At 70.7% G+C, this 115,343-nt stretch carries 96 protein-coding genes and 11 pseudogenes (1 of these 107 running past the window's edge); 62 read left to right on the top strand and 45 right to left on the bottom strand.

The window, feature by feature from the left end; all coding sequences use genetic code 11:
- A protein-coding gene (locus AB0947_RS22835; protein WP_366752176.1) for an ABC transporter permease crosses the window boundary here: on the bottom strand, positions 1-23 show its start. It extends 847 nt beyond the left edge of the window; only the first 23 of its 870 coding nucleotides appear in the window; its start codon is at positions 21-23; its stop codon lies off the left edge, out of view.
- Positions 20-628: an ABC transporter ATP-binding protein gene (locus AB0947_RS22830; protein ID WP_366752175.1), complete on the bottom strand. Its 609-nt coding sequence runs from the start codon at positions 626-628 to the stop codon at positions 20-22. Before AB0947_RS22830 ends, AB0947_RS22835 begins: the two co-directional genes overlap by 4 nt.
- A gap of 160 nt (positions 629-788) precedes the next feature.
- Between AB0947_RS22830 and AB0947_RS22825 the strand changes: the two genes are divergently transcribed.
- The gene (locus AB0947_RS22825) at positions 789-1,196 is read left to right on the top strand and encodes a hypothetical protein (protein WP_366752174.1); all 408 of its coding nucleotides are present in this window, start codon (positions 789-791) and stop codon (positions 1,194-1,196) included.
- A 598-nt stretch (positions 1,197-1,794) separates the two neighbouring features.
- Here the strand turns inward: AB0947_RS22825 and AB0947_RS22820 are convergent.
- Complete coding sequence (locus AB0947_RS22820) at positions 1,795-2,184, bottom strand: VOC family protein (protein WP_366752173.1); 390 nt, start codon at positions 2,182-2,184, stop codon at positions 1,795-1,797.
- Positions 2,185-2,764: 580 nt separating this feature from the next.
- Between AB0947_RS22820 and AB0947_RS22815 the strand changes: the two are divergent.
- A pseudogene (locus tag AB0947_RS22815) lies at positions 2,765-3,635 on the top strand (IS5 family transposase); the annotation flags it as partial.
- A 37-nt stretch (positions 3,636-3,672) separates the two neighbouring features.
- On the opposite strand, the gene AB0947_RS22810 reads toward AB0947_RS22815, so the two are convergent.
- Together AB0947_RS22810 and AB0947_RS22805 are read right to left on the bottom strand one after the other, a co-directional pair.
- Positions 3,673-4,398 carry a hypothetical protein gene (locus tag AB0947_RS22810; protein WP_366752172.1) on the bottom strand — a complete coding sequence of 242 codons (726 nt, stop codon included), beginning with the start codon at positions 4,396-4,398 and terminating at the stop codon, positions 3,673-3,675.
- Positions 4,399-4,464: 66 nt separating this feature from the next.
- Positions 4,465-5,556 (bottom strand): IS630 family transposase, encoded by a 1,092-nt coding sequence (locus AB0947_RS22805; protein ID WP_366752171.1) that lies wholly within the window; start codon positions 5,554-5,556, stop codon positions 4,465-4,467.
- A gap of 69 nt (positions 5,557-5,625) precedes the next feature.
- On the opposite strand from AB0947_RS22805, the gene AB0947_RS22800 reads away from it, so the two are divergent.
- Entirely contained in the window at positions 5,626-5,835 is a 210-nt protein-coding gene (locus AB0947_RS22800) for an LAETG motif-containing sortase-dependent surface protein (protein WP_366752170.1), read from the top strand.
- Position 5,836: 1 nt separating this feature from the next.
- Here AB0947_RS22800 and AB0947_RS22795 read toward each other — a convergent pair whose 3' ends face one another.
- Positions 5,837-7,030 carry a cellulose-binding domain-containing protein gene (locus AB0947_RS22795; protein WP_366752169.1) on the bottom strand — a complete coding sequence of 398 codons (1,194 nt, stop codon included), beginning with the start codon at positions 7,028-7,030 and terminating at the stop codon, positions 5,837-5,839.
- A 244-nt stretch (positions 7,031-7,274) separates the two neighbouring features.
- Complete coding sequence (locus AB0947_RS22790; RefSeq protein ID WP_366752168.1) at positions 7,275-7,907, bottom strand: lytic polysaccharide monooxygenase; 633 nt, start codon at positions 7,905-7,907, stop codon at positions 7,275-7,277.
- 821 nt (positions 7,908-8,728) lie between these two features.
- Here AB0947_RS22790 and AB0947_RS22785 point away from each other — a divergent pair.
- Positions 8,729-9,343: a DUF1326 domain-containing protein gene (locus AB0947_RS22785; protein ID WP_366752167.1), complete on the top strand. Its 615-nt coding sequence runs from the start codon at positions 8,729-8,731 to the stop codon at positions 9,341-9,343.
- Complete coding sequence (locus tag AB0947_RS22780) at positions 9,340-10,107, top strand: DUF2182 domain-containing protein (RefSeq protein WP_366752166.1); 768 nt, start codon at positions 9,340-9,342, stop codon at positions 10,105-10,107. Before AB0947_RS22785 ends, AB0947_RS22780 begins: the two co-directional genes overlap by 4 nt.
- Before the next feature lie 243 nt (positions 10,108-10,350).
- On the opposite strand, the pseudogene AB0947_RS22775 reads toward AB0947_RS22780, so the two are convergent.
- Positions 10,351-10,576 (bottom strand): annotated as a pseudogene (locus tag AB0947_RS22775) (hypothetical protein); the annotation flags it as partial.
- On the opposite strand from AB0947_RS22775, the gene AB0947_RS22770 reads away from it, so the two are divergent.
- Positions 10,520-10,690, top strand: coding sequence for a hypothetical protein (locus AB0947_RS22770; protein ID WP_366752353.1), 171 nt, complete (start codon positions 10,520-10,522; stop codon positions 10,688-10,690). The pseudogene AB0947_RS22775 and the gene AB0947_RS22770 sit on opposite strands and share 57 nt — an antisense overlap.
- 248 nt (positions 10,691-10,938) lie before the next feature.
- Here the strand turns inward: AB0947_RS22770 and AB0947_RS22765 are convergent, their stop codons facing one another.
- Both AB0947_RS22765 and mscL read right to left on the bottom strand, forming a co-directional pair.
- Complete coding sequence (locus tag AB0947_RS22765) at positions 10,939-11,697, bottom strand: MerR family transcriptional regulator (protein ID WP_366752165.1); 759 nt, start codon at positions 11,695-11,697, stop codon at positions 10,939-10,941.
- Positions 11,698-12,267: 570 nt separating this feature from the next.
- A complete protein-coding gene (gene mscL, locus AB0947_RS22760; RefSeq protein ID WP_366752164.1) occupies positions 12,268-12,711 on the bottom strand; it encodes a large conductance mechanosensitive channel protein MscL in 444 nt (147 codons plus the stop codon).
- A gap of 335 nt (positions 12,712-13,046) precedes the next feature.
- Between mscL and AB0947_RS22755 the strand changes: the two genes are divergently transcribed.
- Both AB0947_RS22755 and AB0947_RS22750 read left to right on the top strand, forming a co-directional pair.
- Positions 13,047-14,036, top strand: a complete 990-nt coding sequence (locus AB0947_RS22755) for a magnesium and cobalt transport protein CorA (RefSeq protein WP_366752163.1) — start codon at positions 13,047-13,049, stop codon at positions 14,034-14,036.
- A 267-nt stretch (positions 14,037-14,303) separates the two neighbouring features.
- On the top strand, positions 14,304-14,555 hold the full coding sequence (locus AB0947_RS22750) for an XRE family transcriptional regulator (protein ID WP_366752162.1): 252 nt from the start codon (positions 14,304-14,306) through the stop codon (positions 14,553-14,555).
- 436 nt (positions 14,556-14,991) lie between these two features.
- On the opposite strand, the gene AB0947_RS22745 is transcribed toward AB0947_RS22750, so the two are convergent.
- A complete protein-coding gene (locus AB0947_RS22745) occupies positions 14,992-15,123 on the bottom strand; it encodes a hypothetical protein (RefSeq protein WP_366752161.1) in 132 nt (43 codons plus the stop codon).
- A 459-nt stretch (positions 15,124-15,582) separates the two neighbouring features.
- Entirely contained in the window at positions 15,583-16,161 is a 579-nt protein-coding gene (locus tag AB0947_RS22740) for a hypothetical protein (protein ID WP_366752160.1), read from the bottom strand.
- Positions 16,162-16,330: 169 nt separating this feature from the next.
- Between AB0947_RS22740 and AB0947_RS22735 the strand changes: the two genes are divergently transcribed.
- Entirely contained in the window at positions 16,331-16,963 is a 633-nt protein-coding gene (locus tag AB0947_RS22735) for a TetR/AcrR family transcriptional regulator (protein WP_366752159.1), read from the top strand.
- Positions 16,964-17,131: 168 nt separating this feature from the next.
- Here the strand turns inward: AB0947_RS22735 and AB0947_RS22730 are convergent, their stop codons facing one another.
- A complete protein-coding gene (locus AB0947_RS22730; RefSeq protein ID WP_366752342.1) occupies positions 17,132-19,243 on the bottom strand; it encodes an N-acetylmuramoyl-L-alanine amidase in 2,112 nt (703 codons plus the stop codon).
- A gap of 581 nt (positions 19,244-19,824) precedes the next feature.
- Here AB0947_RS22730 and AB0947_RS22725 point away from each other — a divergent pair.
- Entirely contained in the window at positions 19,825-20,421 is a 597-nt protein-coding gene (locus AB0947_RS22725; protein WP_366752158.1) for an NAD(P)H-dependent oxidoreductase, read from the top strand.
- Positions 20,422-20,440: 19 nt separating this feature from the next.
- Here AB0947_RS22725 and ribA read toward each other — a convergent pair whose 3' ends face one another.
- The 3 genes from ribA to AB0947_RS22710 all read right to left on the bottom strand — a co-directional run bounded on the left by ribA (position 20,441) and on the right by AB0947_RS22710 (position 24,342).
- A complete protein-coding gene (gene ribA, locus AB0947_RS22720) occupies positions 20,441-21,040 on the bottom strand; it encodes a GTP cyclohydrolase II (protein WP_366752341.1) in 600 nt (199 codons plus the stop codon).
- A gap of 138 nt (positions 21,041-21,178) precedes the next feature.
- The gene (locus AB0947_RS22715; protein ID WP_366752157.1) at positions 21,179-22,429 is read right to left on the bottom strand and encodes an MFS transporter; all 1,251 of its coding nucleotides are present in this window, start codon (positions 22,427-22,429) and stop codon (positions 21,179-21,181) included.
- Positions 22,426-24,342, bottom strand: a complete 1,917-nt coding sequence (locus tag AB0947_RS22710; protein ID WP_366752156.1) for a WD40 repeat domain-containing protein — start codon at positions 24,340-24,342, stop codon at positions 22,426-22,428. The genes AB0947_RS22715 and AB0947_RS22710 overlap by 4 nt, the downstream gene beginning before the upstream one ends.
- Before the next feature lie 708 nt (positions 24,343-25,050).
- Between AB0947_RS22710 and AB0947_RS22705 the strand changes: the two genes are divergently transcribed.
- The 3 genes from AB0947_RS22705 to AB0947_RS22695 all read left to right on the top strand — a co-directional run bounded on the left by AB0947_RS22705 (position 25,051) and on the right by AB0947_RS22695 (position 28,424).
- A complete protein-coding gene (locus AB0947_RS22705; RefSeq protein WP_366752155.1) occupies positions 25,051-26,760 on the top strand; it encodes a WD40 repeat domain-containing protein in 1,710 nt (569 codons plus the stop codon).
- Positions 26,761-26,845: 85 nt separating this feature from the next.
- Positions 26,846-27,832 (top strand): SUMF1/EgtB/PvdO family nonheme iron enzyme, encoded by a 987-nt coding sequence (locus tag AB0947_RS22700; RefSeq protein WP_366752154.1) that lies wholly within the window; start codon positions 26,846-26,848, stop codon positions 27,830-27,832.
- Positions 27,833-28,292: 460 nt separating this feature from the next.
- A complete protein-coding gene (locus AB0947_RS22695; RefSeq protein WP_366752153.1) occupies positions 28,293-28,424 on the top strand; it encodes a hypothetical protein in 132 nt (43 codons plus the stop codon).
- Between the two features lie 109 nt (positions 28,425-28,533).
- Here the strand turns inward: AB0947_RS22695 and AB0947_RS22690 are convergent, their stop codons facing one another.
- Positions 28,534-31,560: a BTAD domain-containing putative transcriptional regulator gene (locus tag AB0947_RS22690; protein WP_366752152.1), complete on the bottom strand. Its 3,027-nt coding sequence runs from the start codon at positions 31,558-31,560 to the stop codon at positions 28,534-28,536.
- A gap of 644 nt (positions 31,561-32,204) precedes the next feature.
- Between AB0947_RS22690 and AB0947_RS22685 the strand changes: the two genes are divergently transcribed.
- From AB0947_RS22685 to AB0947_RS22675, 3 genes are all read left to right on the top strand, one after another.
- Positions 32,205-32,696: a DUF3761 domain-containing protein gene (locus AB0947_RS22685; RefSeq protein WP_366752151.1), complete on the top strand. Its 492-nt coding sequence runs from the start codon at positions 32,205-32,207 to the stop codon at positions 32,694-32,696.
- Between the two features lie 497 nt (positions 32,697-33,193).
- A complete protein-coding gene (locus AB0947_RS22680; protein WP_366752150.1) occupies positions 33,194-36,049 on the top strand; it encodes a PKD domain-containing protein in 2,856 nt (951 codons plus the stop codon).
- A gap of 60 nt (positions 36,050-36,109) precedes the next feature.
- Positions 36,110-36,433 carry a hypothetical protein gene (locus AB0947_RS22675; RefSeq protein WP_366752149.1) on the top strand — a complete coding sequence of 108 codons (324 nt, stop codon included), beginning with the start codon at positions 36,110-36,112 and terminating at the stop codon, positions 36,431-36,433.
- Positions 36,434-36,465: 32 nt separating this feature from the next.
- On the opposite strand, the pseudogene AB0947_RS22670 reads toward AB0947_RS22675, so the two are convergent.
- Positions 36,466-36,648: pseudogene (locus tag AB0947_RS22670) on the bottom strand (hypothetical protein); the annotation flags it as partial.
- A gap of 287 nt (positions 36,649-36,935) precedes the next feature.
- On the opposite strand from AB0947_RS22670, the gene AB0947_RS22665 reads away from it, so the two are divergent.
- The 3 genes from AB0947_RS22665 (at position 36,936) to AB0947_RS22655 (ending at position 40,028) form a co-directional block, all read left to right on the top strand.
- Positions 36,936-38,255 carry an epoxide hydrolase family protein gene (locus AB0947_RS22665; RefSeq protein ID WP_366752148.1) on the top strand — a complete coding sequence of 440 codons (1,320 nt, stop codon included), beginning with the start codon at positions 36,936-36,938 and terminating at the stop codon, positions 38,253-38,255.
- Positions 38,256-38,452: 197 nt separating this feature from the next.
- Complete coding sequence (locus tag AB0947_RS22660) at positions 38,453-39,028, top strand: endonuclease domain-containing protein (RefSeq protein ID WP_366752147.1); 576 nt, start codon at positions 38,453-38,455, stop codon at positions 39,026-39,028.
- Positions 39,029-39,485: 457 nt separating this feature from the next.
- Positions 39,486-40,028, top strand: a complete 543-nt coding sequence (locus AB0947_RS22655; RefSeq protein ID WP_366752146.1) for an MOSC domain-containing protein — start codon at positions 39,486-39,488, stop codon at positions 40,026-40,028.
- 305 nt (positions 40,029-40,333) lie between these two features.
- On the opposite strand, the gene AB0947_RS22650 is transcribed toward AB0947_RS22655, so the two are convergent.
- Positions 40,334-41,302 carry an NADP-dependent oxidoreductase gene (locus tag AB0947_RS22650; RefSeq protein ID WP_366752145.1) on the bottom strand — a complete coding sequence of 323 codons (969 nt, stop codon included), beginning with the start codon at positions 41,300-41,302 and terminating at the stop codon, positions 40,334-40,336.
- A gap of 88 nt (positions 41,303-41,390) precedes the next feature.
- Between AB0947_RS22650 and AB0947_RS22645 the strand changes: the two genes are divergently transcribed.
- The 3 genes from AB0947_RS22645 (at position 41,391) to AB0947_RS22635 (ending at position 44,358) form a co-directional block, all read left to right on the top strand.
- Positions 41,391-41,969, top strand: coding sequence for a TetR/AcrR family transcriptional regulator (locus tag AB0947_RS22645; RefSeq protein ID WP_366752144.1), 579 nt, complete (start codon positions 41,391-41,393; stop codon positions 41,967-41,969).
- A 515-nt stretch (positions 41,970-42,484) separates the two neighbouring features.
- Positions 42,485-43,597, top strand: coding sequence for a PP2C family protein-serine/threonine phosphatase (locus AB0947_RS22640; RefSeq protein ID WP_366752142.1), 1,113 nt, complete (start codon positions 42,485-42,487; stop codon positions 43,595-43,597).
- A gap of 353 nt (positions 43,598-43,950) precedes the next feature.
- A complete protein-coding gene (locus AB0947_RS22635; RefSeq protein WP_366752141.1) occupies positions 43,951-44,358 on the top strand; it encodes a hypothetical protein in 408 nt (135 codons plus the stop codon).
- Positions 44,359-44,462: 104 nt separating this feature from the next.
- Here the strand turns inward: AB0947_RS22635 and AB0947_RS22630 are convergent, their stop codons facing one another.
- From AB0947_RS22630 to AB0947_RS22620, 3 genes and pseudogenes are all read right to left on the bottom strand, one after another.
- Positions 44,463-45,140, bottom strand: coding sequence for an HdeD family acid-resistance protein (locus AB0947_RS22630; RefSeq protein WP_366752140.1), 678 nt, complete (start codon positions 45,138-45,140; stop codon positions 44,463-44,465).
- Positions 45,141-45,408: 268 nt separating this feature from the next.
- Positions 45,409-45,672: pseudogene (locus AB0947_RS22625) on the bottom strand (alpha/beta fold hydrolase); the annotation flags it as partial.
- Positions 45,673-46,109: 437 nt separating this feature from the next.
- On the bottom strand, positions 46,110-46,256 hold the full coding sequence (locus tag AB0947_RS22620; RefSeq protein WP_366752139.1) for a hypothetical protein: 147 nt from the start codon (positions 46,254-46,256) through the stop codon (positions 46,110-46,112).
- Between the two features lie 172 nt (positions 46,257-46,428).
- Between AB0947_RS22620 and AB0947_RS22615 the strand changes: the two genes are divergently transcribed.
- From AB0947_RS22615 to AB0947_RS22570, 10 genes are all read left to right on the top strand, one after another.
- On the top strand, positions 46,429-48,738 hold the full coding sequence (locus tag AB0947_RS22615) for an ATP/GTP-binding protein (protein ID WP_366752138.1): 2,310 nt from the start codon (positions 46,429-46,431) through the stop codon (positions 48,736-48,738).
- Positions 48,739-49,279: 541 nt separating this feature from the next.
- On the top strand, positions 49,280-51,268 hold the full coding sequence (locus tag AB0947_RS22610) for an AMP-binding protein (protein ID WP_366752137.1): 1,989 nt from the start codon (positions 49,280-49,282) through the stop codon (positions 51,266-51,268).
- A 74-nt stretch (positions 51,269-51,342) separates the two neighbouring features.
- Positions 51,343-52,224: a diiron oxygenase gene (locus AB0947_RS22605; protein WP_366752136.1), complete on the top strand. Its 882-nt coding sequence runs from the start codon at positions 51,343-51,345 to the stop codon at positions 52,222-52,224.
- Positions 52,224-52,490, top strand: a complete 267-nt coding sequence (locus tag AB0947_RS22600; RefSeq protein WP_366752135.1) for an acyl carrier protein — start codon at positions 52,224-52,226, stop codon at positions 52,488-52,490. Before AB0947_RS22605 ends, AB0947_RS22600 begins: the two co-directional genes overlap by 1 nt.
- The gene (locus AB0947_RS22595; protein WP_366752134.1) at positions 52,483-53,304 is read left to right on the top strand and encodes a hypothetical protein; all 822 of its coding nucleotides are present in this window, start codon (positions 52,483-52,485) and stop codon (positions 53,302-53,304) included. The genes AB0947_RS22600 and AB0947_RS22595 overlap by 8 nt, the downstream gene beginning before the upstream one ends.
- On the top strand, positions 53,301-58,670 hold the full coding sequence (locus tag AB0947_RS22590; RefSeq protein ID WP_366752133.1) for an amino acid adenylation domain-containing protein: 5,370 nt from the start codon (positions 53,301-53,303) through the stop codon (positions 58,668-58,670). The genes AB0947_RS22595 and AB0947_RS22590 overlap by 4 nt, the downstream gene beginning before the upstream one ends.
- Positions 58,667-59,596 (top strand): DMT family transporter, encoded by a 930-nt coding sequence (locus AB0947_RS22585; RefSeq protein ID WP_366752132.1) that lies wholly within the window; start codon positions 58,667-58,669, stop codon positions 59,594-59,596. Before AB0947_RS22590 ends, AB0947_RS22585 begins: the two co-directional genes overlap by 4 nt.
- Before the next feature lie 7 nt (positions 59,597-59,603).
- Positions 59,604-60,368 (top strand): 4'-phosphopantetheinyl transferase superfamily protein, encoded by a 765-nt coding sequence (locus AB0947_RS22580; protein ID WP_366752131.1) that lies wholly within the window; start codon positions 59,604-59,606, stop codon positions 60,366-60,368.
- Positions 60,365-61,420 (top strand): methyltransferase, encoded by a 1,056-nt coding sequence (locus AB0947_RS22575; RefSeq protein WP_366752130.1) that lies wholly within the window; start codon positions 60,365-60,367, stop codon positions 61,418-61,420. The genes AB0947_RS22580 and AB0947_RS22575 overlap by 4 nt, the downstream gene beginning before the upstream one ends.
- Positions 61,417-62,631 carry a M20 family metallopeptidase gene (locus AB0947_RS22570; RefSeq protein WP_366752129.1) on the top strand — a complete coding sequence of 405 codons (1,215 nt, stop codon included), beginning with the start codon at positions 61,417-61,419 and terminating at the stop codon, positions 62,629-62,631. Before AB0947_RS22575 ends, AB0947_RS22570 begins: the two co-directional genes overlap by 4 nt.
- 39 nt (positions 62,632-62,670) lie before the next feature.
- Here AB0947_RS22570 and AB0947_RS22565 read toward each other — a convergent pair whose 3' ends face one another.
- Complete coding sequence (locus AB0947_RS22565; protein ID WP_366752128.1) at positions 62,671-63,297, bottom strand: pyridoxamine 5'-phosphate oxidase family protein; 627 nt, start codon at positions 63,295-63,297, stop codon at positions 62,671-62,673.
- 323 nt (positions 63,298-63,620) lie between these two features.
- Here AB0947_RS22565 and AB0947_RS22560 point away from each other — a divergent pair, with 323 nt between their 5' ends.
- The 5 genes from AB0947_RS22560 to AB0947_RS22540 all read left to right on the top strand — a co-directional run bounded on the left by AB0947_RS22560 (position 63,621) and on the right by AB0947_RS22540 (position 69,425).
- Positions 63,621-64,685 carry an aromatic ring-hydroxylating dioxygenase subunit alpha gene (locus AB0947_RS22560; protein WP_366752127.1) on the top strand — a complete coding sequence of 355 codons (1,065 nt, stop codon included), beginning with the start codon at positions 63,621-63,623 and terminating at the stop codon, positions 64,683-64,685.
- Positions 64,682-64,864, top strand: a complete 183-nt coding sequence (locus tag AB0947_RS22555; protein ID WP_366752126.1) for a hypothetical protein — start codon at positions 64,682-64,684, stop codon at positions 64,862-64,864. Before AB0947_RS22560 ends, AB0947_RS22555 begins: the two co-directional genes overlap by 4 nt.
- On the top strand, positions 64,861-65,796 hold the full coding sequence (locus tag AB0947_RS22550) for a PDR/VanB family oxidoreductase (protein ID WP_366752125.1): 936 nt from the start codon (positions 64,861-64,863) through the stop codon (positions 65,794-65,796). Before AB0947_RS22555 ends, AB0947_RS22550 begins: the two co-directional genes overlap by 4 nt.
- Before the next feature lie 477 nt (positions 65,797-66,273).
- Complete coding sequence (locus AB0947_RS22545) at positions 66,274-67,050, top strand: IclR family transcriptional regulator (protein WP_366752124.1); 777 nt, start codon at positions 66,274-66,276, stop codon at positions 67,048-67,050.
- Between the two features lie 92 nt (positions 67,051-67,142).
- Positions 67,143-69,425: a discoidin domain-containing protein gene (locus AB0947_RS22540; protein ID WP_366752123.1), complete on the top strand. Its 2,283-nt coding sequence runs from the start codon at positions 67,143-67,145 to the stop codon at positions 69,423-69,425.
- Positions 69,426-69,531: 106 nt separating this feature from the next.
- On the opposite strand, the gene AB0947_RS22535 is transcribed toward AB0947_RS22540, so the two are convergent.
- A complete protein-coding gene (locus tag AB0947_RS22535; RefSeq protein ID WP_366752122.1) occupies positions 69,532-70,050 on the bottom strand; it encodes a helix-turn-helix domain-containing protein in 519 nt (172 codons plus the stop codon).
- Positions 70,051-70,156: 106 nt separating this feature from the next.
- On the opposite strand from AB0947_RS22535, the gene AB0947_RS22530 reads away from it, so the two are divergent.
- Both AB0947_RS22530 and AB0947_RS22525 read left to right on the top strand, forming a co-directional pair.
- Entirely contained in the window at positions 70,157-70,939 is a 783-nt protein-coding gene (locus AB0947_RS22530) for an SDR family oxidoreductase (RefSeq protein ID WP_366752121.1), read from the top strand.
- A gap of 55 nt (positions 70,940-70,994) precedes the next feature.
- Positions 70,995-71,354, top strand: a complete 360-nt coding sequence (locus tag AB0947_RS22525) for a nuclear transport factor 2 family protein (protein ID WP_366752120.1) — start codon at positions 70,995-70,997, stop codon at positions 71,352-71,354.
- Between the two features lie 48 nt (positions 71,355-71,402).
- On the opposite strand, the gene AB0947_RS22520 is transcribed toward AB0947_RS22525, so the two are convergent.
- The 4 genes from AB0947_RS22520 to AB0947_RS22505 all read right to left on the bottom strand — a co-directional run bounded on the left by AB0947_RS22520 (position 71,403) and on the right by AB0947_RS22505 (position 77,826).
- Positions 71,403-73,811: a ricin-type beta-trefoil lectin domain protein gene (locus AB0947_RS22520; RefSeq protein WP_366752119.1), complete on the bottom strand. Its 2,409-nt coding sequence runs from the start codon at positions 73,809-73,811 to the stop codon at positions 71,403-71,405.
- Between the two features lie 361 nt (positions 73,812-74,172).
- On the bottom strand, positions 74,173-75,834 hold the full coding sequence (locus AB0947_RS22515) for an RICIN domain-containing protein (protein ID WP_366752118.1): 1,662 nt from the start codon (positions 75,832-75,834) through the stop codon (positions 74,173-74,175).
- Positions 75,835-76,502: 668 nt separating this feature from the next.
- The gene (locus AB0947_RS22510; protein WP_366752117.1) at positions 76,503-77,015 is read right to left on the bottom strand and encodes a glycosyl hydrolase 53 family protein; all 513 of its coding nucleotides are present in this window, start codon (positions 77,013-77,015) and stop codon (positions 76,503-76,505) included.
- 226 nt (positions 77,016-77,241) lie between these two features.
- Complete coding sequence (locus tag AB0947_RS22505) at positions 77,242-77,826, bottom strand: hypothetical protein (RefSeq protein WP_366752116.1); 585 nt, start codon at positions 77,824-77,826, stop codon at positions 77,242-77,244.
- 103 nt (positions 77,827-77,929) lie between these two features.
- Here AB0947_RS22505 and AB0947_RS22500 point away from each other — a divergent pair, with 103 nt between their 5' ends.
- On the top strand, positions 77,930-78,655 hold the full coding sequence (locus AB0947_RS22500) for a dienelactone hydrolase family protein (protein WP_366752115.1): 726 nt from the start codon (positions 77,930-77,932) through the stop codon (positions 78,653-78,655).
- Positions 78,656-78,673: 18 nt separating this feature from the next.
- Positions 78,674-78,949: pseudogene (locus tag AB0947_RS22495) on the top strand (ADP-ribosylglycohydrolase family protein); the annotation flags it as partial.
- 187 nt (positions 78,950-79,136) lie between these two features.
- On the opposite strand, the gene AB0947_RS22490 reads toward AB0947_RS22495, so the two are convergent.
- A complete protein-coding gene (locus tag AB0947_RS22490) occupies positions 79,137-80,066 on the bottom strand; it encodes an ion transporter (RefSeq protein ID WP_366752114.1) in 930 nt (309 codons plus the stop codon).
- A gap of 299 nt (positions 80,067-80,365) precedes the next feature.
- Entirely contained in the window at positions 80,366-80,632 is a 267-nt protein-coding gene (locus AB0947_RS22485; RefSeq protein WP_366752113.1) for a GlsB/YeaQ/YmgE family stress response membrane protein, read from the bottom strand.
- A gap of 563 nt (positions 80,633-81,195) precedes the next feature.
- Between AB0947_RS22485 and AB0947_RS22480 the strand changes: the two genes are divergently transcribed.
- Both AB0947_RS22480 and AB0947_RS22475 read left to right on the top strand, forming a co-directional pair.
- Positions 81,196-82,317 carry an epoxide hydrolase gene (locus tag AB0947_RS22480; protein ID WP_366752112.1) on the top strand — a complete coding sequence of 374 codons (1,122 nt, stop codon included), beginning with the start codon at positions 81,196-81,198 and terminating at the stop codon, positions 82,315-82,317.
- Between the two features lie 132 nt (positions 82,318-82,449).
- Positions 82,450-82,569, top strand: a pseudogene (locus AB0947_RS22475) (IS5/IS1182 family transposase); the annotation flags it as partial.
- Between the two features lie 24 nt (positions 82,570-82,593).
- On the opposite strand, the gene AB0947_RS22470 reads toward AB0947_RS22475, so the two are convergent.
- Complete coding sequence (locus AB0947_RS22470; RefSeq protein WP_366752111.1) at positions 82,594-82,911, bottom strand: ankyrin repeat domain-containing protein; 318 nt, start codon at positions 82,909-82,911, stop codon at positions 82,594-82,596.
- Positions 82,912-83,017: 106 nt separating this feature from the next.
- Complete coding sequence (locus AB0947_RS22465) at positions 83,018-84,298, bottom strand: MFS transporter (RefSeq protein ID WP_366752110.1); 1,281 nt, start codon at positions 84,296-84,298, stop codon at positions 83,018-83,020.
- Between the two features lie 193 nt (positions 84,299-84,491).
- Between AB0947_RS22465 and AB0947_RS22460 the strand changes: the two genes are divergently transcribed.
- A complete protein-coding gene (locus AB0947_RS22460) occupies positions 84,492-84,842 on the top strand; it encodes a hypothetical protein (RefSeq protein WP_366752109.1) in 351 nt (116 codons plus the stop codon).
- Between the two features lie 331 nt (positions 84,843-85,173).
- Here AB0947_RS22460 and AB0947_RS22455 read toward each other — a convergent pair whose 3' ends face one another.
- On the bottom strand, positions 85,174-85,551 hold the full coding sequence (locus AB0947_RS22455) for a MerR family transcriptional regulator (RefSeq protein WP_366752108.1): 378 nt from the start codon (positions 85,549-85,551) through the stop codon (positions 85,174-85,176).
- Between the two features lie 75 nt (positions 85,552-85,626).
- Here AB0947_RS22455 and AB0947_RS22450 point away from each other — a divergent pair, with 75 nt between their 5' ends.
- Entirely contained in the window at positions 85,627-86,355 is a 729-nt protein-coding gene (locus tag AB0947_RS22450) for an SDR family oxidoreductase (RefSeq protein WP_366752107.1), read from the top strand.
- 814 nt (positions 86,356-87,169) lie between these two features.
- On the opposite strand, the gene AB0947_RS22445 is transcribed toward AB0947_RS22450, so the two are convergent.
- Positions 87,170-88,048: an alpha/beta hydrolase gene (locus tag AB0947_RS22445; RefSeq protein WP_366752106.1), complete on the bottom strand. Its 879-nt coding sequence runs from the start codon at positions 88,046-88,048 to the stop codon at positions 87,170-87,172.
- A gap of 137 nt (positions 88,049-88,185) precedes the next feature.
- Between AB0947_RS22445 and AB0947_RS22440 the strand changes: the two genes are divergently transcribed.
- Positions 88,186-90,159 carry an AfsR/SARP family transcriptional regulator gene (locus AB0947_RS22440; protein ID WP_366752105.1) on the top strand — a complete coding sequence of 658 codons (1,974 nt, stop codon included), beginning with the start codon at positions 88,186-88,188 and terminating at the stop codon, positions 90,157-90,159.
- A gap of 429 nt (positions 90,160-90,588) precedes the next feature.
- Here the strand turns inward: AB0947_RS22440 and AB0947_RS22435 are convergent, their stop codons facing one another.
- Entirely contained in the window at positions 90,589-91,278 is a 690-nt protein-coding gene (locus AB0947_RS22435) for a restriction endonuclease (protein ID WP_366752104.1), read from the bottom strand.
- Positions 91,279-91,672: 394 nt separating this feature from the next.
- Positions 91,673-91,990, bottom strand: coding sequence for a metalloregulator ArsR/SmtB family transcription factor (locus tag AB0947_RS22430; protein WP_366752103.1), 318 nt, complete (start codon positions 91,988-91,990; stop codon positions 91,673-91,675).
- A gap of 189 nt (positions 91,991-92,179) precedes the next feature.
- Between AB0947_RS22430 and AB0947_RS22425 the strand changes: the two genes are divergently transcribed.
- Entirely contained in the window at positions 92,180-92,938 is a 759-nt protein-coding gene (locus AB0947_RS22425) for an SDR family oxidoreductase (protein WP_366752102.1), read from the top strand.
- Between the two features lie 112 nt (positions 92,939-93,050).
- On the opposite strand, the gene AB0947_RS22420 is transcribed toward AB0947_RS22425, so the two are convergent.
- Together AB0947_RS22420 and AB0947_RS22415 are read right to left on the bottom strand one after the other, a co-directional pair.
- Positions 93,051-93,605, bottom strand: a complete 555-nt coding sequence (locus tag AB0947_RS22420; RefSeq protein WP_366752101.1) for a dihydrofolate reductase family protein — start codon at positions 93,603-93,605, stop codon at positions 93,051-93,053.
- A gap of 89 nt (positions 93,606-93,694) precedes the next feature.
- The gene (locus tag AB0947_RS22415; protein WP_366752100.1) at positions 93,695-94,414 is read right to left on the bottom strand and encodes a helix-turn-helix domain-containing protein; all 720 of its coding nucleotides are present in this window, start codon (positions 94,412-94,414) and stop codon (positions 93,695-93,697) included.
- Between the two features lie 205 nt (positions 94,415-94,619).
- On the opposite strand from AB0947_RS22415, the pseudogene AB0947_RS22410 reads away from it, so the two are divergent.
- A pseudogene (locus AB0947_RS22410) lies at positions 94,620-94,859 on the top strand (SAM-dependent methyltransferase); the annotation flags it as partial.
- A gap of 222 nt (positions 94,860-95,081) precedes the next feature.
- On the opposite strand, the gene AB0947_RS22405 reads toward AB0947_RS22410, so the two are convergent.
- Entirely contained in the window at positions 95,082-95,705 is a 624-nt protein-coding gene (locus AB0947_RS22405) for a hemerythrin domain-containing protein (protein ID WP_366752099.1), read from the bottom strand.
- A gap of 60 nt (positions 95,706-95,765) precedes the next feature.
- Between AB0947_RS22405 and AB0947_RS22400 the strand changes: the two genes are divergently transcribed.
- From AB0947_RS22400 to AB0947_RS22385, 4 genes and pseudogenes are all read left to right on the top strand, one after another.
- Entirely contained in the window at positions 95,766-96,446 is a 681-nt protein-coding gene (locus AB0947_RS22400; RefSeq protein WP_366752098.1) for a TetR/AcrR family transcriptional regulator, read from the top strand.
- 159 nt (positions 96,447-96,605) lie between these two features.
- Positions 96,606-97,184 (top strand): annotated as a pseudogene (locus AB0947_RS22395) (12-oxophytodienoate reductase); the annotation flags it as partial.
- A 125-nt stretch (positions 97,185-97,309) separates the two neighbouring features.
- Positions 97,310-98,158 (top strand): alpha/beta hydrolase, encoded by an 849-nt coding sequence (locus AB0947_RS22390; RefSeq protein ID WP_366752097.1) that lies wholly within the window; start codon positions 97,310-97,312, stop codon positions 98,156-98,158.
- Between the two features lie 94 nt (positions 98,159-98,252).
- Positions 98,253-98,969 (top strand): alpha/beta hydrolase, encoded by a 717-nt coding sequence (locus AB0947_RS22385; protein ID WP_366752096.1) that lies wholly within the window; start codon positions 98,253-98,255, stop codon positions 98,967-98,969.
- A gap of 724 nt (positions 98,970-99,693) precedes the next feature.
- Here the strand turns inward: AB0947_RS22385 and AB0947_RS22380 are convergent.
- Entirely contained in the window at positions 99,694-100,161 is a 468-nt protein-coding gene (locus tag AB0947_RS22380) for a hypothetical protein (RefSeq protein WP_366752340.1), read from the bottom strand.
- A 90-nt stretch (positions 100,162-100,251) separates the two neighbouring features.
- On the opposite strand from AB0947_RS22380, the gene AB0947_RS22375 reads away from it, so the two are divergent.
- Both AB0947_RS22375 and AB0947_RS22370 read left to right on the top strand, forming a co-directional pair.
- Positions 100,252-100,608 carry a MerR family transcriptional regulator gene (locus AB0947_RS22375; protein WP_366752095.1) on the top strand — a complete coding sequence of 119 codons (357 nt, stop codon included), beginning with the start codon at positions 100,252-100,254 and terminating at the stop codon, positions 100,606-100,608.
- 155 nt (positions 100,609-100,763) lie between these two features.
- Positions 100,764-101,455: pseudogene (locus AB0947_RS22370) on the top strand (transposase family protein).
- A 106-nt stretch (positions 101,456-101,561) separates the two neighbouring features.
- Here the strand turns inward: AB0947_RS22370 and AB0947_RS22365 are convergent.
- Positions 101,562-101,933 carry a MarR family transcriptional regulator gene (locus tag AB0947_RS22365; RefSeq protein ID WP_366752094.1) on the bottom strand — a complete coding sequence of 124 codons (372 nt, stop codon included), beginning with the start codon at positions 101,931-101,933 and terminating at the stop codon, positions 101,562-101,564.
- A 224-nt stretch (positions 101,934-102,157) separates the two neighbouring features.
- On the opposite strand from AB0947_RS22365, the gene AB0947_RS22360 reads away from it, so the two are divergent.
- From AB0947_RS22360 to AB0947_RS22335, 6 genes are all read left to right on the top strand, one after another.
- Positions 102,158-102,625 (top strand): MarR family transcriptional regulator, encoded by a 468-nt coding sequence (locus AB0947_RS22360; protein WP_366752093.1) that lies wholly within the window; start codon positions 102,158-102,160, stop codon positions 102,623-102,625.
- A gap of 818 nt (positions 102,626-103,443) precedes the next feature.
- Positions 103,444-104,541, top strand: a complete 1,098-nt coding sequence (locus tag AB0947_RS22355) for a CE1758 family FMN-dependent luciferase-like monooxygenase (protein ID WP_366752092.1) — start codon at positions 103,444-103,446, stop codon at positions 104,539-104,541.
- Positions 104,538-105,158: an FMN reductase gene (locus AB0947_RS22350; protein WP_366752091.1), complete on the top strand. Its 621-nt coding sequence runs from the start codon at positions 104,538-104,540 to the stop codon at positions 105,156-105,158. The genes AB0947_RS22355 and AB0947_RS22350 overlap by 4 nt, the downstream gene beginning before the upstream one ends.
- A 1-nt stretch (position 105,159) precedes the next feature.
- Positions 105,160-105,477, top strand: coding sequence for a hypothetical protein (locus tag AB0947_RS22345; protein WP_366752090.1), 318 nt, complete (start codon positions 105,160-105,162; stop codon positions 105,475-105,477).
- 351 nt (positions 105,478-105,828) lie between these two features.
- Positions 105,829-106,857 (top strand): hypothetical protein, encoded by a 1,029-nt coding sequence (locus AB0947_RS22340; protein ID WP_366752089.1) that lies wholly within the window; start codon positions 105,829-105,831, stop codon positions 106,855-106,857.
- A 16-nt stretch (positions 106,858-106,873) separates the two neighbouring features.
- Positions 106,874-108,160: a biotin carboxylase gene (locus tag AB0947_RS22335; RefSeq protein ID WP_366752088.1), complete on the top strand. Its 1,287-nt coding sequence runs from the start codon at positions 106,874-106,876 to the stop codon at positions 108,158-108,160.
- Between the two features lie 522 nt (positions 108,161-108,682).
- Here AB0947_RS22335 and AB0947_RS22330 read toward each other — a convergent pair.
- Together AB0947_RS22330 and AB0947_RS22325 are read right to left on the bottom strand one after the other, a co-directional pair.
- On the bottom strand, positions 108,683-110,635 hold the full coding sequence (locus AB0947_RS22330; RefSeq protein WP_366752087.1) for a LamG-like jellyroll fold domain-containing protein: 1,953 nt from the start codon (positions 110,633-110,635) through the stop codon (positions 108,683-108,685).
- 225 nt (positions 110,636-110,860) lie between these two features.
- Positions 110,861-111,625, bottom strand: coding sequence for a lysophospholipid acyltransferase family protein (locus AB0947_RS22325; RefSeq protein WP_366752086.1), 765 nt, complete (start codon positions 111,623-111,625; stop codon positions 110,861-110,863).
- Positions 111,626-112,407: 782 nt separating this feature from the next.
- Here AB0947_RS22325 and AB0947_RS22320 point away from each other — a divergent pair.
- Positions 112,408-112,863 (top strand): MarR family winged helix-turn-helix transcriptional regulator, encoded by a 456-nt coding sequence (locus AB0947_RS22320; RefSeq protein ID WP_366752085.1) that lies wholly within the window; start codon positions 112,408-112,410, stop codon positions 112,861-112,863.
- A gap of 222 nt (positions 112,864-113,085) precedes the next feature.
- On the opposite strand, the gene AB0947_RS22315 is transcribed toward AB0947_RS22320, so the two are convergent.
- Positions 113,086-113,985: an NAD(P)-dependent oxidoreductase gene (locus AB0947_RS22315; protein WP_366752084.1), complete on the bottom strand. Its 900-nt coding sequence runs from the start codon at positions 113,983-113,985 to the stop codon at positions 113,086-113,088.
- A gap of 507 nt (positions 113,986-114,492) precedes the next feature.
- Between AB0947_RS22315 and AB0947_RS22310 the strand changes: the two are divergent.
- A pseudogene (locus tag AB0947_RS22310) lies at positions 114,493-114,689 on the top strand (3-oxoacyl-ACP reductase); the annotation flags it as partial.
- Between the two features lie 95 nt (positions 114,690-114,784).
- On the opposite strand, the pseudogene AB0947_RS22305 reads toward AB0947_RS22310, so the two are convergent.
- A pseudogene (locus AB0947_RS22305) lies at positions 114,785-115,343 on the bottom strand (epoxide hydrolase); the annotation flags it as partial.

Raw genomic sequence — 115,343 nt, 5'->3', positions numbered from 1 at the left:
AAGCGGGTCAGGTGAAACCTCATGCGGCGGCCCCCGCCTCGTCCGGGCGGAGCGTCCCACCGTCCAGGCGCCACAGCTCGTCCAGGCGTTCGGTGTCGTATGCCAGGTGAGAGACGACCAGGACCGAACGTCCAGCATCCCGCAGCCGCGCGGCCAGGTCCCAAAACCGCTGGTAGGTGTCCCAGTCGAAGCCCTGATACGGCTCGTCGAGCAACAGCACCTGCGGGTCGTGCATGAGCGCCAGCGTCACGTTCAGCTTCTGCCGGGTACCGCCGCTGAGCACCCCGGCCCGCTCATCGGCGTATCCGGTGAAGCTCAGCACTTCCATGATCTCCTCGGCATACCGCACATCGGCCAGGCGGTAGGCCGTCTGGAAGAACGCCAGGTGCTGCCGCACGGTGAGCGCGTCGTTGAGCACCACGTGTTGAGGGCAATAGCCGAACCGGCCGCTGTGGCGGACCGTGCCGCGCGTGGGCCGCAACTCGCCGGAAAGGACCTTCAACAGCGTGGACTTGCCCGCGCCGTTCTCCCCCACGATCCCGCACAGCGTCCCGGTCCGAAGCCGCAGGTCAACCCCGCGCAGGACTAAGCGCCGACGGTAGGCGTGATGCACATCCCTGACTTCCACACCCGTCTCCCCCCATAGATCGGGACCGATCTTGCCCGAATGGCCTAACGATCAGGAGGTGGAACAGACACGAGCCTCTGTCTCTGTCCACGGGTCAGTGCGCCGACCATGCGGGGAACGGCGCCGCGAGTCACGCGGCGGCCATCGCGAGGAGAGCGTGATGCCGTATCTGATCCCGTCCCGTACACCGCTGACACCCGAGCAGGTGGAGCGGGGCTTCGACTACCTCCTGACGTTGCGGACGGGTGGCGAGGACGCTCTCGCCAGGCAGCCCGAAGCGGACCCGGCGTTGGCGTTCGTCCTGCCGCGGCTGGCCGAGGACATGGTCCGGCCCGTCCTGCGACGCGCCACCACAGCCAGCCGCGCCTTCGCCGATTCCGCGGACCTGATCAGCGTCGTCCGGCACGGCCTGCGCCAACTCCAGTACCGCCCCGCCCCGATGTCCTCGACGGCTGCCTCGCCTGCACCACCGGCCTCCGGCGCCAGCCACCATGACGACATCACGCATTCAAGGTCAGTAGTGGGAAGGGGCCGCCCGGCATCAGCCGGGGCCCCTCTTCCAGGATGAGCCCTGCGGTCTCTGGTTTATGACACGCCGAAGCCTGCGTTGTTCCCAGGCATGCCGAGAAGAGGCACACCGGAAACGGCACCCTCGCGCTGCCTCACCGAGAGCCCCCTGCCGACAATGCGGCAAGAGCATGGAGATCCAGCCCGGACAGCGCTACCGCCTGTGTTCGTCCGCCTGCCGAAGGGCCAACTACCCCAAGCACCAGGAGAAATGCTCAGCCGAACCGGGCCCGGCAGTCCATCCGAACCACCCCGCTGCCCCCATTTGCGGGCGATCAGATCCCCACACCACGCCGGACGTGCTCGGACCGCTGCCGCCAGCGAGCACACCATCAGCAACTCCGGCAACCTGCTGCGAACCCAAGTCCTCCACCGCCAACAGCGCGGTCCGCGGCACCGCCGAAGCGCGCCGAACTGGCACCTACACCGTCATCCCGACCCTGCGAAGTCTACGAAGGACCGCTGCCACCAGGGCTCTGCCAGAAACGACGCCGGACGTGCTCACAACGCTGCAGGCAGCAGGCGTATCGCCAACGCCGGTCAAACTCCGATGACTGCGGGGGAGGCCGACGACCTTCCAGCTCAGACGGGCAGGCCGGTCAGATCAGGTAGTCCGCGCGCCCCTCGTCATCGAGTTCGAAGGGACCTTCGGGGATGATGCAGAACTCATTGCCCTCGGGATCCGCCATCACCAGGAACCCGCCGTCGCCGTACTCCTCCAGTCGGCGCCCGCCGAGCGCCTCGACACGCTGTTGCTCTGCGGCCGGGTTGGGTGAGGTGACGTCGAAGTGCATACGGTTCTTCACGGACTTGGGCTCGCGGGTTCGCTGGAAGCCCAGGCCCAGGCCGTTCTCGCGCTGCAGCCATACATAGGGTCCCGTGCGGCCCACGACTGGCCGGCCAAGCAGCTCGGACCAGAACGCGGCAAGCCGCTCAGGGTCAGTGGCATCGACGATGAGGGCATTGATCTGCATAGGTGAGTTCGCCATGCCCTGATCCTCTCAGGACGCGCAGGGCCGCTCAGGGTCGGTCGCCACCCGAGTGGTGCGCGGCTGGCGAACCATCTGATGGGCGACTCAGAACGGCGACGGTCAGACTTCGGTGAGACGAACCTGCCGGTGGTCGAACTTTGGTGAGACCGGTCGAACTTCGTTGAGACAGGTCGGTCGGGAGCACTCCGGAAGAACCCGGCCGCAACTGCTGTTTCCTTGGCCTTCTTGGCTTCGTTCAGTTTCAGCGACAGCGTTCGTCGATGAGTTTCAGCAGCAATTGAACGTGCGTCTGTCGGGGAATGTTCACGATAAGTGGTTCTGGCACAGCTTCCGTGCAGCGGGCACTCTGAGCGACGGCCGGGCGTCTTCCGGCGGCGCCTGAGATGGCACGAAACTAGGTTGTCATCCAGGTGTTGGGCTGAGAGTCCGGGCCGTGGAAGATGTCGAGCTCCGGTTGAAGGAGTCGCTGTTCCCATCGATCGCGGACATTGCGGTGCTGTCGGTGGACGTGAGTATCGCGTTAGGGCCTGTCCGAGGGGTCGCGTGACAGGCTGGCTGGTGAATCGTTCCGTCGTGTGTGGGGCGGGGTGATCTGACAGATGCGGAGTCCCGGCTGGAACCGCACCTGCCGAGGAACGCAGGCCGGGGAGGGCGGTGGAAGAGCCACCGTGCGGTGATCAACGGCATCTTCTTCCGGCAACGGACCGGCATCCCGTGGCGGGACCTGCCGATGCGGTTCGGCAACTGGAAGACGGTGCATGACAGGCATCGCAGGTGGTCGGCGGATGGCACGTGGGACGGATCTTGCTGGCCGTCCAGGCAGACGCCGATGCCGAGGGCCGTCTCGACTGGACGATGGCGGGGGTGGACTCGACGGTCTGCCGGGCGCAGCAGCACGCGGCCGGTGCACGAAAGCAGCCTCCGCGGGTCCCCGGTCGGCGGAGTCGGCCCGCTCATCATCGGGACGACGAAGGGCTGGGCCGCTCCCGGGGAGGGCCGACCACGAAGATTCATCTGGTGGGTGAAGGCGGGCGGCGTCCGCTGGCCGTGCTGATCACACCGGGGCAGGCAGGCGACGGGCCGCGGATGATCCCGGGCTGGAGCGCGTCCGTGTGCCGCGCCCGGCCGGCGGTCGTCCTCGCACTCGGCCGGACTACCTCAGTGGCGACAAGGCGTACAGCTCCCGCCGCAACCGCCGCTATCTGCGACGTCGGCAGATCAAGCACACCATCCCCGAGCCCCGCGACCAACGGGCCCACCGGCAAAACCGTGGCAGCAAGGGCGGTCGGCCCGCCGCCTTCGACCGATCCCGGTATGCCCGCAGGAACGAGGTCGAGCGAACGATCAACGCCCTTAAAGGCTTCCGCGCCGCGGCCACCCGCTTCGACAAACGGGCGTACGTCTTCCACGGCACGGTGACCGTCACCGCTATCCGGCTGTGGCTCCGCTCCTGAGCCCTGCTCGCTTACTTCCGATTCACCGTGCCTACCGCAGGACTGGGCGGTTGGCGGATGTGTACTCGTCCGCGATGTTGAACACGCTGGCGCAGCGTGGGCATTCGGCCTGGCCGAAGATGTGGGCGATTCCGTCGGCGAGGGCCCCGTGCCCGTCGCGGACGGCAGTTTCGTGCATCCACCGGCCGGTGCCGGAGAGTGCCTCGGGAGACGCCGGCCGGAGGTCGCGACGGTCTACGTCGCCCAGGTGCCAGTCCCGGATCGCTGAATAGCGCCCATGGTCCCCGATAGCGATCGTCACTTCCACGGCGCAGTGAGGGCAGGCCAGGTGGTAGAAGTCATCCGTGAAGTCCCCCAGGACGGCACTCCAGTGGTACTCCCCCTTGGCCGCGAGCGAATCGAGGAAGGTCGCACGGTAGTCGGCCGGCCGCGATTGCAGGTGCCGGTCCAGCAGCTTGCGGAACTCCGCGATCGCGTCGGCGCAGTCCGCCAGTAGATCGTCGCAGCCGTGGTTTCCTGCCGCGCGTCGCAGGATCGCTCCAGCCAGTCCACGCGCCCGTGCGCTCTTCGAGGCGAGACGCACCAGGCGCGGCAGGGCGGCAAAGCTGGCGGGAAAGACGAGGTCGTGTTCGAGGACCAGTCGGTATCCCAGCTCCTCCCATGCTTCGGCGTTGTCCTCGAGCTCCACCCGTTCCAGAAGCACGGGGACGCGATCGACATCCCCATAGCAGTCGTGCATCTGCGTCCAGTTAACCACCTGGGCATTAAAGCGCCCCCATGGCAGTCGGGGTGGACCCTCTGTTCCTGACCTACCGGACAGGCCCTAGTGACCTGAGTCGGAGATTCGTCGGCAGTAGGCGGCGACTTTGTCGAGGATCTCGTCGGCGGTCTTCGTCCAGACGAAGGGTCTGGGGTGTTCGTTCCAGTCGGCGAGCCAGGCTCGGATGTCGCGCTCGAGCGCTTGGACGGAGCGGTGGACACCGCGGCGGAGCTTCTTGCTGGTCAGTTCGCCGAACCATCGCTCCACCAGGTTCAGCCACGATGAGCCGGTAGGTGTGAAGTGCAGGTGGAAGCGGGGGTGTGCCAGCAGCCACTTCTTGATGGCGGATGTCTTGTGTGTGGCGTAGTTGTCCAGGATCAGATGCACGTCGAGGTCTGCCGGCACCTCCTTGTCGAGCTTGGTCAGGAACTTCTTGAACTCGGTGGCCCGGTGCCGGCGGTGCAGTGAGCCGATCACTTTGCCGCTGGCCACTTCCAGGGCCGCGAAGAGGGTGGTGGTGCCGGCGCGGACGTAGTCGTGGCTGCGGCGTTCAGGGACCCCGGGCATCATCGGCAGCACCGGCTGTGAACGGTCCAGGGCCTGGATCTGCGACTTCTCGTACACGCACAGCACCAGGGCCTTCTCCGGCGGGTCGAGGTAGAGACCGACCACATCGCGGACCTTGTCGATGAACAGCGGGTCCGTGGACAGTTTGAACGTCTCGGAGCGGTGCGGGGCCAGGGCAAAGGCGCGCCAGATCCTGGAGACGGCCGACTGGGACATGCCTGTCGCCGCGGCCATCGACCGGGTGGACCAGTGTGTGGCGTTGGGCGGTTTCTCCTCCAGTGTCTTGACGATGACGCGTTCTACGTCGGCATCGGTGATTTTCCTCGGGACACCTGGCCTGGGCTCGTCGGACAGGCCGTCCAGACCGCGGTCGAGGAAGCGCCTTCGCCAGGTGCGGACCGTGTCCGGAGCGACCTGCAGCCGCCGTGACACCTCCATGATCGAATACCCCTGGTCACACTCGAGCACGATACGGGACCGCAAGGCCAGAGCCTGAGCCGTCGACCGACGACGCACCCACCCCTGAAGTACAGCCCGCTGGGCGTCCGTTACCGACAACGGTGGGATCTTCGGTCCACGACGATTCACACCAAACCAACGACGAACCTCTGACTCAGGTCACTAGTTCGGGTTGGCGCGCAGCGCACCACGGCACTCATGACGCAGACGGCCCAGTTGGCAGACGCGCCCGGCCCGGTCACGGTCGGCGGCAGCGGCGCGGGCACCACCGACCTGGCCGCGACCGGCGGCTCCGCCCTCACCCCCGTCCTCACCCTTGTGATCGCGGGCGTGGCCATCGGCCTGGTCGTGATCGGCGGCGCGGTCCCGGTCGTCCTGCGCAAGAGGGACACGACGCCCGGCGCGTGACTCAGCAGCCGATCGGGGACGAGCCGACGGCCACGTCGTCGAACCACAGGGTGTCGTCGCCGGTTCCGTAGCTCTCCCAGCCCAGCCGCAGGGCGGTCGGCCGGGGCGGGGTGGTGCGGGAGAGCCACTGCTGGTCGACGTCCTGCGTCGGTACGCCGTCGGCGTGCAGTCCGGGCACCTGTTCGCCGCCCAGCCAGGTGTCCAGCTTGGGCGCGGAGGTGTCCACGGCGAACCGCAGGCACTGCCAGCTGCCCGTCGGCAGCGGCCTGCTCAGCGCCACCCCGGCCGGGCTCTGCGCGGGAAGCGTGGCGTCGTCGCTCTCCCGGTTCCACTGGAGCGCGCCGTTCTGACCGCCGACCCGGAGCGCCCGGCCGCCCTGGGAGGTGTCCGGCATCGACACGAAGGTGACGTGGGAGGAGGGCAGCGCGGTGGTGTGCCGGACCCACAGGCGGACGTACAGCACCGGGCCGACCGACGACAGGTCGGTGGTGGCGGCGACGAAGGCGTGGTTGCAGTAACCGGCGTGCCCGTCCACCCGCAGTGACCTGGTGCCGCCGTGGGCGACAGCCGTGTCGACGGCGACCGTGCCCGTGCCCTGGCAGTCGGGCGCGGTGAAGCGCCAGTCGCCGGACGGGGAGGGGCCGGTCTGGTCCTCGAAGCCGCTGCACAGCACGGCGTTGCCGCAGTCGGCGGGTGGCTGGGTGGGGGGAGGGGTGCCCGGCGTGGTGGGCGGTGTGGTCGGCGGTACGGTGCCGTCGTCGCCGCAGGGCACGCCGTTGAGACTGAAGTCGGTGGGCGGCGGGTCGGCGGACTGCCAGGTCCCCTGCAGGCCGAACTCGGTGCCGGCGCCGCTGGGCAGAGCGGCGTTCCAGTCGGTGCCGACGGCGGTCACGGAGCGGCCGGTCTGGGTGACGGTGGCGTTCCAGGCGGAGGTGACGTGCTGGTCACCGCCGTAGGTCCAGGTGAGCCGCCAACCGCTCAATGCGGCACCGAGGTTGGTGACGCGTATCTGTGCGGTGTAGCCGCCGGACCACTTGTTGACGGAGTAGTCGACCCGGCAACCGGCGGCTGCGCCGGTGCCGCTGCCGCTGGCGGGCGCCGCGACGAGGAGGGACACCGCCAGCGCGAGGATCGCCGCGGCCACCGTCCAGGGGGTGCGCGCCCATCGAGGGCATCGCGCGGGCTGAGAGGGCATGTACGTCTCCGGGCGTGAGGGAGGGGGAAGGGGCTGACACCCGATCGATCGACTGGGAGCGCTCCCAAAGCGCCTGAGGGCGCATGCCGCCGGTCGGCAGGGTCCAGTCAGTAGGGTTTAGTCGCTGGGCGGGGTCCAGTTCGCTGGGCGGGCCCCGTCGCTGGGCGGGGCCGCTCGGCGGCGGACCCGGCCTGGTCTGGCCGGGCCGGGTCCGATCGGGTGGGGCGAACCGGTGACGCCGAGGTCAGCGGAAGTTCACGTCACTGCACAGGAAGTACGTCTGGTCCATGTGCGACGCCTGCCAGATCGTGTAGACGACGTGCCGGCCGCTGTAGCCGGACGTGCTCACGGGGATCGAGTAGTTCTGGCTGGGCGCGTACTTCCCCGTGCGGGCGACCAGTTGCAGGTCCTTCCAGGTCAGCGGCTGGGTGGTGGGGTCGAAGCCCTGCCGGGTGACGTAGACGAGGAAGTAGTCCGCGCCATGGCTGGCCTGGTCGTACAGGTGCACGGTGAAGTTGGCGCCGATGTCCGTGGTCTTCCAGGGGCCGACGGTGTCCAGGGAGTTGTAGCGGCCGCTCTCGGTGTGGCCGCCGCTGCACAGCTGTCCGTCGGGGATGACGGCCTGGAAGTTGCCGGCGGAACCGTTGCGGTACAGGCCGTTCCAGTTCCACATGGCGTTGGGGTCGGCCTGCCACGCCTGCCAGCACATGGGGTCCTGCTGCGCCATGGCCGGGTTCTGGAAGTCGCTGCCCCAACGCTGCCAGCAGCCGTAGTTGCGGGACGCGGGGTCGATCACCGAACCGTGCGCGGAGGCGGTGCCGCCGCCCCAGGTGATCAGGCCGGCCAGGACCGCGACGAGGGTGCTCAGGACGAGCATCAGGCGGCGGCCGGTCCTACGCTGTACATGCTCATGACAATGCATGACGGGGTTCTTCCTGTGGGGGTGTCGGTTTCGCTGGGGGGTCGCGGGACGTGGGAGCGCTCCCGCGCCTTCCAGGCTGCTGGGCGCGCGTCGGTGCGGCAACAGCTTGTTTCCGCCAAAGCCGGAGGACCCGGAACACCGTGGGAAACCGCCCCGGCACGGCACCGGTCGTAGAGTGGCCGCCCCGGCTCCGGCGAGGGGCATGACGTGCGGCGCACAGTCCCCGAGCACACAGGCGCGCCCGGAGGCGTCCGCAGGGTCGAGGCCCCCTTTCGGCTGGGACCGACCGGTGGACGGAGGAAGCCGCGTCGTTCTCCCGTTCGCGGGGGCACGAAGGGCGGAAGACCCCGGCGGTACCGCTCCTCCTCGCCGGAGAGTGCCAGGTCGACATGCCTTTCGTGCGAGGCGCCCCGAGGCCCCGGCTCCTCCCGGACGGTCCCCGGCGGGGGTGGCGGGCACGGGTCATGCTCCGTGGCGGACAGCGTGTCGGATGGCGTGAAGGCACCGGGGTCTCCTCGCCGGCCCCGGCGCCGCGACGCGTGACGAGCGGGGTGCGGGGGCGCGGACTAGCCTGGACAGCAGTCGGGCGGCCGTCTCGGCCGAGAGGTCGTCCCGACGCCGATCCTGCGGCCGGCGGACGCGTGGCGGTGCCCGCGGCCCCCGAATTCCTCCTGAGCGCGAGCGCCGCACCAGGCCGACGCCCGCGCCGGGCCTCGCGCCCCGTCGGGTGGGCGTCACTTCGTACCGCCGGCGGGTGGACAGGCGGGAGTACGGAGATGGCGTGGAACCTGACCGGTACCTACTTCGAAAGCTGCAACTGCGACACCGTGTGCCCCTGCACCACCTCGGGCCTGACCGCCCCCGCCGACAACGAGCGCTGTCAGGTGACGTTCGCGTTCCACGTCGCACAGGGTGAGGTCGACGGCGTGGACGTGTCCGACCGCAACGTGGTCGTCTTCGCCGACGCGCCGCGCGTCATGGCCGACGGCGGCTGGCAGGTGGCGCTGTACGTCGACGCCTCGGCCGACGACGGCCAAGCGGAGGCGCTGGGCAAGGTCTTCTCCGGGCAGGCGGGCGGACCGATGGCGGCGCTCGTGCCCCTCGTCGCCGAGATGCTCGGCGTCGAACGCGCACCCATCGACTTCCACGACGACGGCCGCCGGCACACCGTGCGGGTGGCGGACGCCATCCACATCGAGATCGAGGACCAGGTCGCCCCGCAGTTCGGCGGCGACGGACCCGTGATGAAACTGTCCGGCATGTTCCACCCGGCGAACAGCACGCTGACCGTCGCCAGGTCGACACGGGCCGTCGGCCACGGCGTACACGGCCGCTCCTGGGACTTCACCGGTCACAACGCCCACTCGGCGCCCTTCTCGTGGTCGGCGTGACGCGGCCCGCGACGGCGGCCCGCCGCCCCACGGCCCGCACCGGAGCGGTCCTCCTCACGGCGGCCACGGCCGCGGCCTGGACGTGGACGGCACTGCGCCGGGGCGGCATGGGAGCGGGGACCGCGGCCGGCGAGCTGCCCGCCTTCCTGGGCGCGTGGACGATCATGATGGCCGCGATGATGCTGCCGGCCACGGCACCGGTCGCCTCGCTGTACGCGCGGACCGCACCCGCGCGCCGGACGCCCCGCCTGATCGCGTTCACCACCGGCTACCTGCTGGTCTGGGCGGCCGCCGGACTGCCCGCGTACGCCCTGGCCGCCGGGGCGACACGGGTGGCGACCGCCTATCCCACCGCGGGCACGGCGGTGGCCGCCGCCGTCTTCGCCCTCGGCGGTGCCTACCAGCTCACCCCCCTCAAGGACGTCTGCCTCACCCGGTGCCGCTCACCGGTCGGTTCGCTGCTGCACTACGCGTCGTACCGCGGCCCCGCCCGCCACCTGCGTGCCGGGGCCCATCACGGAGCGTTCTGCCTGGGCTGCTGCTGGTCCCTGATGCTGCTGCTCACCGCGTTCGGGGTGATGAACCTCTGGGCCACGGTGGGTCTGGCCGCCGTCATCACCGCCGAGAAGCGCCTGCCACGGGGCCGTCTCCTCGCCCGCGCCGTGGGACTCGCCTCGCTCGCCCTCGCGATCGGCGTCTTCTGGCTGCCCCTGCTTGCGCCCAACCTCACGGGCGGCGGCATGACGGACATGGGCCTGCGGTGACCGTGACCCCGGTCACCGCGTCGCCCGCCCGGGGGACGCCGGGACGCAGGTCGTGCGCGCGTCCGTACGGTCGGTCGCAGGGGCGGAAGGTGCCCGGCGGCGCACCGCCGTGCGTCTGCGGTGGGTGACCGGGTCGCTGGAGCGGTGACGGCGGGCTCCTTCGCGTGCCCGCCGCAGTGCCGCCCTCGCCGGGTCCTCTCCCGGCGGAGTGCCGGCGAGCGGCGGCTGGTGCATATGCTGCCCGGCCTCGCTCCGGCTGGTGCGGGGACTGCCGCATAGTTGCCAGGCGCGGCCGTTCCACATCGCCGCAAGCCACCGTCTGACCGGCTGCGGGTCGTCGGCTCGGATCGCGTGGCGGGAGGGCACGCAAAGCGGCGGCGCTTCCCGGTCGTCGGGGTGAGGGGCGCTGGCCGTGTTCTCCGGTCAGGCGCAACGCCCGGCCCAGGGCGATGAGCTGGGCGTGGTTCACCGGCTGTTGCCTTCTTCCATCGCCTTCATCCTGGCAGGCGCCGAGCTGGTCAGGGGATGCGCCGCGGGACGCGGGCGAATCGGCCTGCGGCGGTGTCGGCAGTTCGCGCTGTAGCGGATGCGTCCGGGTGGCCGGGTGTGCCTGTGGTCCCGCTCGTGCTGCGCGGCCGCCGGGAAAGCAACCGGCAGGTGGGCGAGCTCGTCGGGAGGGGGTCTTTCGTGAGCGGAGTCGTGGGTCACGAGAACGAGCAGCACCCTGTGAAGGTGGCCGTAGACCGCCCTCGGGATCGAGCATCGCCGGTCACCCTGACATAGTGCAACCGCCATTCGCGGGCCTGGCCCGGAACAGCGGTTGCACTGTGCTCAGTTCAGCCGGGTGGTGGCATAGACCTCGATGGCGTCGCGCTGGTACGCGGCCAGACCCGGGGCGATCGCTTCGTACGCGGCGCGCCAGGCGTCGTTGTCCACGACGGAGCGGCCCATGGCCCGGTACTCGTCGACGGTCACGGTGCGCAGCGCGATCAGGGTCCGGTACTGGGCGTCGATCTCGGACTGCACCGGCTCGGCGTCGACACGGTGCCCCGCGGCCATGAGCTCGGCCAGCCGGACCATCTGTGCCGTGCGCTCGCGCTGCCCGGCCTCGACGTCATGCGGGCTCATCTCGGCGACCCGGCGGGCTACCGCCTGGGCGTGCTCGGGGAAGTCGCGCAGGGACTCCTGGTACTGGGCGGGCGTCACGCCCTCGAACAGGTTCTCCGGTCGGTTGACGGTCATGGGCCTGCCGTCCTTCCTGGACTGTTCCAGTTCGGCGATCGTGCGCGAGACGGTGCCGGCCAGGGCGTCGAGGCGGTCGCGTTCAGCGAGCAGCCGCCGGTGGTGGCCGCGCAGCGCTTCCACCTCGTCGACCTGCTCGGCCAGGACCCGGCCGATCTCGGGCAGCCCCAGACCCAGGGCCCGAAGGACGAGGATCTGCTGCAGCCGCAGCAGCTGGAGCTCCTCGTAGTAGCGGTGGCCGTTGGTCCCGATTCGGGCAGGCGGGAGCAGGCCGATCTCGTCGTAGTGCCGCAGGGTTCGGGCAGTCACGCCGGACATCCGTGCGACCTCCGCGATCGGCCAGTCCATCACCGTCTCCCTCACACATGTGTCGCCGGGCCGGTCTCTCCGGCCCTGTCCGGAACGGTAGAGGCTGCCGCAACGGCAACTTCAACCCCGAGACCGATGTTCCTCGCAGTCGAACAGGCAGGGTCTGCGCCCCGAGTGGAACGGACCTCGCCCGCTGCCGAACACCGGTTCCTGCGCCCGGCCTCCTGTCAGCCGGAACGTCGCCGATCGGGCTCCGGCCGACCCACATACCCACTCGGGCCAGGCTGTTGCTGCTCGGGTCGCTTGCGTGCACGTGTGCAGGCCCTACCGGCTGATCGCTCCGGGTCCGGCAGTTGCCCGGGCCCCGGCGGTCGCGGCACTGCCGGCCCTGGCCGCGCCTGGGGCGTTGATGGTGCTCTTGGGCGCCCTCGCCGGCGTTGCGTCGTGGCGTGTGGCCGGCGCGGATGGTGACAGAGCCGGGGACGTGGGTGAAGGCGGCGTCGGCGGCCGTCACCGGTGAGTGCGGTCGCTGAGAGCCGGTTGCAGGGCAACCCGGCCAAGCGTCGAGCACCGAGTTGTCCGGTTGTCACCGATCGATCAGGGGGCCGGTCACCCGGCCCGCTGGGTCGTCTCCCCGGCCTGGGCGGGTACGGCGGGCAGGGCGACGGTGCAGGAGGCGCAGCGTCGGGCCTCGGCCGGGACGGGGCTGAGGCACTCGGGGCAGTCGCGCTTGGGGGCTTGGACGTCGTGGTGGGGAGCGAGGCGCTCGTGCAGCTTGTTGATCGGGAGTACGACGAGGAAGTACAGGGCGCCGGCGAGGAGGAGGAAGCTGATCGCCGCGTTGATGAAGGTTCCGTAGGGGAACTTGGTGGCGCCTACTGTGAAGGTCTTGCGGGCCATGTCGCCGGTGGCACCGGTGGCCAGCCCCACGAGCGGGGTCAAAAAGGCGCTGACGAAGCCGTTGACGACGGCGGTGAACGCCGCTCCGATGACGATGCCGACCGCCAGGTCGACCACATTGCCGCGCAGGATGAAGCTGCGGAAGCCCTTCACCTTTTCACCCCTTCAAGGCCCATGACATCGACGGGCGGCGCCCCGACCCCTCACCCCGCATGCCCGGCCAGGTCTCACCCATACCTGCTGGGCGGCGGCACCACGGCCGCCGCCGGCTCGCCGAGGCCATGGCCATCCCCTGTACCGGTGTCGTCCGTCTCACGTGGCTCGGGCCAGTCGCCGAACGGCCCCTCCTGGCCGGATTTTCACCAGGCGCCTGGTCACCTGCCGACTCATGTGAAGGTCTGGTGACCATCCCGGTGCCGATGGCTCACGGGAGCGGTCCCCGCACTTCCAGGAGCATGGAATGGGCCCGCTGAAGCACCCGAGAGGACATGGAGTGCGTGATCTACCAGAAGCGGACGGGTGAGTGCGAGCAGATCGACTGCCGGCAGGAGGACGCCGGGTGCGAGGTCACCATGGACCGTCTGGCGGGCTTGAAGACGGATGAGTTCGCGTGGATCCGCATGTACGAGCCCGATCAGAAGGAGCTGCAGCGACTGGGCGGGTACCTCAAGCTGCATCCACTGGCCATCGAGGACGCGGTACAGGCCCACCAGCGGCCGAAGCAGGAACGCTACGGCGACGTGCTGGCCGTAGCGGTGAAGACCTTGTGGTTCGTCGAGCGGACCGCGGACGTGGAAACCGGCGAAGTGATGATCTTCCTCGGACCGTCCTTCGCGCTGACCGTGCGGCACGGGGCGAACGATCCCACCGTGGAGGCCGCGCGCCGCCTCGCACAGCAGCCTGACATGGCACGGCTCGGACCCGTCGGCGTTCTGCACGCGGTGACCGATGTGATCGTCGACGCGTACGCCGAGGCCGCCGCCCAGGTACGCACAGACCTGACGGAGCTGGAGCGGTGCGTCTTCTCACCCGCACGGGACGACCTCACGGAACAGATCTACTCGCTCAAACGCGAGGTGGTGGAGTTCCGCGACGCCATCCAGCCACTCGTCCCTGTCATACAGCCCTTCACCACGGCGGGGAACGACTGGCCGCGGCAGGTCGCGCCGTACTTCCGTGATGTCGCCGACCACCTCACCCGCACCGACACCGAGGTCCGGGCGATGGACGACCTGCTCGCCTCCGTCCTCGACGCCCATCTCGCGAAGGTGGGCACCTGGCAGAACGACGACATGCGCCGCATCAGCGCCTGGGCGGCCATCTTCGCCATACCCACGATGGTCGCCGGGATCTACGGCATGAACTTCGCCCACATGCCCGAACTCGACTGGCGCTACGGCTACCCGTGCGCGCTCGCCGTCATGGCCCTCGGCGCCGGACTGCTGTACCGGGCCTTCCGCCGCAATGGGTGGTTGTGACCGGGGACTCGTTGCGCCCAGCCGGCTGGACAAGACCGTCGCCAGGCGAGATGAGCAAGGTCAGCGAGTTCCGGAACGGTGGTCGCTGAAGAAGGCGACGCCGTCACCCTGAGGGCCTTCGGCAGGCTGGACTGAAGCCGCTCGCTGGACGTCTGACCACGAGAAGAGACCGCGCTGGAGCCCGGAGCGTCCTTCGTTCACAGAACGTCACCCGGGGCATACGGACTTATGTGTCCCTGCGGCCACCCCGGCAAGAGGAGGTTCCTGATGGACCTGGCTGAGCTGCTCGCGGATGCGATGCGCCGTCAGTGCCTGAGTTGCGAGGCGCTCGCCCATGCAGCCGCAATCCGCGCCCCGCGGATCAAAGCGTTCGTCGAAGACGGAGCCGAAGGGCCGATCCGCCCGACGCCGGAAGAGCTCACGGAACTGGCCCAGGCACTGTCTTTGCCGCTTCCCGACGTCCTGGCAGCAGCAGGCCAGGACCGTCGAACCGTGGTCCACGCGGGCCACCCCGTGTGATGCACCAGCCTGGCGCGAGAGCCGCACAGTTACCGTGCCGGGGCCGTCACCGGGTACTCACCGCCCCTATGGGATGGCTGAAGAAACCTCACCATGCCTCTTGGACCACGTCATCCATATGGGCGCCCATGGTGTCACCCTTCGCTGCTGTCTGTCGGGCGCGGACCTGCTCCTACATGCGGGGCTTCGCCCGCGCCCTTGTGATGACGTCCTGGTGCAGCCGCTGCTCGATGACCGCCCGGCCCTCCGCTGTGATCAGGTGCTCTCGTGCGCCTGATCCCAGGCGTGCCGAACTTCAACGGGAATGCGTCCGCGCATCGGCACGTCGTACCCGTTGGCGCGCGCCAGTTGCGGATTTCGTCGGTGCTGACGGGCGTGTCTGAAGCATGAGCGCGATCCCAACACCCGAAACGACGGGCCTATCCACCCGCTACGGCTACAGGTACGCGATGAGGAGCACGATCACGACGACGGCGAGCAGGAACCACCACGGCGGAGACTTCTTCCGGATGCGCGCGTAGCGGCCGCGGACGTCCCGGGGCTGTATCCGACGCGAACGTCGACTCACCCGGTCATGGGCGCTGGGGGCGTAGGCGTCGGGGCGCTGATGGGGTTTTTGGCAGGTGCTGGGACGTGTTGCCGCCGGTGAGCGCCTGTGCGCCGGGCACGCCCTCTCCACGGACACGCACCGGGCGGCGCACGGTCGAACGCATGGGTGCTACAAGGGAAACGTGTCCAGGGCGCGGGGACGGCACGGACTGCCCGAACGGGGAGGACGAGGTCCTGGTCGACGGGGTCCGGTGCGAGGAGTGCCTGCACTACTGGGAACTGGATGCGACTGCGCCGGAGCGCCGGCTGGTGACGGATGACGGGCTGACCCGGCCGACCGGGGACCCGTGGGAAGCCGGGCCGGGAACAGCCGCGTAGTCCTCAGGCTGCTGGTCCTACAGGGGCATTCACCACCAGCGACGTCCTGCTTACGATGACGGCCAACATGCTGCCGGCACTGGTGTTGTGGTCGGTCATGTCAGTTGCTCCCACCGGTGTTCCGGTTGGCGTTGTGTCCGAGGCGCAGGGCAGAGACGAGAAAGAAGATGCCGCCAAGCAGGGCGTAGCCGGCCAGATTGCTCAGCGAGGAGTGAGGGGCAGCGGCCTGCCGGAGGAACGAGATTCCGGCGAGCGTGGAGATGCCGCCGCTGGCGATCATCGCCCACTGGCCTCCGAGGTCGCGTCGCCGCAGAGCAACGATGAGCTGGACGAGGCCCGCTGTGACGGCCCAGACCCCCCACACGCGCAGGACCCCCGGAATGCCGGAGGTGACCGCGAAGACCAGTCCGACGGCGGCGATCACACTGATCGCGATGTTGGCGTAGAGACCCAGAGCGGACCGGCTCGCCCGGGAGGAGCGGGCATCGACGACGGCGGCGCCCACGTCGAACAGCGGGTAGATCACGAGCAGGGTCGCGCTCACCGGACCGATGCTCGACGCGGTCAAGAAGAGCACGACAGCCCAGATGAGAGCGAACCCGGAACGAACGAGGTAGAGCCGACGAAGCGCTGACGCGACGGTGGTGGGGGCAGGGGTCGTAGTCGTGGTCGTGGTCATGACTGTTCCTTCCACAGGAAGCCGTTGGATTCGGTGTCCGCTGACGCGGAGCGGGCAACGGCGTGGCCGCCGGACCCTAGGAGAAAGACCGTTCTCTCTTGCTGTGCGGAGCCTGACACGACTCCCCGGTGATCGCAAGACCGATCGTTCTTTCTGCTACGGTGGGGTCATGGCCACACGGACACGTCCCGCGCCCGGCAACCCGAACGGCAGCTCGTCAGGAGAGCCGGTCCGGTCCGAGGCGCGAGAGCGGCTGCTGTCCACGGCCAGCGGGCTGTTCTACCGCGAAGGCATCCGGGCGGTCGGGGTCGAGCGGATCCTCGCCGAGGCACCGGCCACGCGGGCGACGTTCTACCGGCACTTCCCCTCGAAAGAGGACCTCGTGATCGCCTACCTGCGTGGCGTCGACACCGGCATACGGGCCGGCGTGCAGGCCACCATCGAGGCCGCACCGTCCCCGGCCGATGCACTGCGCGCGATCGGGACCGCCGTCGCCGACAGCCTCGCCTCGCCGGAGTTCCGCGGCTGCGCGTTCCTCAAGGCCGCCGCCGAGTACCTCGACCCCGAAGACCGGGTGCGCCAGGTGATCCTCGATCACCGAGCCTGGTACACGACCACGCTCACCGAACTCTTCGCGCAGGTCTTCGGGAACTCACCGCGCCGCGGCAAACCAGAACACGCCGCCCGGCACTTCGTCATGATGCGCGACGGCGCCATGAGCGGCGCCCACCTCGACGGCGTCGACAGCGTCGGCGCCGCGTTCCGCCGCGGCGTCGAGGGCCTGCTCACCGTCCTTCACTGAGCACCCACGTCGACGAGGACTGTTCCTGGCCTTGCGGGGGACGACGACGGAACAGCGTCCGCAACTCGCGTGTCGTACACGACATCGCGGGAACGGACGCAGCGACCGGCGCATGCGTGTCCGCATGCGCCGGTCGGCGTGGTGTGTCTCGACCCCGCGGGTGGCGGGTTACTTGATGTAGACGAGGCCGTCGGTGGTGACGGTGGGACGGCCGCTGGTGCCCACGACGACGATCTTGACCGTGTGCTTGGTGCTGCTGGACCAGGTCTTGGTCCAGATCGCCTGCCGGTACGACGTCGTGGAGGACTTCAGGTCGACGGTGGAGACCTTGGTGCCGTCGACGTAGACGTAGGCCTGGCCGGAGCTGGAGGCCCGGGAGACCACCCAGGCGACCGAGCGGCCGGTGAACGTCCAGGTGAGGGCGGCCCCCTTGGAGCCGCTGGAGTACGACTTGCCGCCGAGGTAGCTGGTGGAGGAGCGGGTGCTCCAGGTGCCGGACCTGGTGGCGGAGCTCTCCTGGAGGATCATCGGGGTGTACGCGGGGGACGACGTGCGGTAGTTGCCGGCGTAGTCGTAGGCACGCATCGACCAGGTGGTGGCGGTGCCGGACTTGGCGGTTGTGTTGTAGCCGGTCGTGGCAGGGGTGAAGGTGCCGGTCGTGGGGGACAGCAGCTTCACGTGACGCAAGGCCTTGTCGTCGGTGGCCTTCCAGCCGAGGGCGACCGGGACGGCGGTGGTGTTGACGGTTCCGGTCCGCAGGGACAGCTTCGGCGTGGTGGTGAACGTCGGAGCTGTCGTCTCCGCGACGACGGTCAGTGCGGCGCTGGTTGTCGTCTTGCCGGACTGGTGCACGGCCCGGACGGCGACGCTGTGGCTGCCCACGGCCAGGGTGGTGGTGGCGGAGGTGGCAGCGCCGGACGTCGTGGTGACGGGCTTGCCGTCGACCAGCAGCTCGAACTTCGAGATCAGCGAAGCCGGTGTGGTGGCCGTCCACTTCGCGGTGAGGGCGCCCTGGGTGTAGTACGTCGAGCCGGAAAGGGTGGCGCCGCTCACCGAGGTGACCTTCAGACCCTGGACCGGGCCGGCCGCCCAGGTGCGGATGGTCGGCAGCTGGTCGTACAGCAGGCCGCCGGGGCACTCGGTGTTGTAGCCGTCGCGGTGACCGGAGATCCGCTGGAACGTGTAGGTGCTGCCGGCGGTGAAGCTGGTGCCGGAGAGGTTCTTCTGGGTGGCACCGGCGGTCAGCTGGGTCGTGCCGGTGGGCTGGGCGCCGTACTGGCCGAGCTTCCAGGCCGCGAGGCGGGCGATCGAGGCCAGTGCGGCGTTGGAGGCGCTGGTGGTGGTGTAGTCACCGAGCACCGCGACCGCGGTGGACTCCCGGTTCCAGCCGTAGGTGTGGGCGCCGAACACCGGCAGGTCGACCCCGCCCTTGCGCCCCTCGAAGAGGGTGCCGCACTTGTCGACGAGGAAGTTGTAGCCGATGTCCTTCCAGCCGCTGACCTGCACGTGGTACGCGTAGATACTCCGCACGACCGATGCCGAATCGGCGCAGGAGTAGTCGTTCGCCCCGTCGGTGTGGTGGACGAACACGGCCTTGACGTCGTCGTTGTACTCGGGTGCTTCCGGGCTGATCGACTCGTCCGCGCCCCAGCCGGCACGTGCGACGATCGGCGGCCGCGGCACGGTCGAAGGCGGAGCGGACGGCGTGGTGGCCGACGGGCTCGCGGAAGTGCTCGCTGATGGCGATGCGGAAACCGACCCGGTGGGGCCGGGCTCGGACGTGGTGTCGGTCGGCGCGGGAGACGTGGTGGTCTGGCCGTCCGTCGGCGCGGCGGGGACGCTGTCGCTCGACGTGGGCGATCCGGTGGGCGCCCCGGGGTCGGCCGGCGCGCTGCCGCTGGGGTCCGGAGTCTCCGCGGGGACGGCGAATCCGGCCGGCTCGGCCGGAGCGCCGCTCGCCTTCGTCTCGGCGGTCGACACCACACCCGGGTCGACCAGGTTGACCTGCAGTCCACCGGGCAGCCTGCCGACGTGGCCGTTCTCGCGGACGACCTGCACCTGCACGCCGTTCGAGGGGCCGACCCACAACGGCTCCGAGGCGCCACGCACGCGCGGGCCCGGCTTCTCCAGCGGGTCGACGTTCACTTCGAGGTTCCGCCAGGCACTCCACTCGCCGGTCTCCAGGCTATGGGTGCGCACCCGCACCGTGCCCTTCAGCCGCTTGGCGGCACCCGTCCACGAGACACCCAGCAGGGAGAACTCCTCGGTGTCCTTACGCATGAGCTCCCGTCTGTCCTGCGAACTCCCGGCCAGCGACAGGTCGTAGACCTTCGCCGGTCGCTTGGCACGCTCGGCGCCCGGCCCCCCGGACGGGCTGGCGACCGCATAGGTCACGATCCCTCCCCCGCCCAGCACCACAGCACCGAGCGTCAACCACGCCCGTCGCCTGAAGCTCAGCGGTCTGTACGCATGCGACGTACGACTGCTCACGACGTATCCACCCCACAGAAGGCCGGCAACGGCCGCAGAAGAAAGACAGATCGGCACACCCGTCACACGGATGCCCCGTTCTCCCAGCGGGCGCCGGCCCACAAACGTCACAGACAAATAGACAGCCGTGACGCACATCACAGTTTGGTACGCCTGGGTGCGGTGCCTCACCATCGCCGCCGAGCGCCGACCAGCAGATCCCTGCTCCACACGCCAAGGACTGGCATGACCGGGTGTCGGGGTGTTCACACACGCCCGGTGATCCGTCGCCCCGGTAATGAATCAGGACCCTGCCGGGAGTGGCGTGGGTGAGGCTGTAGGCGCAAGGCGGGAACCAACGAGCGTACTCATCACGGTGGTAGGGAGACGATGTGACCGCGATAGTGCTCATCTCCGGAAGTCTGCGGCGCGACTCGGTGAACGGCGTCGCCATCGCCACGGTCCGGACCCTGTTGCTCCGGCGGGAGCCGCAGCCGGGCACGGTGCTGCTGGACCTGCGGTCACTGCCCTACTACGACCAGGACCTCGACGTGGGAGACGGGCCGCAGCCGGTCGCGCGCGCACGGCGGCTGATCGCGAACGCGGAGGCCGTGGTGATCAGCACTCCGTCGTACAACGGAGGCGCACCCGGTGTACTGAAGAACGCGCTGGACTGGTTGTCCCGCCCCTGGGGCGACAGCGCACTGACCGGGACGCCGACGGCGCTGTTGAGCGCCTCCCCCGGCCCGCGTGGCGCGGCGGACGCGCAGCCGGGGCTGCGGATCAATCTGGAGCGCTCGGGAGCGGTGCTCATCGACCATCCGCTGGTGGCACTCGGCAACGCCGAAGGGATGACCCGCACCGAGGCAGGGTTCACCGATCCCTCGGTACTCGCCCTGCTCGGCGAGTTCACCGACGCGGTGTGGGCCGGCCGCCGGCACACAACCGGCCCCGCGCATGACGGCCTCCATGTGACGCCGGTGTTCTGACCGGGACCGGCCACCGGAGTCACGCCGATTCGTCCAGCCGAATGGTGTGCGCGGTGTGCGTCACCTTGGCGCGCAGATAACCGACGTTGTAGGGAGTCGCGAAGGCACTGGTAGGGATGGTGTTCCGCACCCGTATGCCGTGCCTTCTCAACTGCTCGCGCTTGTCCGGGTTGTTGGTGAGCAGGTCGATCTCCGTGTATCCGAGGGCCTGGAGCATCTGTTCCGCGACCGCGTAGTTGCGCAGGTCGTCCGCCAGCCCCAGAGCCCGGTTGGCCTCGTAGGTGTCCAGGCCCCGGTCCTGCAGTTGGTAGGCGTCGAGTTTGTTGTACAGGCCGATGCCGCGGCCTTCCTGCCTCAGGTACAGCAGCACACCCCCCGCCGTCTCGATCATCCGCAGCGCCTCGCCGAGTTGCGGACCGCAGTCGCAGCGGGCGGAGCCGAACACATCTCCGGTGAGGCACTCCGAGTGCACCCGCACCAGCGGGATCTCCGGGGTCTCGGGGCCCAGCAGCAGGGCGAGGTGCTCATGCCCGTCCGAGAGACCGTCGAAGGTCACCATGGTGGCCACGGTGGGCTTGTCCGTGCCGCGGTTGAGGGGTACCTGGACGCTTCGCCGGATCCGTGCCCGCCCGGGAACGGCGGTCGCGAATTCGCCAGGGGTGCCGGGATACGCGTCGTACTGCGGGTGATGTCCGTGGACCTCGTCCAGGAAGTCGTGCTGACGCACTAGTGGCCTCCGCTCTCTTCGGTTCTTACCTCAACTTCCGCTCCACGCGGGGCGGGTGCGCAGCAGGCACCAGACCCCGATGGAGGCTGCCGCCCCCAGCACGAGGAAGGTCGGCAGCAGACCCAGGGCGTCGTCGACCAGCAGGACCGTGGTGGACGAAAGCAGGCCCGCCCCGCCGGCGAGCAGCCACAGCACTCCGGACGCCCGGCCCAGTACCCCGGGCGGGAGGAATGTGACGCGCCCCATGACGACGGCGGCGGTCACCATGCCACCCCCGAACTGCCCCAGGAGCAGTGCGCACAGGAACAGCGGCCACATGGGAACGGCCAGCAGCGCCAGGGTCGCGGCACGCAGCGCCAGTCCCGTCGTCAGCCACCGCCAGGCCCTGAACACCCGGCGCTGCGAGACGAACAGGTTGCCCACCAGACCGCTGAAGTTCACGGCCGCGATGACGAGGCCGACCGATTCACCGTCGAGCCGCCACCCGTGCGCGAGGTGGTACAGGAGCAAGGAGGTGAGGCCGGCCCCGCAGGCGATGTCGGTCACGAGTTGCACCACGAGGAGGGTCCTCATCCTCGGATCGCCGAAGATCGCGTGCAGGGCGGGGCGCCACTGCTCCCACATCCGCTGCCGGTCCCCGGAGGGTACGACGGCGGGCGGGTGCACCCCGAGAGCCCAGACGGCCAACGGCACGAAGAACGTGGGGAGGTTCAGCCAGAGCAGGCCCGGGTACCCGAGGTGCGGGAGCAGGGCGGCGGCGATGACGGGTCCCGCCATCGTCGTCGCGAGGTACATGCTGTTCAGGGTGCCCCGGGCCCGGACCGGGCTGGCGGGGAAGGTCGTCGCGACCTCGGTGATCCAGCCCGTGCGGTAGGCCGCGCCCCCGACTGCCACCAGGAAGGCGCTCAGGAAGAGCGACCACGTGGCGGGACCGTGCCGCAGCAGCAGGAGGTTCATCCCCGTCGCGGCGCCGGCCTGGAGGAGAAGACCGTAGACGACGAGTTCCCGCACGCCCCTGCGATCGGCCACCTGGCCGAACGCGGGCGACAACAACCCCGCCGCGGGCACCGCGGCGGCCAGCAGGGTCATCACGCCGAGCGAGCCGGTGCGGTGGTACGCGAGGAGAGGCAATGCCACGGCGTACAGTGCCTCTCCCAGGTTGTTGACGACGTTCCCGGCCGCGAAGATCAGGAAGTCACGGTCGCGGAAGGGGGACGGTTCGCTCTCCCGCTGGTCCGTCCGGGCCGGGGCGCTCTTGGGCACTCCGCCGGCAACGCTCACCGTGATGTCTTTCCGGCATCGGCCAAGGAGGGGTAGTCCGCCGTCGTCCCCGGCAGCCACAGGTCTCGCAGCGGAGTGAGCACCCGGTCGGGCGCCGCCTCGCGGTCGAGCCGGAACAGCCGCAGGTACCCGCCGCGGCCTCCGACGACGATGTAGGGCTCGCCGGTGCTGCCGCGCAGGGCGGCCACGCCTTTGGCGAAGTCCGGCAGGTCCTCGTTCAGAGCCAGGATGGCCCCCGTCTCGTAGTCGTAGGCGGCCAGTTGGAAGCCGTAGGTGACCACGCAGAGGGTGTTGTCGATCAGGACCGCGCTCTCGGCCGTGTTGTCCAGCAGCTCTATGAACTGACGGGACTCCTTGTCCTGTCCGACCAGGTACTCCTTGACTCCCACGCCGCCGGTCACCCGCACCATGTCGCCGTGAACGGTCAGGCGCTTCGGGTAGTGCCCGAGGTCGACCGCCCAGTCCTCGGCGCCGTCAGCGTCGTAGGCGGCCAGCCGGCCGTTGCGGGCTCCGAGGAGTCGGCGGCCGTCGTCCAGGTAGCCGCAGACCCAGGCGCTGGTGGGCAGGCCGTCGAGGACGGCGAGCTGCTCCCCGGTGTCGGCGTCGAACTCGAACCCTCCCGCGTTGCAGGCGACCAGCAGCCGTCGGCTGTCCGGCGAGAGGGCGAGGGTGTGGACGATGCCCGGCAGTTCCCGCTCCCACATCGTCCTGCCGTCACCCGCGACGCGGCGCACGGTCTTGGGCCAGAAGACGCCGGCCCACCCGTCGTCGGCCTGGACGAGCCGACGGGTGAAGCCCAGACCGCTCGTGTAGGTGTCGCCCGGTATCAGGGCCGGGTGGCCCGGCGCGGGGTCGACCAGGCGCACCAGGCAGGTGCCGTGGTCGGTCGCCGCGACGAGGGCCCGTTCGTCGCCGGGCACCGGTTGCAGCTCCCAGACGCTGTGCCGCGCGAAGCCCAGGCGCCGCACGAACTCGCCGTCCGGTGTGCAGACCGTGACGTCGCCGTCCTGGGTCAGGACGTACACCTGCCCCTCGCGGTCCACGGTGATGTCGATGAGCTGGTGGCTGAAGCCGCCGATCCGGTGGAGCACGCGTAGCTCCGGCTCACGGTTGTCGAAGATCATCAACTCACCGTCGAAGCCTCCGACGTACGCCTTGGTGAAGTCGGGCGAGAACGCGAGAGCCTCGACGTCGTTGCGGGCGTACAGCATGCGCTGCCCCACCGTGCCGTCCAGCGACATGGTCAGGACGCCGTTGGCGATCAGCAGGTCGTCGCCGATGCCGCCGTCCAGGGTCGCCCAGAAACGGTTGTGGCGCCCGTCGTAGACGAGCCGGTGGATGTTGGAGCTGTCGACCGTCACCACGGTCGGGAAGGAGAGCGTCTCCAGATCGCCGATCTGGATGCGGCCGTTGCGGTCGCCGACCGCGTGCACACCGGGCGCGTCGGTGCAGAACCACTCCAGCATGTCGTAGCCGTGCGGCCAGATCACGATGCGCTCGACGGTGAAGGTCTCCAGGTCCAGGACGACCAGCTGGTAGTAGCCGTTGTCGACGTACACCTTGCCGTTCCACACACCGATGCCGCGCAGCATGGTCAGGGAGGGCTGCTCGCCCTCCATGAGCAGTGACCGGTCGGCTGTGGCCCTGGCGTCCAGGCGGTCGAGCAGCCGCAGCGAGTCGGCGTCCCAGCGGGCGATGTTGCCGACCTTGTCGCGCGTGATGATCCAGTCGCCGACGATCTTCACCCCGTAGATGGGATGCGCGGCAGTCGCCTGGGCGGTTGCCGAGTCCGGGGAGGAGGACAGGACGTTCAGCTCGGAGTCGAGCCAGTGCAGGCCGCCCCTGACGTCGGCCGCCAGGATGCCGCGATCGTCGTCGCAGACGATCCGCGTGATCCTCTCTCGGATACCCATGGGAAACCTCATTCTGTGTGGTGACGGCTGGTAGGCCGAACCGCGGCGATGGCGGGCCGACGGCCGGCCCGCGGTCTTCCCGGGCTCCGCCCGGGGGGCAGTCCGCACCCCCCGGGCGAGCGGGGCGTGTGGGAGTCATGCTGCGGACTCCTTCACACGCCTAACGTGGCCTTCGCGGGCTCACACGTTGGGGCGGGACGCACGACGCACGAGAGTCATCTGACACACCCCCTCTCCGCATTGGCGTAGCACTTGACGCACCTGGACTGGTCAGACGTTGGGGCGGGACGCACGACGCACGAGAGTCATCTGACACACCCCCTTCCTGCCGTGTCGGGTGACTACAGCATGCGCAGACCACATCCCGATCGGGTCCTGGCCGGGTCCCGCCCCTCCTCGCCGGGAATCCTGGCTGGTCAGCGGGGGTGCCGGGCAATGATTCGGGTGCCCCGTCGACTCCCGGCCGGGGAACGCGACCCGTCCGACTGCCGCTCCACCAGCGCGAATACCGCCGTGCAGCGGACCGGTAACGGGCAAGGAGCCGGGTCCGGCACTCTTGGCCGAACGGAAAGGATCGCTCACGACCGCACCCTTCGGCTCGTTCGCGCCATCCCGGCGGCCGACGAGACGGACGCAGGCAAGCGATCGAGCGTGTGCCACTTCGGCCGCAGTGACCCGGCCGGCAAACCTCGGAGTGGAGGAGTCAGCGTGATACGCCATCATGGGCCCATCAGCGGGATCGCGGCCTTCGGCGGCTCTCTCGTGGCCACCGCCGGTTATGACAACCAGGTCGTCCTGTGGGACGCGAAACGACGCGAGCCCCTGGCCCGGGCAGTCCACGATCACCTGGCCAACCAGGTGACGTTCAGCCCTGACGGCACCCTCCTGCTGACCTCGTCGAGCGACTACACCGCCCGGCTCTGGTCGGTGCCGGACCTCAAGTTGCAGGCAGTGCTGAGCGACCACAAGGACGACGTGGAGATGTCCGTCTTCCACCCCACCCGCGAGCTGGTGGCCACCGCCTCCCGCGACCACGTCGTCCGTGTCTACGACTTCGGCGGCCGGCTGGTCACCCGGTTCGAGGGCCACACCGCCGACGTCATCTCCGTCGCCTGGCTCGGCGACTCGGCCGAGCTGCTCACCTCCAGCGACGACGGCACGGTCAAGCAGTGGTCGCTCGCGACCGGTGGCCCGGTCCGAGAGGTCGACCTCGGGGGCGTGGAGACCGACACCATCGCCATCACCCGCTCGGGCACCGTGTACGCGGGCAACGACGAGGGCGAGATCATCACCATCGCCGACGGCCACACGGGCACGACTCCCGCGCACCGGGCCGGTATCAAGCGGCTGGTCTACAACGCCCCCACCGAGTCCCTGGTCAGCCTCAGCTACGACCGTACCCTGCGGGTCTGGGACGCCTCGGACCCGGTGGCCGGGCCGCGGCCGGTCCACACCGCCGAGTTCCCGCCGGAGGTATGGGCCCGTTCGTGCGCCTTCCTGGACGACTCCACGCTCGTCTTCGGCACGTTCGGGTCCTCCTACGCCGTCTACCGGATCACGGACGGGGCATGGGACCTGGCCGGTGTGGAACCCACCGCCTGCGTCAACGCGGTGCTCACCGCTGCCGACGCCACCGAGTGGACGACCGGTGACGCCGGAGTGGTGTGGGTGGACGGACGGCAGCAGGCATCCACCGGCAGTCTGTGCAATTTCCTGGTCGAGGTCGGCGACCGGATACTCACCGGCGGCCAGCTCGGCCAGATCTTCGACGCCCGGGACGGACGCGTCCTGCACCAGCACCGTTCACCGCTGAACTGCGCCGCCGCCTTCACACGCGACGGTGTGCCGCACGTCGTGGTCGGCACCTACACCGGCGAGGGTCTGGTGTTCTCCGCCGGCGCGGGTCGCGACATCGAGCACGTCGCCACGCTGCCCCTGCACACGAACGCGGTGAAGGGCGTGGCCGTGTCCGGTGACACGCTGTTCGCGGTGTGCGCGGACACGTCGGTGTCCTGGTTCTCCCTGCGGACCCTCACCGAGACGGGCCGGGCCGACGGCGCCCACACCAAGATCGTCAATGGTTGCGCCGGGCTGCCTGACGGCAGGTTCGCCAGCGTGAGCAGGGATCTGACACTGCGCATCTGGGACGGCCCGACCAGCCGCGCGGTGCCGACACCGCACGACCACTCCGTCAAGTGCGTGGCGGCCTCGCCCGACGGCCGACTGGTGGCGACCGGATCGTACTCCGGGTCGGTGGCCGTCTACGACACCGCCACCGGTACCTGGCCCCTCGTGGCACGGCCCACGACCGCGGGCATCTCGAGCCTGCACTACGACGCGAGTCGTGCAAGGTTCCTCGCCTCGTCCTACGACGGCGGGGTCTACGCGGTGGAGCCGGTCAGCGAGCCGGCTGCCTGATGGCGGCGCCGAGCGACGGGACGAACAGGCGACCGGTCCGGGCCGGGGAAGACCGGGCGGAGGAAGGCGGGACGGGACGAGCACCGTGACGGCGGGGACCAACCCCGACCAACTGGACGACCGGGCCGCGATGGGCCTGCCGCCGTCCTTCACCGACCGGATCGACCGGGACCGGCTGAACGTCCTCGCCCGCCGGCTGGCGGGCGAGGATCCGCGGGCACTGGCACGCCTCGTCGAGGACCCGGGCGCCGAGATGCTCCTCCGGCTGGCCGCGGGCACGCAGCTGGCCCTCGTGGGCGATCCCCGTACCACTCCCCTGGATCCCGCGATGGTGGACGTACCCGCCGCCCGGGTCCGGCTCGGGCTGCCCGAGGACCGGATCGACGCGGTCGTGACGGCCTGGCGCCATGTCGGTGTCACACGTGACTGGATCGTCAAGGAAGCACCGCAGTGCGAGACGTCCATCGCCGCTTTCCGTCTGGCCCGGTATCCCGTGACCAACCGGGAGTACCGGTTGTTCCTCCTGGAGAATCCGGACGTCGGACCGCCCACCTCATGGCGGTTCGGAGCGTACCCGCGCCACCTGGCCAACCACCCGGTGTGGAGCGTCCGGCCCGAGGACGCCGACGCCTACGCCGCGTGGCTCTCCCGCCGTACCGGGCGCGCCTTTCGCCTGCCCATTGAGGCGGAATGGGAGTACGCGGCGTCCCGAGGAGACGGCCGGGCCTACCCCTGGGGCGACGACCTCCCGGAGGACCACGCCAACACCGTGGAGAGCGGCCAGCTGAGCACGACCCCGGTCGGCATGTACCCGGCCGGACGCAGCCCGTTCGGCGCGTACGACATGGCCGGCAACGTCGAGGAGTTCGTGGCGGACGACTACCGCCCCTACCCCGGGGGCCGCCACGTCGACGACGACCTCCACGACGGTTCCGGCTCCTCCTACCGTGTGGCGCGCGGAGGAAGTTTCACCCGCTGCGCCGACCTGGCCCGCTGCTGCCGCCGCCATGGCTGGTACCGCCGTGATCTGTACGCCATGGGTTTCCGCCTCGCCGAGACCGTGGAGGGGTAGCGCTGACGCCGTGGTGCCCGCAGGACGTCGCCGACAGGGACGCGTACGGGTCCCCCGACCGGCGTGTGTCCCGTAGCTGCCCCTCGTCGGCCACCGCCGTCTCCGCCGGAGCGGTTGTGGCCGGCTCGGGCGGGCGGGTACCGGCCCACGTCCCTTCGCGGCGGGACGGCAGCCGGGTGCACGCCGAGGAGGCGGCGCTGCGCAGCCTCCTCCACACGGCCCGGCACCGCGCGGTGCCACGCGGACTTCTCGCTGGAGCCGTGCACCCGCCGCGCTTCGGCCCGCTCCCGTGCGCCCGGCTGGTACTGGAATCCGGCATTGCGCGAGTCGTCGTGGCCACCCGGCACACAGCCGCGCGGGCCAGGCTTCGGCAACCGGACGGGACCGACACGGGATACCGCCGGTATCGCGCACACGTGATACTGGTGCGGTCCCGACGAACAGCAGGAGGTAACGCCACATGCGGTGGTTCGTACGTACGGCAGTGGCAGCGGTCGCCGTGCTGGTGGTGGGCTGGGTGGGCTCCGGCGGCGCGCACGCACACGTGGCTCACAGCTCTGTGCTGGCCACCGATGTCGGCCCGACACGTTGACGTCACTCCGGCCCGCAGCGGCAGGCGGATTCCGTCGGGGGTGCGGCGCACAGGCGGCACCCCCGCGGGGGCCGGTGACGGTCCGGCTCCATCTCGCCCGGACGGGCGTTCAGCTCGCCGGTCGCGGCTGACCCAGCAGGAGGGGTTCCGGGCTCAGACCCATGGCCGTGAAGTGCTCGGCAGCGATCCGGTCGTGCTGCGCGGCCGCCTCCGGCAGCCCCAGGGCCCGTAGCGCCTCGCCCATGCCCTTGTGCGCCCGGGCGATCTCCATCCGTAGCTCGATCGCCGTCGCGTACTGAAGAGCTGACCGGTGGTGAGCCAGCGCGTGTTCGTACTCGCCACCGGCCAGACGTACACGGCCCAGCACGTTCTCCGCGGTGGCCAGCCTCGCCCTGGAGCCGTTGCCGCGCGCGGCCTCCACCGCGGCCGTGGCGTGGTCGCGCGCCACCTCCGGTTCACCGGTCCGTACGGCGACTTCCGCGAGGTTGGACAGGACCAGGGATGTCAGGGCCGGGGTGCGCAGCGGCTCGCACAACCGCAGGGCACGTCTCAGGCAGCGCATTGCTTCGTCGGCCTGCCCGACCCCCAGATGGGCCAGGGCCAGATTGCCGAGCGCGGTGACCTCGATGCCGGCGTCTCCGACGGCCCGCGCGGACCGCTCCGCCCGCCGGCCGGCGTCCACCGCGTCTGCGTGGCGTCCCTGACTCTCGGCGGCGAAACAGAGGTTGGCGAGGGACTGGGCCTCCTCGCGGACCAGGCCCAGCTCGCGGTGCGCCGCGGCGGCACGTGTGAGGTAGTCGATCGCGTCGTCCAAGCGCCCCACGCTGGTGCTCAGCACGCCGAGCCGGCTCAGACAGGCCGCCTCGGCACGACGGTCGTCGAGCCGGACCGAGACCGCCAGTGCCTCCTCCGACGAGGCGATGCCCTCTTGGAACCCGTCACGCTGCCATTGCGCGACCGCGAGATTGATCAGGGAGACACAGAGCAGTTCCGGGTCTCCATCCTGTCGGGCGGCCTCCACTGCCAGCCGTGCGGTCGCCTCGAAGTCCTCAAGGTAGCTCTGCGCGTGCAGGTAGAAACATATGCTGCGAGCTATGCACGCGGCGTGACGGCTCAGCCCGTGTTGGAGAGCCAGGTGGACGACGGTCACCGCGTTCCGCCACTCCCGGGCGAACCACGCCAACGCCTCCTCGGGACCGGTGAATCGAGACGACACCGAGCCTTCGTCGGTGCCCGGCACGAACCCGTACCGGACACGCCCGGGAAACAGCGCGTCGCAGGCCCGTTCCACATCGGCCAGGATGAACGCGACCAGGCGCCGCGCCGCCGCCGCCTGCCGCGCGGCGTCGGCCGGCAACGTCTGCGCGAAACTGCGCACCAAGTCGTGGAACGAGTAACGCCCCCACTCGAACTGCTGCAGCAGATGTACGTCCAGCAGGTGTTCCAGCGCCCGCTCCGCACCATCCGGGTCGCTCTGCAGCAGCGCGGCCGCGGCCGGCACATTGAAGTCCGTCCCCGGGTACACACTCAACAGCAGGAAGTCGTCCCGGTATTCGGCCTTCATGGCTTCGTACGACATGCGCAGGGCCGTGGCGACGCTCCGGTCGCCGGATTCCAGCTCGCCGATGATGCGCATGCCGTCGCCCAGGCGGTGGGCCAGATGCCGCAGGGACCAGTGGGGCCGCTTGCGCAAGCGTGCCCCGCAGACGCGCAGGGCCAGCGGGAGCCGCCCGCACAGACGGATGAGGTCGGCGGCGGCCTCGGGTTCGGCGGCCACTCGCTCGGCGCCCACGATCCGGCGCATCAGCTCGGCGCTGTCGTCCTCCGACAGCAGGCCCAGCGAAAGCCCCTCGGCCCCTTCGAGCTCAGGCAGACGGACCCGGCTGGCGATCAGGACCACGCCTCCCGCGGACGCCGGCAGCAACGGACGCACCTGAGCCGCGTCGACCGCGTTGTCCAGCACCAGCAGCAGGCGGCGCCGGGCCGTGGTGACCCTCCACAGGCCGATACGGCCGAGGGTGTCCTCGGGTATCGACTCACCGGGCACACCCACGGCCCGCAGGAGCACATTCAGCGCGGATCCGGCGGACAGCGGTTCCTCTCCCGGTGTGAAGCCGCGCAGGTCGAGGTAGAGCTGCCCGTCGGGGTGGTCCTTGGCCAGCCGGTGTGCCACGTGCACGACCAACGCCGTCTTGCCACTGCCGCCCATACCGTCGACGACGAGCATGTGGGGGCCGGACGTCTCCTCCACGGACGCGGACACGGCGGACGTGAGCACGGCCACCTCCTTCTGCCGTCCGGTGAAGTCCGCCAGGTCGCAGGGCAGTGTGCAGGGGACGGTCCCGGCCACGGTGGAGGGCGGCTGCGTCAGGACGGGGGCGGGCGGCGGCGGGCCGTTCAGCTCGGAGTCACCGCGCAGGATCGCGTCGCGGAGTTCCGACAGCCGGGGCCCGGGGTCGATGCCCAGCTCCTCTGCCAGCAGTGTCCGCAGCCGGCCGTACTCGTCCAGCGCCTCCACTTGTCTGCCGGACCGGTACAGGGCGAGCATCAGATGGCGGCGCAGGCTTTCCCTGAAGGGATGCAGGTCCACCAGCTCGCGCAGCTCACCGACCAACTCGCCGGCCTCACCGGCTTCCAGCCGGAGCTCGTAGCTGCTCTCCACGGCCGACAGGTAGCGTTCTTCCCAGGCCGTCGCCGTGGCCTCGACCAACGCTCCGCCGGCGCCGGCGAACATGGGTCCGCGCCACAGGGCCAACGCCGCCTTCAGGTGGATGACAGCGTTGTCAAGCAGTCCTTCCGCGCGGGCCTCCTGTGCGCGTCGTACCCTCGTGTCGAACAAGCGCAGGTCGAGTTGGCAGTCGTCGACCAGGGCCCGGTAGCCGGGCGGTTCGGTCACGATCAACGCGCGTCCCGAAGGCAGGCGGCGTCGCAGCTCTCCGACAGCCTTGCGGATCTGGTGCACCGCCGTCGGCGGGGGCTCCTCGTCCCACACTGCTTCCACCAGCCGCACCACCGGAACCACACGGCCGGCCTCCAGCAGGAGCATCGTTAGCACACGTTCGTTGATCGGTCCCCCGATCCGTAATCGCCGTTCGCCCTCCCATACTTCCAGAGGGCCCAGGAGGTTGAAATGCACGTGTCGCGGTCCTCCCTGGGTCGCATCGACTTGCGGCAGCCCAGTCAATGTATGTTCACCTGGTTTGCTTCTCAAACCCAACATCCGCATCGTCGCCCTCACATGCAACCGCGACGGGGAGGCGGCGGTACCGCGAAGCCACGGTTGGCGCGGGAGGTGCTGTCCCGGGTTTCCGCACGACGCGGGGTCGCCCGTGCGCGAGCTGGTGCCGTTCCCTGAACGGTGTTGCGGTAGGCCGCGATCGGGGCATCGCCGCATGGGCAGGGAGGCGGCCGGCTGAGGCGAACCACGGTTCGGGAGCTGCGCGCCGCGTACGACAACGTCGTCGGGGCGCCCCTGACGGCCATCGACACCGAGGACGATCAGTCCCGTCGGGCTTTCGATGCGGACGCTGCGCCGGCGACCGTTCGGCCGCCCAGCGGCGGGGCGGGATGCCGCATCCCTGGGTGCTCGGGGACGGAGCCGGTGGGCTGGGCGGCGGATGGCGGTCGCGTCGGGGGGCACCTGGGCCTCCGCAGCTTTCCGCACCAGCCGGGCACCGTGTCGAGGGACGTCACAAATGGGTGACACGTACGCGCCACCGACCCACCAGGAATCACAACCGGCGCTAACGTTCGCGCTATTGACACGTCCTGGGGGGACACATGACCAACCCATACAGCACGTCCCAGCAGCCGCCCGCCCGGATTGCCCCGAAGTGGGCACGCAAGCGGTACGTACTGCCCACGATCGGCCTGGCCTTCTTCCTCGGCATCGGCGCAGGCGCCAGCGACCAGAACAACGGCAGCGACGCCAAGCCGGCAGCCGACAAGGTGCGGCCGACCGCCACGGCCACGGTCACCACGACTGCCACTGCCACGGAAACGGCCACGCCGGAACCCGCGCCGACAGTGACCGAGACCAAGACGGTCAAGGTGAAGGTGACGGTCACCGCACACGCTGCCGCGGCGGGCTCCGGGAGCAGCGGCAGTTCGTCGGGCGGCTCTTCCGGAGGCAACAGCTCCAGCTCCTCGGGTGGCTCCACCGGGGCCGGGAACGGCGCCACCGCTCTCTGCAATGACGGCACGTACTCCTACGCCGCACACCACCAGGGCGCCTGCTCGCACCATGGAGGCGTAGCCGTCTTCTACAGGTGATGCGGCGCTGCAGGGCGAGTGCGGCAGAACGTGCTGTCGGCCAGACGCCGACGTACGGCTCCTGACCCGCAACCCGAGCCACAGTGACGGCCCCCGGCAAGGGCACCCCCGAGTTCCAGCGGCAGGAAATCGCAGGCGTTCCCGGTGTGCGGTACGAACAGGGGCCACCGCAGCTTGGTCGCATTGGCGGCTTGGCGTGCAACTCGTCGCGACACCCGACGCCTTGAGCAAGGCAAGGCCGGATCGTGGCCGTTCCTTTAGGGTGTGGCTGAGATCATGAGCCCGCGCATAGCTCCTGAGCCGAACCGTCCGGGACCGGCAGATCGGGCCTGCGGCCGGCAGGTCGTGCCTGCGGCCGGCGGCTTGCTCCCACCACGTCATCGCCTCACGAGCGGTGGGTCGACGACCCGCGCATCCGGCCCCGGTGCCGTCATCCGCACCGCCGATCCTTCCCTGGAGCTCATATGCGAAGACCTCGCCCCGCGTCTGGTGTGTCCGTGGCCGTTCTCGTCGTCGCGGGGGTGATGAGCGGCTGGGGAACCGGTGAGGCGGCGGCTGGGCCGAGCCCGGCCGGGACGCTGTACGTGAATCACGACGGGGTGTGCAGCGACACGGCGACGGGCTCGGCGAGCATGCCCTTTTGCACGGTGCAGGCAGCGGCGGACGCGGTGGCACCGGGGCAGACGGTTCGTCTCGAGTCGCCGGACGGCCTTCCCTACGTCGAGTCCGTGACCCTGACCCGGTCCGGCACCAAGGACGCTCCCATCACGTTCACCGGGGCCGCCCTCGTCCCCGGCGTCTCGCCGACGGTCCTCACCCCGAAGGGATCAGCACCGGCGCTGACGCTCGAAGCGGTGCACGACGTGCGTATCCAGTCGCTGGGGATCGGCTACGCGAGCGCGGACGCGGTAGCGGTGACGGGCTCCACGGGCGTCACCCTCGACCGGTTGTCGTTCCGTCGCCCGGTGCCGTCGGCCGGCGGCACCGGTACCGCGGTCAGCGTGGACGGCGACTCCTCGGACGTGACCGTGTCGCGCAACTGGGTCCCGCACGGGTACGCCTACGGCGTGCAGGCGCAGTCGGGAGCCTCGCGGGTCATCGTGACCACCAACGTGGTGACCGATCCGCGGCGGGGCGGGATCGCGCTGACGGGAACGTCCGGCGCCGCCGTGACGAGCAACACGGTCATCGCTCCGTGCGCCACCGGGATCTCGCTGGAAGGCGCGAGCCGGGGGACCGTGGAGAACAACGTGGTCGCCTCTGTCGCAGCGGGGCAGTCCGACAGTTGCCCGGCACCCACGGCTCCGCTCTACTCCGTGTCCGCCGCATCCGCTGACCAGGTCACCGGCGACTACAACGTGGCGGCGAACGGTGTCGGTACCTCCGCCCGGCCGCGGCCCGAGTACGCGTGGGCCGGCACCGCCTACACCACCGCCGTGTCGCTGCACGACGCGACCGGTCAGGGCGCGCACGACATCGACGGGCTCAACGTGTCCACCGCAGCGGCGCCGCCCGAGCACTCCGCGCTCATCGACTCCGCCGACGCCGACGCACCGGGTGAGCTCACCTCCGACATCGACGGCTTTCCGCTCGTCGACGACCCCCTCGTCGACGACACCGGCGCAGGCAGCGGCCCGACGGCCCGCCCCGACCGGGGCGCCTTCGAACGGCAGGACGCCATCACCGTCCCCGGCGACGACATGCCGTCGCCGTCACGGGGCGTCGCGCCGTTCGTCACCTCGGTGAGGACCGACGACGCCACCACTTCGTGGGGGAAGTCGATCGCGACGTACTCGGTCGACTTCGGGGACGGCGGCGCCCCGGTCACCCAGGCACCGGGCGCCCCGATCACGCACACCTACACCACGCCGGGCGTGTATGCCCCGGCCGTCACGGTGACCGACGCCGGCGGGTCGAGCCGCACCGTCCGGTTCGCCGCCGTCGACGCGGGTACGGCCACACCACCGGCCGCCTCGCTTTCCGGCGCCCTGGTCGCCACTGCCGACGGGCAGGTGGACGCCGGGGACGCGTTGTTCACCGTCGCGCAGCCGGCGGACGCGTGGGAAGTCGCCTCCCGGGTCCTGACGTTCGGTGACGGTGACCATGAGAGTCTGGCCGACGGCCCCCAGAAGATCGAGCACCAGTATCCGGCGGCGGGCTCGTACACCGCCACGCTGACCCAGACCGACCTGCTCGGCCGCACCACCACCGCCAAGGTGACCGTGCACGCCGCGGACGCCTTCCTGCCCATCACCGCGCAGTACGACGCCGAGAGGACGATCCCCGCCCACGGCGTGCTGAAGCTCTCCGCGGCCACCGTGCACGCCGACTCGGAGGGCGTCGACGCGGCGCGCCTGCAAGTCGTCACCAGCGGAGCCAAGGCCAGGGGCACCCTCACCCTCTACACCGACGGCACCACCAGGCCGGGCACCTCCACCGTCGGCTTCGAGCCCGGCCGGACGGTCTCCAACGAGGCGACGGTGAAGGTGACTCCCACCGGTGCGATCGACCTCTACAACGGCAGCTCCGGCCCGGTCACCGTCAATGTCGCCACGCTCGGCCTCCAGTCGCACGCGCAGTTCGGCCGCACCTACCACCCGGCCACGCCGATCCGTCTGCTCGACACCCGCGGCGCCACCGGCGGCCACACCGGGGCGGTCGCCGGCGGCCACTCGGTCACCCTGACCGTCTCGGGCGCCCACGGCGTCCCGGCCGACGCGAACGCCGTGGTGCTCAACGTGGTGGCGACCGCCACCAAGGGCTCCGGCAGCCTGACCGTCTCCCCCGCCGGCACCATCAACTCCGGTGCGAGCGGCCCGTACTGGACCACGGGGCAGACCGCCAGCGTCCAGATGGTCGTCCCCATGGTTCCGCTGCTCAACGGCAAGGTCGTCCTCCGCAACAACAGCAAGTCCTCGGCGCACCTCGTCGCGGACGTGGTCGGCTGGTACGGTCCCACCGCGAGCGGTACGACGTTCCAGCCGGTCAGCCCGGTCAGGATCCTCAACACCCGTACGGGAACGGGCGGGAGGACCGCGAAGCTCGGCGCTCACGCCACGCTCAGGCTCAAGGTCACCGGCGCCCACGGGGTACCGGCGAGCGCGGTGCGCGCGGTCGACCTCAATCTCACGGTGCCCTCGCCGAGCGGCAGCGGCTACCTCGTCGCCTACGCCGACGGCACCACCCGACCGGACGTGCACTCGGCCGACTACACCAGCGGACACTCCGCGGCCGGCGCCGCGCTGGTCAAGGTGGGCGCGAACGGTGAGATCGACCTCTACAACGCCGGCTCCACCGCCGTCGACGTCGACATCGACCTCCTCGGCGACTACGGCCTCAACACCGTGGGCTGACCGCACGACAGGCCGTCGAGTCCACCCTCGGATGCCCCGGAGTTCTCCGGGGCATCCGACATGCTCTTCGGCAGCGACTGGCCTTTCACGCCCACCCCGGCCGGGCAGTTCTTCGCCAACGGTCTCGACACCGGCGTCGACGCCACGACGCTGGAAGCCGTCAACCACGTCAACGCCGGACTGCTGTTGAGCGGCATGGCCGCGCCACTGCTTGAGCTTGCTGATACACCGCTCAACGGTGTCGCGCTGCTTGTAGGCCTCGCCGGGACCGCCTCCGGTGTGGCCCTGCGGCGGCCTGTCCGCAAGGGCGCCCGGCTTCTGGCCATGACCTGCTGGAACCCAGGTGCGTCACCGTCACCGGCCTGGCCAGGCGTGGTGACGTAAGCGAGTGGTCGGCAGCGGCCGTCGGCAGCGAGGTGGATCTTCGTGGTCAGCCCGCCACGGGAGCGTCCGAGGGCATGATCGGCCGGCTCGTCGGCCGGGGCCCCCTTTGACCGGCCCCCGCCGCGTGCCGCTGAGCCCGCACGATCGTGGAGTCGACGGCGACGACCCAGCTCCATCCACGGCATCCCGGTGCGGCACTTGAACGCGAGCGTGTCGAACCCCTGCCGCTGATCCCGCCACCGGCCGCCCCGCTTCCTTCTGGCGCGCGCTCCTTGCTCTCATCCATTCGAGTTGCGCACTCACGAACAGTTATGTACTGTTACTTTCAGTAATGCACCCACCCGGGCATTCACGAGCCAAGCGACTGCAGAACCGTCCCGAATGCTCATACGTGCAGCAATCACGGGCGCGCCGCACTACTTTCCTCACGGACGACCGATTCGATGCCGTGAGAGTGCCGCGAATGCCCCCCTCAGCGATTGAGACCATCCGAGGAGACATCATGCCCGAGGCTCTCCGTGCGCCCTCTCGCAGGAAGTTCCTCTCCACTTCGGCCGCCGTGGCCGCGTCAGCGACAGGTGTCGTCGGCCTGCGCTCCTGGGACCTGTCCGGAAAACCGGCCGCGGCGAGCGAGCGGCAAGCCATCCGGCCGTTCCGGGTGGACATCCCGGAGCGAGAACTCACCGAGCTGCGGCGCCGCATCGCGGCGACACGGTGGCCCGACCGGGAAACGGTCCGCGATCAGTCCCAGGGCGTCCAACTGGCCACCATGAAGGAACTCGCCGGCTATTGGGAAACCACCTACAACTGGCGAAAGGTCGAGAAGAAACTCAACTCGCTGCCGCAGTACAAGACGGAGATCGACGGGCTGGACATACACTTCATCCACGTTCGCTCCCGTCACCCGGACGCGCTCCCGATGATCCTGACCCATGGCTGGCCCGGATCCGTCCTGGAGTTCCTGAAGGTCATCGGCCCGCTCAGCAACCCCACGGCCCACGGCGGCCGCGCCGAGGATGCCTTCCATCTCGTCATACCGTCCATGCCCGGCTACGGCTTCTCGGAACGGCCGACGACCACCGGGTGGAATCCCGACCGCATCGCCCGCGCCTGGGCCGTGCTGATGGAGCGGCTGGGCTACAAGCACTACGTGTCCCAGGGCGGCGACTGGGGTGCCGTCATCTCGGACAAGATGGCGGTCCAGCGGCCGGCAGGACTGCTCGGGATCCACGTCAACTTCCCCGCGACCGTCCCGCCGGACATCGCCAGGAAACTGGCGTGCGGCGACCCCGTACCCGCCGGCCTGAGCCCGGACGAGAAGGCGGCGTACAACAAGCTGGCCACCTTCTACAAAACCGGATCAGGCTACTCGGCCATGATGGTCACCCGCCCGCAGACCGAGGGATACGGGCTCGCGGATTCCCCCGTCGGCCTGGCCGCCTGGATGTACGACAAGTTCGCGGCCTGGACGTACAGCGGCGGCCATCCGGAGCGCGTGCTCACCAGGGACGAGATGCTCGACGACATCACGCTCTACTGGGTGACGAACACCGCGACTTCTTCCTCGCGGCTCTACTGGGAGAACAACGCCAACAACTTCAACGCCGTCTCGGTATCGGTCCCCGCCGCCATCACTGTGTTCCCCGGCGAGATCTACCAGGCACCGAGAAGCTGGGCGTCGCGCGCGTACCACAATCTGTTCTACTACAACCGGGTCCGCAACGGCGGCCACTTCGCGGCCTGGGAAGTCCCGGACATCTTCACGAAGGAGCTACGCGCGGCCTTCGGTACGCTGCGCCGCACGCATGGCACGGGGAAGTAGAGCGCCTCGGCGTCCTCGTACATGCCTTCCGGGGAGCCGCTGGCGGTACAGCCCAGCAGGGCACGCCTCCGGCCTCAACGCCGGTTCGCCTCGCGGAGTCCGGGGCTGAGGTGACACGGCGAGCCGGTCGGTAGCGGGTCGGTGGGGGCGCACCATGCTCGGCCATCACTGTCAGTGCCTGGCTCTAGGCTCCCGCCATGTCATGGATGGCGGGGTTGAGCTTTGAGTACGAACCGCAAGATGAGTTCTGCACCTGGTGTGCGGAATGGGTCACTCGACTCGTCAATGACCGGCTGTGCGTGAAGTGCTATCGCATGCAGCGGGGGATCAAGAAGTATGGGCTCTCGATCGCCAGGTACAACGCCATCTGGCGCGCGCAGGGCTTCGCATGCGGCCTCTGTGGGGGCAACGAGGAGCCGTGCGATGGGGGTATCCCTCATGCTGCGCCTCGGCCGTGGCACATCGACCATGACCACGCCTGCTGCCCCCAGGGGCGGTCCTGTGGCCGCTGCGTACGCGGGATCCTCTGCCGACGCTGCAACGTCAACGAGCTGCCGCGGCACGAGCGCGTCCTTCGCCGAGGTGTCGGCCTGCGGAACCCCCTGATCGACGCCTACCTCAGCAACCCCCCGGCGAAGTCCGAAGAGGCAAGAGTCATCCGCGGACGCGACGACACCTACCTCCCGACCTCGTGGGCCTTCATCCACGACGAGCAAGCGGCCGAACAGGCCGCGCGCCGTGGCGTGAATACGGCGAGCGCAGCAGTCTTCTGAAGCTCCGCAACGTGGCGCAGACCCCGTACGCCTCCGGCCCCGTGGCCGACCAAGCGCAGACCGGACTGCCCGCCGGCGAACACCGCCCCGCCGGGCCGGCAGGGCGGCTCAGCGTGACAGCGGCGAGGGCTCACCAGTGCGTGTGTCGACGTTGTGCGCCTGCCGGCCTGTGTAGGCGGGCAGGAGCACGATCAGGTACGTGCGTTTCGCGCGCGGCTGATCTACCGGCCATGTTCGGACGCCCGGTCGGACGGTCGCAAGAGCCATGGCCTGATCACTGCCATACGGCGGAGGTTACGCCAGCTCCGGTACCGCCACGACGTTCTCGACGGCTGCCCCACCGGCACCGGAAGGTCGGGAACCGCCTCACCCGCGATGGATCGTGGAATGCTGTGCCTTGACGGGCGAAGGCTAGGCTCGTGGCTGAGCACGGTTACCGACGAGGGGGTTCCGAGGTATGAGCGGGCGAGTGACGGCGGTCAGCAGCAACGGGGAGTACTCGTTCACCAAGCCGAACCGGGACAGCGTCAGATTGCTCACCGGTCTTGGTGTGGAGGGGGACGTTCACGCCGGTGTGACGGTCAAGCACCGCTCGCGCGTCGCGCAGGATCCCACCCAGCCGAACCTGCGCCAGGTCCACCTCATTCATGAAGAGCTCTTCGCCGAGGTCGGCGAAGAAGGCTTCAAGGTGGCGCCCGGCGAACTTGGCGAGAACATCACCACGAGCGGCATCGATCTGCTCGGTCTGCCGGTCGGCACATTGCTGCGCATCGGCGACTCCGCCGTCCTGGAAGTCACCGGCCTCCGCAATCCCTGCCTGCAGATCGACAACTTCCGGGACGGGCTGCTGAAGCAGGTCGTCGGCCGCGACGAGGCGGGGAACATCGTGCGCAAAGCCGGAATCATGAGCATCGTGAGGGAAGGCGGCGTAGTGCGCCCTGGCGACATGATCGAAGTGGAGCTTCCCAGCGGTCCACATCGACCCCTGGACCGGGTCTGACCAGTTTCCCGGGCGGGCCTTGAGGTGTGAAGTCTCGGGGCCCGGTGACTGCCGACGCCCGCGGCTTCGTCGCGATGCGCAGGCACCTGAGACTGTCGAGGTCGAGGGCGCGCAGGTTGGCGGCGTACTCTTCGGCCGACCGGGAGCCTGCGAGAGCCGCTTCAGGAACGGCTGCCTCGTCGTGCTCTACGGCCAGCCGGTGTCGCGCATCGCCCAGCGCACCACGAACAAGATCCTTACCGGAGCTGAGGCGTTCAGCTTCAGCTGGGCCCCGGCCAGTGAGATTCCCGAGCCCCTGGAGTGGGTCAGGGCTGGGGCTGGAGGTCGATGACGACCTTGCCGCGGACGTGTCGGGCCGCCTGGAGCTCGACAGCCGCGCGGATGTCCTCGACGGGGTAGGTCGCCGCGAGGGGTACCCGCAGGCGGCCCGCCGCGACGAGGCGCGCGATGTTCTCGAGAGCGTCGGGCGCGGCGTTGGCGCCGTTGGCGGCGGGAACGCCGTCGACCTGGGCGGCGATGGTGCAGATGCGGTCGTCCGGGACTCCCAGTTCGCGCGCGACGTGCACCGTGTCCGTGCCATGCAGGTCCAGGGCGGCGGTAACGGCGCCTGCACCGAGATCGCGGACTCTGCCGGCCAGGCCCTCGCCGTACGCGACCGGTTCGGCGCCGAGGCTCCGCAGATACTCCGCTGACGACGGCGAGCCGGTCCCGATGACGCGCGCGCCCGCGATCCGTGCCAGCTGGACCGCGAACACGCCGACTCCGCCGCCCGCGCCGCCGGCCAGCACCGTGTCGCCTGGACCGAGGCCAAGTATGTCGAGAGCGGCGGACGCGGTGCTGCCCGCGATCGCGAGCGTGGCGGCGGTGCGGTCGTCGACCCCGTCCGGGGTGTGGTGGGCGATGCCGCCGGCGATGTTCCCGTCCGCGTCGAGGACGACGTAGTCGGCGACCGCCCGGGACAGTGCCGCCCCGAAGACGCGGTCACCGAGCGCGAAGCCGTTCACGCCGGCACCGACCTGGTCCACGACTCCGGCGTAGTCGGTGCCGAACCCGCAGGGCAGGCTCAGGCCGAACCGTGCCGCGGTCCCTGCGTCGGCGGTCATGATCCAGTCCATCGGGTTCAGTCCGGCTGCCGACACGCGGACGCGGATCTGCCCGTCGCCCGCCTTGGGTTGAGGCACATCCTTGACGGCCAGGACCTCCGGGCCGCCGAACGAGTCGAGCAGGACAGCCCTGCTCGGGCCGTCTCGAAGTGCGTCGCCGTGTTGCTGCACGTCTTACTCATTTCCTCGTGTTCGTGGAGCCGCTTTAAACGGACTATGCTCCGCTTATGGAATCCAGCATAACCGGAGCGTGATCCGTTTGACGAGTTCCAAGCCGCGGGGGACACGGGCCGACGCCGTCCGCAACCGCGATCAGCTGCTTGAAGTCGCGACACGCGTGCTCGCCTCGCCCGACGCCGAGACGTCCCTGCGCGCCATCGCCCGCGAGGCCGGTGTCGGTATCGGGACGCTCTACCGCCACTTCCCGACGCGCGAGTCCCTCGTGGAGGCCGTCTACCGCGATCAAGTCGGCCGCCTCACGAACGGCGCCCGGGACTTGCTCGCCGAGGAGGCCCCGGCCGTCGCGATGCGACGATGGATGGACCTGTTCGGCAACTGGATCGCGACGAAGAACGGCATGCTCGACACCCTGCCGACCCTGATCGAGTCCGGCGCGGTCGGCCACGCCCAGACCCGGGACGAGCTCCTGAACGCGATAGCGACGATCCTCGACGCAGGCCGCGCAGCCGGAGACCTCCGGTCCGACGTCACCGCCGAAGAGGTCGCGGCCGGCCTGATCGGGATCTTCACGGTCGCGCACCAGTCCGGCCACGCGGTCACGGCCGATCGCCTCCTGGACATCCTCCTGGACGGCCTTCGACCTCAGAGGCACCCGTGAGGACCAGCCGAACGAAGGCGACTGCCAGGACTGGGCAGTACGGAGGCTCTGTCCCGCCCGCGTTCGGCACTGTTCGTTCGGCTCGCTGCGCGGCGGCGGTGAGCAGTTGCGCGACAGGCCAGGAATCCGCCGGGCGCGTCGGTGCCCTCGCTCAGTTCGCGCCGGATCGTCCCGCTCGGGCACGTAGGCAGCTGGTGGTCGGGGTCTGGCAGGTCGCGGCTCGCCGAGGACGAACCGTGAGAGGTGGGCGGGTGGCGGCTCGCGGGTGGCTGCGCGTTGGTACGGAGACCCTACGAGGTCGAGATACCGTTCCTCGGCCGATGGGCTGCTGATACGCAGGCGGTGGTGGCGGTGGCGGCGGCGGGAGCCGTCGTGGAGGTTCCCACCGCCCTGGGTCGCGCTCGCAGATCACTGTCCGACGGTCCACTGTTGAGGCTGTGGACTCCTGGAAGCGACGTCCTGCTGGGCTCGGGCGGATATGGCGGCCACGTCACACGGGTCTGCTGATTCCGCTCGTGCTCATTGTCCTGATCACGGTCGCGGACACGGTGACCCCTGCCGAAATCGTCCTCGGCCCCCTGCTCGTGATCGCGCCCGCGCTCACCGCGTGGTTCGAGGGCCCCTGGACGACGGGCGGCGTCGGAGTCCTGGCCGTGGCGGCCCAGACGTTCATCGGCTGGCGGTCCGGGCTGCTGACCTCACGGGGCGTGATGGTGCAGATCATCGCTCTGTCCGTGCTCGTCACCCTGATCGTGGTCATGTGTGTGGTGCGGGATCGGCGCAGCCGCCAGCTGGCGCAGGTGCGCTCGGTCGCCGAGGCCGCCCAGCGCGTCTTGCTGTGGCCCTTGCCGAACCATCTGGGGAGCCTGCGGCTCGCTTGTCTCTATCTGGCCGCCGAGGACGAGGCCGAGATCGGCGGTGACCTGTACGCGACCGCGCACACCGAGGGCGCGGTCCGCCTGATGATCGGTGACGTGCGGGGCAAGGGCCTGCCCGCGATCGGGGAGGCCGCCCTTGTTCTCGGCGCCTTCCGGGAGGCCGCTCACCAGCACGCCGGTCTGCCGGAGCTGGCCGGCGCACTGGAGAGGAGCATCGCTCGATACCTCGCCGACTTCGAGCCGCTGGACGAAGCCGGGGAGCGTTTCGTCACGGCGCTGCTGCTGGAGATTCCGGATGACGACCACGTCGTACGATTGACCAGTTGCGGCCATCTGGCACCGCTCCGGCTCGCTGCGGACGGCTCCGTGAGCACCCCGGACCTGCATCCCGCACCTCCACTCGGCATCGGCCTGACGGACACCGAAGATCACCCAGTGGATGTGGTGCCTTTCGCCCCCGAGGACACGCTGCTGCTCTACACGGACGGTGTCATCGAAGCGCGGGATCGCAGCGGTGCCTTCTACCCGATCACGGACCGCGTCGCACGGTGGGCCGGCAGCGACCCCGAAGCGCTGCTCCAGCACCTCAGGCGTGACCTCATCGCCCATACCGGCGGACGCCTCGGCGACGACATCGCCCTCATCGCCGTCCGCCGCGCCACCAACCCGTACTCACGGCACCACCTCGGACAGGCTTTCCCGTCCGGTGGACTCCGCCACGGTTCCGGATCCGCCCGGCCACCGAGCTGAGTATGAGGTCACCGCGCTCCAAGATCGCCTCGTCAGCGAGTTCCAGGGCGTCGAGCCCGTGCCGTGCGCAGACGGTGCCGGCCACCTCACTCGCCCGAAGCAGGCAGGCATACAGCAGGAACAGGAACAGCAGCGCGGAAATCAACGGCTGGGCAAAAAAGACGCGGATGTATGTGCCCCCTGACCTTGCCTCGATCACTCAAGGTCTCCGGCTACGTTACTTTCGGTGACGTACGGAGATGCCGTACCGGGTGATCCGATGCAGCCTGTGTAAGGGCTCCGCTCCGCTCCGTGAGTCGACGGAGCCCATGCCTCGTCAGAGGCGTTCGTCCGTCTCATCAACGGGAGAACCCATGAGCACCAAGTTCCGCGGCCGTAGTGCGCGCGCTCTGGCGGTCTGCGCCCTTTCCTCCGCGCTGGTCACCGGCGGCTCGGTCGCAGTGTCCGCCGCGCCCACTCCGACCCCGACGCCGAGGATGACCCACCGCGCCGCGTCGGTCACCGTGCACGCGAGCCCGACGACCGTCAAGGCAGGTCAGAAGGTCCGGTTCACCGGACGTACCACTGGCATCCCGGTCGGTGCCTCGGTCAGGCTCCAGCACGAGACGAACGGAAAGTGGACCACGCTCAAGGCAAGCACCGTGGTCAAGAAGGGCAACTCCTACGCCGTGACGACCAGGCCCACCGCCAAGGGCACGCAGCACTACCGCGTCACGGTCGGCAAGACCCACTCCCCGACGGTCACCGTGACCGTGCGGTAAGGCCCCGCGCCGAACAGGGCGGGGCCGTGCCCTCCACCGTTGGGGGGCACGGCCCCGTTCCGTGCCGCTGCCCGGCCTCGGACCGATCAGTGCTATCGGACCGATCAGTGCTGGGGGTGCGGATGTGCGTGGAACAGGCTGCGCCGCTGGGCGGTCGTGCCGCCGGCGAGTTGACCGATCTCGACGCGTGTCCTGATGGCGCGGACCACCTCGGTCAGGCCGACGACGATGGCCATGACGCCCACCACCAGGGCGAGTGTCGCGATCGAGGCGAAGGGCATGACGATCATGACGATGCCGGCCATCGTGCCGATGATGCCGAAGGCCACGTGCCGGCCGCGGGCCGGCATGGTCTGATCGGAGGCCGGGGCGACCGTCTCCAAGGTGCCCCGCAGCAGCCAGCCGAAGCCGATCCACAGGGCGAGCAGGAAGACCGACTCGAGGGGGCCCCGGAAGCAGACCAGTCCGAGCAGAATGGAGGCCGCGCCGGTGATGAAGTGCAGTACGCGAAGGTGCCGGGGGACGTGGGTGCCGAAGGCACCGGCGAGTTGGAAGACACCGGTGGCCGGCAGATAGACGCCGAAGAGCACGCCGACGACGCGGAGCGTCTCGCCGGGCCAGACCAGGGCGATGACGCCTAGGGCGATCGTGGCGAGGCCCAGGGTGAGCAGGATCTGCCAGCCCATGTTCGCCAGGGCGGTCATGCCTTCGGCCAGGGGGCCCTCCTGTGGTTCGGTCCCGCGTGGGGAGACATGACCGGAGGGATCCGAAGGAGGTGTCATGGCACCTACCTGGAGAAGCCGAGGGCATACCCCGGCGCCGTCGCCCTTCACCAGGACCTGCCCCGGGCCGGGCTCGGGTACCGGCACCTCGCGCGGCTCGGGCGGTTGCTTCCACCCGTGGCTCCGCCCATGACGCGGCACACCGGATGTACCCGGCACTTGTGTCGACAACAGGCCCGGTCGCCTTCGGCACATCCGGCACCGCGAGGGGTGGGGCTGGGGGCGTACCTGCTCAGCCGGTGTGGGCGACCACGGCACCGATGATCTTCTCGCCGGTCGAGGACATCATCGACGTCAAGGTCAGCACCCGCTCCGGGGAGGTGGGGGCCATCGTCTGAGCGATCATTCCGCCCATCGACGCACCGACCACGTGGGCGCGTTCGACACCCAGCGCGGTGAGCAGGCCAAGGCCGTCGTCGGCCATATCGAGAAGCCGGTAGGGAACCATCGCGCGGGCGGCGGGAATGTCACCCGAACTCACGGTGGCGATGAGCTTCCCCATGTCTACGGGGTGGCTGTCGAACGTGGACACGGCCTGTTACCTGCGCATCCACCACCAGATCCGCCCGTGATCCGCCGGACGATCCCTGATACTGCAACCGCGCTCGCGGTCGGCTCCGGCTCCGGCTCCGGCTCCGGCTCCGGCTCCGGCTCCGGCTCCGGCTCCGGCTCCGGCTCCGGCTCTGGCTCTGGCTCTGGCTCTGCGGGAGGCTGATCGCTCCGCTGCGGCGGAAGACAGCCCGCGCCACCGCCCCGCCCGGCCGTCCGCAGGCGACGCCGCACCGGCGGCCGCCGCCGCGACCGCGGTGGCACTGCTTGCCGCCCAGGCGCCGGCCGCGGGCACGTCATGGGCGGCACTGCGTGGGCACTTCATGGGTACGACCGACCGTCCTCACCCGCCCTGGCGAGGCGGAAGGGCCCGGTCAGCTCTTACCCGGAAGCGCGGCAAAGAGCCCCCTGCAACTCCCCTCAGCCCCCGCGCAGCCACCACACCAGCAGGCTCACGGCGCCCGAACCGGCGGCCCCGGCAGCGCCGATGGCAGCCTGACGGACGAGACGTCGCCAGAAGGCGGCGCGGACGGCCCGGGGCCGCCCGGCCTCGTCGGTGATCCTCATGCTTCTTCCTCTCGCTCACACCAGGTCCCGGTCCATCGTGGCCGCGGCGAGCCAGCCGGAGAGCGTTGCGCGTGTTGCCTCCCGAAGTGGCAGCAGGCAGGCGGGTGTTGCCACCCTGGACGGCAACGGTGCCGGCCCACTGCGGGGTTGGAAGGCCAGCGATACTGCCGGAATGTACGAAGAGCACGTACGCGCCCCCGGCGAGCCGACCGTGACCGCCCCGCCGGTCACGCTGGCCGCTCTGAAGAACAGCCTGCCCCCGGAGAGGCGGGCGCTGGCGGAGGATCTCCGCCGGGTCTTCCTGCTCCTCGGAGTCAGCGTGCGGCGCTATGCGGCCCGCCGGTTCCTCCACCCGGGTTCGGTGAGCCGGTACCTCAGCGGTGAGCGGGTCCCGCCGTGGGACTTCGTCGCCGGGGTCATCACGGACGTCCAGGACAGGCAGGCCCCCCTCACCCCCGAGGCGGAGGCGGCGCTGCGGGACCTGCACCGGGCGGCGCTCAGGAGCAACCAGCACGGCAGCGAGGTGCAGGGACTCCAGGACCAGCTGGCCGAGGCAGACGAGGAGACCCGTCGTATCACCACGCGGCAGCGTGCCCTGGAGGAGGCGCTGCTGGACCGGGAGGGCCGCCTGGCCCGGGTACGGAGCCGGTGCCGGAAGCTGGAGACACAGCTGGAAGCCCGCCGGGGTGAGGTGGAGCTGTGGCAGGGGGAGTACGCCCGGCTCCAGGAGGAGAGCGGTGACCTCCAGGAGCAGGTCGTCTACCTTCAGGAAGCGTTGGCGGTCACCCGTGCCGAACTGATCGCCGCCGAGGACCTCTGCCACCGGTTGGAGGCCCGGCTCGAGACCCTTCAGGAGGTGTCCGAGTCCGGCCGGGAGGGCGATGAAGCTCCCTCGATCATGGTGATGCTGGAGGAGGCCGACCGCAGGTCCTCGGTGCCGGAACTGGTGCGCGCCGTGGGCGATCTGGAGCTGCGCACCCGTAAGGCCATGGCGAGCGAGCTGGTGCGGTCGGCCAGTCAGTCCCGCACCGTCGAGGAGGTGGCCGGACTTCTGTGCGCGCTGCGGCAGGCGGGGTTCGACGCGCATGCGCGGACCGCGCTGCCCGCCATGGTGATGGTGCGCTCGGTCGACGACACCAGCGCCCTGGCCAGGGAACTGTTCCGGGAGGGCCTGGAGGATTACGTGGTGACCCTCCTGCAGGCATCGGTCAAGTTCCACCAGCCCGAGGACCTGGCCGACTTCGCCCTGGCGCTGCACCGGGCCGGCCTGCCGGGACACGCCGAGAGTCTCCTGGGAGCGGCGGCCGCGGTCCGCCCGGTCCCCGACCTGGTGGCGGTGACCCTCACCCTGGCCGGTGGGGAACTCGACGACGCGGTGGTCGTCGCCATGTCCGCCGCCGCCCAGCGCACCGTTCCCGATCTGGTGACACTGAGCATCACGCTGCGCGACAGGAACCTGGTCCGGCAGGCCGATGCCTTACAGCGGGCGGCGGCGGCCAGACGGTCCGCGGCGGACATCGCGGAGTTCATACGGTCCCTGACCGACCACGGCCTCGGGCCGGACGCCGAGGCCGTCTTCGCCGAGACCCAGGCCCGCAGCGTCGGTCATCTGATTCCGCTCGTCCAGGTGCTCCGGGACGGCCGCGACTGGTCGGTGCTGTCCCGGGCCGCGCGGTGCCGTCCCGTCGACGACGTCGCCATCCTGATCAGCGAGCTCTACCTGGCTGGACGTGACCAGTTCGCAGCGGACCTGCTGGTCCTGGTCGTGCGGACGAGAACGGCGGACCAGATCGCCCAGCTGCTGCACGACCTGGACGGCGCGACCGTGGGCGCGGGGCCGCTGCTGCGGACCGCGGCTCGCGTCCTGGCACCGGCGGATGCCGCGGCGCTGCTCACCCTGCTGGAGCACCACGGCCTGGCCGAGCCCGCCGAGACCGTCTTCCAGTGCATGCTGCACGGTGAACTCGTCGGCCAGGCGGGCCAGTTCCTCGTGGCCCTCGCCAGGGCGGGATCGCGGTACGCCGGCCAGGACCACCTGTGCCGGCTCGCCGACGACATGGATCTCGCCCCGCTGACGTCCCTGCTGCTGGCACTCGAAGCCGCGGGGTACATCGGCCCCCTCGACGCGGTCATCCGCACCAGGTACGCCGACTGCCCGGTCCTCGACGTCGCCCTGCTGGCCAAGCAGCTCTCGGCGGGCGGCGGCGACCGCGGGGAACGGGTGCTGGAACGTGTCCTGGACCGCGTGCTCCACCTGCGCTCGCTCGCCGATCAGGCGGCCCTGGTCGGCGCCCTGCAGTCCGCGGATCTCCGCTTGGTCGCGGAACGGCTCGCCGCCAAGGCCCTGCGGACGCACGGGCGGCGCTTCAGAGAGGAGCTGACCCGGGAACGGACCAAACACGAGCAGAAGGTCCTGTCCCGCTCCTTCTGGCTCCCCGACCGTCCCCGCCCCCACCCCCACCGCAGAGGCAAGCGCGGGTAGATGTGACTGCGACCGGCCCGGGACACCATCGGACGGCACGCCCGCACGGACCCGCCGTACCCGCGCCGCGCACCCCACGCACCCACGCACCCACGCACCCACGCACCCCGCCAGCGCCTACAACCGGCCTGAACCGAACGCTTTCCTGTCATGTTTCGGACACGATCCGACGCCGTTCGCCGTCACCGACGGCACCGACGCACGCCCGGCCGGGTGACGCGGGGAGAGCGGAGCGACAGGGGAGGCTCCCGCACCGACGCGCCGGTCACCTCCTCCCGCCTGCGGGAACGGCACTCGGCCCAGCGGCTCCCGGCCGGCCGGACCGGCACGCCGCACGCCACCCGCAGGACACCGTGAAACATCACCGCAACGTTTCACCAAGATCTTCCATCCGCCTCCGGTGGCAGAATATCGGCGACCATTGCGGACGCCCCTGACCACCGCATTGACGTGGCCTGGACCCGCATTTAGTCTTGCCCCTCGTGCGGCCGGCAGGTAGCTGAAGGAATACGGTCTTATCGCGTCCGGAGGGGCGGTCAGTATGCCCGCAATCTCGTCGCCGACATCACCTACTCTGGTTCATATACTCCGGGACAGAGCATTAGAAAATCCCGACGCCACGGCGTACGTATTCCTCGTCGACGGCGAGGACGACGAACGGCGGATCAGCTACCGGGAGCTGTACGCGGCGGCCGCCGACGTGGCCGACGCTCTCGGCGCGCGGCACGGGCGCGGCGAACGGGCGCTCCTCCTCTTCGCCCCGGGCCTCGACTACATCACCGCGTTCTTCGGGTGCCTGCTCGCGGGCGTCGTGGCCGTGCCGGCCTACCCGCCCCAGGACGCCCGCAGCCTCGGCCGGCTGGACGCCATCATCGCCGACGCGGGCGCGAGCATCGCCCTGACCACGAAGGACCTGCTGCCGATCGCCCGGTCGGCGCTGGACGCCCCGCTGGAGTGGCTCGCGACCGACGCCCTGGCGGGCGGCGCGCCCCAGGCGGACGGGCCGCTCGGCGCCCGGCCGGTCGCCACGGCCCCGGAGGACCTCGCCTTCCTCCAGTACACCTCCGGTTCGACGCGGCTTCCGCGCGGCGTCATGCTGTCGCACGCGAACCTCATCCACAATCTGGAAGCCATCTACCGGGCTTTTGCCGGGTCCGGTCACGACGTCATGGTGAGCTGGCTCCCCCCGTATCACGACATGGGCCTTATCGGAGCCATCCTGGAACCACTTTACGGCGGATTCCCGGGCATTCTGATGGCGCCCCTGCATTTCCTCCAGAAACCCTATCGGTGGCTGAAAGCGATCTCCGTGCACCGGGGCACGATCAGCCCGTCCCCGAATTTCGGATACGAACTGTGCCTGCGGAAGATCGACGACGAACAACGGGCGTCGCTCGACCTCTCGTCCTGGCGCGCCGCCGTGAACGGTGCGGAACCCGTGCGCGTGGACACGACCGAGCGGTTCACGGAACGGTTCGCCCCGGTCGGCTTCGACGCCGGCGCCTTCCGTCCCAGTTACGGCCTGGCGGAGGCCACCCTGCTGGTGACCGCCGACCCGGTCGGCGAGAGCGTGCGCCGCTTCCCGGTCGAGGGCGTGTCCCGGATCGCGTGCGGGACCGCCCGGGGCGACCAGTCCGTCGTCGTGGTGGACACCGTCACCCTGGCGCCGGCCGGGGCGGGGCGGGTCGGCGAGATCTGGGTGTCGGGACCGAGTGTTTCGGCGGGTTACTGGGGCCGTCCCACCGAGAGCGCGGCCCTGTTCGGCGCCACGCTCCCGGACGGCCGGGGCCCGTACCTGCGCACCGGGGACCTCGGGGCCCTGGACGAGGAGGGCGCGCTCGCCGTCACCGGCCGGCTGAAGGACCTGCTCATCCTGCGGGGCCGCAACGTGTACCCGCACGACGTGGAGGGCGCCGCCGAGCAGAGCCACCCCGCCCTGCGGCCCGGATGCGCCGCGGCGTTCACGGTCCCCGTCGACGCGGAGGAGCGGCTGGTCCTGGTGGCGGAAGTCGTGGACGGCGCGGACGCGGAAGCCGTCGCGCTCGCCGTCCGCCGGGCGGTGCGCGAGGAGTGCGAGGCCGACCTCCACGAACTCGTGCTCATCCCGCCCCGCACCATCCCCAAGACCTCCAGCGGCAAGATCCAGCGCCGCGCGACGCGCGAGGCGTACCTGTCCGGGGACCTGTCGCCGGTCGGCGGCTGGCGGCCCGAGGGCACGGCGGCGTCCGGCGAGCGGACCGCCGTCCCCGCGCGCACCCCGCTGGAGGCGCTGATCGCGGACATCTGGGCGGAGCTGCTCGGACGGGACGAGGTCGGGGTGCACGACGACTTCTTCGCCTCGGGGGCGCAGTCCCTCCTCCTGTCGCAGCTCGCCGTCCGCATCGAGGCGGAGCTGCCGGTACGGGTCACGACGGGCGACCTCTTCCAGGCCTCGACCGTCGCGAAGCTGGCCGCCCTGCTGGAGAGCAGACCGCTCACCGTGGACGACGAGCAGGCCGCCGGTCTGATCGCCCGGAGCGACAACGGCTGAACAGCGCGAGCACCGACCTCTTGGACCGAAGGTCTCACCGTTCCTGACGCACGCTGATCCCACCAGGGGGGCACATGGATACGACGGACGTGGTGGAAACGCTGGACAACCTGGTCGCCGACGCCACCGACCACCACTACAGCCCCTACACACGGTTCGACTGGGTGGACGAACTCGCCGAGGAGCAGTGGTGGATGACGCCCGAGCTGCTCACGGTGGCCGGCACGCGGCACGCACGGGAGCTGGACGAGAAGCAGCTCATGCGGCTGAGCAAGTGGGAGAGCATCAACTTCTTCAGCCTCAACATCCACGGCATACGCGAGCTGCTGATCGAGGTGACCCGGCGCATACACACTCGGGGCTTCGAGCTGCCGTCCGAGTTCTTCCACCGCTTCCTGGGCGAGGAGAACGGGCACATGTGGTTCTTCGCCCAGTTCTGCCTGCGCTACGGCGGCAAGATCTACCCCGACAAGTCGCTTCCGGTCGCGACGCCGGAGGAGGACGCCGCCGTCGCCAACTTCCTGGTCTTCGCCCGCATCCTGATCTTCGAGGAGCTGGTCGACCACTTCAACATCAGGATGGGCCGCGACACCACCCTGCACCCCCTGATCAGAGAGGTGAACCAGGTCCACCACGACGACGAGTGGCGGCACATCATCATGGGCCGCAAGCTCGTGGGCCTTCTGTACGAACCCCTGCGGGAGCGCGGCGACCACGAGCTGCGCGAGCGTCTCGACGTCTACCTCCGGCGCTACATCACCGCGAGCGTGCAGTCCCTCTACAACCCGGCCGTGTACCGGGACGCCGGCATCCCCGAGGCCTTCGCCTTCCGTGAGGAACTGCTGCGGGACCCGGCACGCGCCGCCTACCACGAGACGTTCTTCAAGCGCATCACCCGGTTCCTGGTGAGCCAGGACATCATCACCGCCTCTCCGTTCCAGGAGGCCGCGGCCTGATGGCGACGGACGTGATAGAGCAGGTACGGGCGTGGCTGCTGGCCCGCAACCCGGAGGTCACCGGGATCGGCTGGGACGAGGACCTCATCGACAGCCGGCTCATCGACTCCCTCGACTTCCCCCAGCTGCTGCTCCTGCTGGAGGAGCTGGCGGGCCGGGAGCTGGAGCTGACCCCGGAGAACGTCGTCGGGTTCCGGACCCTGCGCGGCATACGCGACACGGTCCTGGCGGACGCCACCGGCGCCGGCGCGGTGGGCCATGAGTGATCTCTACACGGAACGCGGCGGGCTGGTCGCCCTCGGCCCGGAACTCGTCCGCCTCATGGACCTGCTGGACGAGCGCTTCCGGGGCTGGGCCGAGGAGTGCGGCGCGACCCCGATGCTCTTCCCGGCGGTCATCGGCACGGCGGACCTGGCGTCCATCGACTACTTCGACAACTTCCCGCAACTCGCCCTGATGACGGCCCCGTTGAAGCTGCCGGCCCAGAAGGTGGAGGACGGCGCGGCGCTGCCGCCGGAGCGTCTCGGCGCGAGCGCGTACGGCCTGGCCTCCGCGGCCTGCTACAACGTGTACCTGCACCACCGCTCCGCGACCCTCGCCGGACCCCGCCACGTCACCACCGTCGCCAAGTGCTTCCGCAACGAGGACCACTACGACGGGCTGCGCCGGCTGCACGGGTTCACCATGCGGGAGATCGTGTGCCTGGGGCCCCGCGAGGCCGTGCTGGCGCACCTGGCCGCGTTCCGGCCGAAGGTGGTGGAGTTCGCGGCCCGGCTCGGGCTGGAGCTGGCCGTTCAGCCGGCGTCGGACCCGTTCTTCGAGAAGGGCGGCGGTCGGGCGCTGCTGGCGCAGCTGTTCCCGGTGAAGGAGGAGTTCGTGCACGGCGGCGACCTGGCCATCGGCTCGCTGAACTTCCACCGCAACTTCTTCGGGGAGCGCTGCGGCATCTCCCTGGCCGACGGCGGACCGGCCTTCACGGGATGCGTCGCCTTCGGTCTGGAGCGGTGGATCGCCGCCCTGCTGGAGACCCACGCGAACATCGACGACATCCTGGAACGGGTGGCGGGGGCGGCTTCGTGAGCGAACTCCTGGGACGCCTCGCCGAGTTGTCCGGGCCGGAGCGCGCCCGCTTCATGGCCCGGCTGCGGCAGCGCCCGGCCGGGCCCGCCGCGCGGCCCGCCGAACCCGGCGCCGCCTCCGACGCGCAGCAACGGCTGTGGCTGCTCCAGCGCCTCGCCCCGGACAGCCCGGCCCACCACCTCTCCGCCGCGCTGCACCTCGAAGGGCCGCTCGACGCGGACGCGCTGCGCCGGGCGCTGACCGAGATCACGGCCCGGCACGAGTCGCTGCGCACGGCGTTCGAGGAGCGGGACGGCACACCGGTACGGCACGTCGTCGCGCCCCGGCCCGTCGACCTCCCCCTGGTCGACCTGGGCGACCTGGAGCCGCCGGAGCGGGAGCGCCGGGCGCGCCGGGCGCACGCCGAGAACGGCAAGCGCCCCTTCGCACTGGACGAGGCGCCCCTGGCCCGCTTCACGCTCTACCGGTTCACGGCCGAGCGGCACGTGCTGACCGTGGTCGCGCACCACCTCGTCTGCGACGGCTGGTCGATGGGCGTCTTCACCGCCGAACTGGCCGCGCTGTACGAGGCGTTCGCCGCGGGGCGCCCCTCTCCCCTGCCGCCCCCCGCCGCCCTCCCGGCCGACGAGCGCCGGCCGGCCGGCGCCGAGCGCGACCGGTCGGTGGCGTACTGGCGCGGCGAGCTGTCCGGTGAGCTCCCGGTGCTCGAACTGCCCACCGACCGGCCCCGGCCGGCGCGGGAGGCGATCGAGGGCGCCCGGCACGGCTTCCGCCTGTCCGCCGGCCTCCACGAGGAGCTGCGCGCCGCGGCCGGCCGTGACCGGTCCACCGTCTACGGCCTGCTGCTCGCCGCGTACGCCGTCACGCTGCACCGGATCACCGGGGCCCTGGACGTCGTCGTCGGCGCCCCCGTGGACGAGCGCAGGGGAGCCGGCGAACAGGCGCTGATCGGCTTCTTCGTCAACACGCTGCCGCTGCGGCTGCGGCTGCGGCCCGGGCAGACGTTCGCGGAGACGGCCCGGCAGGCCGGCGAGGCGGTCAGGGGCGCGCTGACGCACGGCCTCCCGTTCGGTGACATCGTGCGGGAGACGAAGCCGCCCCGGCTGCCCGGGCGGACGGTGCTGCGGCAGACCGCGTTCTCGCTCCAGCCCGCCCTCGCCGGGGGCCGGCGCGCCGGGCGGCTGACCGTCACCCCGGCCGCCCCGGACGACTTCGGCCTCGGCGTGTCCCCGCTCGACCTCAGCCTGCACCTGCGCGAGCAGGACGGCGAGCTGCTGGGCTGCCTCGAGTACCGCACCGGCCTGTTCGACGCCGCCACCGTCGCCCGCTGGGCGGAGGAGTTCCAGCAGGCGGTCCGGCAGGCCGTGCGTTCGCCGGAGGCGGTCGCGGTGACGGGCGGGCCGGAGCCCGGGACTCGGACGGCGGCCGAGCCCGAGACCAACCTGACGGACAGTCAGCTCGCCCTGTGGTTCGGCAAGAGGACCGCGGCGGGCGTGCGGCTGTACTACGAGAACGTCACCGCCCTCTACACCATCGCCGCCCCGCTCGACCACGGCCGCTTCCAGCGCGCCTTCCAGAAGCTGGTGGACCACAGCGACGCCCTGCGCAGCACCTTCCACGAGGTGGACGGCGTGCCCCTGCGGCGGGTCACCGGGTCCGTACCGGCGCCGGTGGACCTGGTGGACCTCTCCGCCGAACCCGATCCCCGGCAGGCCGCCCTGCGCTGGGCCCGGCGGCGCAGCGGGCCGGGGCTCGACCCGGAGCGGTGCGTCTTCGACTCCGCGCTGCTGAAGCTGAGCGACACGGCGTACGCGTGGTACCTCAACGTGGACCACCTGGTCTGCGACGCGTGGTCCATGAGCCTGTTCCTGCGCACCGTCTCCGCGTACTACGACCTGGACCGGCGAGGGAGTCTCCACGAGGCCGCGCCGCTGCCGCCGTTCCAGGCGTACGTCGACCACGAGCGGTCGCTGCGCGGCTCGGAGCGCCGCGCCCGGGCCGAACGCCACTGGAGCGAGACGCTGGCCGAGCCGGTGGAGCGGCTGGCCTTCTACGGCAGGGAGGACGACGTGGCGGGCACGACCCGCACCGCCCGGCTCACCCTGGACCTCGGCGCCGGACGCAGCGCCCGCATCGCCGAGTTCGCCCGGCAGGAGGGCCACGCCTCGCCCGCCGTCGCGTTCGCCGCCGCGCTCTTCGCCTACCTGCGCCGGATCGGCGGCGGCGAACTGCTGCGCGTGGGGACGCCGTTCGCCAACCGCCCGGCCGAGTTCCGCGACACGGCCGGCCTGTTCATGAACGTGCTGCCGCTGCACCTGCGGGTCGGCGGCGACACCACGCTGCGCCACCTGGCCCGCGAGACGCAGCGCGCCTTCCTGCAAGCGGCCCGGTACCAGGACCACGTGCCCCGGCATCGCGGCGGCACCCGTCTGTACGACGTGTACCTCAACTACCAGAACGCGGCCTTCGAGGGCTTCGGCGGCACGGCCGGCTTCGAGCTGCTCGACACCGGGCACTCCCCCGACCGGCTCACCCTCCAGGTCCGCGAGCTGCGCCGGGACGCCACCGCGCCGCCGCGCTTCGTGCTCGACTTCGACTTCAACACCGCCTGTTTCGACGAGGTGCAGCGGGAGCGGACCACCGGGCACTACCTGGCCCTGCTCGACGCCCTGCTGACCCGGCCCGACGACGCGCTGTCCGCCCCGCGGATGCTGTCGGACGAGGAGCTGAAGCAGCTCGACGCCTGGAACGACACCGCGCGCTCCTACGACCTCGGCATCCCGCTGCACGCGCACATCGAGCGCCAGGCGCGCCGTACCCCCGACGCCACCGCACTCGTCTTCGAGGACCGCTCGCTGACGTACGCGGAGCTGGACGCCGCGGCCGGCCGGCTGGCCCGGCGGATCCGGCGGGCCGTCGGCGAGGACCGCTTCGCGCCCGGTACGACGGTGGCCGTGCGCATGGAGCGCTCCCTGGAGCTGGTCGTCGGCCTGCTCGCCGTCCTCAAGGCGGGCGGGGCCTACCTGCCGCTCGACCCGGCCACGCCCGCGGAGCGCGAGGCGTTCATGCTCGCCGACGCCGGCGCCGAGCTGGTCCTCGTCACCGGGTCGCCGGACGCCCTCCCGGACGGCGTACCGGTGCTGCGGGTCGACCTGGCCGAGCCGCCGGATCCGCGGGACACGGCCCCCGAGGTGGTGGTGGCGCCGGACCAACTGGCCTACCTCATCTACACGTCGGGGTCCACGGGCACGCCGAAGTGCGTCATGCTCACCCACCGGGGCATCTGCAACCGCCTGCTGTGGATGCAGGAGGAGTACGGCCTCACCGCGGCCGACGCGGTGCTGCAGAAGACGCCCTTCACCTTCGACGTGTCCGTGTGGGAGTTCTTCTGGCCGCTGATGACCGGAGCCCGGCTCGTCGTGGCCCGGCCCGGCGGCCACCGCGACCCCGGCTACCTGGCCGGGGTGATCCGCCGTACGTCGGTGACGACCGTGCACTTCGTCCCGTCGATGCTGCGCGTCTTCCTCGCCGACCCGGCGGCCGCCGGCTGCGGTTCGCTGCGCCGCGTGATCGCCAGCGGCGAGGCCCTTCCGCCCGACCTCGTCGGCCGGTTCTTCGAGGTGTTCCCGCCGCCCGCCGTCGAGCTGCACAACCTGTACGGCCCCACGGAGGCGTCCGTCGACGTCTCGGCGTGGCCGTGCGGACCCGAGGACGCGGCCGGCCCCGTGCCCATCGGGCATCCGGTCGCCAACACCACCCTGGACGTGCTGGACGACCGGCTGACCCCGCTGCCCCCCGGCGTCGTGGGAGAGCTGCACATCGGCGGGGTGCAGCTCGCGGCCGGGTACCGGGGCCGTGACGAGCTCACCGCCGAGCGCTTCGTGCCCGACCCGCGCCGGCCCGGCGGACGGCTGTACCGGACCGGCGACCTGGTGCGGCAACGGCCCGACGGCGCGCTGGAGTTCGTCGGCCGCGTCGACGGCCAGGTCAAACTGCGCGGCTTCCGCGTCGAACTCGGCGAGATCGAGGCGCGGCTGGCCGCCCACCCGTCCGTGCAGGCCGCGGCGGTGCGGCTGCTGGACGACCGGCTGGTGGGGTACGTCGTCCCGGCCGCCGGAGCCGAGCCGCCCGGACCGCGGGAACTGCGGGCCTTCCTGGAACGGTCCCTGCCGGACTACATGGTGCCCCCGGTCCTCGTGCCGCTGACCGCCCTGCCCGTCACCGCCAACGGCAAGCTCGACCGCGCGGCCCTGCCCGCGCCCGCCCCGGCCGCCGCCACCGCCCCGGCCCGCGCGGCGCGCACCGCGCTCCAGCGCACGGTCGCCGGCCTGTGGGCCGGGCTGCTCGGACGGGACGCGGACGCCATCGGACCGGACGACGACTTCTTCGAGCTGGGCGGGCACTCGCTGCTCGCGGCACGCCTGATGGCGGTGGTGGCCCGCCGCTTCGGGGTGCGGCTGCCCCTCACCGCCCTGTTCGAGGCGCCCACGGTGGCCCGGTTCGCCGAGCTGGTCTCGGCGGGGTCCGAGCACTCGCTGATCCTGTCGCTGCGGGCGCCGGTCACGCCCGCGCCGCTGTTCCTGCTGCATCCGGCGGGCGGGGACGTGATGGCGTACCGGCAGCTCGTGACGCTGCTGCCGCCGGGCCGCGAGGTGCTGGCGATCCGGTCGCGCGCCCTGACCGGCGAGGCCGAGGCGGCGACCCTGGCGGAGATGGCCGCCCAGTACGTGGACGTGATCCGGGAGCGCCGGCCGACCGGGCCCTACCACCTGGCGGGCTGGTCGATGGGCGGCGCCCTGGCGGTCGAGGTGGCGGCCGGCCTGGAGGCGGCGGGCGAGCGCGTCGCGCTGGTCGCCCTGCTGGACTCCTCCGTACCCGGTGAGGGCGAACCCGACCCGCTGCTCGCACCCGCCGTCGCCCTGGCCGACTCGCTGCCCGGACTCGACGTCACCGCCGAGGACACCGCGGCGCTGCGCGACCGGCTGCGCGGGCTGCCGCTGACGGAGCGCCTGAAGCTGCTGACCACCTGGGCCGAGGAGCGCGGCTCCCGAGTGCTGCCGTCCGAGGCCCTGCTCCGGCAGGCGGAACTGGCCGAGCTGCACGAGCGGTTGGTGCTCGCGCACCGGCCGTCGGTCGTCGACGCCCCGCTGACGCTCTGGTGGGCCCGTGACCGGCTCCGCGAGCACCGCGCCTCCTGGGCGCGGCAGACCCGGGGCGGTGTCCGCGAGGAGGCCACGCTCCCCGGGAACCACTTCACCCTGCTCGGCCCGCCCCATGTCGCCCAGGTCGCGCGGCGGCTGGCGGCGGCCCTGGACACCTGCGAGCGAACCGTCCTCGCAGAACGACAAGGAAGTGAACATCTGTGACCTCCGCGAAAGCCAATCAGGGGACCGCCTCACCGGATTCGCCACAGCCCCCGGCCCCGTCCCCGGGCACTCCGCCGCTCGCGGTCGCGGCCGGGCTGCTCACCGTCTTCCTGTGGGCTTCCGCGTTCATCGGCATCCGCGCGGCCGGCAAGGACCTCGATCCGGGCGCGCTGACCCTGGCCCGGCTGTTCATCGGCGCGGTGCTGCTGGGCGTGGTCGTCCTGGTCCGAAGGGTCCCGTTGCCGCCGCGCTCCGACCTGCCGCGCCTGGTGCTGTGCGGTCTGCTGTGGTTCGGTGTGTACAACGTGGCGCTGAACGCCGCCGAGCAGCGGATCGACGCGGGCACCACATCCATGATCATCAGCCTGGGTCCGGTACTGATCGCCGTCCTGGCCGGGTTGCTGCTCAAGGAGGGCTTCCCCCGTCCGCTGGTCGTCGGCGGCGGCGTCGCCCTCGCCGGTGTCCTGCTGATCGGCCTCGCCACCTCCAGCAAGGGGCTGGAGGCCGGGACGGGCAGTGCGCTGGCGCTGCTGGCCGCCGCCGCGTACGCGGGCGGCGTCGTCACCGAGAAGCCGCTGCTCGGCAACAGTTCGGCCCTGGTGATCACCTGGCTGGCCTGTGTCGTCGGCGCGGTGCTCTGCCTGCCGTTCCTGCCCCAGCTGATCGACAACCTTTCGCACGCGAGCGGCAAGGCGATCGGCTGGACGGTGTACCTGGGCGTCTTCCCGACCTCGGTCGCCTTCACGACCTGGGGGTACGCGCTGGCCCGCTCCACCGCGGGGAAGATGGGCGCGCTGACCTACCTGTCCCCGCCGATCGCGGTCACCCTGGCCTGGCTGATCCTCGACGAGACGCCTCCGTGGCTCGCGGTGGCGGGCGGCGCGCTGTCCCTCGCCGGTGTCGTCTACAGCCAGCGCAAGAGGTGAGGAGCCGGTGACGGCGGCCGTGACCGTCGCCGTCGCGCACACCGACCGGCTCCTGGCCCTGCCCGGTGCGGACGCCTCGCTCCTGACGGCCGCGGAGCGGCGGCGCCTGGCCGCCGCCCGCACCGCGCGGGCCCGGGCCGACTTCCTCGCCGCGCACGTCCTGGCCCGGATGTGCGTGGCACGGCGGACCGGCGGCACCGTCCGGGACGTCGCGCTGGACCAGCGGTGCCCGCTCTGCGCGGGCCCGCACGGCCGGCCGCGGGTCACGGGAGCGCGGTGCGGGGTCAGCCTGTCGTACGCGGACGGGGTGGTGGCGGCCGCGGCGGCCGATCACGCCGTCGGCATCGACGTCGAGCGGCTGCCCGGCCCGGCCGCCCGGGCCGGCGGGCCCGACCTGCGCGGCTTCGGGTCGTTCCTGACCCGCGGCGAGACCGACCGGATCCGCGGGTCGCCCGCCCCGCACCGCGCGTTCCTGCGGACCTGGGTACGGAAGGAGGCACTGGTCAAGCTCACCGCGCGGGGCCTGCCCGCGATGGCGGACGTGGACCTCGCACGCCTGCCGCTGTCCCCCACGGGCCGGGACCGGCCGTTCCGGCTCGGCCGCCGACTCCTGTACGACCTGCCCGGCGTACCGCCCGACGTGGTCGGCGCGGTCGCCGTCACCGCCCCGGACGCCCCGGACGGCCGGGGTTCCACAGCCGCCTCCGGCATGCAGTCGCTCACCACAGACGACCTGATCGACACCCTCTCATTCCAGGGAGAAGCATCATGACCGAGGTACAGACCCAGCCCGAGAGCGTCGTCCCGGACGCCCTGACCACCGTGCTGCTCGGACACAACGCCTTCCAGTTCACCCGCGCCGGTGTCGAACTCGGCCTCTTCGACCTGCTGCAGCGCAGCCCCGGCACGCCGCGCGAGCGGATCGGCGCGGAACTGGACCTCGCCGAGCGGTCGTTGGACATCCTGCTGCTCGGCGTCACCTCGCTGCGGCTGGTGGAGCGCACCGAGGAGGGGTACCGCAACTCGAAGTCGGTCTCGGACCTGTTCACAGGCGGCCACTGGGAACTCGTCAAGGCCGTCGTCGGGTTCGAGGCGTACGTCACCTACCCGGGCCTCGTCGACTTCACCGAGTCCCTGCGGGCCAACAGCAACATCGGCCTGCGCCGCTACCCGGGCGACGGCGCCACCGTCTACCACCGGCTCAGCGAGGACCCCGAACTGCTCAAGGTCTTCTACCACTTCATGGGCACCTGGTCGGCCGTCGCCAGCAAGCACCTGATCAAGTACGGCGACTTCAGCGCCTCCCGGCGCGTCCTCGACGTCGGCGGCGGCGACGCGACGATGGCGATGGCGGTGGCCCGGGCGCACCCGGACGTCGAGGTCACGGTCCTGGAGATCCCCAAGGTGGTCGACCTGGCCCGCAAGCGGGTGGAGGAGGCCGGGCTCAGCGACCGCGTCAAGGTGATCGAGGGCGACATCTTCGCGGGCGACTACCCCGAGGGGCACGACACCGTGATGTTCGTGCACCAGCTGCAGATCTGGCCGCAGGACCGCATCCGCGTGCTCCTGGGCCACGCCCACGCGGTGCTGCCGGACGGCGGCCGGGTGCTGATCCTGAACTCGATGTCCGAGGACAACTACGACGGTCCCCTCATGGCCGCCCTGGCCAGCCCCTTCTTCGCGGCGGTGGCCGGCGAGGGCGGGATGCTCTACTCCTGGGAGGGTTACGAGAAGTCACTGAAGGAGGTCGGGTTCGACCAGGTGCGCCGCACCCGCTGCACCGAGGCCATCACGCCGCACGGCATCATCACGGCGGTCAAGTGAGCGGGCACCGTCCCGGTCCCGGCCTGGTGGAGGACCTCGTACGACTGCGCGAGGACCTCCACCGGGAACCGGAACTCGGGCTCGACCTGCCGCGGACCCAGGCCAAGGTGCTCGCGGCGCTCGACGGACTGCCCCTGGAGATCACGACCGGCAGCGGGCTGTCCTCCGTCACCGCCGTGCTGCGCGGCGGGGGCCCGGACGCGGGGGACGGCGACCGTCCCGTCGTCCTGCTGCGCGCCGACATGGACGCGTTGCCGCTGACGGAGACGAGCGGCGTCCCGTACGCGTCCAAGATCGAGGGCCGGATGCACGCCTGCGGGCACGACCTGCACACGGCCATGCTGGTGGGCGCGGCCCGGCTGCTCACCGAGGACCGGGACGGGCTGCGCGGCGACGTGGTGTTCATGTTCCAGCCGGGAGAGGAGGGGCACCACGGCGCGCGGCTGATGATCGAGGAGGGGGTGCTGGAGGCGGCCGGCCCGCGCCCGGTGGCGGCGTACGCGCTGCACGTGGCCTCCTCGATGCTGCCGCCCGGGTGGCTGCTGACCCGCAAGGGCCCGCTGCTGGCCGGGGGTGACGCCCTGCGCGTGACCGTCCGGGGCCGGGGCGGGCACGACTCCCAGCCGCAGCTCCTGAAGGACCCGGTCCCGGCCGCGGCCGAGATGGTCCTGGCGCTCCAGACGTACGCGAGCCGGGGCTTCGACCCCTTCGACCCGGTGCTGCTCTCGGTCGGCAGCATCCACGCGGGCACGTCGGCCAACATCATCCCGGACGAGGCGGAGCTGAAGATCGGGGTCCGGACCTTCGGGCCGGGGGCCAAGGCCCAGGTCGTGGAGGGGGTGCGGCGGGTGCTGGAGGGCGTCGCCGCGGCCCACGGGGTCACGGTGACGGTGGAGCACTCCATGGACTACCCGGTCACCGTCGTCGACCCGGACGAGGCGGACTTCGCGGCCGGCACGGTCGAGAGGGCGCTGGGTCCGGGGCGGCTCGTCTGGTCCCCGAACACCCTCAGTCCCTCGGAGGACTTCTCCTTCGTGCTGGACCGGGTGCCGGGGGCGATGCTGTTCCTCGGCGCCTGCCCGCCCGACCGCGACCCGGGGACGGCGAGCTTCAACCACAGCGCCGACGCGGTGTTCGGCAACGAGGTGTTGGGCGACGGCGCCCTGCTCCTGGCCTCCCTGGCGAAGGACCGGCTGGCCGCGGCCGGCTGACCGCGGCGGGGCGGGCACGGACGCGGCTCGGGATGCGGATCAGGTCCGCGCCCCGAGCCGCTGGCGCAGTTCCCGGTTCTCCTCCTCCAGGCGCACGATGCGCTCGTACACGGGCTCCAGCACGTGCGCGAGCTCGGCCTCGGAGAAGCGCGGGGTGATGTGCTTGGCGCAGTTCCAGGCGAGGCCTTCGACCCGCACGACGATCAGCGCCTCCTCGTGCCCGTCGGTGCGCGCGTCCCCCGACCGGTCCCGCAGGCCGTGGAACTCGGCGGCGTCCCTGATCTCGGCCCGGCCGAGTACTTTCAGCCGGGTGCGGTGCGCGTAATCCATGAAGAACAGCGACACCCGGTCGTTCCCGCGCACGTTCCCGGTCGTGATGTACTGCCGGTTCCCCCGCACGTCGAGGAAGGCCAGCGTCTCCTCGTCCAGCACGTGCACGAACCCGGGCGGTCCGCCGCGGAACTGGATGTACGGCCAGCCGGTCTCCGTCACCGTGCCGAGGTAGAACCCGTCGCGGGCCGCGATGAACTCGGCCTCGTCGGCGCCCAGTCGGTCGGCGCGCTCCGGGTCCGAGGCGAGGAGCCGTTGCATGGCGGCGGCGCTTCCCCGCTCCTGCTGGACGCGTCGGACGTTTTCGGTGAAGGCCACGTGGGCGTATCGGCTCATGCGGCGCTGCCTCCCTATCGAGGAATCCAACCGGGCACGCGGAAAGAGCAGCGAGGGACGACTCGAGTCCGGAGCTTAGTCCAGAAGCCCCGGCGAACTCCACGATTCGGTGAACGGACCGAGGGTCGCCCTGCGGTGACCCGGCCCTGTCCCGGCGTCGGTCCGGGCATCACCGGGTGGGCCTTGCCCCGGCCGGACCAACGCCTCCGGCGGGCCACGGACGGGGTGTTCGTACGGTCTCTTCCGTGGGGCGGAAGCCGTGTTGCGCCCCTGTCGAGGCTCTCCCGACGATAGCGCCACCACGAGAGACGGGAGCCGACCCCATGCCTCACATGACCGCCTTCGCCAGGAACCAGTGGTACGTCGCCGCCTACAGCCACGAGGTCGGGCGCGAGCTGCTCGGCCGGACGATCCTCGGTGAGCCGCTCGTCTTCTACCGCGCCGAGGACGACGGCACGGCGGTCGCACTGGCCGACCGCTGCGTCCACCGCCGCTTCCCCCTCTCGGAGAGCCGGCTCGACGGGGACCGCATCGTGTGCGGGTACCACGGGTTCACCTACGACAGGACGGGCGCCTGCGTGTACGTGCCGGGGCAGAAGCGCGTCCCGCGCACGGCCCGGGTCACGTCGTACCCGGTCGTCGAGCAGGACTCCCTGGTGTGGGTGTGGATCGGCGATCCGGCGCTCGCCGACGCGGAGGTCATCCCGCGGGCCCGGCACCTGGACTCCCCGGACTGGGTCACGGTGCGCGGCATGGAACCGATCGACGCCGACTACGGCCTGCTGGTGGACAACCTCCTCGACCTCTCCCACGAGACGTATCTGCACGGTGGCTACATCGGCACCCCGGAGGTCGCCGAGACGCCGATCACCACCGAGGTCGACGAGGGCGCCGGCATCGTGCGGGTCAGCCGGCACATGGACGACGCCGAGTGCCCGCCCTTCTACGCCCGCTCCACCGGTATCGAGGGCCGTATCACCCGCTGGCAGGACATCGAGTACCACGCGCCCTGTCTCTACCTGCTGCACAGCCGGATCGCCCCGGCCGGCGTGCTGCCCGAGCCGGACGGCAGCGACCCGAACGGCTTCCACACCGAGATCACCTATGCGATCACCCCGTCCGCCGACGGCAAGGTGTACGACTTCTGGGCCGTCTCCCGGGACTTCGCAAAGGACGACGAGGAAGTCACCGCGTTCCTGCACGACTTCAACCACACGGTCGTCATGCAGGACGTCGACGCGCTCAACCTGCTGCAGAAGACGCTCGGCACCGAGCGGGCCGGCTACCAGGAGCTGAGCATCAACATCGACACCGGTGGCCTCGCCGCCCGCCGCATCCTCGCCCGTCTGGTCGAGGAGGGCGACAAGCCGGTGGAGAGGGTCCGGTGAGCACGCCGTCCGCCGCTGTGAGCCGCGAGGTCTACCGCATCGACTGGCTCCCGGGCACCGACGTCCTGCACGGCACCTGCCACTGCGGTGCCGAGAACACCGCCGAGGACCCGGTGCGGATGTGGGAGTGGATGCTCGCACACCCCGAAGGACACCAGCCGGGAGGAACCGCCCCATGACCGTGTACAAAGCCGAGCTCGTCGTCGACCGCCGCGAGCCGGCGGCCGAGGGCGTTCTCGCCCTCACCCTGCGCCATCCGCTGGGAGAGGAACTGCCGGCCTGGGAGCCGGGCGCCCATGTCGACGTCCTGCTCGGTCCGGGCCTTGAGCGGCAGTACTCACTGTGCGGCGATCCCGCGGACCGGCACCTGTGGCGGATCGCCGTGCTCCGTGAGCCCGACGGGCGGGGAGGCTCGGCGTACGTCCACGAGCGGGTGCGCGAGGGCGACAAGGTACGGGTGCGGGGGCCGCGCAACCACTTCCCCCTGCGGCCCTCCCCGCGCTACCGCTTCATCGCGGGCGGCATCGGCATCACGCCCGTCCTGCCGATGCTCGCCGCGGCCGACGCGGCGGGCGCCGAGTGGACCCTGCTGTACGGCGGCCGCACCCGCCGCTCGATGGCGTTCACCGCGGAGCTGGAGCCGTACGGGGACCGGGTCACGCTCGCCCCGCAGGGCGAGACCGGGCTGCTGGACCTGGCCGCGGCGGTGGACGACCTGCCCGACGGCACGCTCGTCTACTGCTGTGGCCCGGACGCGCTGCTGGACGCGGTGGAGCAGCGCTGCCCGGCCGGGGCCCTGCGCGTCGAACGTTTCCGGCCCAGGGAGCAACCCGCTGGAGACGACGGCGCGTTCGAGGTCGTCCTGGAGCGGACCGGCCGTACGCTCACCGTCCCGCCGCGGGTGTCGATCCTCGACACCGTGCGTGCCGCGGGCGTCGAGGTGCTCTACTCCTGCACCGAGGGCACCTGCGGCACCTGCGAGACCGACGTCCTGGAAGGCACACCGGAGCACCGGGACTCGGTCCTGACGGACGAGGAGCGGGAGTCCGGCGAGACCATGATGATCTGCGTGTCCCGGTGCCGGGGCGGGCGGTTGGTGCTCGATCTGTGACGGACCCCCCTCAAGCCACGGCGCCGCCGTGGCCGGCGGGCACGGGCAGGCACAGCAGGCCGGGCCGGGGTCACGGCCGGCTTCCGGTGACGACGGCCACCTTGCCGGCGGGACCGGTGCCGGGCACGAGATCAATGGTTGTTGCGGACCGGTCCGTGCGGCATGCTGTGGGGCGGCACATCCGTACGCCCGCCTCCGGACGGAGGCCCGGCCCAGGGAGCCCGCGATCACCGGCCAGCAGTACGCCCCGGAACACTCCGTGGGCTCCGCCCCGATCGGCGCCCGTCAGCCGTGGACGCGCGAGCCGCACGCGGACACCCGCTCTCCGCTGAACCGGCTCGGGCTGCGCCACTACGCGGTGCCGGCGTCTCCTCGCCACCTCCGAGGGCGCCCCGCAGCGGGAGTCGAGCACCTCCCCGCGCGTCACGGGCGAGGCGGGTACGCGGGTCACGGGCGAACTCGGCTGACGCCGTCCCGATGACCGCCGAAGCGCTGCCCCCGCGGACGGTGCGCTCCGCACCGGACCGGCTGCTCGCCGTGCTCGCGGCCTTCGACCACGCGCATCCGGCGCTCTGTCTGACCGACATCAGCCGCCGGGCCGGGCTCACCCTCACCACCACGCACCGGCTGGTGGGGGCCCTGACCGAGTGGGGCGCCCTGGAGCGGGACGCGGAGGGTCTCTACCACGTGGGCCTGAGGCTGTGGGAGGTCGCGGCGCTCGCTCCGCGCGGGCTCGCGCTACGGCAGGTGGCGCTGCCGTACCTGGAGGACCTGTACGAGGCGACGCACGAGAACGTGCAGCTGGCCGTGCGCGACGGCGGGGACGTCGTGTACATCGAGTGGCTCTGCGGACGCTCCGCGGTCGGCGTCCACATCCGGGTAGGCGCCCGCTGGCCGCTGCACGCCACCGGGGTCGGGCTCGCGCTGCTGGCCCACAGCGGGCAGCCGTTCCAGGAGGCGTACTGCGAGGGGCCGCTGACCGCGTTCACCCCGTACACCGTCACGGACCCCGCGCGACTGCGCCGCGAACTGGCCGAGGTGCGGCGGTCGGGTGTGGCCGTGAGCAGTCGTCAGATCACCGAGGACGCCGTGTCGGTGGCGGCCCCGGTACACGGCCGCGACGGTGGGGTGACGGCGGCGGTGTCGATCGTGGTCCCGCACGCGACGGCCCAGGTACCCGTGCTGATCCCGGCAGTGCGCCTGGCGGCGCGGGGGATCTCACGGGCGCTGGGGTGGCGGCCGGAGGCACGCTAGCCGGGTCCCGCCCGGTTCGGGCACCGCGCACGCCACCGGCGGATCAGGTACAGGTGCCCTCCTCGTTGGCCCCAACTGACCGATGAATCAGTGTGCGAAGCGCAGATTGGCTGACCGACGTGCACTCGCCGATCATGCAGAAGATCGGCACACGCAAGCGGTGCGGCAACAGTCCAGGCGTCGGATCGATCAGCGACGTCACGTACGACAACATCACGGCGACCGGCAACAGCCCCGCCTTCAGCCCGACCCTGTGGGGCGAGTCCGGCCACCGCATCGACAGCGTGACCTTCACCAACGTCCACATCTCGGTCCCCGGTGGCCACGGCACCATGTCGACGGGCGTGCCCAGCAACGACTCCACCGACTACAACCCCAAGAGCATCGGCACCCGGCCCGCCTACGGCTGGTACCTCCACAACGCCGACAACGTCCGGTTCACCGACAGCTCGGTGACGTTCGCCTCGGACGACGGCCGGCCCGCGTTCGTCGCCGACGCGGCCAGCGGCATCCGACTCACCCGGTTCACTGCGCAGAAGGGCGGCAACTCGCCCTTCGACGTGAGTTTCCAGAACGTCACCGGCGGCTGCCTGACGGACAGCCACACCACCTCCGGGGGTGCCCTGCGGGTCTCGGGAAGCCAGGACTGCGGCAGTACGGCGGTGAAGCCGCTCGACCTGGAGAACCCCCGCCAGGACTTCCTCCGCGACTCCGTCGGCGGGCTCTTCCTGCACTGGGGCCTGCGCACCGCACCCGCCCACACCAGCTGCACCGCCTGGGAGAAGGACGTCACCGACGGCGGCTGGACGCCCGGCTACTGGGTCGACGAGGCGCAGAAGCTGCACGCCCAGTACCTGGTCCTCGCCACCTTCCACAGCCGCCTCGGCTACGCCCGCCCCTGGCCGTCCAGGATCCCCGGCTCCTGCTCCACCAAGCGGGACTTCCTGGGCGAGCTGATCACGGCCGCCAAGGCCAAGGGCATGAAGGTCATCCTCTACATGACCAACGACCCCCAGTGGCACGACGAGGGCGGTCACGAGTGGCTGGACTCGGCCGCCTACTCCGCCTACAAGGGCAAGGACATCGACCTGACCACCAACGACGGTTTCGGTCAGTTCGGTTACGACAACTTCTTCGAGGTCATGGACCGCTATCCCGGCCTCGGTGGCTTCTGGATCGACAACGACAACCCGTACTGGGAGAGCCACGACCTCTACCGGCAGATCTACGACAAGCGCCCGGACTACACGCTCAGCAACAACAACGAGGACACGCCGATCATGGACATGATCAGCAATGAGCAGAAGACGGGCATGACCCCGGCCTACGACTACCCGCAGGCGGTCTACACCGCACAACCCCGCCTGACCGAGGCCGACTTCAAACTCCCGTCGACCGGTGCCTGGTGGTACGACGGCTCCGACCCCTCCGTCGACCGGGCGCTCACCATCGGCCGCCTCGTCACCAACGCAGGCTCCTCGGTCAAGGCGCTGATGGCCGAGACAGCCCAGGTCAACGGCACGTTCCCGTCGAACCAGGCGTCCTTCAACACCTTCGCGGACTCCTACCTCGACCCCATCTGGGAGTCCCTGCACGGCACCGAGGGCGGCGGCTACATGTACGGCGGCCTCAAGCCCGGTTCCTGGAACGACGGTGCGTACGGGGTGACCACCATCGCCAGGAACGACCCCGGCCGGCAGTACATCCACGTCCTGACCCCGCCCGGCACCAGCACGCTGCGGGTGAGGGACAACGGCTACCGCATCGCCTCCGTCACCGACCTCCGCACCGGCAAGGCGGTTTCCTGGTCGCAGTCCGGCGGCGTGCTCACCCTGAGCGGGCTCGGGAACTGGGACCCGTACGACACGGTCTTCAAGGTCGCGACGGCCGGCCGCCAGGGCATTCTCACCGGCGTCAAGGTCAGCGCGAGCGCCTCCGCGAGCGGACACTCCGCGACGGCCGCCGGGGACGGCGACTACCTCACCTACTGGGACAACGGCAAGACCCTGCCCGTGAACCTCACCTTCGACCTCGGTTCGGCCAAGAAGGTGCGGTACATCGGGCTCAACCAGCGTGAGGACTCCGTGGCCTACGCCCGTTCCGACACCGAGCAGTCCGCGCGGATCAAGGACTACAAGGTGTTCCTGAGCAACGACGGCTCGACCTGGGGCAGCGCGGTCAAGACCGGCCGGCTGCCGAGTCGCCGGGGAATGCAGGGCATCGACCTGACCGCCGCCAACGCCCGTTACGTCCGGCTCGAGGTCGACACCACCTGGGCCGCCTCCAGCGACACCACACGCTACCAGCGGCTTCGGGTCGACGAGGCGTGGATCGGCACGTCGTACGCCACCCCCGCGAACAGTGGACAGCCGTGATCCGGGTCGGATCGCTCACGGCCGCGGCGGCGGGCCTGCTCGTCGCCGCGGCCGTGCCGCCATTCTGAAGGCGCAGTCAGGCGGGGTGCTCCTCCGCACCGCGTGCCTACTCTTCCGCTCCGGCCTCCCGCCGACGCCGTTCCAGTTCGTCGTACCGGGCGCGCATGGTCTCGCCGGCCGCGGGCCCCGCCGTGAAGACGAACGCGTCGCTGTCATGGAGGTCCCGTCCGGTGCGCCGGTCCACGACGACCGGCTCGGCCTCCTCCCCGGTCCGCGCGTCGACGAGGATCATCGCTCGTTCCTCCGGCGCCAGGTGCTGGTTCCCCCAGGCCGCCAGCGCGACGATCACCGGGCGCAGCGAACGTCCGCGCTCGGTGAGCACGTACTCGTGGCGGACCGGATGGGTCTGGTACGGGCGGCGCTCCAGCAGACCGTCGGCGACCAGGGTCTTCAGGCGCGCGGTGAGCATGCTGGTCGAGATGTTGAGGCTCTGCTGGAACTGGTCGAACCGGGTGTAGCCGTCGAAGGCGTCATGAAGGATCAGCAGCGTCCACCACTCGCCCACGTGCTGCACGGTCGTGGACAACGGACAGGCGCGGTCCTCAAGCCGGATCCGGCTCGCCATTGCGCCCCCCTCTCCTGTTACTGCTAAAGTCGAAGTCACCGGCTTTCATTTTAGCAGTAACCCAGCGACAAGGGGTGTGCCCCGCGCACACCGGAACGGACGCACCGTGTCCCTCATCATCGACGACTCCCTGGCCGGCCGGCACGCCCTCGTCACCGGCGGCACCAAGGGCACCGGAGCCGCGATCGCCGCCCGGCTGCGCGCCGCCGGCGCCACCGTCCTGGTCGCGGCCCGCTCCAGGCCGGACCACGTGGCCGAGGAGGACTTCGTCGGCGCCGACCTGACCACACCGGAAGGCGCCGGCCACGTGGCCCGGGAGACGACCCGCCGACTGGGCACCACCGACATCCTGGTGCACTGCCTGGGCGGATCGTCCGCCCCCGCCGGCGGTTTCGAGGTGCTCACCGAGGAGATCTGGTCGCAGGAACTGGGCCACAACCTGCTCGCCGCGGTACGACTGGACCGGGCGCTCGTCCCCGGCATGATGGCGCGAGGGCGGGGCGCGGTCGTCCACGTCTCCTCCATCCAGCACCGCATGCCGCTGTGGGACGGCACGCTGGCCTACGCCTCCGCCAAGGCCGCCCTGAGCACGTACAGCAAGGGCCTGTCCAACCAGGTGGCCCCGCACGGAGTGCGCGTCAACACGGTGGTGCCGGGGTTCATCCAGACCGACGCCGCCGACGCACTCGTCGACCGGATCGCCGAGCGCACGGGCGACCGCGACTCCGCCCTGGCCTCACTCATGGACTCGCTCGGCGGCATCCCGCTCGGCCGGCCCAACCGTCCCGAGGAGGTGGCCGAACTCGTCGCCTTCCTCGTGTCCGACCGGGCCTCCGCCATCGTCGGAGCGGAACACGTCATCGACGGCGGCACCCTCCCCACCCTCTGAACGACGTCCCGCCCTGTCCACGAACCCGCCCCTCCGATCCGAAAGCGAGACTCACATGACCGACACCAGCACCACCGCGCCCGGCACGCACGAGCTTCCCGGCGTCGTCCACCGGTACCTCGAGGCGCACACCGCCCGCGACACCGCCGCCGCCGTCGCGGCCCTCACCGCAGACGCGACCGTCACCGACGACGGCCACACCTACCGTGGCCGCGCCGCCGTCGCGCAGTGGCTCGACGGCGCCGCCTCCGAGTACACCTACACCACCGAACTGCTGTCGGCGCACAGGGACGCCGCCGACCACTTCACCGTCACCCAGCGCCTGCGGGGCGACTTCCCCGGCGGCACGGTCGACCTCCGCTTCCGCTTCACCCTCGACGGCGACCTCATCAGCCGGCTCACCATCGCCCCCTGAGCCGGGACCCGGGGGGCGGGAGCCGTCGGTCGTCGGCCGGTCACCGGATCAGCCGCGCGTCCACCGCTGGTTTCCGTTGCCGTTGCAGGTCCACAGCTGCAGGAGGCTGCCGTTGCCCGTTCCCCCGCCGGTCGCGTCCAGGCACAGACCGGACTGGTCGCCGGTGATCGTGCCGTCGGAGTGGAGCGTCCACTTCTGGTTGCCGCCGCCGTTGCAGTCCCAGATCTCCACCTTGGTTCCGGGGCTGGTGCCCTGGCCTGCCGCGTCGAGGCAGACGCTTCCGTAGACCCGCAGCTCACCGGCCGAGGTGTTCGTCCACTGCTGGTTGCCGCCACCGTTGCAGTCCCACAGTTCCACCTGGGTGCCGGCCGTCTGCGACTGGTTCGGCACGTCCACGCACCGGCCGGAGCCGACGCCGACGACCGGGCCTGTCGTACCGCCGTCGCCGCCGCCGCTGCCGGGGGTGATGGACAGGTTGTCGAACTGCGCCGTCTCACCCTGGCTGGTCCCGTAGCCGATCTGTCCGCCGGCCCAGGTCCGGTCGGTCACGGAACCGACCGTGGCACCGTCGATGACGGCGGTGATGGTGGCGCCGGAGAAGGTGAGGGCCAGGGTGTGCCACCGGTTGGTGCCCAGCGCCGCGGTCGTGCCGCGGGCCAGGGTGGAGAGGGTGCCGTTGGTGTTCGAGTTCAGGACCGACCAGGCACCGGTGTCGCTGACCCGCAGGCGGTAGGCGTTCAGTCCTCCGGTACCGCTGTAGTCCTGTGCGCCCGCACGGCCGATCAGCTCCGCGTATCCGGCCTGTTCGAGCATCACGTCCGAGGAGACGGTGTAGTCGCTCCAGCCCGTGTCACCGAGCAGGGCGTGCGGATCGGACAGCGCGTCCCAGGTGATCGGCTTCTGCGGGCTCATCTGGCGCACGCACTTGCCGCTGCGGCCGCCGCCGCAGCCCACCTCTTCGAAGGCGCCCTGCCAGTCCATGAGGTACTTGGCCTCGGCACCGGTGGCGTAGCCGTCGAAGGAGTCGCTGTACGGCAGCTTCAGCGTGCCCTGGGCGGGACCGGTGGCGGTGCCCTTGCCCTGGCCGGTCGTGGTGGTCAGGGTGTACACGCGGCCCGGCCGGACAGTGAGGCTGAAGCCGCCGCCGGACGGGGTGATGTCCGCGGTGTGCACGAAGTAGTCGGCCGGGTTCTGGGAGGTGACGTCGGTCGACCATACGTGGACGGTCTTGGCGGACAGTCCCCCGGTGACGTTGAGGTTCAGCGTCTGGTCGCTCGTGGCGTCCATCGTCTCGATGACCGTGGAGTAGTCGGAGCCGTTGGTGGACTTCAGCGAGACGTAGCTGCCGTTGTTCCGGTTGCCGCCGATGTAGCCGCTGGAGGCGTCGAGGTAGTGCCAGCCCGGGGCGGTGAACTGGCTGGTCTGCGCCATCACCCAGGCGTTCTTGCCGATCGCGTAGTGGCCGGACCAGGGCTGCGGGGCCAGGGCGAGCCCCATGGTGGGATACGGCAGGTTGGGCGTGATCGAGGCGACCACGGGCCAGTTGAGGTACGCGGTCATCCGGCCGTCGATGTATCCGCGGTTGATGCCGCGGGCCACGGCCTGCGCGCCCCCGTTGTAGTCGTCCGAGCCGTTCTCGCTCGCCCACAGCGCCTTGCCGGACGACGTGGCGGCCGACGGCACCGAGCAGGTGGACTGGGACGACCGGTAGCCGCAGGGGTAGTGCGTGCCGATGGCGCTCACCGCGGAGGCGAACGCCGGGTCGGAGTCGATGTCGTTCGCCACGGACCAGTCGGAGTCGGCCGCGACGATCCTGACGTTGCCGTAGCCGTGGCTGTCGAGCGCGCTGCGCAGTTGTTCGTACCAGGAGATGTTGTAGCCCCGCTCGTTCCACCCGCCGAGGTAGTCGATGGTCAGCCCGTGCTGCTTGGCGCAGCCCAGCCACGAGAGCAGGTAGTCGGCCATGTCGGTGGACCAGAAGTTCCCGCCGCCGATCCAGCCGGGCGCGCCCCAGGCGAGCCCGTACAGCTTGATGCCCGGGTTACGGGCCTTGGCCTGCTCCATCAGCCACCATTCGTAGCCCCGGTCGCAGTTGAGGTCGGAGCGGGTGTGCTGGTGACTCGGTTCGGCCCCTGAGGTGGAGTTGGTGTCTCCGCCGATCTCCGCCTTGAGGATCTGCAGGGAGGCGCCGTAGCCGGGCTTGAACAGGTAGTCCAGGATCTGGCCGCGCTGGGGCTCGGGGTAGTCGATCAGGAGTCTGCTGTTGCCGCCCCCGCCGCTGATGGCGCCGACGCCGTCGAAGGCACGGCCGCCGGACGCGCCGTTGATCGTGAGGGAGGTGGCGGCCTGGGCCGGGGCGGCGGTCGTGGCGACGATGCCGCCGGCGGTCAGGAGCAGGCCCGCGAGCACTGCGGTCAGGACGCGCAGGCGCCGGAACAACCGGCTGAAGGCTGACACGGTGGATTCCTTTCACAGGTGGGAGGTGTCCCCGTGCGGGAGGGCAGGAGCCGTGTCACGGGGCCCGATGACTGTGCGGTGGCCGGTGTGCGGCGGTGGCCGTACCGGTCCGTCAGGACGCGGCGAACGCCGTGGTGCCGGACGCGGGCACGACCATCGCCAGGGCGACGAGGAGCGTGGCCTTCCATCGCCTTCGCCGGCGATCGACGGCTGTCCGGGCATGGAGACCTCCTCCGTGACGGTGCCGCCACGGCGGCGCCGTAGCCGCCTGTGGTCGGTGCGCGGACGCCCGGTCGCCCGCGGCGGGCAGCCACCCGGCAGGCGGGCCCGTACGGTGCTCGGCAGGGGCGCGGAGGGGGAGTCACCCCAGCGTCCACCGCTGGTTACCGCTGCCGTTGCAGGTCGACAGCTGGACGAGGCTTCCGTCGGCGCCGGCCCCTCCTGTGACGTCCAGGCACAGGCCGGACTGGACGCCGGTGATCGTGCCGTCCGCGTTGAGCGTCCACTGCTGGTTGGTCTGGCCGTTGCAGGTCCAGATCTCCACCTTCGTCCCCGGTGTGGTGCGGTTGTCGTAGGCGTCCAGACACCTCTGGCTGCTGCCCGAGTAGACGGTGAGCTGGTCGGAGACGGAATGCGTCCAGGTCTGGTTGGCGCCGCCGTTGCAGCTCCAGATCTCCACCTGGGTGCCGGCGGTGGTGGTCGAGTTCGGGACGTCCAGGCACTTGCCCGACCCCACCCCGTGCAGCGCACCGGTCACAGTGGTGCCGCCGCCGCTGCTCGTGCCGCCCACGACCCGGTACATCACCGTGCCGTGCGCGGGCACCGAGGCGCTGATCGTGCCCGAGGTCGTCGAGGACGCCCCCGACCACAAGTCGGTCAGGGTGTAGGAGGAGGCCCCGGTCTTGCCGATCGCGGCCGCGCTGGTGGTGATGGTCGCCGTCGAGCCCGTCTCGTTGAACAGCGCCACCGACACGTCCCCGTTCGCCAGCGGCTTGGCCAGGACGTCCAGGCCGCCCGAGGAGGAGACCATGACGCCCTGCCTGCCCAGCGGGTCCTGGTCGACCGCGATCACGCGGGAGTTGGTCAGCGTGGCCAGGGTGTCCCTGCCGGCCGAGGGGATGTCGGTACCCGCGATCAGCGGCGCGGCCATCTCCGCCCACAGACTGAATTCGCTACGGCTCTCGGTGGCCGTCAGCGAGCCGTTGCCGACCTCCAGCATGTCGGGGTCGTTCCAGTGGCCGGGGCCGGCGTAGGAGGCGAGTCCCACGTTGCTGTGGAAGATCGAGAGCATGCTGGAGAAGCTCGCGGTGATGTCCCCGGTGGTGCGCCAGCTGTTGCCCACGTCCGCGCCCCAGGTCCACACGTTCTCCTGGCCCCAGTTGCACAGACTGAACAGGATGGGCCGGCCGGTGGCCGCCAGGGCGTCGCGCATCGCGGTGTACCGGGTACGGGCGGGCGCCCCGGTGTTGTTGCAGTTGTCGTACTTCAGATAGTCCACGCCCCAAGAGGCGAACGTCTGGGCGTCCGTGGTCTCGTGGCCCAGGCTGCCCGGATAGCCGGCACAGGTCGCAGTGCCCGCGTCCTCGTAGATCCCCAGCTTGAGCCCCAGCGAGTGCACGTAGTCCGCGGTGCCCTTGATGCCGTCGGGGAACTTGGCCGGGTCCGGCACCAGACGGCCGCCGGAATCGCGGCTGTGGGTCATCCAGCAGTCGTCTATGTTGACGTACGAGTAGCCCGCCGCCTGCATGCCGTTGGTGTGCATCGCCTGCGCGGTGGACTTGATCAGCGACTCGGAGACGGCGCAGCCGTACGCGTTCCAGTCGTTGAAACCCATCTGCGGCGTCAACGCCAGCCCGTTGTCCAGCGCGGTCGCGGGCTGCGCCGTCCCCAGGGCGAGGAGGGGGGCGGCCACGGCGAGCAGTGCGACCGTGCACGCGAGCGCCAGGATTCTGCGCAAGGACGTCAGCGGCGTCAGCGGGAACGGCGTGCGCGGACGCCTGGCCCTCTCGGTGGTCACGGACATGGTTCATCGCTCCTCGGGTCGAGTTCCGGAGGGCACGTGCACGGCAGCGAGGGTGGACTCGTGCTGCCTTGTTGCGAACATGACACACACGTGGAGCAACCCCGACGCGTTCGCAGTGTCGAACGTGTGTCGGGGTATCGGGCATGGTGGATAATAGGGAACCGGTGGACGGCGTCAATACCCTCCACATGATTCGACGCGCATCTCGAAACATTCGCATTCCACATGGGGTGGTGGGGCGCGGCGTTGGAGCACACCACCGCGCCCCAGGCTCCGGCGCGCGCGGACGCGGTCACCGCCAGCCGGCAGAAAGCCGCACCCACCGGGCACTCTTCGAAGGTGCCGTGCAGCGGGGTGTAGCCGATCCAGCCCTCACCGAACACGAAGGCACCCCGGTCCCGGCGGCCCAGTCCGCGGCGGCGTCGGTCCAGGTCCTCAGCCGCTGTTCCATCGCCGTCCGGTGGACGGCGTAGCGCTCGTACAGCCAGGCGTCCCAGCGCTGCGGGTCGCACCAGTCGTGCACGTACACCTCGCGGCGGCCGACCACGGTGGCGTCCAGACGCCATCGGTCGACGGCCGGCGGCGCCCAGTCCGCAAGGGCCGGCGCGCCCGGGCGCAGCAGTTCGCGCGCTGGGCGCGCTCCTGGGGGAAGGGCGGGGAGGAATCCCTCAGGGCAAACGTGTCCAGAAGATCGAGACACCCATGATGTCGTAGTCGAGGCCGTTCGCCTCGGCGGTGGTGATCCAGCCCGCGTAGGCGGTGCGGTCCGGGGTGGTGAGGTGGATGACGATCTTGCTCGTCGGGGAGGTGTCCCGCACCGCCTTCGAAGCCGACTCCAGCAGCGCGAAGTAGTCGGCCGGACTGGTCCAGCGGCTCACGTCCGCCAGGGCGTTGTTGATCTCGTTGCCGATGGAGACGTACTGCGGGGTGACGCCCGCGCCCTTCATCGCCTGAAGGGAGCGAGCCGTGAAGTCGTGGACCGCCGCCTCAAGTCGGCTCTGGGAGCAGCCGGCCCAGTCCGCCGGCCTGTGCTGCATCGCCGGGTTCGTCCAGACGTCGCTGTAGTGGAAGGACAGGAGGATCTTCATCCCCCGTGCCTTGGCGTCCTTGGCGTTCTTGACCGCGTCGTCGATGTCCTGCCGGCCCGGCTGGAGTTGCTGTCGCTCTCCGTCGTTGGTCACGAAGTCGCCGGGTCCGCAGGGGTTCAACCTGGCCCGCATCCGTGTGTACAACAAGCCAATCGGCCTGCGGTGCGTCCGGGCCGCCCGGCGCGCGCGTCAGACATGGCGTGGACGACGCCAACACATGTGGCTGGTGCGGCACACGTCGCACGGTTCCGCGCCGGCGGGCATGCGACCGTACCGCGCGGCGGGGCCCCGGCCGGGGCCCCGCGTTCAGGCGGTGCGGTCACCTGACGAGACGGGCGTAGGCCCGCAGTTCCTCCACGAAGATCCGGGGCTGCTCGAAGGCGGCGAAGTGACCGCCCGCGGCGATGTCGTCGTTGAAGTAGACCAGGTTGTCGTAGGCCTTCTGTGCCCACACCTTCGGCGTGCGCACCAGTTCGCCGGGGAAGACGCTGACCCCGACCGGCAGGTCCAGGCGTGTCAGGTCGTGGTTGTCCCGGTAGAACTCCCAGTAGAGCCGCGCCGACGACGCCCCGGTGTTGGTGAGCCAGTACAGACTGATGTCGTCGAGCATGCGGTCGTAACCCAGGAGCGGCTCCGGACGGTGGTCGCTGTCCGTCCAGTCGATGAACTTCTCGAAGATCCAGGCGGCCTGCCCCACGGGGGAATCGGCCAGGGCGTAGCCGAGGGTCTGCGGGCGCGTGGCCTGCTCCTGGAAGTACCCCGAGTACTGCCGGGCGAAGACCTGCTGCTGGGCGATGGCCGCCTTCTCCTCCGGCGTGCCGTCCCCCAGGGCCGTGTTGGTCAGCATGAACTCCGGCAGGTTCAGGTGCACACCGAGCAGACCGGCCGGCCGCTGCTTGCCCATCTGGGTGGTGACGGCACCTCCCCGGAATACGCCGGAGACCTGCCTTCTGCCGGCGGCAGAACACCGGCCCGACCGGGCTCTACGATCACTACAGTCCAGGCTCATGACGACGGTCACAACACGCACGATCGAATACGCGGCCGACGGCCTGACGATGTTCGGGCATCTCGCGCTCCCGGCCGGTGCCGACCGCAGGCCCGCGGTCTTGGTCGGGCCCGAGGGGACGGGGCTCAGCGATGTCGAGCGCCGCCGGGCCGATGCGCTCGCCGAGCTGGGATATGTGGCCCTGGCCTTCGACCTCCACGGCGGGCGCTATTTGAGCGATCCTGAGGAGATGTTGGCCCGCTGCATGCCGCTGCTCGCCGACCCCGACCGGATGCGAGGCATCGGCCACGCGGCCCTTGACGTGCTCCGCGCCGAGCCGCGGACCGACCCGGACCGGATCGCCGCCGTCGGCTACGGCACCGGGGGCGCCATCGCGCTGGAACTCGGGCGCGACGGCGTCGACCTGCGCGCGATCGCGACAGTCAACGGACTGATCACGGGCCGGCCAGGCGAGACGGCGCGCATCCACTGCCCGGTGTGGGCCGGGGTCGGGTCGGAAGACCCGATCATGGCGCCCGCGCAACGGGACGCTTTCACTGCCGAGATGCAGGCTGCGGGAGTTGACTGGCGCCTCGTGGTCTACGGCGGCGCCTTGCACGCCTTCCATCACCCACCGGTCGACCACATCGTGCTTCCTGGGGTCGGTTTTCACCCTCAGCACGCGCAGCGAGCCTGGCGGGACGTCGTCGACCTGCTCGCCGAGTGCCTGCCCGTAACGGAGTGACGATCGAGGACACCGACCCCCCTCGCCGCACTCCCGGACACCTTGGTTCCTGTCCACCCCGGCCATCGCGGCCGTTACGCCGCAGTGCTCTCGCCCGACTGCCACCCCGATCAGGCGACCGAGTTCAACGGTGCCGTCCGGCGCTGCCTGGGCTCCGCCCTCTGGGCCTCGCGCACCACCACCGGCTTCGAGGACGCCATACGCGCGGCGATCGACCCCGGCGATGACACGGACACGGCTGCCGCGGTGACCGGAGACCTTGCGGGGGCGTACTACGGGTCGGATGCAATCCCCGCCGGCCTGATGGGACAGTGCGTGCAGCCCGCCTGAACGGCGAGTTGGTCCTGCGGGAAGCCGAACGCCCGTGGAATCGGAGCGGCTCCGGCGAGCCGCCCAGGAGGAACTGCTCCAGCGGCGCGGGCTGACGGCACCATGGGTGCTGCGCCCGTCGACCACCGACGCGGACACCGAGTGTCCAGGATCAGGGGTGAAGACCCGTGCCCGCTGGGGAGACAGTCCGTTCCGCTTCGACGGCTGGTGGCGCTGAGGCGTGGGCGAGTTCGCGTTCGAGGTCGTCCAGGGCGCGGCGGGCTGTGACGATGCGGTCGTGCAGGGTCTGCTGCGTGGCCGGGATGGGTGCCGGGCGGGGGGCTGGTGCCGCGTGGTTCCGTTCCATGTCGCGGGCTTCATCGAGGGAGGACAGGACGACGCCGATGAGGACATTGACGAGGACGAAGGAGGCGAGCAGGACGTAGGACGCGTAGTAGATGAGGCTCAGGCGGGAGATTTCGAGGCCTGCGTGGACGGCGTCGCCGATGCCGTCGAGGGTCATGAGCAGGAAGAGGGTGAGGGCGGCGCGGCCGACGGAGCCGTAGTGCTGCGGGTCGTGGCGAGCGAAGAAGACCCAGCCGACCATCGCGTAGACGTACAGCAACAGGGCGCCGACGAGGAGGAAGCTGAGGGTGCCGGGCAGGCTGCGGGCGACGGCGACGAGGATGATGCGCAGTTGCGGCAGGAACCGGGCGGTGCGCAGGACGCGTGCCAGCCGCAGCAGCCGCAGGACGGTGGTGTTCTCCCGGACGAGGGGCAGGAAGGTGCTCAGTACGACGGCGAGGTCGAAGAGGTTCCACGGGTCGCGGAAGAAGCCTTTGGGACGGTCGGCGTGGGCGCCCAGGCGTAGCAGGATCTCCACGGTGAAGGCGGCCACGCACGCGTGTTCGGCCAGGCTCAACCAGCCGTGCCAGTCGGTGACCACCCCGGTGTAGGTCTCCGCGCCCAGCAGTGCGGCGTTGGTGAGGATCAGGCAGAAGACGGTGACCGCGAACCATCGGGCTTCGGTGATGGCGCGGCACCATCGTGCCGTCGAGGCCCGCGCCGTGGCGGGCCGAACCATGGGGGCGCTGTCCGTCATCCTGCTGTGTTCCTTCGCGCAGCACACTGTTCCCGGCCAACCGGGCTGGTAGGCGGGCTTGTTGAGTGATCATGCTCTACGCCAGACTTCTACAGCAATGTAGACATCGGCGGGGTGCCGGTGCCGGTTGCCCGGTCCGCCGTCCGCGGAGAGGTGGCGGATCCGATGTCCGGCCTGAGCAGGAGCCCGCTGGGGCGCCGCCTTCCGGACCGCTGGACGGCAGCGTCGTGCAGGGAGGCGAGCCGCCCCGCGGGCCTGACCGTGTGCGGCTTCACCGGCGGACTGGAGGTTCGCTCACGTCAGTTACGGGAGTTGCCGAACAGGAGACGGTAGGCGATCAGCAGGACGAGGGCACCGCCGATGGCCGAGCCCCAGGTGGCGAGGTCGAAGAACTCCCGCTGGATGGGACGGTCGAGGAAGGTCGCCGACAGCCAGCCGCCCAGGAATGCGCCGGCGACGCCGATGACGGTGGTGCCGATGCATCCGCCGGGGTCACGTCCGGGCAGGACGGCCTTGGCGATCGCCCCGGCGAGAAGACCCAGAACCAGCCACGCGATGACACCCATGTCTCTCCTTTCACTGACCCCTGGGCAGGGAGCCGAAGTGCTTCGCGGGACAGCGTAGCTTCTACAAGCCTGTAGAAGACGCCCGGCGGCCGGATCTCGCCGGATGATCCCGGGGAGTGTCCGGTACCGGACGCCTCCGCGATCTGCGAGCGCGTGGCGTGGCGACTGGCGGACTCGTGGCGTGGTGACTGGCAGAAGCGAGTCCGCAGACGCGGCGCCGGGCTGAGTTTCGGGCGTGGGCGGCTTCGGCAACCGCACCGGGCCGCTGCGCGACATCACGGCCGAGCGCGGGGCCGCCAAAGGACTCACTCTGCCTCGTAGCGCGATACTGGCGGGACCCCAACCCACTCATCGCGCTGCTGCAGAACGCGGAAGCGGACGACGGCGAGAGCCGCTCGACTCCACCCGCGAACGCACTGCTGTCACAAGGTCTCGGTCCGCGCCGGCAGGTCATGCGTCGTCGTTCACGCCCTCGGGGCAGTTGTCCCGGAGAAGGCGTCCCGGGAACGTCACGGGAACGCGGACATCAGAGACGTTTCGAGCGAACGAGAGGACGACCGAGCATGATCAGCACGGAACACGCCACTCCACCCGTCGTGGAGCAGTCGGTGCTCGAGGACCTGCGCGCGCGCCTGAGTGGCTACCGCCGAGTCGACGTCCCCGCCGGCTTCGGGTGGGCACGCGGTGTCGACGGCGACCGCCTCGCGGACCTGATCTCCCATTGGGCCCGCTCCTACGACTGGCGCGAGCATGAAACCCGGATCCGTGCCCTGCCCTGGGCCCTGGCCGGCCTGGCCGACACACCGGTGCGGGCGGTCCATCTGCGAGCGGCGCGCACCGACGCGGTGGCGGTGGTGCTCCTCCACGGCTGGCCCGACTCCGTCCTGCGGTTCGAGAAGGTCTGGCCCCTGCTGTCCGACCTCCACGTGATCGTCCCGGCCCTGCCGGGCTTCCCGTTCGCCGCGCCCGTCGCCTCCCGCGGCATGTCGTCCCGGGCCACGGCCGAAGCGATCGCGAACGCGATGGCCGAGCTCGGCTACGAACGGTACGTCGTGTCCGCGGGCGATGTGGGCTGCGACGTCGCCGAGGCGCTGGCCGCCGCTCACCCCGACCGTGTGGCCGCCCTGCACCTGACCGATGTGTCGCAGTACCGCTTCCTGGTGGACCCGCCGCAGGACCTGTCCGACGCGGAGCGGGCGTACGTCCGGCGCGGCCGTCAGTGGCAGGCCACCGAGGGCGGCTACATGCACGAACAGGCCACCAAACCGCACACGTTGGCTGTGGCGCTCGGTGACTCGCCCGCGGGCCTGGCGGCGTGGATCCTGGAGAAACTGCGCGCGTGGACCGACTGCGGCGGTGATGTGGAAGCGGTGTTCCACCGGGACGAGTTGCTCACGTGGATCACCGCGTACTGGGTCAGCGGCGCCATCGGCACCTCCTTCACCCCCTACGCCGAGAGCGCGGCGAAACCGGCCGGACGCATCGACGTCCCCACGGCGTTCACGATCTTCCCGAAGGACCTCGTCAACGCGCCCCGCGAGTTCGCGGCACGCTTCTTCGACGTCCGCTCCTGGACCGAGGAACTGGCCGGCGGCCACTTCGCGGCCTGGGAGCGCCCGTCGGAGTACGCCACCGGCGTCCGCACGGCAGTCGAACTGGCGAGGCGGAGGTTCGTGGCCCCCTGATCGTCGGGGCCTCCGTGCCGACCGCACCCGCAAGCCGGTCGCCGGTCGCCGGTCGCCGGCCAGAAAGGTCAGTGGCCGGCATGGGGGTCAACTCACCGACCTGTCCGCCGCCGGCCCAGGGGAGCGGAGGCTTGGGTCGCGGAACGGACCGTCTCCTGGCCGGCCGGCTGCTGCCGTCACCTTCATCGCCGCGGCGAACGCAAGGCCGGACACTTTGCGGCCTTCACCAGCATCGCCTGCACGCTCATCTGCCGCTCATCCGCCTACGCCGCCGCCTCACCCGCCGATGTGCCGTTGCAGCAGTCCGACTGCCAGGTCATGGCCGTAGTGAAGGGCCAGGTCCATAGGCGTTTGGCCGTCAGGCCCCGGAAGTTGCGGGTCAGCACCGAAGGCTAGGAGAACAGCGGTGGTATGCACAGTCAGCGGGCCGCCCCTCTGCAAGGCGCCATCGCCTTCAGCGTCGATGGCGTGCGTCAGGAGGGTCATGTTGTCGCATACCTCATCAGGGTCTTGTCCCTTGGCCGGCAGCTGAGCCAGGGTCTCCGCGTCCTCGTCCTCCACCGCTTGATGGGCTGGTGTCCAGGTGTTCTGCACGGTGGCATTCAACCGTTGCTGCACCAGCCCAGCCAGCGCATTCCCCCGTCTCTGATCACCCATTGAGATGACTTGCAAGCCGCGTCACCGCAGTGCCGTGAAACCGCTACGCGGGCGGACCGTCCGCGGCCGGGGACGGAACCGCTTCCGTCGCGGGCGCCGGGACATGCCCGGCGGCCATCCGTTCCCTCCGCCATGGCAGGAGCAGCGCGCTCGCCATGCACAGCAGGCCGGCGATGAGCAGGGCGCCGCGTGCCCCCGCTGCGGCGGCGATGAGGCCACCGGTGATCATGAAGGCGGCCTGGCATGTCTTCGAGCCGACGGACCAGGACGTGCCGACGCGGGACATGAACGCGTCCGGTGTGGCCGCCATGCGATACGTGGTGAACGACGGGTTGAAGACCCCGGCGCAGAAGAGCAGGCCGAAGTCGGCGGCCACGATGACGCACACGCCGAGGACACCCGAGGGCGTCAGCGGCAACAGGATCGTCCACAGTGTGCGTGCGACACCGGACAGCAGCAGAACGCGACGCTGTCCGAATCGCCGGGTGAGCAGCGGGGTCAGGCGTGAGCCCAGCACGCCGCCCACGCAGGGCAGCCCCAGGGCGAGTCCGTACTGCCACGGCGCCAGGCCCAGATCATCCAGCATGAGGACGGCCATCAGCGGCGAGGACATCATGATGGATCCGCCGAAGAGGAGCGAGTTGAAGAAGAGCGGTCGCAGTCCTGGGTGCCGCAGGAGGTACTGCCATCCGGCAGCGATGTCGCGGCCCAGGTGAGAGGTGACCGCGCGTTGCGGTGGCGCGGGTTCGGGCTGCCGGATGCGAGCGACGCCCAGGGCCGAGCCGAGGAAGGACAAGGCGTCGACCACCACTGTGGCGGCCGTACCCAGGGCTCCGATCAGAAGCCCGCCGACGGGCGGGCCGGCGCTGACGCTGATCCAGTTGGTGGTCTCGAACAGGCTGTTGGCACGAAGACGGTGCTCGGGCGAGACAAGTGCCTTCAGGTGCGCCCCGCTCGCCGCGTCGAACGCGACGGACGCGGCCGTCTGGAGAACGCCCACGGCACACAGCTGGGTGAAGGTGAGCCTGCCGAAAGCCATGGCGACCGGAATGCTCGCCAGCATCACGCAGCGGGCCACATCGGCGGTGATCATGACCGGCCGCTTGTACTGGTGCTCGATACGCACACCGAGCGGCAGAGCGATCACCGCGCTGGCCACCGCGGACAACGCGGCGAGCACGGAGACCTGGAACGCCGAGCAATCCAGCACCAGGAGGGCGATCAGCGGCAACGCCCCCATGCCGACGGCACTGCCCGCTGCGCTGACCGCGTAGGCGCCCCACAACCACCGGAAGTCCTGCCCGAGCGCGCTCCGCCGTACCAACCGAACCTCCTGGGGTGTGAAGGCGCTCAGCGTAGTGACTCTGACCGTCCACTACTGCGTGATCAGGCCATCACCTCACCCACCTCAGAGGTGAGGTCAGAAACAGGTACTCAGCTTGTCCTTTGCCCTTCAAGCGGTGTCAGGTTCGTCTCATGACGGCAGTCTTGTGGGGTCTGCGTCTAGGGTGTTGAGGATGCCGCTTGTCGAAGTGACCTACGCGCCCACGGTGCCCGAGCATCAGCTACGCGAACTCGGCTCGGTGCTGCCGCATCTGGTGTCCCTGGCCGTGGAGTGCCCCGAGGAGCCGTACGACGGCGAGTTGCGACCCGGGGATGTCGAGATTCGCTTCCGGCCGCTGAGCCCGCTGGACCGTAGTGACCTGACGGTGGTGATCGAGATCAAGTCGAAGTGGTCCGCCGGCAGGGAAGCCAACCGGCAAGAGCGCGTGGATGCGCTTCACGCGAACATCCGCGCTGCCACCGGGATCGTCGACCTCGGCGTCTACCTGTCCCTGCCGAGCGCCGCCTGGTCCCAGGGAGACTGATCACCCACACCGGACGGCATTGTCTCCCGGTACGTGTGTCTGACCGTGCGACGCGATGAGCTGTTGCCGGGGTCGTTGCGCGAGGGGGTGACGGCCGCGGTGATGAACGCGGCGGCGCCCATGCTGGATGAGCACGGGACCAGGCACATTAGGCCCGCGCAGGGGTGATCCCGCAGAGGCCACCGTTGGGCACGACCACCCGGTCGGGACGGGGTCGGGACGGTACCGACCAGGTGTGAGACGTCGAACGGCCCGGGCTCGTCCGCAGGGCGAACCACCGCAACCGAGACATCGAGGCCAGGCCGCTGGGGAGACATCTGGCCGGTCGCGTCTACGGGTGCGTGTCCGTGATCGCGATGACCTCGTCGAGGCGGTCCCGGGCGGCCTCCAAGTCTTCGATCTTGGCCTGGATGCGCTCGCGCTCGACGCGCAGCATGGCTCGTTGATCGGCGTCGGTGTGCCCGGAGTCCCAGCACGGAAGCAGTTCGGTGATCCTCCGGCTGGTCAGGCCGGCGGCGAACATCTGCTGGAAGAAGCGGACCAGAGGGATGGCCTCCTGCCGGTACAGGCGCTGGCCGGACGGGCTGCGCTCCGCGGTGAGCAGCCCCTGCTGCTCGTAGTAGCGCACGGCGCGCACCGAGACGCCGGCGCCCCGTGCCACCTCTCCGATGCGGATCAACCGCTCGGTCGCGTCCGCTGTGACAGACATGGTGATTCCTCTCACCCTGGCTCTGACGGTCGGCACTTGCCTCTGACGATAACGTCAGGTTTTAGCGTACCGGCCATGGATATCAACAACTCCGTCGCCCTTGTCACCGGAGCCAACCGCGGCTTGGGCCGCGCCTTCGCCCAGCGCCTGCTCGAACGGGGCGCCCGCAAGGTCTACGCGACGGCCCGCCGACCGGAGACCGTGGACGTGCCCGGGGTCGAGGTCCTGCCCCTCGACATCACCGATCCCGCATCCGTGAGGGCCGCCGCCGAGGCCGCCCCGGACGTGTCGCTACTCGTCAACAACGCGGGAATCAGTACGGGGACCGATCTGGTGACCGGTTCGCTGGATACGGTGCGGCGCGAGCTGGAGACCAACATGTTCGGCCACCTGGAAATGATCCGGACTTTCGCGCCGGCGCTCGCCAGGAACGGCGGGGGCGCGATCGTCAACGTCCTCTCCGCCATGTCGTGGTTCGGGGGCAAAGGCGCCGGTGCCTACCACCTGTCCAAGGCCGCCGCCTGGGCCATGACCAACGGCGTCCGCCTGGAGCTCGCCGAGCAGGGCACGCTCGTCACAGCGGTACACCTCGGCCTGGCCGATACCGACATGGCCGCGGGCTGGCCCGTGGACAAGATCGCTCCGCCGGACTTGGCCGACGCGGCGCTCGACGGTGTCGAGGCGAACTCCGCCGAGGTCCTCGCCGACCAGTGGAGTCGGGATGTCAAGTCCCGTCTGCCCTTGACGCCGGAAGAGTTCAACGCCGCAATGGACCGCGCCCTGGCGGCGCTGACGGCGGCCTGAGGGCTCCTCGGGCCGCACGGACTTCAGTCGGCTGCTTTCGCGTCGTGACCAGGCCTTCTCGTCGAGCAGCAGCAACTGCGTGACGTCGTTGCGGTTGCCGTCGGTCGGGCACACCGTGGGCGGGATGCCCTGCCCGTCGGTCAGGATGCGGATACTTGCCGCCCGGCCGCGCGCGGCTCAGCGGGGCTGGGCCCGCTTTCGGGCCCAGCCCCGCCGCCCGCACGCGGGAGGAGTCGGTCAATGTCCGCGACCAGCCCAGCTTCTTCACGGCTAGCGGATTCTCTCGTGCGGCGCCTGGCGTCCTGCTCGCGCCCACCCCGGCGGGCCGGGGCATCCGGCACATACCGAGGAACCCGCAGGCGGCGTCACACGGACCGGCCAGTGAACGCCCGCGGGCGCGGGCAGCGGCGCCGGGCGCACGCAGTGTGCACGAGGAGGGCGATGAGCGGGGGGCTCCCGGTATGCGCGGTTGTCGAGTCTTCGGCGGAGTCCGGGGACGCGCCGGGCAGAGGTTGCCGATCGGTCTGCCCGGAACGGGTGCCGCGCCCTCGCTGCCCCGGCCTGCCCGGAACGGGTGCCGCCCCCTCGCTGCCCCGGCCTGCCCCGCCCGCGAAGTGGAGGGGATGCGGAAGGGAACGGTCGTACATCCATGGTGCGCTGCCGCGCTCTGCTGAACGTCGCCCCGTGTTCCGGCGGGCCACAGCAGCGGCCGTAGGGAGGCGGCGGCCTCGTCAGCGGTCGCCGGATCGCGGGGCCGGTCCGGCGCCGGGAACGCGGGGCTCGCCCGCTGCCGGCCGTGGCCCGGTCCGCGGGCTCAGCGGAGCAGCAGGTCGCGGATCGCCCCCGTGATCTCGTCGGGCGCCTCCTCCGCCATGAAGTGTCCCGCCCTCGTGAGCCGGTGGTCCAGGTCCGGTGCCCACGCGTGCCAGATCGCGGTGGCGTCGTAGCCCAGTCGCACGCCCCAGTCCTGCTGGACGACCGTCACGGGCATGGCCAGCCGGGAACCGGCGTCCCGGTCCGCCTGGTCGTGTGCGACGTCGATGCCCGCCGAGGCCCGGTAGTCGGCGACGATCGACGGCACGGCCGCGGCGCTCGCCCGGAGGTACGCGGCCCGGACCTGTTCCGGCATGGCGGCGGGATCGCCGGCCCAGGCGTCGAGGAAGGAGCCGAAGTAGGCGTCGGCGCTGTTGGCGATCATCGTCTCCGGCAGCCCCGGCGGCTGCGCCATGAGGAACAGGTGGTAGCCGACCGCCGCCGGGACACCGTGCAGGACGTCCCACATGTCCAGCGTCGGCAGGACATCGAGGATGCCGAGGTGTGTGAGGGTCTCGGGATGGTCCAGCCCCGCCCGGAAGGCGACCAGGGCGCCCCGGTCGTGGCCGACCAGGGCGAAGCGCTCATGGCCGAGAGCCGCCGCCAGGGCGACGATATCGGCGGCCATCGTGCGCTTGGAGTACACCTCTGGGCCGGTGGCCGTCGGCTTGTCGCTGGCGCCGTAGCCGCGAAGGTCGGGACAGATCACCGTGTGCTCGCCGGCGAGCCGCTCGGCGACGTGCCGCCACATCAGGTGGGTCTGCGGAAAGCCGTGCAGCAGCACGACCGGGCTGCCGTCGCCGCCGACGGCGGCGGCCAGCTCCACTCCGTCCGTGCCGGGCAGGCGGACGTGGTCGAAACCGGGAATGGTGAGCGTCATGAAAGGCCCTTTCCTGGGGTCGGCGGACCGGTGGAAGCCCTGGTCCGAGGACTGACCGGATCAGCGTGCGCGACGGCGATCAGCAGCCGATCAGTACGCTTCGACGCCGCGCACCGGCGGCACGGAAGATGGAGGGCATGCGAATCGACGTGCTCGGTGCCGTGCGGGCCCTCCGGGATGACGGCACACCGGTGGACCTGGGCGGGCCCCGCCACCGCGAGGTCCTCGCCCGGCTCGTCGCCGCCGGGGGACGGCTGGTCGCCACCGACACCCTCGTGGACGACCTGTGGGCCGAGCCGCCGGTGCGCGCCGTGGGTGCGTTGCGCACGTTCGTCGCCGCGCTGCGCCGCGCCATCGAACCCGACCGGCCGCCCCGCACTCCGCCGCGCATCCTCGTCACGGAAGGCCCCGGCTACGTGCTGCGCCTCCCGCGCGACGACGTGGACGTCCACCGGTTCGAGGACGCCCTGGCCCGCGCCCGGCGTACCCCCGATGCGCTGACCGGCCTCGACGCGGCCCTCGCGGCCTGGCGCGGCCTCGCCTACGCCGACGTGACCGGCTCCGCCTGGGCCCAGCGCGAGCGGACCCGGTTGGAGGAGCTGAGGCTGGAGGGGGTGGAGCTGCGCGCCCGCCTCCTCCTCGACTCCGGTTCGGGAGCCGAGCTGGTCGCCGAACTGGGCGCCCACGTCACCGAACACCCCTGGCGCGAGCCCGCCTGGGGGCTGCTGGCCCGCGCACTGCACCGGGCGGGCCGGCAGGCGGACGCGCTGGCCACCCTCCGCCGCGCCCGCACGATGCTCGCGGACCAGCTCGGACTCGACCCTGGTGCCGACCTCCGGCGCCTGGAGACGGACATCCTCCACGGAGCTACGACGCTCCAGCCCACGAGTACCGCGAGTACCGCGTGTACCGCGGGTACCGCGTGGACCACGTGGCCCGCCGGAGTACGGCTCGGCCCGCGCACCACCGTCGAGCTGGCGCGCACCCTGGCCCTGGCCGGTGGTGACGCCCTCGTCCACTCCCGGCGCGACCGCCTCGCCGCCGCCCGGGCCGCGGAGCGCACCGGAGACATCGCCCTGACCGCCCGTGTCATCGGCGCCTACGACGTCCCTGCCCTGTGGAGCCGGGCCGACGACCCCGTGCAGTCCCGCGCCGTCGTCGCGGCGGCCGAACGTACGCTCACTGCGCTCGGTCCCGACGGCCCCGCCGAACTGCGCGCCCGGCTGCTGGCCACCGTCGCGGTCGAGAGCCGCAGCGCCGATGTGTCCGGCACCGAACGAGGGCGTGCCGGACAGGCGGCGCGCGAGGCGGAGGCGCTGGCCCGGGAGCTGGGCGACCCCGCCCTGCTGGTGTTCGCCCTCAACGGTGTGTTCCTCCAGTCCTTCACCCGGCCAGGGCTCGCGGCGGCACGGGACGCGATCGGCATCGAGATGCTCGACCTGGCCACCCGGCACGAGCTGTCGAACTTCGCCGTGCTCGGCCGGCTCATCCGCCTGCAATCCGCCTCCGCCCTCGGCGACCTCCATGCCGCGACCGCGCACGCCGAGGCCGCCGAGCTGCTCGCCGTCAGCACCGAGGCCTCTCTCGTGCCCGTCCTCACCGGCTGGTTCCGGGCCCGGGCAACGGCCGCCCGCAGCGCCGAACCGGGCGGACCGACCGCCGCCACGGCCGCGGCGCAGTACCGCGTCGCCGAGGACGCCCTCGCCGGGACGGCGGGCATGCCGGGACTGCACCGGGGCCTGTTCGCCCTCGCCCTCCTGGGTCTGCGTCTCCTGCACGACCGTCCCGCGCCCACCGACTCCGCCCTCGACTGGGGCCCGTACTGTCCCTGGACGCAGCCCTTGGTGCTGCTCGCCCGGAACCGGGCCGAGGAGGCCCGTACCGCCCTGGCCAGGGCGCCCGAACCACCTCCTGATCACATGCAGGAGGCGCTGTGGTGCCTGACCGCCCACGCCGCCGCCCGCCTCGGCGAGCGCCCGGTCGCCGCCCGCGCCGCGACGGCCCTGCGCCCCGCCCGCACCGAACACGCGGGCGGGGCGAGCGGGTTGTTGACCCTGGGGCCGGTGGCGCGGTACCTGGCGGAGGCGGAGGCATGCGCCCGCGGGAGGTGACCGGCATCGTCCGCGGATCCGCCGTCACGCCTGCTCCTGCCACCTGGGTCAGGCAACGGCGCCTCCGGAGCGGCCCGTTCACACACGTGCCCGAGAGAGGCCGTGAGCCCTTCCGAGCCCTAGCGGGCCGGGACTCCGACTCGGCGTCCCGGCCCGCCAGGGCAGCCGCCGGTCGCCGTCTGGTCGGCGCGGCGGAGATTCCGGAGGCAGCGGCAGCCCTCCACCGGCTCCTGCCGGACCGCAGCAAGCCTTCTCCTGCTCCTGCGCAGAGCCCGCGGCTGTCACGCGGCGGGCGGCACTGCTCACGCCGCCGCCCGCACCGAAGCCCAGGACCACGCCGATCGGCGGTGAACGCGCCACCTGCCAGGTCCGACGCGTCTTCGCCCTGCCCTTACCGACCCTGACCAGGCCACTGGTGGAGTGGGACCGTCAGGCGGAGGGGTGCCGGCTGGTGCCGGCGCCGCGTCCGCTCAACGGGATCAGGGTCTCCAGATGAGCGCCCCTCACCCAGGAGCCCAGCAGGTCGCGGTGCAGGGCCACGATGTCCTGCCGCACCGCCAGGCCCAGCGCGGCCTTCGTGAAGGCACGGCAGGTGGTGACGAACACGGCGACGTCGGCGCCGTGTTCGAGGCGGGCGGTGCCGACGAATTTCTGCATGTCCTGCGAGGACACACTGCGGTGCGGCGCGTACTTCTTGCACTGGACGACCAGCTTGCGGCCGTCGGCCAGGTAGCCGACGACATCCGCGCCCAGATCGCCGCTCCCGCCGCTCACGACGACGCTCGTGCAGCCGTCGCGCCGGCACAGATCGGCGACGTACGCCTCGAACTCCTGCCACGACAACGCGTCGACCTCGGCCATGGACAGCTCCCGCGCCCTGGTCTCCTCCTGCTCCCGCCACTCACGGTCCTGGCCGACCGCACGACGGTGCGCCCGCAGCAGCGCCCACCCGGCCCCGCCCACCACTGCCGCGGCGAGGACGGCCACCAGGACGGGCCACACCACCGACCAGTGCCCGGCCACCCACACCCCAGCGGCCACCGTCACCACCGCACCCCAGCCCTGCAACCGCCTGCGCGTCCGCTTCTTCAAACGTCGGCTCCGTCGACGTGCCGCCATCACTCCCCCGCTCCTCAGACCCGCGGCCCGGCCCTGGGCGCCGGCTGCCCTCGGCGTGTCCGGGGGCTCATCGGCCGGCGGCAGTACCGCCACGTTGACGGTCAGCACCCGTCCAGACCTCCCCCGCCGACCCGCCACCACTGCACCGGGACGGCGAAACGCCGCCCCGGCCTTCTTGTGTAGCCGGACCTTGGTGACGTTGGAGACGGGTCGTCTGCACATGGCTGAACTGACAGTGCACTGACCGGATCAGGTGTGCGGACTGCGGCACGTTGGTGCGGATCGTCGCGGTCGACGGGAGCCCACCCTCGCGGCGGCTGGCGGCGGGCACGTGGATCGGTGAGGATGCTGCGGGCCCCCAGCGGACGGGGCCCGAGCGCGCTGCCGACACCGGTCATCTCGCGCGTTCGGCTCTGTCTGTGGCCAGGACGCTGTCGAGTACGGCGGCGAATCTGTCCCGTGCTTCCTCGCGCAGGGACACGTAGCAGCGTGTGCCTTCCATACGTTGCCGCAGGAGCCCGGCGTCGCGGAGCACCTTGATGTGGTGACTGAAGGTGGACTGGGCGAGCCGCACATCGAAGTCTTGGCGTGTGTGTTCGTTGCCGTCCGCAAGGATGTTCATGACGTGGAGACGGACGGGGTCGCCGAGGGCGGACAGCACTTTCGCGAGAGTGACGGCTTCGAGATCGGGATGGGCCAGTTCTCTGGGCATGAGTCCAGCATACTTCGAACATCGACGATTATCGATTATTGTGGGGTGTGCGGCGCCGCCCAGGAACGTCTTGCGCTGCCTCGGCCGCGCAGGCTGCGCGACACCGAGGAGGGTGAAGCCGGGCGTCGAGGCCCGGCCGGGCTCTCGCCTCGGTCCCACCACCTGTCACCAGAGTGAGGAAGTACCGTCATGAAGCATGAGCCCACCTTCGACGGTCGTGTCGCGATCGTGACCGGCGCAGGCTCGGGGATCGGCCGAGCCACGGCGATCGCGCTGGCCGAGGCGGGGGCCCGCGTCCTCGGTGTGGGCCGCCGGGAGACAGCCCTGCAAGAGACCGCCGCCGTCAACTCCAACATCGCGACCCTCGCCGTCGACGTGCGCTCGGAGCAGGCTCCCGGCCTGATCATCGGCGCGGCGATCGACCGATGGAACCAGCTGGACGTGCTGGTGAACAACGCGGGCGCGACCGCACGCGTCTCCCTCCAAGAACTGACACGCGAGCGCATCACCGATCTGTTCGACCTCAACATCATCGCGCCCACCATGCTCGCCCAAGCGGCACTTCCCCATCTGCGCCGCAGTCATGGCTCGATCATCAACATCTCCAGCACCTACGGCCACCGCCCGCAGCCCGGCGCCGCCCACTACGCGGCTTCCAAGGCCGCGCTGGAACAGCTGACACGTACCTGGGCGCTCGAACTGGCCCAGGACGGGGTCAGGGTGAACGCCATAGCGCCCGGCCCGACGGAGAGCGAGGCACTGTCCGTGAGCGGTCTCACCGAGGAGGACGTGACCAGGGTCAAGAAGGAGCAGGCCGCACAGATTCCTCTCGGCAGGCGAGGTGAGCCCGAGGAAGTGGCGTCCTGGATCGTTCGCTTCGCCGATCCCACGTCGACCTGGCTCACGGGCCAGATCCTCACGATCGACGGCGGGCTGGAACTGGTCTGATCCGCATGCCCTGTCGGGGCTCCTGGCCCGGTTCCAGGTAGGTCTTCGTTGTCAGCCTCCCAAGGCACCGGCCGAGCCGGGAACTTGTCGACGTCCGGTGCCACGCGAAGGTTCAGCGTTCCGGGCGGTAGGTCACGATGATCACTCCGCTGCTCGTGGGCCGGGCCTCGACCAACTGGAGCCTCTTCATCGGGGCGTCGTCGGTGAACAACTTCTTGCGGCCCTCGCCGGCCACCACCGGGTGGATCAGCAGCACGAGTTCGTCGAGCAGGTCGAGTTCCAGGAGCGAGCGCACCAGCGTGGGGCTGCCCGCGACGGTGATGTCCTTGCCCTGGCCCGACTTGAGCTCGTTGACGGCGGTCGCGAGGTCGCCCCTGATCAGTGTGCTGTTCGCCCAGTCCTCGACGCTGTCCAGCGTGGAGGAGACGACGTACTTGGGCGACTCGTTGATCCACTTGGCGAAACCGGCGTCCTCACCGCCGGTGACCGTCGGCCAGTACCCGGCCCACTCGGTGAACGTCACCCCGCCCAGCAGGATCGTGTCGGCCGTCTCCAGCGTGCGGGCCAGCGCCGCGCCCATCTCCTCGTCGAACGCGAACTGCCACTCGTTGGGCGACTGCGCGACACCGTCGAGCGAGACGAACAGACCCGAGACAACCTTGCGCATGATTCCTCCATGAGTGCTTCCAAGGGGTTCTCCGCCCTCCCCGGCCGGGGCGGGGCGACCCGTCGGCCACGTCGGCCACGTCGAGGACATTAGGCAGGCGCCAGGAGCGAGGTCTTGTACAGAAGCGACAGCGGTTCCGTCGCGTCCGGTGCGCTCAGCTGGGTGGCGGTCCTTCCCACATACCGTTTCAGGGACCGCGCCAGGTGCGGCTGGTCGAAGTACCCCAGGCGGTGCGTGACTTCCGGGGCCGGCACGCCCTCCTGGATCAGCACCGCCGCCTGGCGGGCGCGGTGGATCTGCCGGATGGCGCCCTGGGTCAGGCCGGTCGCCGCGACGAAGCGCCGCTGCAGCGTCCGCTCGGACACGTCCGGGCCGGCTCCGCCGAGCACCGCGGGGACGACCGGGTCCACGTCCACGATGCCCTCGCGCACCATGCGGCGCACGAACGCCTCGGCGTTGCCGTAGTCGGGGACGTGCCAGGCCGACCCTTTCAGCCACAGCGAGCGCCTCGTCACGTCGGGGATCTCCGCGCTTCCGCCCACCAGCCGACTGACCGGGATGTGGGGCATCGACGTCCCCAGGGCGAAGCTGATCCCGAAGAAGACGGAGTCCTCCGGCACCGGGGCGAGCGACGCCTTCGCCTCCGGGCCAAGCACCGCCGCCTGCGCCTCGCCCCGGTGCTGCCAGAACACCAGTTCCCCATGCGACGTCGCCACGGACATCATCCGGCAGACGTCTTCACTTCGACTGCGCCACACCCGCTCGACGTACGCCAGCTCCGACGGTCGGCTCTCGATCACCAAGCCCATTACGGTCCCCCAGCTCCCGCTCAGGCCCCGGCCCGGCCATGGCGCGTTCCGTACCATCCTGTCAGCTCGCCGGCGTCTTCACATTCGGTCGACGGCAGTCTCCACGGCCGGTCGGAGGCGATGCGCCCCCGGGTGACGCCGGTCGGCGTGTCCACCGCCTGTCCGCGTGACGGCGCCCCTGGCGAGTCAGCCTCGTCCATCTCGTCCTGGCGGACGATTCGTCATCGAGCCGGTGCCGTCAATGCGGTTCCCGCCGCCCGGGCAGTTCGCGGTGCCGTTCGGCGTCGCCGAGCGGCATCTCGGCTTCGACACCTTCGAGCCGGTCGAGCAGATCCTTGTTTCGCACCACTTCACCCGCGACGGCGAAGACGGTCGCTGTCTCCACGGCAACTCCCGCCACCGGTACGCCTGGCCGGCGGAACTCGACCTGATGGCGCGGATCGCGGTGCTCGGGCCGGCCCTCATGGACGCCCTGTGCTGTCGGGGCGCGGCGCCGGCCGGGATCTCCCGTATCCGGGTGCCGGGGCCACCGGTGGCCGTGGCCGGGATCGTCGGTATCCCGATGCCGGGGCCACCGGTGGGCCCGGCCGGCGGTGGGCGCCGGGCCTCGGGGCCGACGACTCGCGAGCACCATGCCGCGGGCCGCCGATCGACCGAGATGGGTGCGTCAGCCCCGCACGGCGGCAAGCACCTTGGCCGCCTCGGCCGCCATCACCGGTGCCATCTCCAGGACGGTGGCCGGCAGCCCGGACATCATGGCGTCCAGCTCCTGCTGGGTGGCGAACTCGTTGACGAAACCGATCATCAGCAGTGCGCCCACGGGCGGCGTCGTGGAGACCACCTGCAGCGAGAATTCGTCCCACTGCTCAGCGGTGAGGTGTTCCCGCAGCGCCGGGAACAGCACCGGTTCCTCGTGCTCGAGGTGGCGGTGTACCAGGTCTCGCACGTCCCTGGCTGCTTCGGCCAGCGCGTCCCTGGGTTCCGCCGCGGGCACGGGGGCTTCGGCGAGTGCGCGGAGCTTCCTCTCGAGTTCCTCGTGTTCCTCGCCGAGGGCGACGAGCGGCGCGGACGAGCCTGGGGCGGTCGCCTCGATCAACGGCCAGAGGACGTGGTCCTCGCTCTCATGGTGGTGGTGCAGCGTCGCGACGAGGAAGTCACGAAGGTGTGTGAGGGCCTCCGGGTCGGCCGACCGGCTGTTCGCCGCGTCCGCCAGGAGGGCGCTGGCCCGGCGGTGCGTCTCGTGGGTGAGGCGGGTCTCTAGTACCGAACGGGGCTCCGCAAGTTGGTTCATGACTAAACTATATTCATCATAGGACCCTATAGTCAACAAAGTGGGTAAGCTGCATGACCGATGAGCAGCGTCTACCACTCCCCCAGGCGGGCCCAGGCGGCCCAGGCCACCCGCGAGGCGATCCTGGACAACGCACTCGCGCTCTTCCTGGAACGCGGCTACGAGAACGTGACCGTCGCGGACATCGCCAAGGCGGCCTCGGTGGCCACCCCCACCGTGTACGCGAGCACCGGCGGCAAGGCGGCCGTCTTCGCCGCGGTCCTCGAGCAGGCCGTGGCGGACCCCGCCGTGGAGGAGACCCTGACCGCCGTGGCCGATGCGCGGGAATCGGGGACCGTGATCGGCCTGACGGCCGCCGGCACCCGCCGCGCGCATGAACGGCACTGGCGGGTGATCTACGGGTTGCTGCGCCACCCGCCCAGCGAGCCGGCCGCCCGCGACGTCATGGAGAAGGGGATCAGCAGCTACCTCTCGGCCCTGGACGTCATCGCCGGCCGTCTCGTACAACTCGGTGGCCTGCGAGAGGGAATCGATCGAGGAACCGCCCTGGACGTGCTGTGGTTCCACCTCGGCCAAAGGGCCTGGTTCACGCTCGTGGGTGACCGTGGCTGGAGCTTCGACCGGGCGCAGGCCTGGCTCGCCGAGTCCGCCGGCCGCGCCTTGCTGTCCGCACCCGGCGAGTCCGGGTCGACCTCGCGAACGTCGTCCGCCACGCCGCGGAGCCGGACCACTCACACCTGATCCCGCCGTCGGAGCCGAGCGCGCGGACCGGGCGCAACACCGTATCCAGTACCGCACCAAGCGACGTCGGCCCCAGGCGAGTTGCACGCTGGAGCGGGGTGTGGCCCCGCCTCCGGTGCCGTACTCATCACCTTCGGCGCCGCCCACAAGGACGGCGCCGGCCGAGCCATGAGCCGAGCGGACATCGACGATGTCGTCGCGGCCTACGCGCAGGCTGCCGCGGACGCCGAGCGGACAGGCTTCGACGGCGTCGAGGTCCACGGCGCGCACGGCTACCTCATGGACCAGTTCCTGTGGCCCTTCACCAACCGCCGCACGGGCGAGTGCGGCGGCGACGCGGTCGCGCGAACGCGCTTCGCTGTCGAGATCGTCGAGGCCATCCGCGAGCGGGTCTCACCGGACTTCCCCGTCATCTTCCGTTTCTCCCAGTGGAAGGGCTGGAACTTCGACGCCCGACTGGCGGACACCCCCGACGAGCTGCAGGCCGTCCTCGCTCCGATGGCCGACGCCGGCGTCAGCGCCTTCCACGCATCGACCCGTCGCTACTGGGAGCCGGAGTTCGAAGGGTCCCACCTCAGCCTCGCGGGCTCGGCGAAGAAGCTCACCGGAAAGCCGGCCATCACCGTCGGCTCGGTCGGCCTCGACGGCGACTTCACCAGGAACAGTGGCGGGTCGGCCGGTCTGGAACGGCTCGCCGAGACGCTGGAGCGCGACGACTTCGACCTCGTAGCGGTCGGTGCAGCGGTGACCTGAGTTGAGTTGTGCACAACTTAATTGCGCGCTATGTTTTTCCATGTCGCCACGGGCGGGACCGCCCCGGCAGACACGTTTCGTCGCACGCCCACTGCCCGAGGAGAGCCACCATGGACCTGAAGACCGTCTTCCGCCCCACCCGCAAGCGCATCGCCGTGCTGGGCGCCGTCGCCGGGGTCTCGGCCCTCACGCTGGCAGTCACCACCCCCGCCAGCGCGGCCAGGGCCGAGCACCGCGCGGCGGGCGAGAAGCCCACCGTCGTCCTGGTCCACGGCGCCTTCGCGGACGCCTCCAGCTGGAACGGCGTCGTCAAGCGGCTGCAGCACGAGGGCTATCCGGTGGTGGCACCCGCCAACCCGCTGCGCGGACTCGCCGACGACGCCGCCTACGTCCGCAGCGTCCTGGCGAGCGTCAAGGGACCGGTCGTCCTCGTCGGCCACTCCTACGGCGGCGCGGTGATCAGCGAGGCCGCGACCGGCGACCAGAACGTCAAGGCGCTGGTGTACATCGGCGCCTTCCTCCCCGACAAGGGCGAAAGCGCACTGGAACTGTCCAACAAGTTCCCCGGCAGCACCCTCGGCGAGAACCTCGACCCCGTCACCTTCCCCCTCCCCGGCGGCGGCACCGGCACCGACCTGTACATCAAGGCGGACAAGTTCCACGACCAGTTCGCCGCCGACGTACCCAGGCCGACCACCGACCTCATGGCCGCCACCCAGCGCCCCATCGCCGCCGGCGCCCTGGAGGAGAAGGCCGCCGAGCCCGCCTGGAAGACCATCCCCTCCTTCGACCTGGTCACCACCCAGGACAAGAACATCCCGCCGGCCGCCCAGCGCTTCATGGCCGAACGCGCCCACGCCCACACCGTCGAGATCGCGGCCTCCCACGCCGTCTCCGTCTCCCGGCCGGCCGCGGTCACCCACCTGATCGAACAGGCCGCCCGCAGCACCACCCGCTGACCCCGCGCGCACCGGGCGGCACCCGGACGACCGGGGCCGGCGCGGCAGACGCAGACACCGACCGCCGTACCAGCGCACGAGAAAGAGACATGCCATGAACAGCAAGCCGGAGAACAAGCCCACGGTCGTCCTGGTCCACGGAGCGTTCGCCGACGCCTCCAGCTGGAACGGTGTCATCGAGCGGCTGCGGCACGCGGGCTATCCGGTGGTGGCACCCGCCAACCCGCTGCGCGGACTGGCCGACGACGCCGACGGTCTGCGCGACTACCTCCACAGCGTGCAGGGCCCCGTCGTCCTGGTGGGCCACTCCTACGGCGGCGCCGTGATCAGCCAGGCCGCCACCGGCAACGCCGAGGTCAAGGCCCTCGTCTACATCGCCGCCTTCATCCCCGACGCGGGCGAGAGCGCATTGGAGCTGTCCGACAAGTTCCCCGGCAGCACCCTCGGCCCCACCCTCGACCCGGTCGGCAACGGCACCCGGACCGACCTGTACATCAAGGCCGACACGTTCCACGACCAGTTCGCCGCCGACGTACCCAGGCCGACCACCGACCTCATGGCCGCCACCCAGCGCCCCATCGCCGCGAACGCCCTGGAGGAGAAGGCCACCGAGCCCGCCTGGAAGACCATCCCCTCCTGGAGCCTGATCGCCACGCAGGACTACAACATCCCCCCGGCAGCCCAGCGCTTCATGGCCGAACGCGCCCATGCCCACACCGTCGAGGTCGACGCCTCCCACGCCGTCTCCGTCTCCCAGCCGGCCGCCGTGGCCGACCTGATCGAACACGCCGCCCGCACCGTCACCCACTGACCGCCCCTCACCGCACAACGGTCACGCACGTCGGTACCGGTAGCCCGGCCGGGCTGCCAGCACCGGCGACCTGAGGCCCGAACAGGGCCCGCGAGTCCCTCGAAGATCTCCGCGTTGGCGTACTCGAAGTCGGCCACGGACAGCATCGGTTCGTCAGCATCGCCTCCATGCGCGGCCGGGCACGCGGGGTGGGCGACGAGTTCGTCGTGGCGCGCCCACCCGGACCGCCTCGCCACCCGGATCTTCGAGATGAAGACCCGGATCATTAACCGGTCCACCCTGCCGTCCCAAGCGGATCTGACGGTCGGACAGGCCACCTTCCGCGCCATGCTGACCTGGCCGGAGGCATGACGCGACAGAGGCCCACCGGACACCCGGTGGGCCTCCGCGCGGTGTCCCGGCCGGTCACCGCCGACCGTCCGCCGACGCTCCGGCAGACGTGGCGCGGGCCGATCTCCACGCCGCTGACGATGGGTACCCGCGCCACGACGGCGCACCTGCTCGCGCCCCAGAACAGGACGGCATGCCGACGGCCGCGGCGATGCCCCCTTCGCAACAAGGCCGTTCGGCACATCACCCTTCCGCTGCACCCTTGGGCGAGGCGGACGGCGAGAAACACAACAGTGAGCCTTTTCCAACCTGGTGCGCTGGCACAGCAGTTGCTCCTAGCGGAGTGACGAGGCCACTGGCGAATGGGTTTTCGGCCAAGAGACTCGTCTGGGTCTTACCGGCCCACGTCGCCGAGCGGTTGTCCGGCAGAGGGGTCCATAAGGTCGGTGCGTCGAGCCCGCCACCACGGCACAAGCTGGACGACGCCGAACGCCACCTCGGCAACGAAGAACAGCCACAGCCAGCGCGGGGCACCGTGTGCCAGCGCATACGCCTGCCACGTGGCGAAAAGCGTGCGCGCGATGCCGTCGAACAGTCCGTGCACTGGCAGCGGGTTGATGATCCGGAGCAGCGCCCAGACGACCACCACTGAACCCATCAGATTCGCGTAAAGGATCTCTATCGGGTCGAGGGCAGGCAGGGCGCCCAGCCCGAGCGCGTCACCGATCTTCGACAGCGCGTCGTGCACCAGGGCGTAGGTCCACGGCGTGGCGAAACCGGCTGTGACCACGAGGTCGTACCAAGCACTTGTGCGTACGACGCGAAGACAGGCGGGGTGGGAAGGGGCGAAAAGACGGAACACGGCGAGGCTCCTGCTGGTCTCCTGCACGGACGCCACGACGGTAAACAGTGGAGTACTGTCCAAGGTCAAGTCCGCAGTTCAGGGAGAGCCGTGCGTATCGGGGAGCTGGCCGCGCAAGCGGGACTGACCAGGGACACCATCCGTTTCTACGAGAAGATCGGTCTCGTCACGGGACGGCGTCTGGCCAACGGTTATCGCGACTTCCCGCCGGAGGCAGTGCCCTGGCTGCAGTACGTCCGCACCGCACAGACGCTCGGCTTCTCGCTGGCCGAGATCGCACAGACCGGCGAGGAACTGCGGAACGCGCCCGACACCGCCGAGGCGTTGTCCGCGCTGTTCAAGGAGAAGATCCAGGTTATCGATGCGCGTATGGCGCAGCTTGCCGCCCTGCGGGTCGAGCTCGACGCACGTGTTGGCACCGGATGCCCGCTGCGGGCGGCTGGCTGAGCCGGGCGAGCATCGACAAACAGCCCTCGACCTCTCTCAAGGCACTTTTCCCACCTGATCGCGCCGTGCGCGAGTTGGCCAGCCGTACAAACGCCACGAAGCTCCTGGTAGTTGGGGTCACGACCAAGATCACCCATGCTGCCCAGGAGCTTCGTTTGCTCGCCTACCCGTCGTCGATCGATCTGTCCACGCCGCGCCCTGCGCTACCTGAGTGAGCAACTGCGGGCTCGGCGACACGAGATCGGGACGCGCCGGCGGCGGCTTCCCGTCGGCCGGCAGGCTCTGCTCGTGCCTGCCCACCTGCGGTGCGGGGACACCTACGTCCACCGCCGGGTTCGACGTCGGTATCGCGACCGTGTATCGCTACCTACACGAGGCCGTTGACGTCTTGGCCGCCATTGCCCCGCCCCTGGCCTCAGCGATGATCACAGCGCGCAGGAAGACGTTCGTGACCCTGGACGGCATGAATGTACAGGTCATCGCCGACCCGAAGGGCCGTCTCCTGTGGGCTTCACCGGCCCTTCCCGGTGCCGTCCATGACGTCCGGACCGCTCGCGAGCACGGCATCATCGCCGCTCTCACCGAGGCCGGCATCACCTGCTGGGCAGACAAGGGCTACCAGGGCGCAGGCGGCGCGGTACGCGTCCCTTACCGCGGCCGATGGGACCGCCTGTCCACCGGCCAGCAGGCCGTCAACCGATCCCACGCGAAGTTCCGGGCGCTGGTCGAACAGGCCGTCGCCACCCTCAAGTCCTGGCGGCTTCTCCGCGAGCTCCGCTGCTCGGCGACCCGGATCACGAGCCTCGTCCAAGCCGTCCTCATCCTCCACCTGACCAGCTCAGGCTGAGGATGGAAAAGGCTCAGTGGCAATCTACGTGGGAGAGGGAACGCACGCGTCCACGCCCGGATCGGCACCCAGTGGCTCAGCCGCGCAGGGCGGGCGCCCGCACCGGTCAGGTGCCGATCTTGCGCAGGGCCGCCGCCAGCCTGGCGAGGTCCAGGCCCGTGAGGTGGTCGAGGAAGTGGCGTCGGACGGATGCCAGGTTGGTCGGCCAGGCCTTCTCCAGCCGGGCGAACCCCGCCTCGGTGAGGCTCGCGTTCCAGCCGCCGGCGTCCTGTGCCGACCTGACCCGCCGCACGAGCCCCCGTCTCTCCAAGCGGTCCACCAGGCGCGTCGTGCCGCTGACCGACGTCTCCACCGCGGCGGCGAGGTCGCTCATGCGCAGCTGCCGGTCCGGGGCCTCCGAGAAATTCATCAGTGCCAGGTATTCGACGAGAGGGAGACGCTGCTCCCGAACCATGTCGACGTCGACGGCGCGCGACATGGCGTGGATGACACGGCCGAGCGTCCGTACGACGGCCTCCTCGTCCGCGGAGAGGACGCGGCTCCCGCGCAGCGGGTCTCGAAGGCCGTGCGTCGGAGGACATGTTCCCCGCAGTACGCGCAGCCCGGCGACGGCCCGAGATATACTTGCTGTGACAAGTAACCTTCCGGTCCGCCCCGATCGGTCGGCGTAGCTTTCATCGAGGGGAACACGAGGATGTGACCATGGCACCAAAGCCCACAGCATCCGCGGACGGCGTTCGACCGCTGTCCGCGGACGAAGAGGCCGTCGTCCGGTCCCTTCCCTGTCTCATCTATGCCCTGCCGCGCGCGATCGACGCCGACCTGATGCGTGAGCAGCGGATGTCCAACACGGAGTACCTGACGCTCATGCACCTGTCCGAGGCGCCCGACCGGCAGATGCGCATGGGCGCCCTCGCCAACGCCTGCGAGATGTCGCTCAGCGGCATCACCCGGGTCGTGCACCGCCTGGAGAGTCAGGGTTACATCCAGCGCGTGCGGTGCGACCAGGACGGCCGCAGCTGGCACGCCCACCTCACCGACAGCGGGCTGAAGCGCCTGGAGGAGGCGTGGCCGAGCGCGCTCGCCGCCATACGCCGGCACTTCCTCGACCATCTGGAGGGTTTCGACCTCGCCAAGCTCGCCGCCGTCCTGCGGAACGTCGCCGTCTGAATCCCCGCGCGCCCCGGCCGGACCGCCGCCACAGAGGCGTACGCCCTCCTCACGGGATCGCGCCGGGTGTGTCCCCTGTGGCACACCGCACATGTTCCGATTGATCAACCGGCGAGATACGTGACTATATTTGCTTCGCGCAGCAAGTTATTCGAGGCCGCGCCTCCGTGCTCGTCAGCGGCGATGGCTCACGCCTGTCGCCCGCGGCCCGCCGGACACCCGATCGTTCTCCACTGCCCAGCAGTGCACACCACGTAGGAAACATGAGATGGCTCCCAGCATCACCGACGCCCCGTCAGAACACGCTCGGATCACGCGTGTCCTCACATGCGGGGGCACCGGCCGGCACCGGGGGGCACACGCCGACGAGGACCGGCGCGCTCCCGCCGGCGACCTCGTGGGGCACGGCCGGCACCGCCGACCGGCCGGCACGCCCCTGATGCCGCCCGGCGCACTCCTCGGAAGCGGCGACGACCAGACAGCAGGCCGGCCCGGCCGGAACTGAGACCGGCCGGCGCGAGTGCCGTCCGGCCGGTGGCAGCCGACGACGCCGCGGTCGTCACCGCGGCGCCCACACCGTCGTCACCGCGGCGTCCACACCGCGCCACCGTCGTCACCGCGGCATCCGCACCGTCGTCACCGCGGCATCCGCACCGTCGTCACCGCCGCGTCCGCACCCCGCGGGCAGCCGCGTACCGCTGTCGCGGCCCGCTCGGCGCATCGTGCGCCGGCCGAGAGCAGCCGTCGACTCAGCCGAGCAACATCCAGTCCATCACGGCGGCCGACACAGCCGTCGACACGACAGGCAGGACACACATATGCACTTCGGCATCTTCGGCGTGGGTGACGTGGCGCGCGACCCGCTGTCCGGGCGGACGCCCACGGAGCACGAACGGATCAAGGCACTCGTGGAGTACGCGAAGCTCGCGGAGGACGTCGGGCTGGACGTCTTCGCGATCGGCGAGCACCACAACCCTCCTTTCGTGCCCTCCTCCCCCACCACGCTGCTCGGGCACATCGCGGCACGGACGGAACGGATCCTGCTGTCGACGTCCACCACGCTGATCACCACCAACGACCCGGTGAAGATCGCCGAGGACTACGCGATGCTGCAACACCTCGCGGACGGCCGGGTCGACCTGATGCTCGGCCGTGGCAACACCGGCCCGGTCTATCCCTGGTTCGGCCAGGACATCCGTAACGGCATCGAACTGGCGGTGGAGAACTACGCCCTGCTGCACCGGCTGTGGCGCGAGGACGTGGTGGACTGGACCGGACGGTTCCGTACCCCGTTGCAGGGATTCACCTCCACCCCGCGCCCGCTCGGCGGTGTTCCGCCCTTCGTCTGGCACGCGTCCATCCGCAGCCCGGAGATCGCCGAACAGGCCGCGTACTACGGTGACGGCTTCTTCCACAACAACCTCTTCTGGCCCAAGGAACACGTCCGCAGGCTGGTCGACCTCTACCGGAGCCGTTTCGAGCACTACGGACACGGTCCCGCCGACCACGCCGTCGTCGGCCTCGCCGCGCATCTGTTCGTGCGCGGGAACTCTCAGGACGCCGTACGGGAGTTCCGCCCCTACTTCGACGGCTCCGCCGCGTACGGGAACGGTCCGTCGCTGGAGGACACGATGGCCCGGACGGCGATGGTCGTCGGGAGCCCGCAGGAGGTGATCGAGCGCGTTCTCGCCTACCGTGAGAACGCGGGCGGCGACTACCAGCGGCAGTTGTTCAACGTGGACGGCATCGGCGTCCCGCACAAGACCGTGCTGGAGCAGATCGAATCGCTGGGCGAGATCGTGCCCGTGCTGCGCAAGGAGTTCGCCGGGAGCCGGCCCGCCCACGTTCCGGACGCCCCCACGCATCCCTCCGCGGGCGCGGCGGCCGGAGTCGCACGCGGTGAGGGCGGACGATGAAGCGCACACTCGCCGTGGTCTCGGCCGGCCTGCGGCTGCCGTCCACGACCCGGATGCTCGCCGACCGGCTCGCCGACGGTGTCCGCGAGGAGCTGGAGGGGCGCGGCGCACAGGTCGGCGTCGACGTCGTCGAGGTACGCGACCACGCACACGACCTGGTCAACCACCTGATGGCGGGCTATCCGTCACCCGGGCTGAGCCGCGCGTTCGACGTCGTGACGGCCGCGGACGGCCTGATCGTGGTGACGCCGACCTTCACCGCCTCGTACAGCGGGTTGTTCAAGATGTTCTTCGACTGCCTCGACGACACCGCCCTGGTGGACAAGCCGGTGCTGACAGCCGCCACCGGAGGCACCGGGCGGCACTCACTCGTCCTGGAGCACGCGGTGCGACCCCTGTTCGCGTACCTGCGCGCCGTGGTCGTGCCCACGGCGGTCTTCGCCGCGACGGATGACTGGGGCTACGGCAGCGGCGACACGCAGGCCCCGCTGGTGCGGCGTATCGGGCGAGCTGCTCGGGAACTCGCCGACGCGATGGCCCGGCGTGAGACGCCGCCCGTCGAGGATCCCCACGCCGGTCTCGTACCGTTCGCGCGCCTGCTGGAGCGCGGGGAGTGAGATGAGCCGCCGCGTCGAGTCGGCCAGGTCCGCGGTGACCCTGCCGTCGGGCCAGACCTTCGCGACGCCTCCGGTGGTGAGCGCGGACCAGGACGCGAAGGCCCGGGTGTGGTTCTCCGCGACGGCCGCGCCGTTGATGCTGTCCGGCGCGCGGACGGTGGTGGTTCCGGCGGGTTTCGCCTGGGTGCGCGCCTTGGCGGCCTCGTCGGTGCGGCGGATGCCCAGCGGCAGTCTGTCGGTGGAGCGGACAGAACAGAAGTGGGTGCAGGTAATTTACAGGGCAAGTAACTTACTATCTTTCAAAAATCCTGGTGCATAACAAGCCAAGGCTCGCGCGTCAGACCCTCCCCGACCGGGGCGGCCGGCTGCGACACCGGGCACCGTCAAGGCCGCGCACCGCCAGAGGGCGAGTGACGTGCACGACACCTGAGGCCGCTTGACCTGGCGTCAGATAACCACATGTACTTGACTCGACAATGACTTACCGGCACGACGAGTCGTCAAAAGCGACCGAGTGAAGGCAGTAATGAACCAGGAAGACCTCTTCTCCGGTACGGAGAACCCCCCACGAACGCCCTCACCCGAAATACTTCCTGCACACGTCCGCAGAATCCGTGACTATGTTCTCTCCGAGCTGCCGGCCGACCTGTCGGCCGTGTCACGGCAGGAAATGACCTACTCCGGTCTCGCCGACAAGCAGTGCCGGATCCTGCAAGAGGCCGGTGCCGGCGCCTTCCCGGTCGACGACCTGGCCGCGGCGCGGGTGACGCAACTGGACCTGCTCTTCATGCTGAACGGCTATCTGCCCGCCGGCCCGGAGGCGTTCCCGCGGCCGCTGGTGGACGCCGTCACCGCACAGTGCGCGCGGCATCCCTCGCTGGACCCGCACATGAGTTACGAGCTCCTGATCGACGTCAACAGTGAACAGTGGGGGCGGCACGGGCACATGCGGGTGTTCTCGGAAGGCGACCTCGGACGCCTGGAGCGCGACTTCTACCTGGGACACCACCTCACGGAGCCGTCCGTACGAACGGCGTACGACCGGCTGTGCTCGTCACTGTCGGAGCCGTCCCCGGAGGACCTCGCGCACAGCATGGACGAGGCGTTCCGGAAACTCGATGAGTTCCGGCTCGGCATGGCACGCTACGGCAGACTGACCAGGGAACAGTTCAACTCCTTCCGCCGCTATCACATGGGCTATCAGGGCGGACCCCGGGGAGCCAGCGGCGCCTTCATGCCCAGCGTGCAGCTGCTGGAGCTGGTCCTCGTCCCGCCGACCGAGGAGTACGAGGTGTATCTCGACCAGTCCATGCCCTATTTCCCCACGTGGTCCCGCGAACTCATCGCCGAACGACGGGCGATGTCCGCACGGGGGGAGAACATCACGCAGGCGGTCCTCGACGGCCGCCTCAAGCTGGACCAGAAGTCCGCGACCGCACTGCTCGGCGTCTTCGACAAGTTCACGGACTTCCGCATGGTCCATCTCGGGGTGACCAGGAAAATGATCCCGGAAGCGTTCGCGGGAACGCGCGGAACGACCCGTAAGGACATCGCCGCGCAGTCCGGGGAGCGCACCGTCCTGGCCGATGAGAATCCGGGCACGTCCGGTTTCGACGTGCGCAACGTGCTGACCAACGCGGTGTACCGGCTGCTCGCGGCCCGCCGGGAGATCGAGGCCCTCCATGCCATCTCGTCCTGACGCACGAGGAGATGTGATGTCCGAGCCACAGGTGGCCGTCGTGGACGCGTTCGGGACGACCTTCCGCTACACCGACGCGTTCGCCGCCCTGGGCGCCGGGGTGATACAGGTCCAGAGCACACCCGGACTCCTCCCGGGAGTCGCGCCGGTGGACTCGGCGAAGTTCGCCCGGACCCTGGTGCACGACGGCGACCTCGACGGCCTCGCCGCCAGGCTGGCCGCTCTGCGACCGCTCGCCGTCCTGCCGGGGCGCGAGTCGGGTGTGGAGCTCGCCGACGCACTGTCCGAAAGACTCGGTCTGCCCACCAACGGCACCGCGCTCAGTCAGGCTCGCCGCGACAAGTACGTGCAGATCGAACGCCTGAAGGCGCAAGGCGTGCCCGCCATGCGACAGATACGCACCGACGACGAGGACGAACTACGCGCCTGGCACGAGGCACTCGCCGGTACCGCGGTGGTCAAGCCGCTCCGCGCCTGTCGCGGGGAGGGGGTGACTTTCTGCGACACTCCGGACGACTCGGCCGCCGCGCTCGGCTCGCTCCTGCACCGTGTGCACAGTCTCGGCGAGCGCAACACCCATGTCGTGGCGCAGGAATACCTGGTCGGCGCCGAATACATCGTCAACACCGTGAGCTGTGCGGGCCTCCACCAGGTCACCGATGTGTGGAGCACCGATCGCATCACCGCGAACGGAGTACGGGACCTGGTCGTCGCGCAGGTGCTGCTCCGCTCGGACGACCCCTCGGTCCGTGCGTTGGTGCCGTACGCCCGCCGGGTCCTCGACGCGCTGGGCATCCGGCACGGCGCGGCACATCTGGAGATCAAGCTGACGCCGGACGGCCCCCGGCTGGTCGAAGCGGGCGCCCGGCCCTCGGGGCTGCCTTACTACGTGGCGGAAGCCGTCGGCGAGGGCCAGTTGGAGTGGTCCGCCGACGCGTACCTCAGACCGGAACGCTTCAAGGCGCGCGCCGGGGACGACTACCGGCGCCGGACCGCGTTCGCCTGGGCGGCGCTCGTCTCCCCGGTGTCGGGGCGGCTGGTGCGTTACCGCGCCCTGGAGGAGGTCCGGCGCCTGGAGAGCTTCCGGGACGTGACGCTCCTGGTCGAACCCGGCGACCGCGTCGTACCCACCACGTGGGATCTGGGGTACCCGGCGACGCTCACCTTGAGCCACCCCGTGGAGGCCGTCCTGCGGCGCGACCTGAACACGCTCCGCTTCCTGGACGGCACGGGGATGTACGAGGTGCAGGAGGATCCGGGCCTTCCCGCGCACGAGTGTGACCGGTCCACCGAGCGGGCGTGACCGGTCCGCCGAGCGGCGGGTGACCTCGCCAGGACCGGCCCCGTCGGCCCGGCGGTCCCGCCCGCCGATCGGCCGGCGATCGGGGCCGCCACCGGGCCCCTGGGGTGCGGCCGCGCCGGTGCGACGCCTCGCGCGGACCGCCGCGACCGGCGTCCGCCGGGCCCGCGCGGGCAGCGGAGGAGGTGACCCGGCAGGCCGGCCCGGCCAGGACGAGCCGGCCTACGGTCCGGGGGCGCCGTCGACCGGCTGCGGGCGGCCGCGCCCGCGGACCCCGGCCGACGGGGTGTTCCGGCCGGACGGGGCACGGGGACACCGGGCAGGCTCGTGGCCGGCGCGGGCGGTTCCCGTTCTTCAGCGGCCAACCGGCGGGGGGCCCGCGGGCGCGCCCGGCCGGGACCCGTCGCGGCGAACCGGGTCACGCAGGTCCGCCGGACCCGGTCAGCCCTGCCCGGCCGTGGGGAGGATCTGGCCGATGAGGTCGACCTCGTCCAGCAGGACACCCTTCGCGCGACGCATAGGCGCTCACCCGGCCGTGAGGAACTCGTCCGCGGACAGGGGACGGTTGACGACCCGGATGTCACCGATGTTGCCGTGGAAGACGATGTCCACGGCGCCCGCGTACTCGTGACCGCCGACCAGCCACGGCAGCCCGAGCGAGGTGAGGCCGCTCGACACCCGGTGCGGGTTGTCGACGACCGGAGCGCCCTCGACGTACAGCTTCGTGTAGCGCCCGTCGTTGACGACCGCCAGGTGCCACCACTTCAGCTCGGCCAGGCCGTGCCCCCAGTTGGTGGTCGGGTAGGTGTTGTTCAGCGGGTAGTGGTTGAACTGCGGCTCGCGGCCGTTGTTCGAGATGGAGAGCTGCACCAGGGGCTCGTCGGGGTCGGTGTTCCTGCCCTGCTTGCCGGCGGCCCCGGCGGAGCCGCGACGGCTGAGTACCGACGCGAAACCGTTCCTGCCGGCGTCCCAGTCCAGCGGCATCCGCACGAAGGCCTCGATCGTGTACCCGCCGCGGAACGTCTCCCTGTTCAGCGGCGCGTTCGGCCCGGTGCTCAGATACGCGCCGTGGAGCGGGTCGCGCCCGCCGGCGAAGTCCAGGCTGGCGTGGCCCGGCTGGTCCGGGTGGTGGTCCTGCGACCAGGTCAGCGCGTCGGCGGCCGTGCCCGGCACGGTCACCACCGTGAGGTCGTTGCCCTTGCCGGACAGGTCACGGATCGTGTGGCCGGCGGGGAGCGGGGTGCCGGGTGCGCCCTGTCCGTCGAAGCGCCAGTAGGCCAGGGTGCCCTTCACGAGTTCCCCGGCGGCCGGGCGGGCGGGCCGGTCGGGCGCCGGCAGGAAGCCGGAGAACCGCTTCGCGAAGTCGACCGGCACGGAGAAGTCGTCGACCGGGCCCGTGATCCGGGCGTGTTCGGCCGCCAGCTTGTTGCGTGACTCCGGGTCCTGGGCGAGGATCCACGGGTTGATGGTCTCGACGTCTATGGTGTCGCGGGCCAGGTCGAAGTGGTACAGCCGGATCATGCCGCCACCGCCGAAGTAGCGGTTCTGGTAGTTGGCGATGTGCAGGTGCACGTCGTTGCCGGCGGCGTTCTTCCTGGTCGTGCGGCCCGACGGCCAGTAGTGGCCGTTGAGGGTCAGGAAGATCTGATCGTTGTCCTTGATCAGCTTGTCCCAGATCTTCTGGCCGTAGCCGGAGAGTTCGGCATTGTCCTCCGGATCGCCGGACTCGTACGGGAAAACGTTGTCATCGTAGGTCGAGTAGACCAGGTCGTGCGTCGTGAGGATCACGGGCATCTTCGGGTGGGACCTGATGAAGTCGCCGGCCCACGCGAAGGCCTGGTCCGTGGCCCGCCAGTCCAGGGCGAGCACCAGCCAGGAGCGGCCGGCGGCCCGGAAGACGTGTGCGGTGTTGTAGCCGGTCGGGTCCGCCCCGGCGAAGGTCTTCGAGCGTCTGAAGCGCTGTGGTCCCAGGGTCCGCAGGTACGGTGTGTCGCCGCGGTCGTCCTCGCCGCTCACGTCGTGGTTCCCGGCCACCACGCTGTAGGCGGCCCCGTGCGCGTCCAGGAGGGAGAACGCCTTGTCGACCTGGTCGAACGACGTCGGGTCGGCGTCCTGCGTCAGGTCGCCGAGGTGCGTCATGAACACGATGTTGTCCGTTCCGCTCCCGCTGTTGCGGATGATGTAGCGGAACGACTCCTCCTGCGGTGTCCTGTTGACGCTGTCCTGGCTGCCCCAGTACAGGAACTGCGTGTCCGGCATGACCGCGAGGGTGAACTGGAGGGCGTCGGGGTCGGGGCTCCACGTACCGGTGCCGCCGCTTCCGGCGGCGTCCGCGGCGTACGCGGCCGGTTCGCCGAGCAGGGGGGCGCCGATTCCCGCGGCCGCCGCCCCGGCGCCCGCCAGTGTCGCGTTGCGCAGGAAGCCACGCCGGCTCTGCCCGGCCGGTCCGTGTGAGGGGATGTCAGCATCAGTGCACATGGTGTTCCTTGGCGGGTGTCGATGGAACAAACGCCACGACGCTAGTCAGAACCCGCCCGGTCCGGGCGGACATGGGGTGACGAATGCCGTACGGGTGTTCGTCCATCAGGGGAACCACCCGCCCGGCTCCGGCCGGCAGCAGAGCGCGGAGGCGTCTTCGGGAACCCGCACACGTGTCGTCATCCCTTCTCGGACGCCCGGCGGCCGCTCACGCCTCCCGGCTTCTCACCCGGTGCCTTCGCGCGTCTTCCGGGGGAGCGTCTTCCGGGGGAGCGCGTGACGTTCGGCGGGCGGCTGTTCGTCACGTATCTCCGCCAGGAGCGCGGTGATGGCGGCCATGATGTCCTCGGTGGCCGCCGCCAGTACATCGGAGGTGAGGGGCATGCCGCGGTACCGGCTGAGGTCGACGGGCGGCCCGGCCGTCACGTGGACCCGCTGGCGGGGGACCAGCCGCACCCTGCGGTTGCCGCGACCGCCGCGCGCGTACGGCGGCACGATGCGGTGGGCCCCCCACTGGGCGACCGGGATGACGGGCGCCCCGGTCGTCAGCGCGATCCGCGCCGCACCGGTCTTGCCGGTCATCGGCCACAGCCCCGGGTCGCGGGTGACGGTGCCTTCGGGGTAGACCGCGACGCACTCCCCCCTGTTGACGGCGTCCACCGCGTCCCGCAACGCGAACGCGGCGTCCGCGGTCCCGCGGTGGACCGGGATCTGGCCCGTCCTGCGCAGCACCGTGCCGACGAAGGGGATGGTGAAGAGCGACGCTTTGGCGAGCAGGCGGGGCGGCCGGCCGCTGTCGTACTGGAAGTGCCCGTAGGTGAGGGGGTCGAAGTAGGAGATGTGGTTGACGGCGGTGAGGAAGCCGCCCTCGGCGGGTATGTGCTCCCTCCCGCGCCACTCGTGTCTGACCAGAAGGAACAGCACCGGTTTCGCGATGGCCGCGGCCAGTCGGTACCAGAAGCCGTAGGGGTTGTGTGTCCTGCGGGGCACCCGGGATCCTCTTTCCTCCGTGCGGCACGGTCCGGCCGCCTCTCGCTCGCGCGTCCGTTTCCCCGCCGCGGCCGGTCACGGCACGAGGACTCCGGTGGCGGGAAGGACGGTTCCCGGGGCAAGGGGGCCGGTCCCCGCAGGTGCCCTCGGGGGATTCCCGGCGGACACGTGCCGCCGAGCGGAGGGAGCGCGCCGAGGCACGGACGCCGTACACCGAACCATGTGCTTGACCGTGCAATATGCTACGGCCAGTGTGTGCCGCGATCAACACCACCGCCGGTGACACCGGGTTCCAGTCGGTGTGAGCGACGCGGCGCGGGCCAGGTCCGCGCGTTTCCGAGACCGGCGGGCAGCGGGACGGGGCGCGCTGCGCATCCAGATCGGCTCACCTGCGAACAGGCTGCGCCCGATTCGGTGACCGATGCTATTCCGTCCGACCGCGATGAAATGCCGTCCTGCCGCAGGCACGCCATAACGGGGCAATTGCTCGGCCAGCCTGGAACAGGTCCGGGCGGAAGTGGTCGACGTCGGGATACCCATGGAGTTGGACGCGCAAAGCCGACGTCATCGCGGCCCTCCGGCCCGAGCGCGAGGCTGCTGACGCACGTCGGCGGTGGCCAGAGCGCCGGTCACCGACGACGGTCATGGACGCCGGACACCCGGTCCGGGACACCGCTGCGCGATGCCTTGGGCCGACGGACACGTATCTCCTGGAAATCGTGAAATCACTTTAGTTTCCTCAACAATTTAAGTCGACCGGTTGCGGCATTTACACTGGCGCCATGGCAGACGTGACGACCATCAAGCCCTTGAACCGCGACGAGGAGGCCTTCCTACGGGCCTTGGGGAGGGTAATCACCTCCCTGCCCCGGGTCGTGGACGGGGACATGCTGGAAGAGCATGCGATTTCGAGTACCGAGTACATGGTCCTCGTGCACCTCTCCGAGGCGCCGGACAACCGGATCCGGATGAGCGAGCTGGCCGGCATGTGCGGGCTGTCACTGAGCGGGATGACGCGGGTGGTGAACCGGCTGGAGGCGCAGTCGCTCGTCGCCCGTGAGAAGTCACCCGCCGACGGGAGGGCCTGGCTCGCCGTTCTCACCAGTGCCGGGTGGACGCAGCTGAAGCAGGCGTGGCCCACCAATCTCGCGAGCGTACGACGCCATGTGTTCTCGCGTCTGGAGGGCTGCGACATCGCCGCCGCCGCGAAGGTTCTGGAGCGCATAGCGTCCGTCTGACGCTCCGTTGCCCGAGCGGGCCAATGGCGGCGATCTCGTCGCGGATGCGGGACGCGGCGGCGGTGAAGCTCGTCTCCGACAGCACCCGGCGCAGCTCCGCGTGACAGCGGCGGGATCCTGTTCTCAGGACGGCAGGGCGATGCCCGCCCGTGCGGCGAACTTCCGGGCCGCGCCCGGCCGGCACTGCCCGCCGTCCGGCACCACGCCCCCCCCACTCGCTGGTCAGTCGGTGGCCGGGTTCGGGTGGCGCAGCAGCGTACCGGCCCTCTCCTCGAGCAGTGCCACCGCCAGCAGTTCGCCGTCGACGGGCCCGTACCGTTCGAGCGCCTCCTCGTGCAGGCGCCGGACGGTGTCCGCGACGTCGTGCGGAGTGCCGCGCTGTTCCGCCAGAGCCGTGATCGCCGCCAACTGGTCGCGGATGCGGTCCAGGCCGTACGCGGGGAGGTAGTCACCGGCGAGGAGCGCGGGCAGGTCCCTGCGGACGAAGGCGGACGAGGCGGGGCCCGTGGCAAGGACGTCCGTGAGGACGCCCAGGTCGATGCCAGCGCGCCGGCCGAGCAGCAGCGCCTCCGCGGTGGCGACCGCCTGACCGAACCACAGGAGGTTCACCAGGAGTTTGGCGGTGTAGCCGGTACCGGGGCCGCCGACGTGGCTGATGCGGTCGGCGACCGCTGACAGCAGGGGACGGTGACGTTCCAGGAGGGTGGCGTCGCCTCCCACGAAAAGCCGCAACCGCGCCGCGGCGGCGTCCGCGGCCGAGCCGCCGATGGGCGCCTCCAGGAAGCCGACACCGTGCGCCGCCGCCTGCTGCCGGCAGGGGTCCGCGGCCGTAGGCGTGTTGCTGCTCATGTCGATCCAGGTGGCGTGCGCGGCCAGCGCCTGGAGGACGGTGTCCCGCACGGCCGCCGTGACCTCGACCGGACCGGGCAGCACCGTGAGGAGCACGTCCGCCCCCGACGCCGCGGCCACCGCCGAGTCCGACCACCGGGCCCCGCACGACCGGACCACCGCCCGGCGCTCGGGCCGGATGTCGTAGGCCCGCACCTCGTGCCCGGCGAGGACGAGACGGCGGCACACCGGTTCGCCCATCCGTCCCACACCTATCAGGCAGATCGTCGACATGGGCGGATGCTATCCCGTCCTCCCCTGCGGATCCGGGGGGCGAATCATGTGTGCCGTCCGGTCCTCGGTGTGTGTGAGGCGACACACAGCGCTCCCGCCCGCACCTCTCGACGGCCGGCAGGTCGAGGAGCCGCCGTCGCGGGCGCGCACGGGCTACGCGGTCGGCGCTCTCGGCGCTCCCGGCCCCGCCGGGCACCGGAAGCCGGCAGGAACAAAGCGGCGACTACGCGCTCGACGGTGGCGGGGTCGGCGATGTCGCCCCGCAATCGGTCAGCCTTCCGCCCGGGCGGGACCGAGGTGGACGTCGGCCGGTACAAGTCGACAGCGTCCTCCAGCGCGCCTGAGGCGAGGTGGGCAATCGCTTCGAAGCCGCGGAGGCGGGACCGGCCGGTCGGATACCCCCGCAGCTGAAGGACACCCTCCGGGAAGGCATCGCCGGACGCGGGGTCGCGGCGCAGGGCGAGGGCGCGCCAAGTTAGCCGGTCCCCCCGGAGCCCGTCCGGGGGCATGCTCGTCCAGGGCGGCGGTCACGTCGTCACCATCACCCCAGCCTGGTCGACAGCCCGGACATGCGCCTGCCCTCCGCCATGGCGTCGCTGACCAAGGGCGGGCACCAGTCCGACGCGGTGCTGTACCTGGAGAACGCCCCGTTCGTCACCGGCGAGATCCTGCACGTCGACGGCGGCATGAGCGCGGGGCACTGAGCACGCGCCGGAGCCGGCCGCGTGTGCGCGGAACGGGCTGTGGCCGGTCCGGTTCGCCGGACCGGCCACAGCCCGTTCCGCATGGCGCGGCGGCGTCAGTGCCGCAGCGACCTGAACGACGTGCGCAGTTCCTCGGCCAGCAGGCGCGGCTGCTCCCAGGCGGCGAAGTGGCCTCCCCGGTCGACCTCGTTCCAGTGGATGAGGTTGCCGTAGGCCCGCTCACCCCAGCTCCGCGGCGCGGGGTAGATCTCGCCAGGGAACACCGTGACCGCCACGGGGACGTCGGGGATGTGGAACGCGTCGAACGGTCCGCCGCCCGCCTGGTAGCCCTCCCAGTACAGCCGGGAGGAGGACGCCCCGGTGTTGGTCAGCCAGTACAGCGAGATGGCGTCGAGCATCTCGTCGTAGGTGAGGACCTTCTCGGGCTCACCGCCGGAGTCGGTCCACTCGGCGATCTTGTCGTAGTAGTACGCCGCCATCGCCACGGGCGAGTCGGCGAGGGCGTAACCGATGGTCTGCGGGCTCTGGTTCATCATCGCCGCGTAGCCGAAGCCGTCGTGGTAGAAGTGCAGCAGCCGGTCGTAGGCGACCTTCTCGCGGGCCGACAGACCGGCGGGCGCGGGGTCGGAGTTGCGCAGGTGGCGCAGGATGTCC

Source organism: Streptomyces sp. NPDC047841 (assembly GCF_040704085.1).
Taxonomy (GTDB): Bacteria; Actinomycetota; Actinomycetes; order Streptomycetales; family Streptomycetaceae; genus Streptomyces; species Streptomyces argyrophylli.
The sequence above is the reverse complement of the archived record's forward strand: the minus strand, read 5'-3'. Positions and strand labels throughout refer to the sequence as shown.

Bases quoted from the DNA above. Each gene is read 5' to 3' on its own strand.
- AB0947_RS22440 (WP_366752105.1), top strand. From the start codon at position 88,186: ATGCGAATCGACGTGCTCGGTGCCGTGCGGGCCCTCCGGGATGACGGC.
- AB0947_RS22630 (WP_366752140.1), bottom strand. From the start codon at position 45,140: ATGACACCTCCTTCGGATCCCTCCGGTCATGTCTCCCCACGCGGGACC.
- AB0947_RS22505 (WP_366752116.1), bottom strand. From the start codon at position 77,826: ATGGGCAAGCAGCGGCCGGCCGGTCTGCTCGGTGTGCACCTGAACCTG.
- AB0947_RS22390 (WP_366752097.1), top strand. From the start codon at position 97,310: ATGGACCTGAAGACCGTCTTCCGCCCCACCCGCAAGCGCATCGCCGTG.
- AB0947_RS22350 (WP_366752091.1), top strand. From the start codon at position 104,538: ATGAAGCGCACACTCGCCGTGGTCTCGGCCGGCCTGCGGCTGCCGTCC.
- AB0947_RS22330 (WP_366752087.1), bottom strand. From the start codon at position 110,635: ATGTGCACTGATGCTGACATCCCCTCACACGGACCGGCCGGGCAGAGC.
- AB0947_RS22385 (WP_366752096.1), top strand. From the start codon at position 98,253: ATGAACAGCAAGCCGGAGAACAAGCCCACGGTCGTCCTGGTCCACGGA.
- AB0947_RS22820 (WP_366752173.1), bottom strand. From the start codon at position 2,184: ATGGCGAACTCACCTATGCAGATCAATGCCCTCATCGTCGATGCCACT.
- AB0947_RS22730 (WP_366752342.1), bottom strand. From the start codon at position 19,243: ATGCGTAAGGACACCGAGGAGTTCTCCCTGCTGGGTGTCTCGTGGACG.
- AB0947_RS22565 (WP_366752128.1), bottom strand. From the start codon at position 63,297: ATGAGCCGATACGCCCACGTGGCCTTCACCGAAAACGTCCGACGCGTC.
- AB0947_RS22795 (WP_366752169.1), bottom strand. From the start codon at position 7,030: ATGCCCTCTCAGCCCGCGCGATGCCCTCGATGGGCGCGCACCCCCTGG.
- AB0947_RS22360 (WP_366752093.1), top strand. From the start codon at position 102,158: ATGGCACCAAAGCCCACAGCATCCGCGGACGGCGTTCGACCGCTGTCC.
- AB0947_RS22605 (WP_366752136.1), top strand. From the start codon at position 51,343: ATGGATACGACGGACGTGGTGGAAACGCTGGACAACCTGGTCGCCGAC.
- AB0947_RS22735 (WP_366752159.1), top strand. From the start codon at position 16,331: ATGGCCACACGGACACGTCCCGCGCCCGGCAACCCGAACGGCAGCTCG.
- AB0947_RS22355 (WP_366752092.1), top strand. From the start codon at position 103,444: ATGCACTTCGGCATCTTCGGCGTGGGTGACGTGGCGCGCGACCCGCTG.
- AB0947_RS22400 (WP_366752098.1), top strand. From the start codon at position 95,766: ATGAGCAGCGTCTACCACTCCCCCAGGCGGGCCCAGGCGGCCCAGGCC.
- AB0947_RS22660 (WP_366752147.1), top strand. From the start codon at position 38,453: ATGTCATGGATGGCGGGGTTGAGCTTTGAGTACGAACCGCAAGATGAG.
- AB0947_RS22620 (WP_366752139.1), bottom strand. From the start codon at position 46,256: ATGAGGATCACCGACGAGGCCGGGCGGCCCCGGGCCGTCCGCGCCGCC.
- AB0947_RS22535 (WP_366752122.1), bottom strand. From the start codon at position 70,050: ATGGCGAGCCGGATCCGGCTTGAGGACCGCGCCTGTCCGTTGTCCACG.
- AB0947_RS22675 (WP_366752149.1), top strand. From the start codon at position 36,110: ATGCTCTTCGGCAGCGACTGGCCTTTCACGCCCACCCCGGCCGGGCAG.
- AB0947_RS22710 (WP_366752156.1), bottom strand. From the start codon at position 24,342: ATGGGTATCCGAGAGAGGATCACGCGGATCGTCTGCGACGACGATCGC.
- AB0947_RS22425 (WP_366752102.1), top strand. From the start codon at position 92,180: ATGAAGCATGAGCCCACCTTCGACGGTCGTGTCGCGATCGTGACCGGC.
- AB0947_RS22595 (WP_366752134.1), top strand. From the start codon at position 52,483: ATGAGTGATCTCTACACGGAACGCGGCGGGCTGGTCGCCCTCGGCCCG.
- AB0947_RS22525 (WP_366752120.1), top strand. From the start codon at position 70,995: ATGACCGACACCAGCACCACCGCGCCCGGCACGCACGAGCTTCCCGGC.
- AB0947_RS22610 (WP_366752137.1), top strand. From the start codon at position 49,280: ATGCCCGCAATCTCGTCGCCGACATCACCTACTCTGGTTCATATACTC.
- AB0947_RS22545 (WP_366752124.1), top strand. From the start codon at position 66,274: ATGACCGCCGAAGCGCTGCCCCCGCGGACGGTGCGCTCCGCACCGGAC.
- AB0947_RS22340 (WP_366752089.1), top strand. From the start codon at position 105,829: ATGACCTACTCCGGTCTCGCCGACAAGCAGTGCCGGATCCTGCAAGAG.
- AB0947_RS22515 (WP_366752118.1), bottom strand. From the start codon at position 75,834: ATGTCCGTGACCACCGAGAGGGCCAGGCGTCCGCGCACGCCGTTCCCG.
- AB0947_RS22460 (WP_366752109.1), top strand. From the start codon at position 84,492: ATGCCGCTTGTCGAAGTGACCTACGCGCCCACGGTGCCCGAGCATCAG.
- AB0947_RS22765 (WP_366752165.1), bottom strand. From the start codon at position 11,697: ATGGACTGGCCGATCGCGGAGGTCGCACGGATGTCCGGCGTGACTGCC.
- AB0947_RS22485 (WP_366752113.1), bottom strand. From the start codon at position 80,632: ATGGGTGTCATCGCGTGGCTGGTTCTGGGTCTTCTCGCCGGGGCGATC.
- AB0947_RS22615 (WP_366752138.1), top strand. From the start codon at position 46,429: ATGTACGAAGAGCACGTACGCGCCCCCGGCGAGCCGACCGTGACCGCC.
- AB0947_RS22665 (WP_366752148.1), top strand. From the start codon at position 36,936: ATGCCCGAGGCTCTCCGTGCGCCCTCTCGCAGGAAGTTCCTCTCCACT.
- AB0947_RS22500 (WP_366752115.1), top strand. From the start codon at position 77,930: ATGACGACGGTCACAACACGCACGATCGAATACGCGGCCGACGGCCTG.
- AB0947_RS22635 (WP_366752141.1), top strand. From the start codon at position 43,951: ATGAGCACCAAGTTCCGCGGCCGTAGTGCGCGCGCTCTGGCGGTCTGC.
- AB0947_RS22785 (WP_366752167.1), top strand. From the start codon at position 8,729: ATGGCGTGGAACCTGACCGGTACCTACTTCGAAAGCTGCAACTGCGAC.
- AB0947_RS22320 (WP_366752085.1), top strand. From the start codon at position 112,408: ATGGCAGACGTGACGACCATCAAGCCCTTGAACCGCGACGAGGAGGCC.
- AB0947_RS22695 (WP_366752153.1), top strand. From the start codon at position 28,293: ATGCGGTGGTTCGTACGTACGGCAGTGGCAGCGGTCGCCGTGCTGGTG.
- AB0947_RS22345 (WP_366752090.1), top strand. From the start codon at position 105,160: ATGAGCCGCCGCGTCGAGTCGGCCAGGTCCGCGGTGACCCTGCCGTCG.
- AB0947_RS22560 (WP_366752127.1), top strand. From the start codon at position 63,621: ATGCCTCACATGACCGCCTTCGCCAGGAACCAGTGGTACGTCGCCGCC.
- AB0947_RS22415 (WP_366752100.1), bottom strand. From the start codon at position 94,414: ATGGGCTTGGTGATCGAGAGCCGACCGTCGGAGCTGGCGTACGTCGAG.
- AB0947_RS22445 (WP_366752106.1), bottom strand. From the start codon at position 88,048: ATGACGCTCACCATTCCCGGTTTCGACCACGTCCGCCTGCCCGGCACG.
- AB0947_RS22790 (WP_366752168.1), bottom strand. From the start codon at position 7,907: ATGCTCGTCCTGAGCACCCTCGTCGCGGTCCTGGCCGGCCTGATCACC.
- AB0947_RS22740 (WP_366752160.1), bottom strand. From the start codon at position 16,161: ATGACCACGACCACGACTACGACCCCTGCCCCCACCACCGTCGCGTCA.
- AB0947_RS22365 (WP_366752094.1), bottom strand. From the start codon at position 101,933: ATGTCGCGCGCCGTCGACGTCGACATGGTTCGGGAGCAGCGTCTCCCT.
- AB0947_RS22600 (WP_366752135.1), top strand. From the start codon at position 52,224: ATGGCGACGGACGTGATAGAGCAGGTACGGGCGTGGCTGCTGGCCCGC.
- AB0947_RS22335 (WP_366752088.1), top strand. From the start codon at position 106,874: ATGTCCGAGCCACAGGTGGCCGTCGTGGACGCGTTCGGGACGACCTTC.
- AB0947_RS22490 (WP_366752114.1), bottom strand. From the start codon at position 80,066: ATGACGGACAGCGCCCCCATGGTTCGGCCCGCCACGGCGCGGGCCTCG.
- AB0947_RS22825 (WP_366752174.1), top strand. From the start codon at position 789: ATGCCGTATCTGATCCCGTCCCGTACACCGCTGACACCCGAGCAGGTG.
- AB0947_RS22315 (WP_366752084.1), bottom strand. From the start codon at position 113,985: ATGTCGACGATCTGCCTGATAGGTGTGGGACGGATGGGCGAACCGGTG.
- AB0947_RS22455 (WP_366752108.1), bottom strand. From the start codon at position 85,551: ATGTCTGTCACAGCGGACGCGACCGAGCGGTTGATCCGCATCGGAGAG.
- AB0947_RS22430 (WP_366752103.1), bottom strand. From the start codon at position 91,990: ATGCCCAGAGAACTGGCCCATCCCGATCTCGAAGCCGTCACTCTCGCG.
- AB0947_RS22405 (WP_366752099.1), bottom strand. From the start codon at position 95,705: ATGAACCAACTTGCGGAGCCCCGTTCGGTACTAGAGACCCGCCTCACC.
- AB0947_RS22420 (WP_366752101.1), bottom strand. From the start codon at position 93,605: ATGCGCAAGGTTGTCTCGGGTCTGTTCGTCTCGCTCGACGGTGTCGCG.
- AB0947_RS22685 (WP_366752151.1), top strand. From the start codon at position 32,205: ATGACCAACCCATACAGCACGTCCCAGCAGCCGCCCGCCCGGATTGCC.
- AB0947_RS22480 (WP_366752112.1), top strand. From the start codon at position 81,196: ATGATCAGCACGGAACACGCCACTCCACCCGTCGTGGAGCAGTCGGTG.
- AB0947_RS22755 (WP_366752163.1), top strand. From the start codon at position 13,047: ATGGAGTGCGTGATCTACCAGAAGCGGACGGGTGAGTGCGAGCAGATC.
- AB0947_RS22550 (WP_366752125.1), top strand. From the start codon at position 64,861: ATGACCGTGTACAAAGCCGAGCTCGTCGTCGACCGCCGCGAGCCGGCG.
- AB0947_RS22575 (WP_366752130.1), top strand. From the start codon at position 60,365: ATGACCGAGGTACAGACCCAGCCCGAGAGCGTCGTCCCGGACGCCCTG.
- AB0947_RS22435 (WP_366752104.1), bottom strand. From the start codon at position 91,278: ATGGCGGCACGTCGACGGAGCCGACGTTTGAAGAAGCGGACGCGCAGG.
- AB0947_RS22655 (WP_366752146.1), top strand. From the start codon at position 39,486: ATGAGCGGGCGAGTGACGGCGGTCAGCAGCAACGGGGAGTACTCGTTC.
- AB0947_RS22450 (WP_366752107.1), top strand. From the start codon at position 85,627: ATGGATATCAACAACTCCGTCGCCCTTGTCACCGGAGCCAACCGCGGC.
- AB0947_RS22800 (WP_366752170.1), top strand. From the start codon at position 5,626: ATGACGCAGACGGCCCAGTTGGCAGACGCGCCCGGCCCGGTCACGGTC.
- AB0947_RS22750 (WP_366752162.1), top strand. From the start codon at position 14,304: ATGGACCTGGCTGAGCTGCTCGCGGATGCGATGCGCCGTCAGTGCCTG.